Genomic DNA, 115,343 nt, shown 5'->3' with positions numbered 1-115,343 from the left:
TCAGTGCGACACGAATTTTTCTGTACGCGGGGCGAACGGGCGCACACGGGGAACGACAGCCGGCGGTACAGCGGCCGATCTAGCGAACACCGAGCGCGATGCGCGTCGCGGGCGCGAACAGCAGCACGGCGCCGGTCAGCCCGAGGACGAAGAGGGGGCCTCCGATGTACGGCTGCCCGGTCTGCAGCATCGTCAGCCCGATCGGCATCTGCAGCATCGAGACCACGATCCCGGGTCCGCGGGCCCAGCGCCGCCGGCGGTGCAGCGCGAAGCCGACGCCCAGGAAGCACACGGTCATGAGGGCCAGGTAGACGGTCACCGAGACGGCACCCGGCACCGAGGCGGCTTCGGACGTCAGGTCGAGGTACACGAACCAGAGCGTCACCGCGGCGAGCCCGGCGCCCTCCACGAGGAGCAGGCGGACGGCCCACCGCAGGGTCGGCGGCGTCCGATCGGGAACTGTCTGCGCCCCGCTCACCGGCACGTCCCTCCTGCTCACGACATCCTCACAGGCCCAACCTTATCGTGCTGGGGACGGGGTACAGTGCGCCCCATGCGCGCGCTTCTGGTGGTCAACCCCAACGCGACGACCACCACCGAACGCGGGCGGGACATCCTCGTGCGGGCCCTGCGCAGCCAGGTCGACCTCGACGTCGCCTACACGCGCCGCCGGGGCCACGCCGCCGACCTGGCCCGCGACGCGGCCCGCGACGGACTGGATCTCGTCGTGACATTGGGCGGCGACGGTACCGTCAACGAGGCCGTCAACGGCCTGATGACCTTCGACGCCGGGCCCGCCGCGCACCGCGCGCAGGAGCGGCCGGCGCTCGCGGTCGTCCCCGGCGGCTCGACGAACGTGTTCGCCCGGGCGCTCGGGCTGCCCAGCGACTGGGCCGAGGGCACGGGCGCGATCCTCGAGGCGCTGCGGGACCGGCGCGAGCGGCTGATCGGCCTCGGCCGGGCCGACGACCGCTACTTCACCTTCTGCGCCGGGCTGGGCATCGACGCCGAGGTCGTCCGCCGCGTCGACCAGGCCCGGCACAAGGGCTCGACCTCCACGCCGCTGCTGTACTTCCGTGCCTTCATGGCCCAGTACGCCGCCACCAATCGGCGCGTGCCGCTGCTCACCATGCAGTTACCGGGCGAACCGGCCACGAGCGGGCTAACGTGGATGTTGGTACAGAACACGGCACCGTGGACGTACATCGGCGAACGGATCGTCAACCCGAATCCGCGCGCCTCGTTCGACACGGGCCTGGATGTGCTCGGCCTTCGGGAGCTCCAGATCGCCGGCACCGCGCGCACCTTGACACAACTGCTGTCCAGCCGCCGGGTGCCGAAGGGAAAGCAGGTCCTGCGACTGCATGATCTGCCGGGGTTCACGCTGACGTCCGCCAAACCCATCGCCTATCAGGTCGACGGGGAGTACCTCGGCGAGGTCGACAAGTTGGATTTCGCGTCCGTGCCCGGGGCGTTACGCGTAGTGTGTTGAGTCACCCCGGCGGTCGACCACCGAAGGGGGAGAAAGTTGCAGAGAGTCGCGAGAGAGACACCGCGGCCGCATCTCCAAAAGCCCTCCAGTCGTTGACCGAACCGTACTACATTGGTCACTGACTGTTGCGATGCAGGGTCACCAGTCGCCACAAAATCGGACAAACAGTGCGTGAGCTTGCTCACCGACTTGGATTTTTTTGGTTTGGACCCCTTGACATCGCGGTAGTTCGTGAAAGCATTCACAAGCGAAACGACCACTGAGCGTTGCCCGCAAACATGTAACGGATCTTCAGGCTCCGCCTAGCCGAGACGTCGCATGAGATGCATAACGGGAATCACCAACAACGATCCGCGAAAAAACAAGGAGTGTTGCCGCCATGTCGGACTGGCGCCACCATGCCCTCTGCCGCGACGAGGACCCGGAGCTGTTCTTCCCGATTGGGACTTCCGGCCCCGCCGTGCTGCAGGTTGAGCAGGCGAAGGCGGTCTGCCAGCGCTGCTCCGTGACCTCCGAGTGCCTCCAGTGGGCCCTCGACTCGGGTCAGGACGCCGGTGTCTGGGGCGGAATGAGCGAAGACGAGCGTCGCCTGATGAAGCGTCGCGGCGGCCTCCGGGTCCGCGCTCACTCTGCCTGAGCCTTTCATACACACGAACCTAGACGACAATCGCCCCGGCCGTTTTCGGCCGGGGCGTTGTTGCATCTAGTCGAAAAGCTCCCCGAAGAAGCTTTCACGGTGATGGCGCCGGTGCTTCTTGTGATGGCCGTAATGCCCGTAGCCGCCATGGGCCTGAGGGTACGGTTGCTGATATCCGTATGCCGGCTGCTGGTGCGGAGGTTGCTGCTGGCGGCCCTGCCAGGCCTGCTCGGCGTCGACCAGCCGCTCGAGCTCACCGCGGTCCAGGAAGATCCCGCGGCACTCCAGGCACTGGTCGACGGTCACGCCGCTGCGTTCGAACTGGCGCATCTCGCCGCGGCACTTGGGACATGTCATCATCCGTCAACGGTAACCGTCACGCGCCACGTGCCGGTGGATCAGGCCGCCCGGGTGAGTCCGAACGCCCCGATCCGGGCCACGACCAGGCGGGCGACGTCGAGATTCGCGCACAGCGGCGCCGCGACCGGCGCCAGCGCGCCGGCCGCCAGCGCCGAGCCGGCCACGAGGTCGTGCAGCTTGCCGGGGGCCAGGAAGTACGACGACACCGCGATCCGCTCGCACCCGCGGGCCCGCAGGGCGGCCACGGCCGCGGCGCCGGTGACCGGGGAGGCCGAGGCGTAGGCGGCGGTGCACGGCACGCCCAGCGACGCCCCCAGGGCCGCCGCCGCCACGTCGACGGTGTGGCGGGCCAGGTCGTCGCGGGTGCCGGCGGCGGCGAGCACCACCCCGTCGTACGCGACCGGGGGCAGCAGCCGGCGTAGCGCCGAGAGCAGCAGCGGGGGCGCGCCCGCGCCGAGCACCTCGGTCGTGCTCACGTCGAGGTCCAGCCCCTCGGCCCGGGCCCGCCGCAGTACCGCGGGCAGGTCGAAACGGCCGTGGAAGGCGTTGGTCAGCAGCAGCGGCACGACGGTGGCGGCCCGGTGCCCCAGCGCCGCGAACGCCGCCAGCTGCTCGCCCGGGCGCGGGCCGGCATGGTCGAGGAACGCGCAGCGCACGTCCAGGCCGGGCCGCTGCGCCGCGACCGCCCGCGTCAGGGCGCGGGTGGCCGCGGCCGCCCGCGGGTCCGAGGACCCGTGGGCCACGAGGAGTACGGCCGTCATCCCGAGGTGTGCAGCCCGCACTCGGTCTTGTCGAAGGCCGCCCAGCGGCCGCTGCGCGGGTCGCCGCCGGGAGGCGTGCGCCGCGTGCACGGCCAGCAGCCCACCGAGGCGTACCCCTGCCGCATGAGCGCGTTCACCGGCACGTTGTGGCGGGAGATGTACGCGTCCACGTCCGCCTGCGTCCACAGCGCCAGCGGGGAGACCTTGAACTTGCCGCGGGCCCGCTCGAAGCTCACGATCGGCGTGTTGGCGCGGCTCGGCGACTCATCGCGGCGCAGGCCGGCGGCCCACGCGTCGTAGTCCTCCAGGGCCCGCTCCAGCGGCTCGACCTTGCGCAGGAAGCAGCACTCGTCGGGGTCGCGGGCGTAGAGCCGCGGCCCGAACTCGGCGTCCTGCTCGGCGACGGTCTGGCGGGGACGGATCGAGCGGACGGTCACCGGCAGGGTGCGCTGGACGATCTCGCGCACCCGCAGCGTCTCGGCGAAGTGCAGGCCGGTGTCGAGGAAGATGACCGGCACGCCGGGCACCACCCGCGACACCACGTGGGCGAGCACCGCGTCGGCGAACGAGCTGGTCACACAGAAGCGCTCGCCGAACTGGCCGGCGGCCCACTCGACGATCTTCTCGGCCGTCTGGCCCTCCAGCCGCGCCGATGCGGCGCCGGCCAGCTCGATGGACTCTTGCGCAGTTCGGGCAACGGTCGTGCTGCTCATCGCTTCGCCTCCAAAGCGTTCGCCGCCAGTCCCAGGAATTTCAGCGAGAAGACGCGGGCGCAGCTGCGGCATTCCCATGCGCCGTGCGTGTCCTCGTGTGGTCGGAGGTCCTCCTCGCCGCAGTACGGGCAGTGCAGCGGCGCCATTCGCTCGCTCATCGCAGCTCCTCCTCGGGAGCACGCATCACCCAGCGCGCGAAGGACTCGCCGGACTCGCGCCCGGCCAGGTAGTGGTTGGCGACCCGCTCGACGTACGCGGGCAGGTCGGCGGCGGTGGTCTTCAGGCCGCGCAGCTTCCGGCCGAAGCCGGCGGTCTGCCCCGCGGCCATGCCCAGCCCGCCGCCCAGGTGGACCTGGAAGCCCTCGACCATGTCGCCGTGCTCGTCGCGCACGAGCATGCCCTTCAGGCCGATGTCGGCGACCTGGGTGCGGGCGCAGGCGTTCGGGCAGCCGTTGAGGTGGATCGAGATGTCGGCGTCGAGGTCGGCGACCCGCTTCTCGAGGTACTCGATGAGCTCCGCCGCGCGCGCCTTGGTCTCCACGATCGCGAGCTTGCAGAACTCGATGCCGGTGCACGCCATCGTGCTGCGCCGCCAGCTGGACGGGCGGGCCTCGAGCCCGGCCGCGGCCAGGCCCCGCACGAGCGGCTCGGTGTGGTCCTGCTCGACGTCGAGGATCAGGATCTTCTGGTACGGCGTGAGACGCACCCGCCCCGAGCCGTGCCGCTCGGCCAGGTCGGCCACCGCGGCGAGCTGGGTGCCGGAGCTGCGCCCGGCGATCGGGGCGGCGCCGACGTAGTACTTGCCGTCCCACTGCTTGTGCACGCCGACGTGGTCGACCGGCTTCTCCGGCAGCTCGGGCGCCGGGCCGTCGACGAGGCGGCGGCCGAGGTACTCGTTCTCCAGGATCTGCCGGAACTGGTCCACGCCCCAGTCCGCGACCAGGAACTTCAGCCGGGCGCGGCTGCGCAGCCGGCGGTACCCGTAGTCGCGGAAGACCTTCACGATGCCGAGCCACACGTCGGGCACCTCGTGCAGCGGCACCCAGACGCCCAGGCGCTGGGCCAGCATCGGGTTGGTCGACAGCCCGCCGCCGACCCACAGGTCGAAGCCGGGGCCGTGCTCGGGGTGGATGACGCCGACGAACGAGACGTCGTTGGCCTCGTACGGCGTGTCGGCCAGCCACGAGATGGAGGTCTTGAACTTGCGGGGCAGGTTCGACAGCTCCGGGTCGCCGACGTAGCGCTGGTTGATCTCGGTGATCGCCTCGGTCGGGTCGAGCACCTCGGTCTCGGCCACCCCGGCGATGGGGCTGCCGAGGATCACGCGGGGCGTGTCGCCGCAGGCCTCGGTGGTCGACAGGCCGACCGCCTCGAGCTCGCGCCAGATCGTCGGGACGTTCTCGATCTCGATCCAGTGCAGCTGGATGTTCTGCCGGTCGGTGACGTCGGCGGTGTCGCGGCCGAAGCGCTGGGCGATCGAGGCGATGACCCGCAGCTGCTCGAGCGAGAGCTGCCCGCCGTCGCTGCGGATGCGCAGCATGAAGTAGCGGTCGTCGAGCTCCTCCGGCTCCAGCACGGCGGTGCGCCCGCCGTCGATGCCGGGGCGGCGCTGGGTGTAGAGCCCGTACCACCGGAACCGTCCGCGCAGGTCCGCGGGGTCGATCGAGTCGAAGCCCCGGTGCGCGTAGACGTTCTCGATGCGGGCCCGTACGTTGAGCGGGTTGTCGTCCTTCTTGCTGCGCTCGTTCGGGTTGAGCGGCTCGCGGTGCCCCAGGGCCCACTGCCCCTCACCGCGGGGACGACCACCGGCCGCACCACGTCCGCGGACAGTGTTCACCGACATGTCGGCGTCCTCTCAGGGTTGAGAGCACGCGACCACTCGCCGGTCGTTCCCGGATCACCAGGGAACGAATGACGTCAATGTCATAAGAGTTCCGGCGCGAGTCGCGCACCCGGGAAGAATCTCGGCGGGCGGCGTTCAGCAAGCCGGACAGATGGCGCTGCGCACGCGACCGTAGTCAACGTGTCGGCGGCTGACGAGCCGCAGAGAAGCAGCGTGCATAGGCAGCAGTCTTCCACGGAGAGCGGTCCTTACGCCACGTCCACGTGAGGGTTCTCTCAACCCGATTTGACGAGCATGTAACCGGAATAACACTCAGCCGATAGGAATTGAGGGGCAGGATCACGCCTGGACCTGCCCCGACTCCCCCGGCGTCCCACAGTTCGGTTGGTTCAGCGCTTGGCCAGCGGTACCACCATCACGGCCTCGGTGCCGCCCTCCGCCCGCCCGCGCAGCTCGATCGTGCCGCGCAGCTCCCCGGTGGCGAGGGTGCGCACGATCTGCAGGCCCAGCCGCTCGCTGGCGTCGAGGTCGAAGCCCTCGGGCAGCCCGCACCCGTTGTCGGCGACGGTCACGTGCAGCTGCTTGCGGAAGCGGTGCACCGACACGACCACCTCGGGCGCCTCCGGCGCGACGGGCTCGAAGGCGTGCTCGACGGCGTTCTGCAGCAGCTCGTTGAGGACCATCACCAGCGGCGTGGCGATCTCGGCCGGCAGCACCCCGAAGTCGCCCTGGCGGCGCACGGCGACGCTGAACCCGGTCGAGCCGACCTCGACCGCGGCCGCGGCGACCCGGTCGACGATGCCGTCGAACTCCACCGCCTCGTCGGAGACCTCCGAGGACATCGAGAGCGTCTCGTGCACCAGGGCGATGGAGGCCACCCGGCGTACCGACTCCTCCAGCGCGTGCCGGGCCGCCGGCACGCCCACCCGCCGGGCCTGCAGCCGCAGCAGCGCGGCGACGGTCTGCAGGTTGTTCTTGACCCGGTGGTGGATCTCGCGGATGGTCGCGTCCTTGGTCATCAGCTGCCGGTCGCGCCGCCGTACCTCGGTGATGTCGCGCACCAGCACGAGCGCCCCGATCGGCACGCCGGCCGGCATCAGCGGCAGCGCCCGCATCAGCACGGTCGCGCCCCGGGCCTCGAGCTCCTTGCGCGCCGGGGCCTCCCCCTGCAGGGCCTGCTGGATGCGGTCGGTCGCGTCGGCCCCCTCCAGGGGGTCGTCGACGAGCCGGCCGGTCGTCTCGGCGAGGCTCTCGCCGACCAGGTGGGCGGCGAGCCCCAGCCGCCGGTACGCCGACTGCGCGTTCGGGCTGGCGTAGGTCACCTTCCCGGTCGCGTCGAGGCGGACCAGCCCGTCGCCGATGCGCGGCGCGCTCGTCGTCTCGCCCGGGTGCCGCGGCGGCGGCCAGCTGCCGTCGGCGATCATCTGGGCCAGGTCGTCGGCGGTGGTCAGGTAGTTGAGCTCGAGCTGCGCCGGGGTGCGCGCGGTGCTCAGGTTCGTGTCGCGGCCGAGCACGGCGATGACCTTGTCGTGGCCGCGGCGCCGGACCGGGATCGCCTCGTGCCGGGCGGGCATGTCGCCGTACCAGACCGGGTCGCCCTCCCGCCAGATGCGCCCCTGCTGGCGCACGATCGCCAGGTGCGCGACCTCGGGGCCGCCGGCGATCCGGCCCACCTGGTCGTCCTGGTAGGCCGTGCCGGCCGTCGTCGGGCGCACCTGGGCCACGCAGATGTACTCGCCGCGGACCTCGATCGGCACCCACATCAGCAGGTCGGCGAAGCTGAGGTCGGAGACGATCTGCCAGTCGCCGGCCAGGCGGTGCAGATGCTCGATGTCGTCGGGTTCGAGGTTGGTGTGCTCTTCGACCAGGTCGCGCAGGGTGGACACGCTGACCAGACTAAGGTTGCCGCGTGCGGCGTTCGGTACTTCCCCTGCTGTTGGTGCTCTCGACCGGCTTCTCCCTGGGCGGATGCGGCTGGCTCGGCCGCCACGGCGAGACGTCCAAGCCCGACGGGTTCCTGCTGCACGGGTACGTCAGCGTGGCCGGCGCCGCCGCGGGCGTGACCGGCAGCGCATGCCTCGCGCCCTCGTCGGTGCCGGACGTATACCAGGGCGCAACGGTGCGGATCGCCGACGCCGAGGGGCACCCGATCGCCGCGGCCGAGCTGTCGGCCGGGGTGCTGGCGCCCGACGGGAGCGGCTTCGACTGCAACTTCGCGTTCGAGGTGCGCAACGTGTCGGGGAGCCGGGCGACGTACCAGATCTCGGTGGGCGGCCGCCCGGCCACCTCGTTCCCGACCAAGGAACTCGCGGAGGGTCGCCCCGCGATCATCCCGGTCACCGCCGTGTCGGCATCGGCCGCTACAGCGTCGTCGTCACCTTCTTGAGGCCGCGCGGGGCGTCGGGGTTCTCGCCGCGCAGCAGCGCGAGGGAGAGCGCGAGGCGCTGCAGCGGCAGGATGTCCAGCAGCGGGGCGTAGCGCTCGTCCACGTCCGGGGTGCGCACCCAGCCCGAGGCGCCCTCGACCGCGGCCGGCCCGAAGACGACCGTGTCGGCGCGGCGCTCGCCGAGGCGGGCGACCACGTCGCGCATCGACTGCCCCGCGGGGCCGTTGCCGACGACCGCGAGCACCGGCACGTCCGGGTCGGCCATGGCGAGGGGGCCGTGCAGCAGGTCGGCCCCGGAGAACGCGAGGCCGGCCAGGTAGCAGGTCTCCATGAGCTTGAGCGCGGTCTCCCGGGCGGTCGGGTAGGCGTACCCGCGGCCCGTCGTGACCAGGCGGCCGGCGAAGCGGTACCGCGCGGCGAGGTCGACGACGCTGTCGTCGGCGAGCACGTCCCGGGCGTACCCCGGAATCCGGGCGAGCTCGGCACGCTCCTCGGCGGGCAGGGCGCCGCCGCCGCGCACGCTCTCCACGAGCATGAGCAGGGCGAGGAGCTCCGCGGTGTACGTCTTCGTGGCCGCCACCGCCACCTCGTGCCCGGCGGCGACGTCGATGTGCAGCTCGGCCGCGTTCGCCAGCGGCGACTCGGCGTTGTTGGTCACGGCCAGGGTGTGTGCGCCCTGCTCGCGCGCGACGCGCAGCACCTCGTGCAGGTCGGGCGAGCCGCCGCTCTGGCTGACCCCGACGACGAGCGTGTCGCGCAGGTCCGGGCGGGCGCCGTACACGGTCACGGCCGACGGGCTGGCCAGCCCGGCCGGGATGCCGAGGCGGATCTCGGTCAGGTAGGCGGCGTAGAGGGCCGCGTGGTCGGAGGTGCCGCGCGCGGTGAACACGACGCTGCGCGGCTTCCACTCCGCGATCTTCGTGGCGACCTCGGCGATCTGGCCGGCGCGCTCGTCGAGCAGGCGAGCGAACACCTCCGGCTGTTCGGCGATGTCGGCCTTCATCCCGGCGCCGGTCATGATCGGTTCCTCCAAATGAGCGATCGATGCGCGTTCCTGCTCATAGTCTGGCAGTTTCGCGCACCGATCGCTAGTTTACGCCGCTATTTTGCGCACCTCCTGCGCGAAACTACCCTTCCTGCGCAATCAGCGTGCGCTCGGCCTCCTCGGCGGGCCCGCCGCGCAGGGCGACCTCACGGATGAAGAACGCGATCACCGGCACGAGTACCGCGGCCACGGTCGCCCACAGGAACACGCCCGAGGTCGCGCCGGCGATCGAGTCGATGACCGCCGTCCGCACGGCCGCCGGCAGCTGGGCCAGGGTGTCGGGGTCGATCCGCGCGCCCCCGCCGCCGCTGGACAGCCGGCTCGCCTCCGCGGTGCCGAGCCGCTCGCCGAGCATCGAGTGCAGCCGGTGGTTGAAGATCGCCCCGAAGACGGCCACGCCGAACGCGCCGCCGATGGACCGGGCGAACGTGGCGGTACTGCTGGCCACGCCCAGGTCCTTGATCTCGACGCTGTTCTGCGCGATGAGCATCGTGGTCTGCATCAGGCAGCCCAGGGCCAGGCCCAGCACCGCCATGAACAGGCCCGACGTGAGCTTCGACGTGTGCGCGTCGAGCTGGGACAGCAGCAGCATGGCCGCGATCATCAGGACCCCGCCGATGATCGGGAAGATGCGGTACCGCCCCGTCTTCGTGATCGCCCGCCCAACCGCCAGCGAGGTCACCAGCAGGCCGCCCATCATCGGCAGCAGGAGCAGCCCCGAGTTCGTGGCCGAGGCGCCCTGCACGATCTGCTGGTACAGCGGCAGGAACGTGATCGCCCCGAACATCGCGAACCCGACGAGGAACCCGAGCACCGCGACGAGCGTGAAGTTGCGGTTGGCGAACACCGCCAGCGGCACGATCGGCTCCGGATGCCGCCGCTCGACGAGCACGAAGGCGGCGAGCCCGAGCACGGCGACCACGCCGAGTCCGCGGATCTCGGCCGAGCCCCACGCGTACTGCGAGCCGCCCCACGTCGTGATGAGCACGAGCGCGGTCACGCCGATCGACAGCAGCAGCGCCCCGAGCCAGTCGATGCGGTGCTCGGTGCGCCGCTTCGGCAGGTGCAGCGTCAGCGCGAGCAGGATCAGCGCGGCCCCGCCCAGCGGCAGGTTGACGAAGAACGCCCAGCGCCAGTTCGCGTGGTCGGTGATGAAGCCGCCGACGAGCGGCCCGGCGACCATCGCGACCGCCATGACGGCTGCGAACTGCCCCTGGTACTTGCCGCGGTCGCGGGGCGGCACCAGGTCGCCCAGCACCGACATCGCCCCGACCATCAGGCCGCCGGCGCCGAGGCCCTGGAACGCGCGGAAGCCGATGAGCTCGGGCATGCTCTGCGCGAAGCCGCACAGCGCCGAGCCGAGCAGGAACAGCACGATCGAGGTCATGAAGACGTTCTTGCGGCCGTAGAGGTCGCCGAGCTTGCCCCAGAGCGGGGTCGAGACCGTCGTGCCGAGCACGTACGCCGTGACCACCCAGGACAGGTGGTCGACCCCGCCGAGGTCGCCGACGATGCGCGGCATCGCGGTGCCCACGATCACGTTGTCGAGCATGGCCAGCAACATGGCCATGAGCAGGCCGGGCAGGACGACCTTCACCGTTTTGTCCGCCATCTTCATCGCCTCTACTTACTTGTCGACCGGCTAGTGGACTTACTAGCCGTACGGTAAGCTTGGTACTAGCCGGGCGTCAAGTAGGATGGGTTCCACGATGGAGACGCAGTCAGAGGCCACGCAGCCGGAGGCCGCCACCGCCCGGGTCGTGCGCGGGCGCAACCGCATCCGGACGGGCGAGTCGGGCGGGCCGGACGCGCGCGCCGAGATTCAGCGGGTCGCCCTGGACCTGTTCATCGAGGAGGGGTACGACAAGACATCGCTGCGCGAGATCGCCGAGAAGCTGGGCGTGACCAAGGCGGCGCTGTACTACCACTTCCCGACGAAGGACGACATCGTGTCGAGCCTGATCGAGCAGCGGATCGCGGCGGTGGACGCCCTGCTGGACTGGGCCGAGTCGGAGCCGCGCGACACGGCGCTGCGGCTGCGGTTCATCGAGCGCTACTCGGTCCTGCACGACGAGTTCGCGCACGAGAACGTGATCCGCTTCTTCGAGCGCAACCAGACGCTGGTCAACACCCTGCCGGCGGGCAAGCGCATGCGTGAGCAGATGCTGCGCGTGTTCGCCCTGCTGTGCGACCCGGAGGAGTCCCTGGCGCAGCAGCTGCGCCGGGCGATGGCCCTGTTCTCGATCCACGCGAGCTGGTTCCTGCTGCGCGAGCGACCGGGCACCCCGGAGGAACGCCGAGCGGCAGCGTTGGAGGTGGCGTCGGAGCTGATGTCGTCAGCGGACGAACACGGCATTTCGCCCAAACCCGACGAGTTGCCAGCGGATCACTCAGGCGACTAATTTCCGCGCAATTACGGCTTTTCACCGCCGGTCTGCCAGCGCTCCACGTGATCCTTTGCCAGCGCTCCGCGCGATCCGCGGTGATCCACGACGAGATCCGGGTTGCGGGCGCCTCCGGGGCGGGGCCGGTGGGGGTTTTGTCGCAGGTGGTGGGGCCAGGCGCGTCATTTCCTCGCAGCCATGCCGGAAGCTCAGCCACCATCTTGGGCCCAAGCGATCGCCCTGCTCCATGATCGCGTTGCCGTCGAGGCCGGGCCGGACGCGGGCCAGGTCGGCGCCCGACATATCCCCCGTCGGCCGATAAAGGCAAAAATACCCTATTTGTCGGTATTCGCCAGCTCCCGCCGCAGGCCAAGCAGGTTGACCTTGGGCACCGGCGACCAGTCCAACGAGGGCTCCCGCACAAACCCGAACCGCTCGTACAGCGCAAACGCCCCCGGATTGTCATCCCGCACGCAAATCACAACGGCGCGACACCCAAACCCGGCGGCCCGCTCGAGGCAGGCCTGCACCAGCGCCCGGGCAACCCCACGCCGCTGAGCGGCGGGATCGACGGCGAGCGTACGGAACTCAGCCTCCCCGGCCCGCGAAACCTCCGCGTACTTCCCGCCGGCGAGCGTGAACGTCACCGCCCCGAGCAGCGCTCCGTCAACCTCGGCGACGAGCGTGTCGGCCGCCTCGGCCCGGCTGGCAACGTCGGCGAGCACCGCCGCGTACTCGGGTGCCGCCTCCAACTGCCCGTCCGCCCGATAGGCCTCGACCGTCAGCCGCGACACGTCCGCGTAGTCGCCCACCGCGATCATGCGGACCCGCACACCATCCACCGGGGCGCCACCCGCCCGGACACCATCCAGCCGGGTATCAACGCCGCCCGCACCGGCCCCGCCGGCATGATCCAGCCGGACAGCATCCACCCGGGCAGGAGCCGCCCGGGCATCACCCGTAGCCGACGCTACGGTCCGGCCTTGCACCGGCACGCGGCCGGCCGTGCGGTCCGAACCCGGCGAAGTCACCACCGTCGCGGCAGACCCCAAAGACGGCACCCCCAAAGACGGCACCCCCGAAGACGACAAAGCCCCCGAAGACAAGGCGCCCGGAGACGCGACCCCCGGCGACGGGAAGCCCGAAGACGGGCACTCCGGAGACGGGATCGCCGCGGAATCGGCCGGCGGCGGGAGCGAACTCACCCGATCACGGCGATCAGGTCGCCCTCCTGCACCACGTCGCCCTCGTGTACGGCGATCTGGCTCACCGTGCCGTCCGACTCGGCCATCACCGGGATCTCCATCTTCATGGACTCCAGGATCACCAGGGTGTCGCCCTCGGCCACCTCGGCGCCCACCTCCGTCGTGATCTTCCAGACGTTGGCGACCATCTCGGCACGGATCTCGTCGGACATCCCGGTCTCCCTCGAGGGCACGGCTGCATCGTGTGCGCTCGCAGCATATCGGGGCCACCACCCGCCGCGGAGCCCTACCGCGACGGGGGCACGCAACCCAAGACCAAGACACGCAACCCGAAGACCAGATACGCAACCCGAAGACCAAGAGGACACGCAACCCCGAAGACCAAGAGAGGACCAGCGCGCGCCCCCGCGGGAAATAGAGACTCGGGCGGTGCGGGCCGATCAAACCTAAGGCTACACAAGCCATCCAAATCTGACGATCAAGGTTCTACGCGGCGGCAACAACAAGGCACACAGCGTGAACTAGTCCGTCCGCAGTTCTCTCGAGTCGGCGTTCACCACGAACTCCGAGAGTTTCGCGCGCAGCCGGGCCTTCAGCTCGGCCGGCGCCAGCTCCGAGCCGCAGCAGCGCGCGACCAGGGCCTTGACCTCCTGCTCGATGCCGAACTCGCGCAGGCACGGCGAGCACTCGTCCAAGTGCTCGCGAATCATGCCGCGGCGGTCGTCGGTGCACTCCAGGTCGAGGTACAGGTACACCTCGGCGAGCACGTCACTGCAGTCGGTCTCGTGCGGGTCTCCACAGCTCATCGGATCTCAGACCTCGCTCGGCTCAGCGGACGGGGTGCGGGTGAACCCACGGTCGGCAGCATAAGTCTCGAGTTGCTTGCGCAGGTTGCGCCGGCCGCGGTGGAGGCGGGACATCACGGTGCCGATCGGCGTGTTCATGATGTCGGCGATCTCCTTGTAGGAGAAGCCCTCGACGTCGGCGAGGTAGACCGCGAGGCGGAACTCCTCGGGCAGCGACTGCAGGGCCTCCTTCACGTCGGAGTCGGGCAGCCGGTCCAGGGCCTCGGTCTCGGCCGAGCGCAGGCCGCTGGACGTGTGCGACTCCGCCTCGGCGAGCTGCCAGTCGGTGATCTCCTCCGTGGGCGCCTGGACGGGCTGGCGCTGCCGGCGACGGTAGGAGTTGATGTACGTGTTGGTGAGGATGCGGTACAGCCACGCCTTGAGGTTCGTGCCCGACTCGAACTGGTGGAATGCCGCGTAGGCCTTCAGGAAGGTCTCCTGCACCAGGTCCTCGGCGTCGGACGGGTTGCGCGTCATCCGCAGCGCGGCGGCGTACAGCTGGTCGATGAAGGGCAGCGCGTCGTGCTCGAACCGGACCCGCTGCTGCTCCGCGCTCTCGCTGCTGACCACTCGTGCGACCCCCACCCTCGACCGTCCGGTCGAGGATACGCCGAGTTGCTGGACGAGTTCTGTGTTTGTGGCGCCCGTCAACCGCTCCCGGGTGATCGGCTGCCACGCCGGATCCGGCTCGGCATCGGATGCCGCCGGCCACGCCGGGCTGAACAGCAGCTCGCGGATCCGCAGGTCATCACGCTCAAGTGTTGCCACGCTCTGGTTCCCTCCGCTGGCGGCGCCGTCGGCAGCGTCGCACGGGTGGTGTAACACCGGAGCCGGCGTGGTCATTCCACGCGAAGGGGACCTGCCTCACCTGCCCCAGCGGCCGGTCGCACTTGGGACCGGACCGGCCGCCGGGAGCAGGAAGGGCCTGGGAGATGTGGCACTGTGACCGGCGCAACCGGCCACGTTGCCTACAACGAGGCGGCCCCGTCGCCGGTGACGAAGCCGGCGGCGGCCGCCGCGAGGGCCGCGGGATTCTTGGACAGCGCGTGCGTCTCCCCGGGCAGAACCTGCACCTGTACCCCGGGGGAAGCCGCCGGCACCCCGAAGGCGTCCCGGTCGCCGTTGAGCACCAGCGTGGGCACCCCGGTCAGGAGCTCGTCCGCCCGCGACCTGTCGGGCTTGCCCGGCGGGTGCAGCGGGAACGCCAGCGCCAGGATGCGGGCGGCCCCGGCCTCGCGCGCGGTGCGGCAGGCGACCCGCGCGCCGCTGGAGCGGCCGCCGACGACGAGCGCCGAGAACTCGAGGTTCTTGCGCAGCCGGGCGACGACGGCGAGCCAGGCGGCGTCGAGCTGGGCGGCGGGTGCGGGCGCACGGCGACCGGCGACGCGGTAGGGCTGCGTCACCAGTGCCACGGCCACCCCGCGGGCGAGGGCCTCGGCGCGCACGGCCACCAGGTCGGGCGCGTCGACGTCGCCGCCCGCCCCGTGGCCGAGCACGAGCAGCGTCCCGCCGTAGTTCTCGGGCACGTCGAGGCGGTACCGCGCCGGCCCGTGCGGTGTGGCCACCGACCGTCCGCCGCCCGGACGTGACCGGGCGGCGGACGGGGACGGCTTTATTGCGGAGCGCCCACCCCGACCGGGTCCGGCTTCTCCTGACTCCGAGCCGATCGCTGCAGGGGCAGGATCGGCAGGTACGCCACTGCGCCGAGTCTTGGGTCGCTCTGGCCGGGAACCCCCGGCCCCTGCCCCTCGTTGCGCCATGCGACGAGCATCGCACGCCGTTCGCGGGGTGTTGTGGCTCCCCAGACGCCGTGGCAGTCGCCGACGTCGAGCGCCCACGCTAGGCAGGCCCCCTGGACGTCGCACGTGCGGCACAGGGCCACCGCGGCATCGGCCGGCTCGGTCGGAGCCGGGAAGAACGTTTCTGGATCGACGGCCTGACAGGCGCCGCGGATCCGCCAGGCCCCGTCGCCTTGCTGCTCCTTGACGGCTCTGAGCAGTCGCGGGTCTCGCCGCGCGGCTGCAACTTCATGAGGGCGTGGCATCCTCGCCCGGGTCATACACCCACCTCCCCCGTGGGTCAAACGAATGCAAGGTGGATGAACGTCGGGATGCCCCCATCCGACATAGACCCACCGGCGCTGTGTTGTATCGCACTAACGATGGCAAATTCAAGAGTTAGTTGGCCGATCCGCAAAAACGGTCGGAATTTTATCTGGACTTACAGCCTAAAAAAGGGTCAGATCGATCGGATCGACATCCCCGGAACGCAGCGGAGGGGCCGGAACTTTCGCCACCAAGTCGGGTCCGTCGTTGCGTACGTCACCCACGCGAGCCCCTACAGGGCGTAGTTCCAGGCGTGCGACGTGCGACGACGGCGTCGGCAACAGGAGGCTCGCATCCGCTTCCGCGGAAAGCCAGTCGCCCCATCGCTCGGCCGGCAGCAGCAACGGCATGCGGTCGTGGATGAGCGTCAGGTCATCGACGGCCGGCGTGGTGATGATGCTGCACGTGAGGAGCCGATCGTCGCCTTTGCCCCACACGGTCCACAGCCCCGCGAATACGCACGGCTCGGCGTCGCCGAGCGTCATGAAGTACGGCTGCTTGGATTTTCCGTCGTCACTGCGGACCCACTCGTACCAGCCGTCGGCGGGCACCAGGCACCGGCGGCGCGTGAACGACTGCGCGAAGGCGCTGGAGGACTCGACGGTCTCGGCGCGCGCGTTGATCATCCGCGCGCCGACCTTCGGGTCCTTGGCCCACGACGGCACGAGCCCCCAGCGGGCCGTGGACAGGACCTTTCCGCCCGCGGACTGCGAGACCCGCACGACCGGCACCGGGTCGGTGGGGGCCACGTTGTAGTCGGGCTCCAGGCCGTCGGTGTCGTCGGCCGCCTCGAAGAGCGTGCTGAGGTCGACGTTGCTGCGCGAGGTCGCATACCTGCCACACATGCCGTCACCGTATCCGCGGGGTATGACAAAAACCCCCGCCGCTTCCGCGAACGGTCGCTACATATCGAAACTGATTGCACACTGAGCGCGTGGAAACGCACTTACCGTGGCCGGCTCCGACCGCCTCGGGCCCGCTGAACGCGGCGCTGCGGCTGCCGGGTTCGAAGTCCATGACCGCGCGGGCGCTCGTCCTCGGGGCCGTCTCGCACGGCGCGAGCACGCTGCGGGCCCCGCTGCGGGCCCGCGACACCGAGCTGATGGCCGCCGGCCTGCGCGCGATGGGCTGCCACGTGTCGACCGCCGACGACAACCTGTGGCTGCTGCGCTCGCGGCCGCTGGAGGGCCCGGCCCGGGTCGACGTCGGGCTGGCCGGCACCGTGCTGCGCTTCCTGCCGCCGGTCGCGGGCCTGGCCACCGGCGCGGTGTCGTTCGACGGCCAGCCCGCGGCCCGGCGCCGCCCGATGGCCCCGCTGATCGGCGCGCTGCGGACGCTCGGCGCGCGCATCGACACCGCCAACGGGCTGCCGTTCACCGTGCACGGCCACGGGCGGATCGCGGGCGGCCCGGTGACCATGGACGCCTCGGCGTCCAGCCAGCTCGTCTCCGGGCTGCTGCTGTCGGCGGCCGGCTACGACCGCGGGATGGTGCTGCGCCACGTCGGCGCCCCGGTCCCCCGCCCGCACGTGGCCCTGACGGTGCACATGCTGCGCTCGGCCGGCGCCGGCGTCGACGACACCCGCCCGGACGTGTGGGCGGTCGAGCCCGGCCGGCTGAAGGGACGGGCCTGGGACATCGAGCCCGACCTCGCCAGCGCCGCCCCGTTCCTGGCCGCGGCGCTGGTCGCCGGCGGGACGGTCACCGTGCAGGGCTGGCCGGCCGCGACCAACCAGCCGACCCGGCGCCTGCTCGACGTGCTGCGGCAGATGGGCGGCGAGGCGGCCGTGACCGCGCGGGGGCTGGTGGTGCGGGGCTCCGGGGCGGTACACGGGGTCAGCGCCGACCTCTCCGGCCTGGCCGACGTGTCGGCGGTACTGGCGGCGGTGGCCGCGCTCGCCGACTCGCCGTCGCACCTGCGCGGCCAGGAGCCCCCGGACCGCCTCGCCCAGGTGGCCTCGGCGCTGTCCGGCCTGGGCACCGACGTCACCCAGGAGGCCGACGGCCTGCGCATCCGCCCGCGGCCCCTGCGGGGCGGCACGCTGCGCACGCACGGCGACCGGCGCCTCGCCCACGCCGGCGCGGTGCTCGGGCTCGCCGTCGCCGGACTGCGCCTCGACGACGTGGCATGCACCGCGAAGACGCTGCCGGAGTTTCCCCGGCTATGGTCGAGCATGGTGTCGAGCTACGAGGGAGGCCCGGCTGACGCGGAAGCGCGAGTACGACGAGGATGACGTGCGGGTGCGCCCCAGCCGGTCCTCGCGACCGCGCACGCGCACACGCCCCAAGCACGACGACGCCGTCGAGGGCTTCGTGGTCGCCGTCGACCGCGGGCGGTACACCTGCGACATCGCCGGCACCGGCGCGACCGTGACCGCCATGCGCGCCCGGGAGCTCGGGCGGCGCGGCGTGGTCGTCGGCGACCACGTGCAGATCGTCGGCGACGTGACCGGGCGCCCGGACACGCTGGCCCGCATCGTGCGCATCGACGAGCGCAGCTCGATGCTCATGCGCACGGCCGACGACGAGGAGGGCGGCACCGAGGGCCGCTTCGAGCGCGTGGTGGTGGCCAACGCGGAGCAGCTGGTCATCGTCAACTCGCTGCACGACCCGCCGCCGCGGACCGGGTTCATCGACCGGTGCCTGGTCGCGGCCTACGACGCCGAGATCGACCCGCTGCTGTGCCTGACCAAGGGCGACCTCGCCGGGCCGGAGGCCGTGCTGGACTACTACGCCGAGCTCGACCTGCCCTATGTGCTGTGCTTCCCCGACCGTCCGCTGGACGATCTCATCGCCGAGCTCACCGGGCGGGTGTCGGTGATGATCGGGCACTCCGGCGTCGGCAAGTCCACGCTCGTCAACCGGCTGGTGCCCGGCACCGACCGGGCGGTGGGCGTGGTCAGCGCGGTCGGCAAGGGCCGGCACACGTCGACCAGCGCGCTGGCCCTGCGCATGCCGGGCGACCCCGCCGGCAACCCCGGCTGGATCATCGACACGCCGGGCATCCGCTCGTTCGGCCTGGCCCACGTCTCCGCCGACAGCCTCCTGCACGGCTTCCCCGACCTGGTGGAGGCCTCGACGCGGTGCGCGCCCAACTGCGACCACACCGGCGCCGGGGGCGACTGCGGCCTGGACAAGATCGTGGCCGAGGGCACGGCCGACGCCCGCCGCCTGGCCTCGTTCCGCCGGCTGCTGGCCTCCAAGGAGGGCACGCCCTCAGACGACGACGGGGCCGCCTGAGCGCCAGTACACGTTGCTGTCCCGGGACAGCAGCCCGCCGTCCACGAGGTACCGGCGCAGGGCGGCGTGGTCGTCGTGCCAGGCGCGCAGGATCGCGTCGACCTCGCGCTCGGGGTAGCGCACCCCGGGCTCGAAGGACGAGACGATGTGCTCGAGCACGACCATGCGCTTGCCCTGCGCGGCGGGCAACCGGGTCAGCCGGCCGTCGTTGATGAACGTGCGCAGCACGAGGTCGCGCTGCCGGTCGGGGTCGAGCTGCGGCTGGGGACCGGCGGGCACCGCGGCGGTACGAACGGCGTCCTTGAACGTCTCCGCCGACGCGGCGAGCTCGCCGCCGGCGACGTCGAGCAGCCCGCCCTGCTGGAGACGGCGGATCGCGGGCTCGACGACGCGGGCGGGCAGCCCGGTGGCCGACTCGACGGCGCTGGGCGTGCGCGCGCCGAGCACGACGGCCGCGAACACCCGCAGGCGGTCGGACTCGGCGAGCAGGCCGCACAGGGCAGTGGGAGTCACAAACGGCGACAGTACTGCCAGAAGGTGGCGATCGTCGGCTAAGTTTCCGCCCATGGCTCGCTACGCGGACGATCTGGCCCTCGCTCATATGCTCGCCGACACCGCGGACGCGATCGCCGTGCCCCGCTTCCGCGCCCAGGATCTGCACGTGACCGAGAAGCCGGACCTGACACCGGTGACGGACGCGGACACCGCGGTGGAAAGGGCGCTGCGGGCCACCCTCGGCCGGGCGCGCCCGCGCGACGGGGTGCTCGGCGAGGAGTTCGGCGCGACCGAGGCCGCCGCGGGCCCCGGCAGCCGCCAGTGGGTCATCGACCCGATCGACGGCACCAAGAACTTCGTGCGCGGGGTACCGATCTGGGCCACGCTGATCGCGCTCATGGAGGGCGACCATCCGGTCGTCGGCCTCGTGTCGGCGCCGGCGCTCGGGCGGCGCTGGTGGGGTGCGCTCGGCCACGGGGCGTACGCCGGGCGCCACACCGCCGCCGCCACGCCGATCCGGGTGTCGGGGGTGTCGCGGCTGGCCGATGCGTCGTTCTGCTACTCGTCGCTCGGCGGCTGGGAGGAGGCCGGGCGGCTGGGCGCCATCCTCGACATCAGCCGCCGCACGTGGCGGCAGCGGGCGTACGGGGACTTCTACGGGTACATGCTGCTGGCCGAGGGCGCCGTGGACATCATGGTGGAGCCGGAGCTCTCGCTGTGGGACCTGGCCGCCCTCATGCCGATCGTGACCGAGGCCGGCGGCACCTTCACCGACCTGCAGGGCAACCCGAGCCCGGGCGGCGGGAGCGCGGTGGCGACGAACGGCCCGCTGCACGAGGACGTGCTCACCCGTTTGGGCACGACCCGGCTGTCCGGTTTGTCAGGCTGACACCAAAGGTCCGTATGCTCAGCACCCGCGCGGGGTCTATCCTGCCCGGGTGGCATCTTGGAGTTGGCTGTTCCTCGGCGCGATGATCGCCGCCTATGGCGTCGCCAACCTGCTGCAGTCCGTCGCCGCCGCGCGCACCGACCTGCACCAGGGCTTCCAGCCGATGCTCCTGCTGCGCCTGGGCCGCCACAAGTCCTACCTGGTCGGCGTCGCCTGCCAGTGCGCCGGCTTCGCGCTGGCCTTCTTCGCCCGCCGCGACCTGCCGCTGTTCCTGGTGCAGTCGGCCATGGCCGCCGGCCTCGGCGTCACCACCATCCTCGGCGTGCTCATCCTCAAGTGGAAGCTGCCGCGCACCGAGATCGCGCTGTTACTGGCCCTGACGGTGGGCATCGCGGCGCTCGTGCTCGCGGCCAAGCCGTCCCCGTCCCGCCAGCTCGGCACCGGCGGCGTGATCGGCCTGATCGTGGTGCTCGTCGTGCTGGCGGTGCTGGGCTTCTTCGCGGGCCGCCTGCACGGCGCGCCCGGCTCGGTGGTGCTCGGCTCCCTGTCGGGCGTGGCGTTCGGCGCCGCCGCGGTGGCCTCCCGCCCCCTGGCCTCGGCCGACTCGTTCGCCCAGTTCGTGACCGACCCCCTGTCGTACCTGCTGATCGCCCACTCGCTCGTCGGCCAGCTGCTGCTGGGCCTGGCCATGCAGCGCGGCTCGACGACGGCCGCGGTGGCCGCCATGGACGCCGCGGGCGCCGTGCCGGCCGCGCTGGTCGGCCTGTTCTTCCTCGGCGACGGCGTGTGGCCGCACCGCGAGTGGCTGGTGGCCGTGGGCATCATCGTGACCCTGGCCGGCGTGATCTGCCTGAGCTTCTACGCCGAGCCGCAGCACCACCACGAGACGGCCGAGGAGTCGGAGCCGTCCCCGCCGGGCCTGGCCTTCAGCGCCTCCCGCCGCCCCGCCCGCTGACAAACGCCCCACGAAATGTCGGGCGCTGCGCGCCGCGACATTTCGGATTTATACCCCGCCGGGGTAAAAGTCGGAAAAGCGGGATTGCTCGGGCCCGCGTCACCTGCGGGCCGCCGCTCCCGCCAGACACCGGTCAGGCCTGGCGGCCTTCCCTTCGGCGTCCGTAGCGCCAAGGGCGAATACCGCACGTAGTTGATTGAGCACGGCACGTCATCCGAACGGCCGGTACCGTCCGGCAACTCGGAGGACCCAGCCCGCACCCGGGTTCTCGTTCAGACGCCCTCCACGTGACCGATCTGGGATTTCGCAAGAGCCCGATCGTGAGCAGGAAGGAGGCGGACCCAGTGGTGAAGAGCAAGATCAGCGCCTGGTTCGCGATCTGGATGGCGCTGCTCACCGTGGCGTTCTACCTCTGGCCCGAGGAGCACATGGTCTGGTGGGGCGCCATCGGCCTGTCCAGCGTGGCCGGGGTCGTCGTGGGCGTCGCGGTGCACAAGCCCAGCCGCCGCTGGCCGTGGCTCCTGCTCGCCGCCGCGCTGGCCTGCTTCGGCGCCGGCGACTTCCTGTACAACCTGCTCACCGACGTCTTCGGCCTCGAGAACCCGTTCCCCTCGGTCAACGACGTGCTGTACCTGGCGATGTACCCCCTGCTCGCCGGCGGCCTGACGGTCCTCGCCGCGCTCAGCCTCACCGGCCAGGTGCAGGTGTGGCAGATCGTGGCGCTGGTGGCGGTCTACGGGGCGGCGTCGGGCTTCTTCGGCCCGGCGTTCGACGGGCTGGTGCCGACCCTGGTGGACGAGGACGAGCTGGTCCAGGCCAACGCGCTGGACCAGTTCGTCCGCCCCGCGGCCCTGCAGATGGCCGGCCGTCGCTGGGCGGCGTCCTCATCGCCGTGGGCGGCAGCGGGCTGGCCTTCGCGGTGGACGCCGCGACGTTCGCGGTCTCGGCGACGTGCCTGCTGCTGATGCGCTCCCGGGCCACGGCAACCTCGCGGGTCACGGCAACCTCGCGGGTCACGGCAACCTCGCGGGTCACGGCAACCTCGCCGGCCACGGCAACCTCGCGGGCCACGGCAACGGAGCCGTCGGACGCGCCGGAGAGCTCGGTGTGGGAGGAGTTCAAGGCCGGCCTGAACTACGTGCGCGGCAACGTCTGGCTGTGGGGCACGTTCGTCGCCGCCACCTTCGCGTACCTGCTCTTCATCGGCCCCACCGAGGTACTGCTGCCGTTCGTGGTCAAGCACGAGCTGCACGGCACCGCGGGCGACCTCGGCCTGGTCCTGGCCAGCGGCGGTCTCGGCGCCGTCGCGGCGGCCCTGATCGTCGGCCAGCGCGGGGTACCGCGGGAGTACATGCGCTTCATCTACATCACCTGGACGCTCGCGACCCTCGCGGTCGCGGGCTACGGCCTGGCCACGGCGTCGTGGCAGCTCGCCATCTCGTGCGCGCTGGTCAACGGCCTGGAGGCGGCCCGGCACGATCGCCTGGGCGACCGCCAAGCAGCGGCTGGTCCCGGAGGAGCTCATGGGCCGCGTCTCGTCGGTCGACTGGCTCATCTCGATCGCGCTGGTACCGCTGAGCTACGCCATGGCCGCGCCCGTCGCGACCGCGATCGGCGTGCAGACCACCCTCATCGGCGCGGGTGTGCTCGGGGCCGCGGTGACGCTGGCATTCTTGTACCTGCCGGGCATGCGCTCGCCGAAACAGTTGGTGGTCCCGACATGAGCGACGTGGTCGAATTGGTCGACCGCCTGGGCCGGGCGTTCCTGACCCGCGACCTGGACGGCTCGATGGCCTGCTTCGTTCCCGACGACGACATCACGTACGTCGGCTCCGAGGCCGGCGAGTGCGCAACGGGCCGCGACGCCGTGCGGGACCTCCTGACCGGTCTCTTCGCACGGCCCGCGGCGTACACCTGGCAGGCAACCTCGGCCACGGTGCACACCCTGCCGGGCGGCGCTTTCGTCATCGCCGAGGCGGACGGCGCGGAGCACGGCCCGGACGGGGCGGTGGAGCAGTTCGCGTACCGCATCACGGGCCTGCTCTCGCGCCGCAACTCGGACGCCTGGCTGTGGCGGGCCGTGCAGGGCTCAGAACCGACGTAACCTCTCGTACCCTGCGGGGTGGTGCGGCGCACCTCCAGGTTCGGCACGGCCGGGCCCGGGTAGCGGTGGGACGCGGCGCCCGAGGTGATGACGCGGCCGTCGCCGTACACGCTGATCTCCGGCACGCCGGTCACCAGCGTCTCGACCGGGACCAGGCCGGCGGACGTGCGCATCCTGCAGCACCAGCTCGTCCGGCGCGTACGACGCGGGCGGCTCGCCGGCCACCTCCGCGCCGCAGCCGGCCAGGAGCACGACGATCGCGAGAACGAGACGCTTCATGGGGTCCCGGGGCGACTAACAGTGTTAGTTTTAGGGGCATGCGAACCGTGTACTTTGCCGCCGCCCGGCGTACGCCGATCGGGAGGCTGCGTGGGGCGCTGTCCCACGTGCGGCCCGACGACCTCGCCGCGGCCGTGGTCAGGGAGCTGGTGTCGGACATCGACCCGGCGCGCGTCGACGAGGTCTACTGGGGCGCGGCCAACCAGGCCGGCGAGGACAACCGGAACGTGGCGCGGATGGCGGTACTGCTGGCGGGTCTGCCGGACAGCGTGCCGGGCGCGACCGTCAACCGGCTCTGCGCCTCCGGGATGGAGGCGGTCACGATCGCGGCCCGCACCATCGCCGCGGGCGAGGCCGACGTCGTCGTGGCCGGCGGGTCGGAGTCGATGAGCCGGGCGCCGTTCGTGCTGCCGCGGCCCGAGGACGCCCTGCCGCACACGATGTCCATCGCCGACACGCGGCTCGGCTGGCGGCTGGTCAACCCGCGCATGCAGGAGCTGCACGGGCTGCTGAGCATGGGCGAGACGGCCGAGGAGGTCGCCGCGCGGTACGGCATCGGCCGCGAGCGCCAGGACGCGTTCGCGCTGCGCAGCCACCAGCGGGCCGCGGAGGCGACGAAGAACGGCCACTTCGCGGCCGAGCTGCTGCCGGTCGAGGGGGTCGGGGCCGACGAGGGCATCCGCGCCGACACCAGCCTGGAGAAGCTGGCCAAGCTCAAGCCGGTGTTCCGCGCCGGCGGCACCGTGACCGCGGGCAACTCCTCGCCGCTCAACGACGGCGCGGCCGGGCTGCTGCTGGTCAGCGAGGACTTCCTGGAGGAGTCCGGCCTCGAACCGCTGGGCCGGTACGTGGCCGGCGCCTCCGCCGGCGTGCACCCGGACGTGATGGGCGTCGGGCCGGTGCCGGCGACCCGCAAGGCGCTCGCCCGGGCCGGCTGGAGCATCGGCGACGTGGCCCAGGCCGAGCTCAACGAGGCCTTCGCGGCCCAGGTGCTCGCGTGCGCCGGCGAGCTCGGGCTCGACCCGGAGATGATCAATCCGGACGGCGGGGCGATCGCGATCGGGCACCCGCTGGGCTGTTCGGGCGCGCGGATTCTCACGACGCTGCTGCACCGGCTGCGGCGCACGGGCGAATCCCGCGGGCTGGCGACGATGTGCGTTGGGGTGGGGCAGGGTTCCGCGGTCCTTGTAGAAAGATGATCTTGGGGAAAGGGTCTGAGATGCGATTCGAGGGCAGGACGGCCGTCGTCACCGGCGGCGCGCAGGGCATCGGGGCGGCCACCGCGGCGCTGCTGCGCGAGCAGGGCGCCGAGGTGGTGGTGCTCGACCTCAAGGGCGGCGACGGCGTCGTGGCGTGCGACGTCACCGACCGGGCGCAGGTCGACGAGGTGTTCGCCGGCATCGGCCGCATCGACATCCTGGTCAACAACGCCGGGATCACGCGGGACAACCTGCTGTTCAAGATGCCGTTCGACGAGTGGCAGGCGGTGCTCAACACCAACCTGACCAGCATGTTCCTGTGCTGCCAGGCGGCCCAGAAGGTGATGGTGCCGGCGCGGTACGGCCGGATCGTCAACCTCAGCAGCCGCTCGGCGCTGGGCAACCGCGGCCAGGTCAACTACGCCGCGGCGAAGGCGGGCGTGCAGGGGCTCACCGCGACGCTGGCGATCGAGCTGGGGCCGTACGACATCACCGTGAACGCGGTCGCGCCCGGCTACATCGCCACCCCGATGACCGCGGCCACCGCCGAGCGGGTCGGCAGCACCGCCGAGGAGCACCAGGCGATGGTGGCCGAGCGCACGCCGCTGCGCCGGGTCGGGCAGCCGGAGGAGGTCGCCGCCGTCATCGCGTTCCTGGCCAGCGACGAGGCCTCCTACGTCTCCGGCCAGACCCTCTACGTCAACGGCGGCGCCCGCTAGCTACTTCAGTACGAGGTCGACCTCGGCGACGTCGCCGGCCTGGCGGTCCTTGTGGTCGCCGAGGTCGACCAGGCGCAGCTTGTACGTGCCCGACAGATCCTTCTTGACCTGGAACGCGAGGTCCGTGCCGACCGCCTTCTGCCCGCCCGACAGCGCCTCGTTCGGCGCCGTGTCCGGGCCGACTTCGGTGTTGTCCGGCGCGCCGAGGCGGAAGTGCTCCTGGCCGACGTACTCGCTGGACTTGCCGGTGTACTGGATGTCGACCTTGCACATCACCACGCGGTAGCCCTTCTTCGCCTGCCCGTTGTAGTCGTAGAAGCCGCCGCGCAGGTCGCACGAGGTGAACGTGGCGGTCACATCGTGCACCGTCACGGTCTTGTCCTTGACCAGGTTGACCGGCTCGTACGCGTTGACGTCCCCGGTAGCCAGCGAGATCTTCGGCTGCTCGCGGTCGGCCTCGCCGAAGATGAGCTCGCCGGTGGCGATGCTGACCTTCAGCGGGTCGTAGATGGCGAAGTCGAGGTTGTAGTTGCTCTTCTGCCCGCCGGCGACGGTGGTGTTCTCGCGGAAGCTGCTGGTGTACTGCTGCCCGCCGACGTTGAACACCGTCGGCAGGTACGGCCGGTCGTTGTCCGAGCCCAGGTTCTCGACCACGACCTCGGCCGACAGCTTCGGCTGGTTCTCGTCCTTGGCGTCGTAGACGACCTTGTTCACGGTCACCTTGAACTGGCTGTACCAGATCGTCTTGTTCACGGCGACGGTCTGCTGGGCCGCGCCGGGCTTGGCGTTGCCGGTCGGGGCCGCCCCGCCGTCGGCCCCGTTGCCGCCGTTGCCCGCGTTGGCGCCGTTGCCGCGGCTCCCGGCGCCGGCGGTGCCGGTCCGGTCGGTGTCGGGCTTGTTGTTGCCGACGGCGTTCCAGGCGACCGCGCCGCCGACGCCGAGCAGCAGCACGGCGCCCACGACGATGAGCACGAGCAGCCCGGTCTTGCTCCCCCCGCCCGGGCGCGGCGGCGCGACGGGCCGGAACGGCGGCGCGACCGGGGGCGGCGCCCCGAACACCGCGGTCCGGTTCGGCGGCCCACCCATCGGCGGGCCGCTCATCGGGGGCCCGCTCATCGGCGGTCCACCCATCGGCGGGCCGCTCGTCGGCGGCGACTGCGGGGTGGCCGCCGACTGGAAGGCGGCGGGCGAGACCGGCCCCGGCACCGGGGCCGAGGTCGGCACGGTGGACATTCCGGGGCCCGAGACGGGAATCGGCGCCGGGCCGGAGACCGGGGCGTTCGGCGGCTGCATCGGCATCGGCGGCATCGGGGCGCCCATCATCGGCGGGCGCGGGCCGGGCGGCGGCGCGCCCTGCGGGAACGCGGCCGGGCGCGCGGGCATCGCGGCGAGCACGCTGCCGAGGGCCACCACGAGCTCGGGCTGCTCGATCAGCGTCGGGGCCACGCCGAGCCGCTGGTGCAGCAGCGTGCTGACCATCGGGATGCGGCTGGAGCCGCCGACGAGGAACAGGCCGCCGATCTGGTCGGTGCGCACGCCGGCCCGCTGCAGGGTGCTCGCGGTGAGGTCGACGGTGCGCTGCAGGTACGAGCGGGACAGCTGCTCGAACTCCGAGCGCGTGATGTGGATATCGGTCTCGAACACCGGCAGGTGCACGCTCGCCGTCGAGGAGCGCGAGAGCTGCTCCTTGGCCGAGCGCACGTCCTCGCGCAGCAGGTGGTGGCGGCGCCGGCCGGCGTCGTCGGCGGGCTCCACCAGCTGCCGCCAGCGCTCCGGGTCGCTCGCGGTGAGCGACTGGCCCAGGTGGCCGATGATCGCGGCGTCGAGGTCGACCCCGCCGACGTCGGGCAGGCCGTCGCTGGCCAGCACGTCCCAGCCGCCGTCGGGGCGGCGCCGCAGGATCGTCGTGTCGAAGGTGCCGCCGCCGAAGTCGTACACCACCAGCACCCCGCCGGGCACGATGTTGCGCCCGAGGATGCTGGTGAAGTACGCGGCGGCCGCGATCGGCTCCGGCACCAGGATCGGCGACGGCATGCCGGCCCGGGCCGCCGCGTCGGCCAGCACCGAGCGGCGGTGGGTCGCCCAGTTCGCCGGATAGGTCAGCACGGTGCGCACCGGCATGATCCCCAGCACCCGCGACGCCTCGTCGGCGGTGCGCCGCAGCAGCGCGGCGAGCAGGTCGGAGACGGCGTACTCGCGCTGGCCCAGCAGCACCGTGCCGTCGTCGACGCGCCGCTTGGGGTTGGGCTCGAAGCGGGACGGGTCGAGCCGGGCACTGCGCTCGGCGTCCCTGCCGACGAGCAGGTGCCCGTCGACCTCGGCGTACACCGACGACGGCAGCAGGAAGCTGGCGTCGAACAGCAGCGGCTGGCTTCGACCGTCGGCGGCGGTCAGCGCGGCGACCGTGTGGGTGGTGCCCAGGTCGACGCCCAGCTGCGACTCGATATGCCTCGTCACGCCGACACGGTAACGCCTCCCATCAACGCCGCCCGTTGGCGGCTGCCCTCGCCTCCTCCTCGGTCCGCACGAGGGGGGTGTCGACCAGGTGCTCGGCCAGGAACCAGGCCTGCAGCTCGTTGGTGCGGATGATGTCGGAGACGAGCAGGTCGTTGGTGCCGTCGTCGCCCTGCTCCATGACCCGGGCCGCGGCGTCGTGGGTTTCCTGCAGGATCATCTCGTGCGCCTCCAGGAGCCGGGAGAGCATCGCCGGGACCTCCTCGGCACCGTCCGGCGGCCGCGGTACCCGGGTCAGCTCGGCCACGTGCCGCGGGTCCCCGACCGCGATGCCGCCCAGCGTCTGCACCCGCTCGGCCAGGGTGTCGACGAGCTCGATCTGCTCGTCGGCGTGCTTGTCCAGCAGCAGGTGGAGCTGGTAGAACGTCGGGCCGCGCATGAGCCAGTGGTGCTTCTTGTAGAGCGCGTAGAGGATCTGGGTGTCGGCGAGCACCTGGTTGAGCCGTTCGCACGAGTACATCCGGGATTCGTAGGACAGCGCGACCGGGAACTGGCGCAGCTGGCCGAAGCGCTGGATCTCGTGGCCCTGCTGGTGCAGCCAGGGCTGGCTGGCGGCCTGGCTGCTTTTCTTCTTGGTGGCTGGCATGACGCGCCTGTGCCCGTTCGCCGCCGCTCAACCCTCACCCGGAGCGGTGACTCCGTCGCGGATGAGCCCGACGAGCCGCCGGGCGTGGGCGGCATCGGCCGCGGTGACGGCCGCGCCCGCGGCGACGGTGAGCAGGTCGAGCGCGGTGACGCTGGGGCGCAGCCGGGGCGCGGCGAGCTCGAACAGGCCGGCCGCGGCCGCGTTCACCGACGCGTGCCACTCGTCGAACAACGTGGTCCGGCGCCCGGTCGGCCCCTCGGTCGCGGCCAGGGCGAGCGGGCGCTTGGTCGCGACGTGCTCGACGAAGTCGTCGAGCCAGGCGAACAGGGCGGCGAGCGGGTCCCCGGCCCCGCGCAGCTGCTCGCCCCGCCGGCACAGGGCCGCGACCTCGTCGGCGTAGACGGCCACGAGCAGGTCGCCGCGGGTCGGGAAGTGGCGGTACAGCGTCGCATTGCCGACACCGGCCCGCCGGGCGACCTCGTCCAGCGCCACCTCGTTGCCGGCCTCGGCGACGAGCGCGCGGGCGGCGGCGAGGAGGCGGGCCGCATTGCGGGACGCGTCGGCGCGCTGGCTAATCGGGGACATCCCCGCTTATGCTACGCGAGCGTGTAAACGGGGAGATCCCCACTTAGCCGAGGAGCGCTCATGGCCCTGACCGCCGAGGACCGCATCGCCATCACCGACCTCATCAACCGGCACGGGCACCTGGTCGACGCCGGCGACCACGAGGGGCTGACCGCCGTGTTCACCGAGGACGTGCCCTACGACGTGAGCGACCTCGGCGGCGGGGTGCTGCACGGGCTGGCCGCGGCCCGGGCCGCGGCCGAGGCGCTGGGCGACGCGAACCCGGTCGCCCACCACGTGACAAACATCGTGCTCACCGAGGCCGCCGACGGATCGGTGCGGGCGCTGTCCAAGGGCCTCGGCGTCCGGCGGGACGGCACCGTGGGCAGCGTGACGTACGAGGACACCGTGGCGCGGGTGGACGCCGGCTGGCGGATTACGCACAGAGTGGTCCGCCGGTGATCGCGATCGGCCCGCGTGGGGGGATGATGAAAGGGTGACGCGGTAGGCTGTCCAGCCTGCCGCCATAGGGTGAGCGGGATAGGTAAGCTGCGATCCCGAACGGCTAGTTGAACGGCTCGAGCTACGGGGGTGCCGGCCTGATGACACAAGCGCCCGTGTCCGCGCGGGGCGGCGCCCGCCCCGCCGTGCGGTCCGACGGACGCGGCCCGAGCCGACCGGCCGGGGCGCCCGAGGCCGCGGCCGACCGGCCGCAGCTGCGGCGCCGGGCCGGATACGTCGGCGGCGTCCACATCGGGCGCCTGGTGCTGGTCGAGGCCGTCCTGTTCGCGATCGCGGCCGTGCTGCCGCGGGGCCCCGTGGTCACCGGGATCGCCGGCGCGCTCGGGCTCGCCGTCCTCCTCGTGGCCCTGCTGCGCAGCCGCGGCCGCTGGTGGCTGGAGCGGCGCGCGATGTCGCGCGAGCACGACCGCCGGCGCCGGGCCGCGCCCGACCCGAGCCCCGAGCCCGACCGCCGCCTGGTGATGCTGCGCACCCTCGCGCCCGGGATGCTGGTCCGGGAGGTGACCGGCGCGACCGCCGAGGCCCCCAAGATCGGCATCGGGTGCGACGCCGCCGGTTGGTACGCCGCGGCCGTCGTCGGCGCCGAGACGTCCATGCGCGGAGATGCCGAGCCGGGGGTACCGCTGGATCTCCTCGCCCGCGTGCTGGACGAGGCCGAGCACCCTGGCGCGGTCGTCCAGGTCAGCACCGTCAGCGTCCCCGCGCCGTGGCAGCGGGTCGACAACAACCAGTTCGCCGCGCGCTCCTACCGCGACCTGCAGCACCTGCAGCCCGGCCCCGCGCTGCCGGCCGAGCGCACCACGTGGGTCGCGGTCCGGCTCGAGGCCCGCTCCCGCGCCGAGGTCGGCATGGCCGGCAGCTACGACGCCGAACACGCGCCCGCGCTCGTCGGCTCGCTGATACGCAAGGTCGGCCGGCTGCTGCGCGACGCCGGCCTCGAGCACCGCATCCTCACCGGCGACGAGCTCACCGACGCCCTGACCCGGGCCTGCGAGCTCGACCCGGACGCGCCCGGCGAGGCCTGGCGGCCGCAGGAGGAGTGGACCGCCTGGCGCTCGGGTGAGCTCTCCCACAACGTCTTCTGGCTGCGGACCTGGCCCCGGCTCGAGAACACCTCGGCGCTGCTGGAGCACCTGATCTCGCTGCCGTCGGCCTCGTCGGCGACCTCGCTGGTGCTGACCCGCGACGGCGAGGGGCTGGCGCTGCGCGGCCTGGTGCGCGTCTCGGCGCCGGCCGCCGCCCTGGAGCCCTCGGCCCGCGCGGTGACGGAGGCCGCGACGGCCGCCCACGCCGAGCTCGTGCGCCTCGACGGCGAGCACGGGCCGGGCATCTACGCGTGCGCCCCGACCGGTGGCGGTGCCAAGTGAGCCACCCGCAGCAGCCGCCGGCCGACCGCGAGCCGCCCGAGGAGCAGCGCGGGCGGCACAGCGCCGAGCCGCCCCCGGAGCAGCTCGGCTTCTACCGCGGCGCCGCCGGCCGGGCCCAGGTCCCGGCCCAGCCGCAGATCCCCGCGCAGCCGGCCCAGTACGCGGCCGACCCGGCGCAGGCCCAGGCGGCCGCGGCGTACGCGGCGCAGCTCCAGGCCGCGCAGGCCGCCCAGGCCCAGGCCCAGGCGTACGCGCAGGCCCAGGCGGAGGCCGCGGCCCACGCGCAGGCCCAGGCCGCCTACGCCGCCCAGGCGCAAGCTCTGGCGCAAGCTCAAGCTCAAGCTCAGGCGCAGGCTCAAGCTCAGGCGCAGGCCCAACAGGCGCAGGCCCACCAGGCGCAGCAGGCGCAGGCCGCCCAGGCGCGGGCCGCCGTCGTACCGCAGCAGGCCAGGCCGACCGGCCGCGAGCACGTGACGACCGAGGTGCGCCCGGCCGCCGCACCGCCGCAGTTCGACCTCGAGACCTCGCTGTCGCGCTCCGCCGCGCCCAGCCTGCCCTGGCAGCAGGCCCAGGCGGCGGCCGCGGCGCCCGGCACCGCCCAGCGCCAGGCGGCCGGCCCGGTGCAGGCCCGCCCCGAGGACCTCGCGATCCGGCAGGAGGGCCCGACCGGCCCGCCGCCGCGCGCCCAGGCCGCCCCCCGCCGGCTCGGCAAGCCCCTCGCCCCGAGCCTGCCGCGGCTGCACGTGGGCTGGCACGACGTGAACGCGGCGGCGCTGAAGCAGATGCGCGGCGGCACGGGCGCGACCGGCCTGATGCTCGGCGTGGACTACCAGCGCCAGCCGGTGCCGATCCGGCTGTTCCGCGCCGAGTCGACCCGGGTGACCCTGGTCGGCGGGCTGTGGGCGCAGCGGCTCCTGGTGTTCCGGACCCTTGCCCTGGGCGCCCGCGTGATCGTGATGACCGGCGACCCGCGCCCGTGGCAGGGGCTCGGCGAGTGGGCGACCGGCCTCAACGACCGGCTGGTGCTGTGGAACGACCCGCGCCCGCCCGCGGCCCCCGCCAGCGCCCGCCAGCCGCTGCTGATCGTGACCGACGTCAGCCAGGTCGGCTTCGGCGCCCGCCCCGAGCTGGGCCCGTGGCAGACGCAGGTGACGGTGGTGCGCAAGCTCGGCGCCGAGCACGCGCACACGCTGCAGGGCTGCAACCTGGTGATGCTGCAGAAGCTCAACCGGCAGGAGGCCGCGGTGGCGGGCTCGGCGCTCAACCTCACGGAGAGCGGCGCCGGCCTGCTGCAGGAGATGACGCCGGAGATGCTCGCGCTCATGGGCAGCGGCGCCAACCGGTACGTCTGGCTCTCCCCCACCAGCGTCGAGCAGCAGTACCACGGACCGCCGCAGCGGTGAGCCTCAGCCGTCGTCGCGCGGCCGGTTCCGCTCCTGCATGGCCACGAGGAACAGCCGGTACATCTCGGCCAGCGCGTCGTGCGGGAGCTCCATGCCGTTCGTGCCGCCCGGGTTGAGCCGCAGCGCCGCGCCGCCCTCCCCCGAGCTCTCCGGCCAGGCGACCACGATGTCGATGAACGGCACCGCGACCCACTCGCGGTCGCCGAGCTCGGCCTGCAGGTGCGCCACCGACGTGAAGGCGAAGACGACCTCCCGGCCGTCGACCAGCTCGGTGCGCCACCAGGGGAACTCGGGGTCGGTGACGTCGCGGGAGATGCTGGGCACGATCCGGTCGGTGCGGACCACGGTCCAGTAGGCCGCCTCCGGGTCGTCCGGGTCCGGCTGCGGGTTGGCCTCGGCGAGCTCCTGCTCGGTCGGCAGCGGCAGGAGCAGATGGGCCTCGAGGAGGGCGGCCATGTACGCCTCCCGGTCCTCGGCCAGCACGGCCCGGCGCAGCGCGTCGTCCAGCGGCCACCACTGCGGCTCCCACGGCGGCAGGGTCCGCACCGCCTCCGGCGACAGGAACGCCTGCAGCGGCAGCCCCGGGTCGACGGCGATGCCCCAGCCGCGCTCCTGGATGGCGTGCACGACCTCGAACAGCGGGGTGCGGCGCACGTACGGGATCTCGGGCGGCAGGGCGGCGCCGGAGGTCCACGCCAGCACGTAGGTCACGCCGCCGGCCGGGGACGTCGCCAGGGTCACCGGCTCGCGCCCGGCGGCCGCGGCCGGGCTGATCGGCACGTACAGCGCCTCGTCGGACAGGGCCTTGCAGTACGCGATCTCGTCCCCCGCCGCGACGGCCGCGGCCATCGCCTCCTCGGCCTCGGTGCTCGGCCGCCACTGCTCGTAGCCCGGCAGCGTCATGACCAGGTGCCGTCGTCGGCGATGCGGGCCGGGAGGCGGCCGCCCAGCAGCGTGGCGATCGCCTCGTCGAGGGAGGCGCCGGCGTACCAGTCGGCGGTGTGGTCGAGCACGAACACGCGGCCCCGCTCGTCGACGGCGAGCAGCCCGGCGCCGTCGTCCTGCTCGCCGATCGGGGTCAGCCGCGACCGGACCAGCTCGCCGAGCTCGGCCAGGGTCGAGGCGGCGTGCAGGCCGCGCAGCGGGTCGAAGACGATGCCGGTGCGGGCGACCTCGGCGCCGTCGCCCTCGGCGCGGACCGTGAGCCCGCCGAACTCCGCGAGCGCGGCCAGGGCGGCGGGGACCACGGTGTGCTGGTGCCCGGAGGGCGAGGCGTGGGAGGCGAGCGCGAGGCCCCACATGCGGGCGCGGGGCAGCACGTCGCGGCCGGGCTCCCACCCGGCCTCCCGCAGCGCCGTCTCGACGTCGGGAGGGAAACGGCCCGGCGCGCTCATGCCGTCACCTCCGCAAGCTCCGGTGCCGACATGACGAAACTGCGCCCATGATGACCGGCCCCTCCGCTCCGCTCCGGACCGCTCATGCCGCCACCTCCGCAAGCTCCGGTGCCGACATGACGAAACTGCGCCCATGATGACCGGCCCCTCCGCTCCGCTCCGGACCGCTCATGAGTCCCCCACCTCGATCCCCAGCCAGTCGAGCAGCGCGGCGCAGGCGCGGCACGGCCGGGCCGGTTGCCCGTGCACGGGGTCGCCCTTTTCGCGGATGTGGACGAGCGACAGGCGCGCGCCCCACAGCTCGGCCCGCGCGGCCGCGGGGGTCAGCGGCGCGCCGCCGAAGAGGCGCTCGGCCTCGTGCAGGCGGTCGGAGATGAGGACGATCTCCGCGCAGTAGCCGGCGTAGCGCTCCCGCGACTCGACCGGCAGCTCGTGCAGGAACCGGCGGATCAGCGAGTGCAGCTCGGGCGGGGTGTCGCCGCGGACGGAGGTGTGCTGGAACACCGTGTCGCCCACCAGCAGCGCGCCCGCGGTCAGCGGCAGTCTGCGGCCGGTCGTCGCCCTGGTCGCCATGCCGGACAGCCTAGCCGCCACCGCGTTCGCCGGTCGCCCATAGGCGGGCGTCGTCCTGAGCGCGGCTGACTGCGATAATGCGAGTGCACCTAAAAACCTCATTACCGGGGGCTACGATTCGCACACTTCTCGTCTCACCGCAGCAGCGGGGTGCGTACGCCACCATCGGCGACGCGCTCGCCGCGGCCACCGACGACTCGGTGATCGCGGTGGCCCCGGGCACCTACGCGGAAGCCATCTTCGTCACCGGCAAGCGCCTGAAGCTGGTGAGCTCCGACCCGTCGGGCGGCCCCGTCACGCTCGACGCGTCCGCGATCCCCTATCCGGCCGTGAGCGTGCGCAACGGCGCGCTGACCATCGAGGGCTTCACCCTGCGGGCGGCCGACGCCCCGGTGGTGACGGCGCGCGGCACCCAGCTCGCGCTGCACGGCTGCGACATCAGCGCCCGCTTCGGGCCGGGCGTCGACCTGGCCGGCGGCTCGATCGACATGCGCAAGTGCACGGTGACCGGCGCGCAGTACGGCGTGGTCGTCGAGGACGCCCCGGGCACCATCGACGACTGTCAGATCAGCGAGGTCGCCGAGGACGGCATCATCGTGCGCATCGGGGCCGACCCGGTGATCACCGCGACCGTCGTGCGGGGCTGCGGGCGGCGGGGCGTCTACGTGTACCAATTCGGAAAACCGACGCTCGAGGGCTGCGAGGTGACCCAGACCGGCGACGCCGGGGTGGTCGTGGCCCACCAGAGCTCACCGACGATCCGCCGCTGCAAGATCCATGACACCCAGGGCGTCGGCATCTCCGTCGCACGCGGCTGCGGCGGCGCGATCGAGGAGTGCCAGATCGAGAACACCGGCGTGCCGGCCGTCGACATCGCCGAGGGCGCGACCACGACGCTGGTCACCGCCCGGCCCGACGCGCCGCCGCTGTCGATCGGCGACGGCAGCCCGGCCGCCGGCGGGGACGCGGCCGCGGTCGAGGCGCTGCTGGGCGACCTCGACACGATGGTCGGCCTGGCCAGCGTCAAGGACGAGGTCCGGGGGCTCATCGACGAGATCCAGGTCAACGAGTGGCGGCGCAGCGCCGGGCTCTCGGTCGGCGCGATGAGCCACCACCTGGTCTTCGCGGGCGCGCCGGGCACGGGCAAGACCACCGTGGCCCGCATCTACGGCAAGCTCCTCGCCGCGCTGGGTGTGCTGCCGAAGGGCGCGTTCAAGGAGGTCTCGCGGCGCGACCTGGTCGGGCAGTACCTCGGCCACACCGCCGAGAAGACCTCGGCCGCGTTCGAGGAGGCGCGCGGCGGCGTGCTGTTCATCGACGAGGCCTACACGCTGTCGCGGACCATGGGCTCGGGCGGCGACTTCGGCCAGGAGTCGATCGACACGCTGGTGAAGCTGATGGAGGACCACCGGCACGAGATCGCGGTGATCGCGGCCGGCTACACCGCCGAGATGGACGACTTCATCTCGGCCAACCCGGGCCTCGCGTCGCGGTTCACCAAGACGATCGTCTTCGAGAACTACAGCCCGGAGGAGCTCGTGCGGATCGTGCGCCGGATGTGCGCCGCCGACGACTACGTCCTGGGCGACAACGTGGAGCCGGCGCTGCTGCGCCACTTCGCGGCCGTCGAGCGCGACGCCAACTTCGGCAACGCCCGCGACGCCCGCAAGCTCTTCGAGTTCATTCGCAAGGCCCAGGCGCAGCGCCTGCGGGTGCTGGGGCGCCGCCCCAGCCTCGACGAGCTGCGCATCCTCGAACTGGCCGACCTGGAAGCGGTGGTGGCATGAGCGGTACGGAGCGCAGCGGAGTGGCCGCTCGCAGAAAGCACAGCCTCAACTGCCGGCACCGGAGCGAAGCGGAGGTGTCGGCATGACCGAGCCCGTGTCCGAGGCGCAGGCCGAGGAGTTCCGCGCGACCTGGACGCAGACCTGGCACAACTACGCGAAGCCGTTCCTGGTCACCAACATCGTGGTGGCCCTGCTGTGCTTCATGATCGGCTACGTGATCGCCGGCTACCCGGGCATGATCCTGCTGCCGGTCGCCGTCGTGGGCGGCGTGACGCTGCTGCAGCGGGCGGCCAGCCGGGGCCACGGCCTGCGCCTGTCCCCGACCGGCGTGGAGTTCCTGCGCCGCGACGGCAAGGTCGTGCGCATGCGCTGGGCCGACATCCAGGGCGTGGTGGTCATCAACCGCCGCTCCGGCACGGTGATCGCGCCCTACGGCGTGGGCCGGGCCGCGGCGCAGGCCGGCGTCGACATGTTCGCCGACGCCAACACCGGCCCGGGCATCACCGGCGTCGGCGAGATCCTCGACCACACGCAGGCCGAGCGGCAGCGCCAGCAGGGCCCCGTCTGGGTGCCGTTCGGCGACCCGCTGACGGTGAACATGAGCCTGGCCATGATCGACCGCGGCTGGCCGGCGGGACGCATCGGCGAGTGGTTCCGCCGCTACCGCCCCGACCTGCTGCCGTAGCCGGCTACGCCTGCGGCTGGACGCCGGGGATCTCGACCTTCCAGGGCTTGTTCTCGTCCTTGCTGTCCCAGGCGCGGTACGTCAGGTGGTCCGGCCCCGGCACGCCGTTGACGTCGCGCAGCGCGACCACCACGGCCTCGACGAGCTCCCGGTACTCGGCGCTCGTCGGCGGGTACTCGACGAACCGGTGCCAGCGGTACCCGTCCTCGTACACCGGCGGCCGCCAGCCGTGCGCCTCGAGGAGCCGCTGCCCCTGCGGGGTCGGCACCTCCACGACCGACTGGTCCTGCACGGTCTCGCCGCTCACCTCGGCGAACAGCTCGTCGGGATACTGCGCGAACTGCGCGTTCTGCCAGGGCTGGCCCCGGCGGTTGAGGACGAGCAGGATGCCGCCGCCCATGCGGCCCAGCGTCTTGCGCAGGCCGGCGGCGAACTCGTCCCACGTCGGCGGCGTCGGCGCGGTCATTCGGCGTCCTCCAGGTCCTCGGCGCGCCACAGGTACACCCGGACCCCGAGCTTCTCGCGCGCCGCGGTGAGCACCGACTCCCCGACGCGCCACTTGAGCCGCGGGGAGTTCCCGCCCTGCAGCGCGTAGGGCCGGCCGAACGCGGCGGTGAGGGCGCGGCCCGTCACCGAGAACGCGTCCTGCCGGAAGTCGTCCAGCTCCGGGGTCGACGGCCGCGGCAGCACCGAGTGGACCGGCACGACGACGGTCTTGGCCGCGCCGTCGGGCAGCAGGCCGATGGCGGCCTCGCCGAACCCGAGACCCGGGTCGCAGAACTTCGCGAACGCGCTGCCGCCCGGCAGCTCCGGCCAGCCCAGCTCCGCCATGATCTGCTCCGGCGCCGCCCGGCCCAGCAGCGGCCGCACGGCGAGGATCCGGCGGGCCAGCGCTACGACCTCGTCGCCGCTGAGCATCCGCATGTCGGTCGACATGCGAACTACCTTAGCCAACCGGTGTCCGCCCGGTGCACCGCATCCGGAGCCGCGCCGCGAACGAGCGCGGTGAGGGCCTCGTCGATGTCGCGGCCGAGGAACCGCTCGACCTCGCCGGCGGTGCCGATGCCGAAGCGCGGGTGCAGCACGATCTCGCAGTTCCAGTCGGGCACGGAGCCGATCGGCAGCAGCGGGCCGCCGAGCCGCCCCTCCGCGTCCGCGAGCCGCGCGGGGTCGCTCGGCGGCCCGTCGGGCCGCAGGTGGAAGGCGGTCACGCGCCAGTCGCGGCCGTAGCCGTACACGGGGAAGGTGAGCCCGCCGAACTCGGCGAGGATCGCCGCGCGCGGCGGGTCCAGGCCCGGCTCGACCGGGACCTGGCGGCCGGGGGTCCAGCCGATGGTCAGCAGCACGTCGTACACGTCGGGCGGCAGCCGGAACTGCATAGGCGTGGGCGGCTCGAACGGGCCGGGCATGCGCGGCAGCAGCGCCTGGTGGGCCTGGCCGCACCGGTCGGCGTGGACCCGCGGCGGGAAGTGGGCGCGCTCGGTCATCACGTCGAGCAGCGCCTCGGGCGGGGCGACGCCGTGGCGCTCCAGGTAGTACTCCAGCGCCAGCGGCCAGACCCACTCGCCGTCGGTGCGGTAGCCGCGCGGCACCGCGGGCTCGGCCTGCGGGTCGAGCGCGTCGCGGCCCCGGGTGAGCGGGTCGCGGAGGATCCAGGAGCCCCGGCGCAGGTAGCGCAGGACCCGGTGGAACCGGCGGTTCTCCGCGGTCATCTCGCCGGGCACGAGCTGCCCGCCGGTGTGCTCGCCCAGCACGGCGAAGCGGAACGGCTCGTCGGACTCCCCGATGCTCATCGTTGACCCTCGTCGAGATCGGCGTGCTCGGCCTGCCAGTCGCGGTACCAGTCCTCGAACCAGGGCCGCCCGGCGGCCAGCGGCACGATGGTGGCGACCGTCTCGCGGTAGTACGAGGCCCGCTTGGCCGGGCGCGGGTGCGTGCGCAGCCGCTGGACGTTGCTGAGCCGGTCGGCGAGCTTCACGGCGAGCGCGGCGTCGGGCGCGCCGCGCAGGGCGGCGAGGTACGCGCCCCGGTCCCCCTCCTTCGTGACCCACCCGACGAGCTCGGCGACCCGCGGGCCGAAGCGCTCCCGCACCTCGTCGAGCGTCGTCGGGGTGTCCTCGACGACGTCGTGCAGCACCGCGGCGCGCAGGGTGTCGGGGTCGCGCTCGCCGACCCCGTCGACGAGGACCTCCAGGGCCTCCAGCAGGTGCTCGACGTACGGCTCCCCGGCCGGGCGGCGCTGGTCGCCGTGGCGCTCGGCGGCGAAGGCCAGGGCCTCGTCCAGCGCGGCCAGGGTGTCCGGGCCGAGCGCGCCGGCGAACCGGGCGCGCAGCGCGGGCCAGCCCACGGAGCCGTCAAACGTGCGCGGCACCGGCGGCACCTCCCGGGGCCTCGAAGGTGGTGGCGTGCACGGCCGGGGACGTGCCGGTCAGCCGCACGGAGTTGTTGCGCTTGCTCCAGACGGCGACGATGGTGTACCCGGACTGCTCCGACGGCAGCGTGACGTACCCGGGCGACTCGGCCGGGGCCGCGACCGTCCAGCCGCCGGCGTGCAGCGCGCCGGCGATCTGCCGCAGCACCGCCTCGGGCCCGGCGCCGGCGGGCGGCACGGCGAGATACTCGCCCTCCGTCCGGTACTGCTCCTCGGCGAGCACGACCGAGCCCGGTCCGATCCGGTGGGCCTCGGGCTCGCGGGTGCGCCGCACCCGGGCCCCGCTCACCGCCCCGGCCGCCGCCGCGAGCTGGGCGTCGAGCCACGTGCGGGCGTACTCCAGCCAGCGCCCCATGTCGTCCCAGCCCGCCGGGGTCGGCTGGGTGTCGGGGCGGGGGCGCACGCCGATCGGCTCGCCGGCCTCGAGGTGCCGGGCGCGCCACTCGCGCCAGGAGGGCAGCGGGATTCGGGGGGCTTCCGGGTGTACCGCCGACGTCTCGAAATCCGCGATGAGCCTCCGCTCGCGCAGGGCCGCCCGCGCCGCCCCGACGTCGGCGCGCACGGCCTCGTCGTCGGGGTAGTCGCGGCCGTCGACGACGAAGGCGGGGGTGAGGTCGTCGTCGGCCTCACCCAGCCGGAACACGTACAGCGTCTCGCGCTCGATCACGTCGTCACCTCCGCTTCGCTCCGGACCGCTCACGAGCTGTCCTCCAGCTGGTCCAGCGCGGCCGCCTCCTCGAACGCCTCGCGGACCGCCTGGGCGTCGGCCGCCGAGAGGGCGACGTAGGGCTTGTAGAGCGAGTTGTGCTCGATGTCCGCGGCGATCGACGAGCGCAGCGTGGTGAGCTGCAGCTCGATCGCGTACTTGTGCCCGTTGACCTCGATGCCGATGCAGAGCGGGATCACCCGGTACTCCGGGCTCTTCGACTTCGGGGAGGCGTACATGTTGTCCACCTCCACGATCCGGCCGCCGTCGCCGACGCCGAACTCCTGGACGACCGCCTGCAGCGTGCGCCACAGGCTCTTGGTGTCGGGCACGGTGATGCGCGCACCGACGGCGTCGATGATATCGCCGACGCGGTACCAGGGGCGGCCGGGCGCGTTCTCCCGGCCCCGGCTCATCCGGCCGACCTTGTCGATCAGGCCGTCGGCGTCCTTGGCCCGGCTGTTGTAGTCCACCGGCCCGTCCGTCGTCTCACGGATCCGCTGGGCGATCTCCCCCAGCACCCGGTCGACCTCGGGCTTGAGCTCGTCCTTGAGCCGGTCCGCGTACTCGCGCACCAGCCCCATCTCGGCCTCGCTCGGGTGCGCGCCGACGTTGAGAGCCGGGTCGGAGTCCTTGAGCTCGGCGACGTACCGGTTCATGCGAGTCTGCTCGACCCCGTCGACCACGACCTTGTTGACCCAGTCCGGCACCTTCTCGTAGAGCGGCCCGCGCCCCGGGTTGTCCTCCAGGAACAGGTGCAGGTCACCGCCGTAGCGGGCCAGGGCGTCGCCGCGGGCCAGCTCCTCGATGTGGCGCAGGACGGTGTCGCGCAGCTCGGGGTTGCGCAGCGAGTTGGTGACGTTGAGCGCGTGCGGGTCGTCCAGCAGCTTCTCGACCACGCCCGCCAGCTCCGGCGAGTGCGGCGCGATGCGCTCCTGGACGAGCTGGTGCGCCTCTAGGTTCGCCCGGGCGTGAGCATGATCCGCCGCAGCTCCGGCTCCGACGGGATGATCGTGCGCGCCGCCCGCAGGGTCTGCTCCGCCTGCTCCCGGGTGATCTCCTGGGAAGCCGGCGGCGGGCTCGCCGCGAAGAATCGCTCCAATGTCGACAGCCGGATGGTCACCGCCCGGCTCGTCCCCGGGGTGGCCTCCGAGATCGTCACCAGGTCCGCCGTCGCGAGGTCCGGGGTCGCGTGGAACCGGTACGCCACCGTCGGGCTCTCCTCCACCTTCAGCATCACCCCCACGGCCGCCGGGCTCGGCGTCGTGGACTCCAGGAGCAGGGTGACCCACCCCTCCTGCCGGTCCCGCGGGCTCTCCGGCTCGATCCGCAGCACCGTCGCGCGGGTCCCCGTGCCGTTGCCCAGCCTCATCCCCGGCTCGATGATGCCCCCCATCTGAAAGCCCGAGAGCATCAGACCCTTGCCCGTCCAGTCGAACAGCTTCTCCACCATGAAGCGGATCACCGGCACCCCCTCCGTGTTCGCGCAGTGTCGCGGCCAGCGTGTCGCGGTCGGCGAACGCGGCCGGGCCGAGCTCCACCACGCGGCCATCCGGCCAGGCGACCGCGGCGATGCCCTGTTCCTCCATGTGCCGCACCAGCGACGGGTCCTCGGCCACCCGGACCTCGACGCCGCGCAGGTCGACGCCGGCCTCGTGCGCGACGGCGTACGCGTGGGCGGCGGTCATCGGCTCACCCACCGGCGGCGGCACGTGGTCCGCCGGCGGCACGTGGTCGGACGGCCCGCCGTCGTGCGGGGGCGGTCCTCCGTCGTGCGGCGGCGGCCCTCCGTCGTGCGGCGGCGGCCCTCCGTCGTGCGGCGGCGGTCCACCGTCGTGCGGCGGGGGCGGTCCACCGTCGCTGTGCATCCGTCCCTCGATCGCGGGCGGGTCCTCGAAGCCGATGTACCGCAGCCGCAGCTCGTACCGCTCGAACCCGACCTGCCGCAGCTCCGTCACGTGCAGGCGCGACCCGGCCGGCAGCAGCGCGTGGCCCGCGGCGTGCTCGTTCGCGCCGCCGATCCAGGCGATGGGCGTTCCCGCCGGCGCGTCGACGACGACCCGCACGTTGCCGAGATCCGCGCGTTCGCCGCCGTCCAGCCGCAGGAACGAGTTCACCGTGACGTCGCCCTCGACCAGGCGCGGCAGCTCGGTCAGGTTGTGCAGGCCGAGGCTCCGCAGGTCCATCTGGCCGTCGATGCGCAGATCGGTGGGCGACTCGCGCATCAGGTCCTGGATACGGTACGCGTCGGCGCGCAACGACCGGTCGCTGGTCTCGCCGGTGCGCATGAACTGGTCGAAGCTCGAGTCGCCGCCGCCGCGCGCGTACCGCTCGATCGCGCCGCGCTGCGGCTCCGACCAGTCGGCCGCCTGCCGGGCGCTCTCCCGCTCGACGAACTCCGGCGACGCCGCACGGAACGGCGAGCCCTCCGGGTCGAAGTGCGGCGCGTGGTTCGTGGCGAGGTCGAGCTCCGTGGCCGCCTGGTGGTGCGCGCGGCCCTCCGGGCTGTCGAGGTACCTGTCGATCTGCCCCTCGAAGTCCGTGTGCTTGCCCTGGGCCGCGTTCAGCTCGTCGACGGCGCGGGCGGCCTCACGGACCGTCATGCCGTGCGCGAACTCGCCGGTCTCCTTGTACGCCAGCTCGCGCAGGGTGTCGTAGATCAGGTGACCGGGGTTCTCGGGGCGCAGGTACTGGCTGCCCAGGCGGGCCATCTGCCGGACCGTGGCCGGGTCCGGCGGCCGGTTGTGGCCCTCGATCGTCGCGTCGCGCCGGGCGGCGAGCTCGGAGGCCATCCGCGCGGCCGGCTCCCCGGTCAGCCCGGCCGTGGCGACAAGCGCCGCGATGTGCTCGTCGGACAGGTTGCGCAGGGACGCGGCCGCCCGGTTGGTGTCGTGCGGGGGCAGCGTCGGCTCGCCGTCGCGGCTCGGGCCGTGCAGCGGCTCCTGGCCCGTCCGCTCGGCGAGCAGGCGGTCGACCTCGGTCAGCACGTGGTCGGGACGGGCCGGCGGGCGCGGCTCGCCGGTCGGCTCGTGTACGGGCGGCGCCTGCCGGTCCACCTCGCCCCGGATGTGGTCGCGCAGCTGGTCCGCGCCCTGGAAGGCCAGGTCGGCGTCGGTACCGGTGCCGTTGCGCTCCGCCGGGAACGGGAAGCCGTCGGCGTCCGGCCCGTCGTGGCGCGGGGACTGCAGGAAGTCGCGCACCCCGGCGCCGTCGACCTCGATCACGCGGCCGTCGGTGAGCTCGACGCGCAGGACCGCCGAGTCGCCGAGACGGCCCATCTCGACACCGTGGGAGACGCGGCTGATGCCGGCCACGCCCTCGATCTCGCCGGGCCGGTTCAGCTCGGCGACCGCCCGGTCGAAGGCCTGCTCGCCGCGCGCCCGCGAGTGCTCGGTCGGGCCGTCGCCGACGTCGGCCCGGAACTCGGTCCGGGTGAGGTCGGCGCCGTTGTGCACGAGCGCGTCCCGGGTCCGGGCCACGTGGTCGGCGACCGGCCGGTAGTGGCCGCTGGCGTTGTCGACCTCGACGAGCCGGCCGTGGTCGATCCGCATAGTGCCGGCCCCGTCGACCGCGCCGCCCGCGAACAGGCTCGAGTGGCGGGTGTTCTCGGCCTGGAACCGGTACGCGTGGATCTCCTGCGTGTGCGGGTCGACCGCGTAGATGAACTCCCCGTGCAGGGGCAGGCCCTCGTGGTCGTACAGCCGGCCCTCGGAGAAGCGGACCGTGGCCCGTTCCTGCTGGGCCTCGTTGAAGTAGGGCACGTTGTTGGCGCGGTCGGCGTCGATCGTGTGCTGCGGCAGCTCGATCGGCTCACCGTGCAGCCGCGGCCCCTCGACGGTGATCCGCGGCGGCGGGACCGGGTGCTCGGGATCGGGCTGCGTGAACTCGATGCGGGTGTGCTCGATCTGCCGCGCGGTGGCCGCGTCGATGCCGTGCTCGGCGTGCACCACGATGTGCGGCGGCGCGCCGTCGACCCACGTGCTCGGGTCCGCGGCGCCCTCCAGCAGGTGCCGTACGTGCGCCTCGACCTCGTGCGGCGCCGCGCCGTGCCAGGCCATCGCGGGCGGTACCTCGGCGTGCCAGACCCGGCCGGCGTTGCTCACGTGCACGCCGTGGACGCTCTCGGGGTCGTGCTGCCCGAGGCTGTCCGGCAGGTGCGTGCCGTTGGCCCGCGCCTCGGCCTCGGCGGCCAGCCGCGCCGCCCGCGCCTCGAACTGGTCGAGCCGCTTCATGTCGGGGTTGAGCTTCGAGTGGTCGAAGGGGTGGTCCGTGTCCCTGATGTCGAACGTCCGGACCGTGGTCCGGCTGCTGTCATCGACCAGCACCGGCCGGCCGGTCTCCGGGTCCCGCACGACGCGGGTCCGGCCCGGACGGGCGGGGTCGGGCTCGGTGACCGCGTCCATCCGGGTGGTGCTGACCTTGTGGTACTCGACGTGGACCCGGCCCTCGCGGATGTCGGTCAGCAGGGTCGGGTGCTCGCGGTACAGCCGCAGCATCTGCGGGTCGTTCTCGAGCATCCACTTGAGGTAGGGCCCGCTGCCCTGCTCCGCCTTGCCGTTGATCTCGGGTACGAAGTGCCCGTTCGTGCCGCCGGCGCCGCCCTTGGCCTCCCAGAGGTCGAGCCGGTTGTACCCGTCCGGCGCGCTGCCGGACTCGTCGTAGCGCAGCGCGATGATGTCCAGCTCGTGCTGGCGGGCCGAGCCGGGGTCGCCGCTGAGGTGCACGTGTTCGGGGTTGACCTCGGTGTGCGGCGGCAGGTTGCCGTGCATCGCCTCGTGGAACGCCACGCCGAGGCCGGCGTGCATGCCCACCGTGCTGCTGGACATGCGCACGACGTGCATGTCGCGGTTGTACTGGTCGTGCAGCTCCTTGAACTTCGCCGCGTACTCGGTGCTGCCGGGGCGGGTCGCGAGCTCCTCGAGGGACTCTTTGAAGCCCTTGCCGGGCTCGAAGTCCGAGGGCTCCAGCTCGAGCCCGAGCTCCTCGTTGATCTCCTCGATCAACGCGGCCCGCTCGTCGTGGAACTTCTGGTTGGCGGCCTCGTGGGCGTCGTGGTACGCCTGCGAAACGTCGTGGACGGCCTCGACCGGGAGGTCCGCGCGCTCCGGGTGGTTGGCGAGCTCGTGCGGCTCCGGGGGGCCCGCGTGCGCAGGGACGTCGATGCCCTGCCGCCCGGGGGTGTCCCAGTCGGTGACGTAGCCGTTCTCGTCACGCAGCTGCCCGTCGGGGAGCCGCCACGTGCCCTTGGGGTCGTTGGCCATGTGCAGCCGTTGGTCGTCGCCCCGGTACAGCTCCCGCGGCACGTGGGTGCCGCGCGCCACCGGCTCCTCGGACAGCTCGAAGGGCTGGTAGCGGTCGACCGGCTCGTCGGCGCCGCCCGCGTTGCGCGGGTGTTCGCCGGCGTGCTCGCCGCCGGCCGGGTGCAACGGCTCACCGTGCTCGTTGACCGTGATGGACCAGACGCCGGCGACGTTGTCGTGGTACATCGGCCCGTGGTCGGAGATGATGCCGCGCTGCAGGTCGACCCAGACGATGTCGCCGTGGATGTTGAGCGCGTTGAACGCGTGGCCCTCGCCGGTGTCGCCCCACTTGATGACGACGATCGCCCCGGAGCCGTCGCCCGCCCGCTCCAGGTCCCGCACGACGCCCTCGAAGCCGCCGGGGTTGTCGCCGTGCATCTGCCACTCGCCGCCGGTCCACTCGGCGATGCGGTCGGCCCCGCGGTGCTCGCCGCCGGCCTGGGGGTCGCGCATGGAGCCGGCGACGGTGGGCTCGCCCAGGTGGTTGGCGAGCCCGGCCATGGAGACGTCGGCGCAGTTGTTGTTGCGGCCCGGCTCCGTGTGGCCGCCGTCGTTGGCGCGCAGCGCCCAGTCGCCCTCGCGGACGTCGGGCGACTTGAGCGGGTTGCCGTCCGCGTCGCGCGGGAAGCGGGACTCGAGCTCGTGTACGTCGCGCGCGGTCGGATGGTCCATCTCGTGGCCGGGCCGCGTCTCGCCGACGGACTGCCCGTCGCCGAGGCGCCCGAGCGACTCGGGCGGTCGCTCGCTCTCGGTCCGCGTCGTGTGCTCGCCCGGCTGGTGCTCGCCCGTGCCGGTTTCGTGCTCGCCCGGCTGGTGCTCGCCCGTGCCGGTTTCGTGCTCGCCCGGCTGGTGCTCGCCCGTGCCGGTCTCGTGCTCGCCCGGCTGGTGCTCGCCCGTGCCGGTCTCGTGCTCGCCCGGCTGGTGCTCACCCGCGCCCGGCTCGTGCCCGGACGGCTCGTGGGGGCCGGTTGTGGGTTCGTGCGCCCCCGCGGTCTCGTGCGGGTCGATCGGGTTGATCCCGAAGTCGCGCACGAACGGCTCGCACGACGAGCACGGCGGCGCGAACTCCCCGTGCTCCTGCCGCGACCCGTCCCCGATCCAGTGCGTGGAGACGACACCGTCGCGGAGGTGGTCGCGGGCGTAGGACGGGAAGTCCCCCGGCTCGCCGGCCTCGTGCCACTGCCGCTCGAGGTCGTACAGCTTGTCGGAGACCAGCACCACCTCGGCGCACTTGCCGTGGTTCTGCCCGATGCGCTTGTCGGGATCGTTCTCGGCCGCCGCGCGTATCTCATCCAGGACGCGTTGGGCTTCCGGGTGTACCTGCACGTCGGTGGGCGTACCATCCCCGTGCTTCATCGGCCGCGTGCTCGTGTGACTCTGGATCGTCGGGTCCTCGGGCGTCAGCAGCGCCCCGGCAACGCGAACCCGGTTCTTCTTCCCGAGCCCCTCGTCGTCCATCTGATCGCGAACGGCATCGGCGAGATCCCGCGCCGACCGGTCGACGGCCGCCCGCCCCTCGGGGCTGTTGGGCTCCCCTTCGAAGTGCTGCGGCGGCCCTTCGTAGCTACGCGTACCGTCGGCGGTCTCGGTCGTGGAAAGCTTGGACGGCGGCGGCTCTTCCCCGCCCCCACCTCCGGGCCGGTCCCCGGGCGGCGGCGGATTGTCGTCGCCCCCGCCGGGCCCTTCGCCCCGCTCACCGGGCGGCCGCTCCCCGGGCCCGTGCTCGCCCCCGGGCACCGTGTCGGTCCCCCGCCCGCCCGCGGCCCCTTCGTGCACCGAAACGGGCCGGGTCGGCACGGTCCCGGTGTCGGTACCGCCGATCCGAACCGGCATATCATCAAGCCGGGGAATGGGCACGAACACAGCGGCCGGCTCATCGGCCCGATGCCGCCCGCTAGCGTCGCCGCGCTCGGTCCCGTCATGCACCGGCGCGTGCTCGGCCCCGCGGACAGGCTCCCCCGCGTGAACGGGCTGCGCACCCGGGTCATGCTCCCCGGGCCGAGCCCCGTTCTCACCGGGCCGCGCGCCACTGTCACCAGGCCGCGCACCGTCTTCACCGGGCCGCGCACCGTTCTCGCCAGGCCGCGCACCGTTCTCACCAGGCCGCGCACCGTCTTCACCGGGCCGCGCACCGTTCTCGCCAGGCCGCGCACCGTTCTCACCAGGCCGCGCACCGTCTTCACCAGGCCTGCCCGAATGCTCACCGGGCCGAGCCGAGCCATCCCCGACCTGCGTGTGCTCGCCAGGCCGCGCCCCGTTGTCCCCAACCTGCACGTGATCGCCCGGCCGAGCTCCGGCCTCGCCCACCTGCACGTGATCGCCCGGTCGGCCCCCGGTCTCCCCGGCCCGCACATGCTCGCCCGGCTGCGCCCCGTGATCCCCGACCGGCGCATGTTCCCCGGGCCGGGCCTCGGTCGACTCCGGCGCCCGGAAAGACCCATTGGTGCGGTTCTCCTCGGCCGTACGCCCACCCTCGGTCGTACGCGCCCCGTCCCCGCTCCGATCCCCGGCCCGCCCGGACTCCCCGGTCCTGCCCTGATCCCCGCGCCCGGTCCCGTCGCCGCTACGTCCGGTCTCCCCGGTCCGGGCCTGCTCACCAGTCCGCGTCTGCTCACCGGTCCGAGCCTGCTCACCGCCGCGCCCGGTCCCGTCAGCACCCCGGCCGGTCCCGTCGGCGCCTCGACCGGTGGCGTCCGTCGTTCGCCCGGTCGCATCCGTGGTACGCGCCCCGGCATCGGTGGTCCGCGCCCCCGTGTCGGTGGTACGCGCTCCGTCCGCAACCCCCGCCGGCCGGTCCGCGCCCATGACGGCCGCGGGATGCTCGGCCACCGTCGACCCACCGGAACCCGCCGCCGCCCGATCCCCGGCCGGCCCGCCATCGGTTCCGGCATGCGCACCGGTGTCGGTCGCCGCGTGAGTCCCCGTCTGGGTATCTGTCACGCGCGGCCCGGTGTCGGCCCGCTGCGTGACCGGGTCTCCGGCCGTCTGCGTGACCGGCTCGCCGCCGCGCTGTGTAACCGGATCCCCGCCGCGCTGGGTGACCGGGTCGCCGCCGCCCTGTGTGCCGGAATCTCCGCCACCGTGAGAGCCCGTGTCCCCGCCACCGTGGGAGCCCGCGCCGGCGTTGGAGTCCACGGGGGCAGCGATCGAGCCGCCGGCCGGATTGTCCGAGGCCGGTGCGATCGATTGCCCGTCCCCCGGAGTGTAATCCGCCCCTGTGACACCCGTCCCGGACCGATCACCGCCCGTAGTGCCGCCGTCACCGGTAGCCCCGCGATCGCCGGTCGCGCCGGAATCCCCTGTCGCGCCACGGTCGCCCGTCGCACCCGTGTCGCCCGTAGCACCACGATCGCCAGTCGCGCCCGAGTCGCCGGTAGCGCCTCGATCACCCGTCGCGCCCGAGTCGCCCGTCGCGCCCGAGTCGCCCGTCGCACCACGGTCACCCGTTGCGCCAGAATCGCCCGTCGCGCCGGAGTCGCCCACGTTGCCCATGTCGCCGAGGTTCGGGTCGCCCACGTTGGTGTCGCCGAGGCCGTGGGTGCCGTTCTCCCCGGTGGCGCCCGTCTCCCCCGTGCCCCCCGTCTCGCCCGGCCGGCCGGTCTCCCCCGGGCGGCCGGTCTCCCCCTCGACGTGCGGAGCGGCGGCCCCGTGCGGGTTGCGCAGCGCGCCGATCCCGCCCATGGTGCCGCCCATCCCGGCCCCGGCCAGGAACGTCTCGAGGGAGATGCCCTGCGTGATGTTCTTCCAGCTCCAGTCGCCGGTCATGAAGCCGGTGGTGAGCATCATCGACGCGGGCATGATCGCGGCGTTGGCCAGGCCGTGCACGCCCATGTTGGCGGCGACCCGGGGCCAGCGGCTCTTGATCGGCAGGTGGACGAAGTTGAGCGGGAAGGTCAGCGCGCCGGTGATGGCGCCCGAGACGAGGCTGTTGAGCAGGGAGTGGGTGTCGAGCTCCTTGCGGGTGCCCTCCTGGATCTGGATCTCCTGCGCCAGCCAGTCGGTGCCGACGGAAAGCGCGATCTGCTGTACCTCGTGAATCACGAACTTCACGAAGAGCTTGCGGATGATGCCCTTGCCCACCCACTGGATCAGGCGCTGCAGGACGCGCCCGGCGATCGTGCGGGCCGTGGCGACCGCGGCGCCGGCGGCCGCCTCGGAGCCGCCGAAGGTGAACGCGGCGAGGATCTGGCAGATGACGATCGTGATGACCGTGATCACCAGCGTGATCATGAGCACGAGCTTCGCGTACTCGATCTCCATGGCGGCGTTCTCGGCCCCCGCGGAGTAGTTGAGCGCCATGTCGGCGACCTGCGGCAGGCCGTGCTGGGGGCCGACGGCGAGCCCCGACCAGTACGTGTTGAAGGCCTCGCCCGCGTCGCCGCCCCACGACTGGGCGATCTGCATGGCGAGGGTGTCGGCGTTGTTGAGCGCCCCGTTCAGCTCGGTCGCGAGGTCCTGCCAGGCGTGCGCGAGATCGCGCAGCTCGTCCTCGTTGCCCTCCGGCCACGCGGAACCGCCGCCGATGATGCAGACGGCGTCCCACAGCCAATCGACGGGATGAAGGTCGGGCTTCTCAATGGCCAACTTGGACGGCTCCCCGTGTCAACCCGCGAGGGGCCGCGTCACTTCTTCTTGAACCATTCGGCGGTCAGGTCGTCGATGTCAACGACGCCCTGGACGCCCTCCCGGACCTGCTCGCCGAGCTTGGACAGGGCGACCACCATGCTCTCGCCGCCGTCGAGCACGCTGGTGCAGGGCGGCGGGTTGCCCTCCAGGTAGTACTTGTTGAAGTTCTTCCCCGGCTCGTCGTTGCCCCACGGCTGGCCGCCGTTGAGCGCGTCGATGCGGGCGCGCAGGCCCCGCCACTTCTTGAGCATGGCGTCGCCGGCGGTCGTCAGCTGCGACGCGGCGCCCAGCGCCTGCTTGGGGTTGACCGCGGTGCTGTCCGTCATCGCTGCTCCTTCTCCTGCTCCGCGTCGACCGCGAGCAGGCCCAGCTCGGAGTCGAGCTTGTGGGTCATGCCCTGCAGGTCGAACGCAAGATGCGCCTGGACGTCCGACTCGGCCATGAAGGGCTTGCACGCGTCGGTGACCTGCTTCATCGCGTCGGCCGACGCCGCCTGGATCGTCTTGGTGATCGACTGCGCCAGCTGCCGGGAGTCCGGGCGGCGGTAGATGCGCGCGTCGATGTCGAGCCGGATGAGCTGGCCGCGCGGCCCGACGACGGCGGTGATGAAGCCGTCGTCCGACTTCGCCGTCGCGGTGATCGCCTGCAGCTTCTGCTGCAGGGTGCCCATACCGCCACGCACCCGCTCGAGCTCGCCCATCAGCTCGTCTGCGCGCGCTCGGAGCGCACGGTTGTCCAAGGTGCCCTCCCCGTCGCAAGCCGTCCAACCGTACGATACTCAACAACGGCAATACGCCACCAGTGCGAATCGATGTCACAGAAGGGCTCCGACGTGCAGCGCAAGCGTTGGTTCGCCGCCTTCGCAGCGCTCGGTGCCGCGGCGGCACTGCTCACCGTGCCGCAAACGACACTCGCGGGGCCGCCTCCGGCCGGAACGTGCAACAACCCGGCCAAATCGGGTGACGTGGTCAAGGAGGCGCCCTGGCCGCAGCAGGCCTTCGGGACGTCGCGGATCTGGCCGACCACGACCGGCGCCGGCATCACGGTCGCGGTCGTCGACTCCGGTGTCGACGGCGCCCACCCGCAGCTCGCGGGCCAGGTGCTGCCCGGGTTCGACTTCCTGCGCAACGCCGCCGGGGCCGACTTCGACTGCACCTCGCACGGCACGGCGGTGGCGAGCATCATCGCGGCCAAGCACGCCAACGGCGTGGGCTTCGAGGGCCTGGCCCCGGGCGTGAAGATCCTGCCGATCCGCGTGTCCGACCACGAGGAGGGCACGAACGGCGAGGCGGCCCCCCCGGACGTCTTCGCCAAGGCGATCAGGTACGCCGCGGACCAGGGCGCCCGCATCATCAACATCTCGCTGAGCCTCGACGCCGACTACCCGGCCGTCGCCCAGGCCGTCGACTACGCGATAAACACCAAGGGCGCGCTCGTCGTCGCCGCGGTGGGCAACCACCACTCGACCGCGGACGCGACCCCGCCGCCGATCGGCTCGCCGAAGAACCCGATCCCGAGCGACCCGCCGTCCTACCCGGCGAGCTACCCCGGCGTCCTCGGCGTCGCCGGGATCAACCAGGACGGCACCCGCGTCGCCGAGTCGCAGGTCGGCCCGTACGTCGACATCGCCGCCCCGGGCAACCTCGTGCTCGGCGCCACGCGCGAGCGCGGCCACCAGTACTGGAAGGGCACCAGCTTCGCCGCGCCCATCGTGAGCGCCGCCGCGGCCCTGGTGTGGTCGGCCCAGCCGGGCCTGAAGAACTCCGACGTGTCGTGGCGGCTGCAGGTGACCGCGGACCGGATGGCGGGCGCGCAGCGCAGCAACGAGTTCGGGTACGGCATGGTCGACCCCTTCCGCGCCGTCTACGAGACCGTGGCGAAAGAGGGCGCGGCCACCCCGCCGCCGATCCCGCCCGCCGTGAAGGACGCGGCCGCCGCCGCCCGCCTGAGCCGCTGGCGGACGACAGGCCGCATCGCCGCCTTCACCGGCCTCGCGATCCTGGTCGCCGCCTTTGTGATATTCGCCATGCGGATGGCGGTGCGCCGCGGCCGGGCCCGCAACTGGCGCCCCGGCGAGGTCCGCCCGGTCCCGCGCCGGGAGCTCGACCCGGACATCGAGCCGGAGGACGTGTTCTTCGCCCTGCCGAGCCGCTCGTCACGCCCCGACTGAGGCCCCGAAACGGCGGCCGCGAAACCGCAGCCGCCGCAGCAGCGGCAGCCACAGCCACAGCCGCGAAACGGCGCCGGCGTCTGTAAGAAACGACTGAACCGACAAATCCGAAACGTCCGAAAAATCGGGGCGGAAACCACCGTGCCCCCGCCGAACGAACGGCGAGGGCACGGCGCACAAGCAGCGGTCAGGAACGGCCGATGGCCGGCCCCGCCTCCGGCGACGACGGAAGGTCGGGCGTGTCGATGACGGCGCCGCCCTGGTTGGGCCGCTCCACCGTCCACAGCTCGTCCTCCGTGGCCTCCCCGTGGTAGTCGTGGTCGGCCCGCTGGTCGCGGCGCACCGGCCGGTAGCCCTGCTCCCCGGAGCCGGGACCACCGCGCCCGCGCAGGGCGGGGTTGCGCCCCGCCCCCTCCGGCATCGAGGTGCCGGCCGGGCGCGACGCCCCACCGCGGCCCTCGATCGCCGGGCGCGACGCCTGGCGGTTGAAGGCCTCCTGCTCCTCGATCGGCAGGCCCGGGGCGCGGCGGCCGCTGAGCCGCTCGCCCGGCGCGCCGGCGCGGCCTGCGCCGCGCTGGCCCGGCGGCATGCCGTTGCCGCGGCCGCCGAGGCGCTCGTTCTCCGGGCCCACGTGGCCGGACTGGCCGCCGGGGCCGCGACGGCCGCCCAGGCGGGGCGGCATCGGGCTGCGCGGCGTGCCGGTGCGTGGCATCTCCTCGCTCAGGTCGGGGCCATGGACGCCGCCGGGGAGGCGGCCCTTCGACCCGCGCAGGTTCGGGTTGCCGCGGCCGGGCGGCATCGGCGGGCGGGCGCCGCCGCCGGGCGGCGGGCGCATGCCCGAGAGGTTCGGGCGGCCGGGCAGCTGCGGGCGCATGCCACCCTGGCCCTGGCCCAGGCGCTGGGCCGCCTCGGCCGGGTCGAGGCCGGACAGGCCCCCGCCGGCGCGGAAGTTCGGGCCGCCCGGGAACGCCGGCAGGCCGGGCATGCCCATCGAGGGCACCACGCCCGGGCCCGGGGCCGGGGGCAGGTGCATCTCGGGCAGCGGCGGCAGCGGAGGCGCGACCGCGCCGCCGGCCAGGGTCAGGGCGTGGTCCGGGTCGTACCCGGGCACGCCGAGGCCGGCCAGCTGCGACTGGAGCTGGTTCGGGTCCGGCGGCGTGATCTTCGGGATCGACGGCGGGTTGAGGATCGGCGGCGGCGGGATCCTGCCGCCGGGGCCGCCTGGGTGGTTGGTCGGCGGGACCGGCACCGCCGCGTTCGTCGGGCCCTTGTACCGCGACCCGTGCGTCAGGTGGTTGAAGTACACGCTGAGGTACGTGTCCGCGAGGTCCTTGACGAACGGCTTGATCTTCGCCGTGTACTCCTTGATCAGCCGCTTCTTGCGGTCGTCCTCGGGCTCGACCTCCCTCGACGTGGCGCTGTAGCCGTGACCGCCGCCGACGGTGCGCGTAGTGACCGCCGGCGCCGAGCCGGCCACGCTGCCCGGGTTCTTGATCGCCGCGACGAACTCGTTCCAGATCCCGAGTGCCTTGCCCTGGTTGTACTTGATGGTGCTGGCGAGCACGTCGAGGCCCTCCGCGTTGGTGTTCGCGGCGTCCTTCCACTCGTCGATCGAGGACAGCGAGGCGCCGATCTCGCGCAGGAACACCTTTGACGCGTCCGAGGTCCAGTTGGCCGCGAGCTCGTCGGTGTACCGCCGCAGATTGCGCCCGGTGTTGTCCAGCAGCGTGTGCACCCGGCGCCACATGTCGGCCAACGCGGTCGCGCGCGCGTCGGAGTCGATCTGGATCCAGGGCCACATCATCTCGATCGTCGTCGACTCCGCATCCCAGTCGGTGGGGTTGTAGTCGACGATGTCGTTCGAGGAGGAGTAGTTGTCGTACTGCGAAACGCTCGGGGGGAGTGTGTACTTCACATACCCGTAGTACTGGTCCGTCATCGGTGTCCCCGTCTCACTTCTTCAACGGGTCTTCGGGCGCGCCCATCATGTTGTTCCCGTTGTCGTTCACGTGGTAAGCGTTGTTGCCCTCGCCCACCGTGAAGCCCTGGTCCCAGGTGTTGAAGTACGTCGAACCGGGGGTGGGCGGGATGACCCCCTCGGTCTCCGGGCGGTACTCCGACGCCTCGAACGACGTGTTTTCGGTCGAGGCGGGCGGCTGCTGCTCCTTGAGCTTGTCCTGCAGCGTGGGGCGCCCGTCGGACGGCCAGAACACGTCGTACACGTCGTCGACCTTGGCCTTGCCGAGGTCGTCGCCGCCGAGGTACTCGTAGTAGATCCCGACCGCGGCCGAGGCGATCGCCTGCAGGCTGAACGCGACGTCCTTGAGCATCTCGCCGGTGGCCGCCAGCGCGTTCGCGTGCACCCCGCGGTAGAGCTTGGCCTCCCCGAAGCCGGCGAAGGTCGACTGGACCTTCGTCATCGGCAGGACGCCGTCCTTCAGGTTGGTGTTGTAGTCCTCGATCTCCTTGTTGACGTACTTCACGTAGTCACCAAGGCTCGAGACGTTGACCTTGATGTCGGTATGTTCGACCGGCGTCCAGGAGTCATGCCCCGGCTTGTAGTCATAACCGTCTCTGGTCATTCGCCCTCCCCGTCGGCCGAAGTCGTCCCCGATAGATTTAACTCAATCATATAGTTCACGCACCACAAGAAATCGAGGTTCATCAGCTCGGCGGCGGGCGCCAGGCCAGCTGGACGAGCCGGCCGCCCTCCTTGCGCGTCACGTAGTACCCGCGGCCGGGCGGCTGGTGCGAAGAGCGGACGTTGCCCAGCAGCGCGCCCTCGTCCCGTTCGCCGGACAGCAGCATGCCGGGCGAGCCGAGCTCCCGCAGCCGCATGAGCACCGGCTCGTACAGCGCCCGGCTGGCGCCGCCGGTGCGCCGGGTCAGGATCAGGTGCAGGCCCACGTCGCGGGCCTGGCTGAGGAAGTCCAGCAGCGGCGTGACCGGGTTGGTGCTGCCCCCGGCGACCAGGTCGTAGTCGTCGACGAGGACGTACAGCTCCGGGCCCTTCCACCAGCTGCGGTTGCGCAGCTGGTCGATCGTGACGTCGGGCCCGGGGAGCCGGCTCTTGAGCACCGCGACGACCTCGCTCATGATCGTCTGGGCCGTCTGCGCGGAGGTGCCGGTGCCGATGAGGTGCTTGCTCTCGAACGCGCCGAGCAGGCTCCGCCGGTAGTCGACCACGATCATCCGGGCCTCGTTGAGCTCGTACCGGTCGATGAGCGCCTGCCCGAAGGCCCGCAGGAACGCGCTCTTGCCCGACGCGGAGTCGCCGAAGAGCAGGAAGTGCGGGTCCTGGTCGAAGTTCACCCAGACCGGGCTCAGGTCGGCCTCCGCGATGCCGATCGGGATGCCGGCGCGCTCGCGGTCGGTGATCGGCAGGCTCTCGTACGGCAGCATCGCCGGCAGCAGCCGCACCGGCGGGGCCCCGGCCGCGGGCCAGCTCTGGCGGATCTCGGCGACCAGCTTCTCGACGCCGTCGGAGAGGTCCTCGACCGTCTGCTGCCCGTCGACGCGCGGCAGGGCGCCGAGGAACTGCAGGCCGCCGGGGACGATGCCGCGGCCCGGCGTGCGGTCGGGCACGTTCATCGCCGCGCGCCGGTCGATCTGGGAGTCGCTCGGGTCGCCCAGGCGCAGCTCGAGCCGGCTGCCGAAGAGGTCGCGGATGGCGGGCCGGACGTCGTTCCAGCGGGTCGCGGAGGCGATCACGTGGACGCCGTAGGTGAGCCCGCGGTTCGTCAGGTCGTTGATCGTCCCCTCGAGGTCCTCGAAGTCGGAGCGGATCGTCGACCAGCCGTCGATGATCAGGAACACGTCGCCGAACGGGTCGTCGGCGTGCTGCCCGGCCCGGCGCGCCCGGCGGTAGGTCGCCATCGAGTCCACGGCCGCCGCAGCGAAGCGCCGCTCGCGCTCGGCCAGCAGCACGTAGAGCTCGGCGACCGTGCGGCGCACCGCGCCCGGGTCGAGCCGCGTGGCGACCCCGCCGACGTGCGGCACCTCGCGCAGCGTGCCCAGGGCGCCGCCGCCGAAGTCGAGGCAGTAGAACTGGGCCTCGCGCGGGGTGTGCGACAGGGCCAGGCTCAGCACCAGGCTGCGCAGGATCGTGCTCTTGCCGCTGCCGGGGCCACCGACGACGACCGCGTGCCCGGCCGAGCCGGACAGCTCCCACCAGACCGGGTCGCGGCGCTGGTCCAGCGGCCGGTCGACGATGCCGAGCACCGCGTGCAGGCTGCCCTGCAGCTCCGCCACCTGCACGGTCAGGCCGCGCTCGGGGTCAACGATCCGCGAGGGCAGCAGCGTGTCGAGCGACGGCGGGTCGGACAGCGGCGGCAGCCACACCTGGTGGGCCGGCATGCCCTTGCCCCGCATGCGGTCGACCAGGAGGTCGAGCATGCTCTCGCCGACGAGGTTCTCGTCCTCCTTGACGACCACCGGCTCCTCCGTCACCGGCGGCGCGACGTAGCCGCTGACGTAGTCGCGCACGACCGGCCCGCCCCCGGCCGCGGCCAGGGCGACGGCGGTGTCGCGGCGGTACACGCCCGAGACGTACGCGGCCCGGAAGCGCTTGAGCGGCTCGGTGCCGAAGCGCAGGTAGCCGTGGCCGGGCGAGCGGGGCAGCTCGAAGGCGGCGACGTCGCCGAGCACGATGCGGCTCTCCACCGCCGAGAACGTCCGCAGGCCGACGCGGTACGACAGGTGCGTGTCCAGGCCTCTGAGCCGGCCCTCCTCCAGCCGCTGCGAGGCGAGCAGCAGGTGCACGCCCAGCGACCGGCCGACCCGTCCGATCTGCACGAACATGTCGATGAAGTCCGGTTTGGCGGTGAGCAGCTCGCTGAACTCGTCGCAGATGATGAGCAGGCTCGGCAGCGGCTGCAGCGGGGCGCCGGCCGTGCGGGCCTTCTCGTAGTCGCGCTGGGACGCGTACATGCCGGCCTTGCGCAGCAGTTCCTGGCGCCGCAGCAGCTCGCCGTTGATGGCGTCGGTCATGCGGTCGACCAGGGGCAGCTCGTCCTCGAGGTTGGTGATCACCGCGCTGGTGTGCGGCAGCACGTCGAGCTTGGTGAAGGTCGCGCCGCCCTTGAAGTCGATGAGCACGAAGTTGAGCACCTCGGAGCTGTGCGTGACCGCGAGCGCGAGCACCAGCGTGCGCAGCAGCTCCGACTTGCCGGAGCCGGTGGCCCCGATGAGCAGGCCGTGCGGGCCCATGCCGTCCTGCGCCGACTCCTTCAGGTCCAGCTCGACCATCGTGCCGTCCGGCGACCAGCCGATCGGCACCCGCAGCCGGTCGCGCTGCGGGCGCGGCACCCAGTAGCGGGTCGGGTCGTAGTCCTCGGGCGAGCCGATCTCGAGCAGGTCGGTGAGGTCGATGGTGCCGGTGGCCCGCTGCTCGGTGCGCGAGGCCGCGGAGAGCCGCAGCGGCGAAAGTTGCAGCGCCAGCGCCTCCGTCTCGGCCAGGCTGAGCCCGTCGGCCCGGCCGACCTCGGCCTTGCCCTCGAAGGTGCTGCTGGACAGGGCGCCGTCGGGGTCGATGCTCAGCACGAGCGCGGTCTGGTCGAGCAGGCGCGGCGGCGGGGTGGACAGGTCGAGCACCGTGACGCCCTCGACGCCGCCCTCCGTCATGAGGTGGTCGGAGCCGAGCACGTCGCCGCCGTCGAGCACGACGATGAGGTGCGGGCCGCCGACCCGCTCCGAGCTGCCGGACGGGTTGAACCGCGGCCGGGAGCCCAGCACGTCGTCGAGCATCGCCTCGAGGCCCGGCACGTTTGTCGAGACCAGGCGCAGCTGCCCGAGGGCGTCGTTGCGCCCCGGGTGCAGCGCGTGCGGCAGCCACTTGGCCCACTCCCACAGCCCGGCGCTGCCCGGCCCGGCGCACACCGCGACGAGCAGGTCGTCCGGGGAGTGGAAGGTGGCCGCCTGGGCCACGATCGCGCGGGCCAGTCCGCGGGTCTGCTCGATCCCGCCCTGCATGTACACGCGGGCGAAGCCGTCGAGCGCCATCACGATCGGCAGGTCGTCGACGGTGGCGTAGGTCGTCACGAACCGCCGCAGCGCGACCGCGCACATCGGGTCGAGGTCCTCCAGCGGCTTGCTCGCCGGGGGCACCAGGGGCGTCGCGAGGTCCTGCGGGCCGAGCGCGAGGCGGACCATGCCGAAGTCGGCGTCGCCGGAGCGGCGCTCCCAGAGCCGCTGGCTGGCCGGGATCGACCACAGCGCATCGGGGTCGGGGTAGCGGTACAGCTGCGCCGCTCTCTGCTTCTGCCCGGCGCGGCGCACCTGACGGCGGCGCTGGGAGAGGTGGCGCATGTAGTTGCGCCGGGCGAGCAGCATCTCCTGCCGCCCCGGGCCCGCGTTCTGGCCGAACTGGGAGGCGAGCATGCCGATCGCGGACAGGCCGAACATCGCGCCCGTCATGTAGGCGAGGGGGCCGCCCCGCTGGCCGGCGAACATCAGGGCCATCGATCCCGACCCCGCCAGCATCGGGATCATCATGAGCATCTGGGTCCAGCCCTTGCCGGTCGGGGCTGGAACCTCCGGTGGCGCCTCCAGCAGGACCTCGCCCGAGGGGTACTCGGGCTCGGCCCGCCGCGAAGGCCTGCGGCGCACGACAGTGCTCACGTCGAGCTCATCCCTCCCCGTAGAACCCGTTCGATCACACATGCTATCCGCAGGGCTGCTAGGTTGGGCACTCTCGTTCGGGCGCTGGAACTGGCAGGGAGCACGGGGCGATGGCCGAGAACGTTGGTGCCGGGCTGGCCCGGGTGGTGCTGGCCGCACCCAAGCGGCGGCTCGACCTGGCGCTGCCGGAGCAGATTCCGCTGGCCATGCTGCTGCCGGGGGTACTGCCCCGGGCCGGCGAGGCCCTGGCCGACGACGGCCTCGACCACGGCGGCTGGGTACTGCGCCGCACCGACGGCAGCACGCTCGACATGAGCCGCACCCTCGCCGCCCAGGACGTCCACGACGGCGACATCCTGCACCTCGCGCCGCGCTACGAGGAGTGGCCCGAGCTCGAGTACGACGACGTGGTCGACGCGATCGCGGCCGGTGCCCGCCGCTACGGCGCCGCCTGGACCCCGGCCGCGACCCGCGTCACCGGCCTCGCGACAGGTGTGCTGCTGCTCTTCGGCACCCTGGCGCTGCTGTTCTTCGCCGGCCCGTCCTGGACGCTGCCCGGCATCGTCGCGCTGGTGATCGCCGCGGGCCTGCTGACCGGCGGTTTCGTGCTGTCCCGGGCGATGTCCGACGCCACCGCGGGCTCGACCCTGGGGGCGGCGAGCCTGCTGTACGCGTTCGCCGGCGGCCTGCTCCTGCTCGGCGGCGACGAGAAGCTCTCCCGCCTCGGCGCACCGCACCTGCTCACGGGCGCGGGCGCGCTGCTGGTCTTCGGCGTGATCGGGTACCTCGCGGTCGGCGCGAACATCCGCCTCTTCGTGGCCGGCATCTTCGCCGGTGCCATGGGCGTGCTCGCCGGCCTGCTCGGCCTGACCTCGCTCGGCGCCCCGGAGTGCGCCGCGGCCCTGGTCGGCCTGCTGGTGCTGCTGGCCCCCGTCCTGCCGCTGGCGTCGGTGCGGCTGGGCAAGGTACCGGTGCCGCAGCTGCCCCGCACGACGGACGACCTGCTGCAGCAGGACCCGGTGCCGCCGGCCGTGACCACGTACGCGACCGTCGCCCGGGCCGACGAGATCTTCACCGGCCTGCTGTTCGCCTTCGCGGTGCTCAACGTCGCCTCGTTCTGGCTCATCAGCCGCGAGCACGGGATCATGGCCGGCGTCCTGGTCGGCGTGGTGGCCGCGGCCAACATGCTGCGCGCCCGGCTCTTCGCGACCGTCCGGCACCGCCTCCCGCTGCTGCTGACCGGCCTGGCCGGCATCGCGCTGCTCATGGCCCGCCTGACCGCGGCCTCGTTCGCCGTGCAGGTCGGCGTCGGGGTCGCGCTGCTGGTGGTGGCGGTGCTCGCGGTGACGGCGGGGATGCGGTACAGCGTGCGGCCGCCCTCGGTCTACCTGGGCCGGCTCGCGGACATCTTCGACGTGCTGCTGGTCCTGGCCACGATCCCGATCGTCTGCCAGGTGCTGGGCGTGTACTCGTGGATTCGCGGCCTCGCGGGATGAACCGGAGAAGTCGGGCGCCCCGCGCCCGACTTCCGGCCCCGCCGGTCAGGGCGCGATGACCTCGCCCGAGTCGTCGACCTCGGCGAACGGCTCGCCGCGCACCAGGCGCGTCAGGGCCTCGTCCGGCGTCGCCCCGACCAGGAACTCGCCCGCCTCGTGGAGCAGGAAGACCCGCCCGTCGGCCGCGGCCACGATGTCGCTCGGGCCGTCCTCGAACCAGGCCAGCGGGAACACCGGCATCCCGAGGTCGGCGGCGAACTCCACGAAGAGGTCGGCCAGCAGCCGGCCCTGCGTGGGCCAGAACTGCACGTCGAAGCCGCCCGTGGCCACGCCCGGCTGCTTGAGCTGACGAAACGCCAGGCCGCCGAACTCCTCCAGGATGCGCCGGGCGACCGGGAACAGGGGCAGCCGCGCCTCCAGGCCCGGCGTGGCCGCGTAGACGTCCCGCAGCCAGCTCGAGACCCAGGTGCCGACGTTGCGGTCCGAGCGCCAGCCCGCCTTGGCGAGCACCTGCCGCACGTCGTCGGGGAACCGCCGGCGGGCCGCCACCTCGAGCTCGTAGAGCTCGGCGACGCCCTGCGGCGACAGGGACGGCCACGTGGTCAGCTCGCCCGACTCCTTGTCGATCACGGCCAGCGGCGCGCCCAGCACCTCCGGCGGGCGGTCGGGGTCGGACGGCGGCACCTTCGCCCACGCCACGAACCCGTGCTCGAACTCGAACAGCCCGACGTCGCCCCCGCTGACGGGAAGGCTGGCCAGGGCCCAGGGCCGGGCGATCTGCGTGGCCTCATCAGACGTCACCAATGCCGCACCTCCGTGGTCGCTGGCCTATCGTATGCAGCCGAGCGCCGAGCAAGCGCGAGGGCCACGGGGAGGGGACCAACCGGACATGCCGTCCCGACGGGAACAGATCCAGTCCTATCAGTACCTGATGCAGCGCGTGGTCAACGCGTTCGTCGCGGGTGAGGCCGACCCGGCGATGTCGCCGACGCGCCGGCTGGCCGGGGCCGGGTACGCCAGCGTCATGGTCGCCGTGCTGGTGCTCGCCGTCTTCGGGGTGATCGGGCTCGTCAAGCACGGCGGCAACACGAGCTGGCAGGCCAGCAACGCGGTCGTCATCGAGAAGGAGACCGGGACGCGGTACGTGTACCGCGACGGCGTGCTCTACCCGGTGGCCAACTACTCCTCCGCGGTGCTCGTGATCGGCCAGCCGGCCACGACCGTCTCGGTCTCCCGGGAGTCGCTGACCGGCGCCACCCGCGGCCCGCTGATCGGCATCGCGGGCGCGCCCGACGCGCTGCCCCCCACGAGCCGGATGAGCCGCTCCGCGTGGGCCGTGTGCGCCGTGGCCGGCCACGACTCCAGCGGCGGCGCCACCGTGTCGAGCCAGATCATGGTCGGCGCCACCCCGCCCGGCGGCCTGGACCTCGGCGACTCGGCCCTGATCGTGCGCGAGAACAACAGTCAGAAGGCCTACCTGGTCTGGAACGGTCACCGGTACCGCGTCGACTCCCGCCAGACCTTCGCCGCCATGGGCATCGACGGGCAGCCGCGGGTGCTCGTCGACGAGGCGTTCCTCGACACCGTGCCGCTGGGCCTGCCGATCGTCCAGCCGCAGGTCGACAACAAGGGCAAAGCGTCCACCGCGCTGAAGAACTACCTCATCGGGCAGCTGCTCACGGTCACCGTCGGCGGCTCCACCACCGGCTACCTCGTGCGCGCCAACGACATCATGCCGGTCACCGGGGTCGAACAGGCGCTGATCCTGGCGGATCCGGGCACCGCGGCGGCGTACCCGAACGCGACCCCGCAGGCCAAGGCGGTGCAGGCGGCCGAGGTCGCCAACGTGGCCAAGGCCAACCGGCCGCAGACCGACCTCGACCCGCCGGCCCAGGTGCCCTCGATGGCCGCCGTCGACCCGGACAAGACGCTGTGCACCACCTGGGCCGACGGGCAGGGCGCGGCGAAGCTGCTCGTCAACGCCGGCCCGCAGCCGGAGGGGGCCGGCATCGCCACCAACGGCAACGCGACCGACCAGGTCGCGACCCGGGTCGTCGTGCCGTCGGGCGGCGGGGCGATCGTGCGCTCGGCCCAGTCGGCCGACACCGACTCCGGCCAGGTGTTCTTCGTCACCGACCAGGGCCGCCGCTACGCCCTGGTGAGCCCCGCGCAGCTGGCGTGGTTCGGCTACGGTTCCGTCAAGCCGATCGAGCTGCCGTCGTTCGTCGTGGCCCGGATTCCCGCGGGACCCGGCCTCGACCCGAGGGCGGCGCAGCGTCCGCTGGCGGGCTAGCGCGCCAATCCGGGGCACCGCCCACTACGGGAAGTGGGAGAACTTCGATACGGTGATATATACAAGCGCCGCCCCACGGGGGCGTCGGCATCCGAATGGAGGTGGGTCTGACGATGGCTGGCAAGGGAGTAACCACTGACGCCGCGGTCATGGCGAAGACCGCTCAGGAGATCGACGGGGCCGCGGACCGGCTCACCGGCATGTTCAACAAGCTGATGAACGAGCTCACCCCGCTGCAGTCGTCCTGGGTGGGCGCCGGCGGCTCGTCGTTCCAGGGGATCAAGGACCGTTTCGACGGCGACGTCGCGAACCTCAACGTCGCGCTGCGCAGCATCGCGCAGGCCGTGTCGACGGCGGGCCGTGACTACACCCTGAGCGACGACGAGATGCGCCAGGAGATGCAGCAGGCCGGGGCGAGCGCCGGCGAGATCACGCGCGCACTGATGATCAACTGAGCCGAAACGGGGAGGAACACCATGGCCGGTGACGAGATCGTCGTCCAGTTCGCGGCACTGAACCAGGCGGCGTCCGACATCAGCACCGCGCTGTCGTCGATGCAGTCGGAGCTCGACGGCGTCAACCAGCAGGTGCAACCGCTGCTCTCCAGCTGGCAGAGCGACGCCCAGGAGGCGTTCGCCCAGCGCAAGGCCGAGTGGGAGAGCGCGGCGAACGACCTGCACCAGCTGCTCAACGGCATCAAGGGGGCCGTGCTCAAGGCCGCCGAGATCATGCAGGCCCGCGAGCAGGCCAACGTCGCCAAGTTCTCCCGCTGAACGCGGCGACAGCGAACATCTGGGAAATGGCCCGGCCCGGCAGCGGCCGATGCGCCAAGCCTCACACTCACGTCTGTGTGGGTGCGCAGGGCTGGGCCATGCCTGTTAACGTGCTCCCCTGACTCGGAGGCAAACCGCAGGGAACCGCGGAACCGCAGAGACTGGTTGGGGGGACCGTTCCGCGATGGCTGACCACACCGATTGGCCATTGATCAGCGTGGTCGTGCCCGCGCTGAACGAGGAACGCAACCTGCCCTACGTGTTCGAGCGCCTGCCCGGGCCGCTGCACGAGGTCGTCCTCGTCGACGGCGGCTCGCGGGACCGGACCGTCGAGGTGGCCCGCCGGCTGCGGCCCGACATCCTGGTCGTACAGCAGACCCGCAAGGGCAAGGGCAACGCCCTGGCCTGCGGCTTCGCCCACTGCACGGGCGACATCGTGGTGATGATCGACGCGGACGGCTCGACCGACCCGGCCGAGATCCCGCGCTTCATCGCCGCCCTGGTCGACGGGGCCGACCTGGCCAAGGGCACCCGCTTCCGCGACGGCGGCGGCAGCCACGACATCACGCGGCTGCGGCGGCTCGGCAACGCGGGGCTCAACCTGTTCGTCAACGTGCTGTTCCGGACGCGGTACTCCGACCTCTGCTACGGCTACAACGCCTTCTGGGCGCGGGCCCTGCCCGGCTTCGACCTGCCCGACCCGCGGCTGCCGGCGCCGGCCGACGGCAGCAAGCTCTGGGGCGACGGCTTCGAGATCGAGACCATGCTCAACGTCCGCGCCGCCGTGGCCGGCCTGAACGTCGCCGAGGTCGGCAGCGTCGAGGGCGCCCGGCTGCACGGCGTGAGCAACCTCAACGCGCCGCGCGACGGCCTGCGCGTGCTGCGCACGATCCTGGTCGAGTTCCGCCGCAAGCGCCGCGCCCGCACCACGGACCGCCGCGCCGTGCTCGCGAACACCCAGGAGCTGCCGACGGTGCCCCGGCCGCGACCGGCGCCCACGGGCGTCGTCGCGCGCCACTCGGTGCCGGGAGCGGCCGTCCCCGGCCAGCGCCGTCCCCGGCCCGCGCACGACGACGAGGCGCTCGTCGGATGAGCGCACCGGACGTCAGCGTGGTCATCCCCTGCTACTCCGAGCGGCGCTGGGAGCAGCTGCGAGCCGCCGTCGCCTCCGCGTGGGCGCAGGAGCCGCGTCCGGAGCGGGTCGTCGTGGTCGTCGACCACAACCCGGCCCTGCTCGCCCGGGCCGGGCGCGAGCTGCCCGGCACCACGGTCGTGGCCAACGAGTCGGAGCGGGGCGCCTCGGGCGCGCGCAACACCGGCGTTCGCCACACCACCAGCCGGTACATCGCGCTGCTCGACGACGACGCCACCGCCCGCCCGGGCTGGCTGGCCGGCCTGCTCGCGCCGTTCGCCGACCCGGGCGTGGTCGGCACCGGCGGCGCGATCGCCCCGGCGTGGGAGCGGGGCCGGCCGGGCTGGTTCCCGGACGAGTTCCTGTGGGTCGTCGGCGCCTCGTACCGCGGGATGCCCACCGAGCAGGCCCCGGTGCGCAACGTGTGGTCGGAGAGCATGGCGGTGCGCCGCGACGCGTTCCTGGCCGTCGGCGGCTTCCGGGTCGGCTTCGGCAAGGTCGGCGAGCGGGCCCGCCCCGAGGACACCGACCTCTGCCTGCGCATGGGCGAGGACGGCGGCCGCTGGGTCTACAACCCCGCCTCCGTCATCGACCACTCGGTGCCCGCGGCCCGCTCGACGCTGCGCTTCTTCGTGGCCCGCTCGGCCAACGAGGGCCGCGGCAAGGTCGAGCTGGCCCGGCTCAACCTGGGCCGCGAGAGCCTCGGCTCCGAGCAGGACTACGCGCGCGAGCTGCCCCGCGCGGCGGCCCGGGCGCTGCTCGACGGCCTGCGCGGCCGCGGCGCCCACCGGTTCGGCCAGGCGTTCGCGCTCGTCGCCGGGGCGGGCGCGGCCGGCGTCGGGGCCGGCTACGAGTGGGCGTTCGGCGCGCGCCGGCGCAAGGTGCTGGAGCCGGCGGTCGGAACGGCATGAGCGTCGGGATGGCGGTCGCGGACTACAACCTTCCGTCCGCCGCGACAACCGACATGTCCGGAAAATCAGAGAAATCACAACAAACGTGGCTCCTCGTCCGCGTCCACACCGAGCCGATCGGCGCCCTGGTCGTCGCGGCCGGCGAGGACCCGCACGCGGCCGTGGACCGGAAGTTCGGCGCCGCGATCGCCGAGCGCCGGGACGGCGACTTCCTGGCGCGGCGCGCGGCGGTCCTGCGCGACGCGCCCCCGATCACGGTCGTCGTGTGCACCCGCGACCAGCCCGAGGCCCTCGCCACATGCCTCGACAGCGTCGCGCGGCAGCGGTACCCCGACTTCCAGGTCCTGGTCGTGGACAACGCCCCCACCAGTGACGCAACGGAGCAGATCGCGCGCGCCCGCGGGGTGCGTTACGTGCGGGAGCCGCGGCCGGGCCTGTCCAACGCCCGCAACCGCGCCCTCGCCGAGACCGGCGACGAGATCCTCGCCTGGCTCGACGACGACGAGATGGCCGACGAGCACTGGCTCGCCGAGCTCGCCCGCGGCTTCGCCGAGCACCCCGAGGCCGGGGTCGTCACCGGCGCGGTCGTCCCGGCCGAGCTGGCCACCGCGGCGCAGGTCTGGTTCGAGGAGTTCGGCGGGCACAGCAAGGGCCGCGGGTTCACCGCCGCCGTCTTCTCCCCCGCCACGGCGAAGGTGCAGAGCCCGCTGTACCCCCTCCCGCCCTTCGGCGCCGGCGCGAACATGGCCTGGCGCGCCGCCGCGGCCCGGGCGATCGGCGGCTTCGACCCCGCGCTCGGCGCCGGCACCCCGGCCATGGGCGGCGAGGACACCGTCGCGTTCGCGAAGGTGCTGCTCGCCGGGGGCACCATCGCCTACCGCCCGGCCGCGCTGACCCGCCACACCCACCGCCGCGACCTGGCCGGCCTCGAGCGGCAGCTGTTCGGCTACGGCGTCGGGCTCACCGCGGGGTACACGAGCCTCGTGCTCGGGCGGCCCGCGCTCGTACCGCGGCTGCTGCGGCTGGCCCCGGCCGCCCTGCGCGACCTGCGCAACCCCGACGGGGCCCGGCTGGCGACGGTCGGCCCGGACTTCCCGGCCCACATCCTGGCCAACAACCGCCGCGGCATGCTGCAGGGCCCGGCCGCCTACCTGCGCGGCCGCCGCGAGCAGCGCCGCCGCCCGCGCACGCCCGAGCCGGCGGAGGTGGCCGCGTGAGCGCCCCCGCCCGCCGGACGACCGTGCGCAAGACCCCGCCGCCCGAGCCGCGGACACCCGCCGGCGAGACCGTCTCCGACGACGAGACCGTCGAGGTGAGCCGCGAGGAACTGATGCGGGTGCACACGACCCGCCGCACCGTGCGCCGCACCCCGATCCCCGCGCCACGCCTGCCCGCGGACGACGACGCGACCGTGGAGGTCAGCGCCGAGCAACTCGTAAAAGCCGAGGCGCCTTCCAGCGGTACCGTCAAAATGTCCGATCCCACCGGCTGGCTCGCCGCGCACGTCCCGATGCTGGGCCAGGCCCCCTGGATCATCGCGCTCTCCTCGGCCGGGGTCGCCCTGGTCGCCCTCGCCTACTCGGGCGGGCGCGACGGCGCCGGCTGGGCGGTCGCGGCCTACTGGCTCGGCCAGGTGCTCGTCTTCGCGCCCGTCGCGGTGCGGATGCTGGCGCGGCTCGCGGGCACCGCGGAGGCCTACGCGCTCGTGCTCGGCCTGGCCGTGAACCAGTACCTGCAGAAGTGGATGTACAGCCCGGACCAGTTCCGCTTCCCGGACGAGCTGCAGCACTGGGCCGCGACCTCGACCCTGGTCCGCACCGCGCACCTCTACGAGCCCGACCACGGCCTGCCGGTCGTCGAGCACTTCCCCGGCCTGGAGGAGATGGGCGGCTCGGTCGCGCTGCTCACCGGGCTGCCGGTGACCGTCGCCGGGCTGGTCGTGGCCGGGCTCGCGCACCTGGCCTTCGTGAGCCTGCTCTTCGCGGTGGTGCGCCGGGTCGGCGGTTCGCCGCGCCTGGCCGGGCTGACCTGCGTGATCTACGCGACCTCGCTGCACTACCTGTTCTTCGACTCGATGTACGTGTACCAGACCGGCGCGCTGCCGTTCCTGATGCTCGCGGTGTGGGCCGCGATCTGCTGGCAGTACGAGCGGCGGGTGCTCGCCCACCTCGCGATCGGCGGGTTCGCGATCGCCGGGGTCGTGGTCACGCACCACGTCACCGCGATGATGACGGTCGGCACGCTGCTGCTCATCGGCGCCTGCGAGTTCCTGTTCGGCCGGCCGCGCCGCTACGGGGCGCTGATCCTCGGCGGGCTGGCCGCGGCGGCGACGGGGACCTGGTTCGTCTTCGTGGCCACGGACGTCACGACGTACCTCACCCCGGCCGCCCGGGGCCTCTGGAGCGCGGGCGTCCGGCTGCTGCTGCACGGCGAGTTCGGCGGCGCGGCGAACGGGTCGGCGACGCCCCCGCGCTGGGAGACGGCGGTGTCCGTGGTGGCCGTGCTCGCGCTGTTCGCGCTGTTCGTGCAGCAGCTGCGCACGGCGGTCGCCGGCCGGTCCCGCGACGTCTGGCACTGGTCGCTGCTGGCCGGCACGTTCGTCTTCTTCGCCACCGCCGGCCTGCGCTTCATCGGCACCCAGGGCCCGGAGCTGGCCGGGCGGGCCGCGACCTTCACCTACGTGCCGGTGTCGCTGCTGGTGGCGAGCACCGTGCTGGCCTGGCGGCGCAACGGCGGCCTGCGGATGCGCCGGCACCTGTCCATGACCCGCACCCGCACCGCGGTCACCTGGTCGCTGGCGGCCGGGCTGACCCTGCTGCTGCTCGTCAACTCCCGGGTCGGCGGCTGGCCCGCCTTCTACGGCCGGCTGCCGGGCGGGTTCCTGGCCTCGGGCTTCGAGCGGGCGGTCGACCCGATGGGCGTGACCGCGGCCAACTGGAGCCGGGCCTACCTGGGCACCGGGCACCGCTTCGCCGCCGACACCACCGGGTTCGGCCTCGTGTCGACGTACGGCGGCCAGCGCATCGTCCGCGAGACCGCGCCGCTGTTCTACTCCACCGCGTGGGGCCTGAAGGACCAGGAGCTGGTCCGGGCCCGCTCGGTCGAGTTCGTCTACGTCGACATCCGCCTCGCCGACCACGAGCCCGTCACCGGCTCGTACTTCCCGCAGGACCCGATGGTGGGCAAGCGCACGGGCCCGCTGGACCGGGCCGGGCTGACCAAGTTCGACGCGATCGTCGGGGCCGACCGGGTCTACGACAACGGCACCATCCGCATCTACGACCTCAGGGACAGCTGAGCATGGCCCCCAACCGCGCCGGGACGCCGGCGGTCCTGCTCGCGATCACCTCGGTGGCCGCGCTCGCGGTCGTGCTGCAGTTCGACGGGCCCCCGGCGGTCGTCGCCGGCCTGCTGCTGACACTGGTCCTGCCCGGCTACGCGATGACCCGCGGGCTGTTCCCGGGCCGCTCGCTGAGCCCGATCGAGCGCGGCACGCTCGCCGTCACGCTGAGCCTCGCCGCGCTCGCGCTCGGCGGCATCGGCATGTTCGCCGGCGGCGCGCGGCTGAGCCGGCTGTCCTGGGCCGAGCTCGGCGTCGGGGTCACGGTGGTGTCGGCGCTGGTCTGGTACCTGCGCCAGCGCACCCGGCCGGACTCGAACTGGTCGACGGCGGACACCGTCGAGCAGGGCGCGGTGCCGCTGCGCGCGACGACGCTGAGCACCCGCAAGGCCGCCCTGCGCCTGGCCCCGCTGGCCCTGGCCGTGCTCTTCGTGACGGTCGCCGGGGTCGTGAGCTGGCACAGCGCGAGCCGGGCCGACGCGGTCGCGTTCACCGAGCTCTCGATCGTGCCCGCCGGGCCGGTCGAGGAGGGCGCGGCCCAGCGTGACGTCGTGATCGGCGTGATCTGTCACGAGCAGCACACCACGCAGTACACCGTCAAGATCCACGACAACGGCAGCTTCCGGGCCTCGTTCACGCCGCGGGTCCGCAACGAAGCGACCTGGGCGGTCACCACGGCGGTCCCCGCGACCGGCACGATCACCGCGGAGCTCTACCGCGAGGGCGACACCACGCCCTACCGCTCGGTCCATCTGAGCTAGACCATGACCGTCTACGAGGGCACCAGCGCCACCCGCCCCGACCGGCGGTTCGGCCGGGCCGCCCGCCGCCACGTCGACCTGCTGACCAACTCGGGCTCGCTGATGGGCACGACGGTGGTCACGTCGGTGCTCGGCTTCGCCTACTGGTGGGTCGCGGCCCGCGCGTTCCCGGCCGACGTGGTGGGCAGCGCGTCGGCCGCGGTCTCCGCGCTCACCCTGGTCGGCACCCTGAGCATGTTCGGCATGGGCACCCTGCTCATCTCCGAGCTGCCGCGGCTGCCCGACCCGGCCCGGCGCTGGAACTTCATCGTCACCTGCCTGCTCGTGGCCACGACCGCGGCCGCGGCCGGCGGGCTGATCTACGTCGGGCTGGCCCGCTTCGCGATCCCGGGCCTGCGCCACTCGATCGGCTCCTGGCCGATGACGCTCATGCTGCTGCTCGGCGTGGTGGTCACGGCGACCACGCTGGTGCTCGACGACGGGCTGCTCGGGCTCATGTCGGGCCCGCTGCAGCTGCTGCGCAACACGTACTTCGCGCTGATCAAGCTGGCGCTGCTGGGCGCGCTCGCGTTCGTGCCGCTGGCCGTGGGCCCGGGGCACCTGCTGGCCACCTGGGTCGCGGGCGCGCTGCTGTCGGTGCTGCTGCTGACGCTCTCGCTGCGCCGGCGGGGGCTCTCGGCCGCGGTCCGGCCCGACCGCTCGATGCTGCGCGGCCGGCTGGTGCAGGCGCTGGAGCACAACGCGCTCAACCTGGCGCTGTTCGTGCCGCGGACCGTGCAGCCGCTGGTGGTGGCCGCGGTCATCTCGCCCGCCGCGACCGCCGCGTTCTACACGATGTACATGATCTTCTCGTTCGTCACGATGCTGCCCAACAACCTGGCCACGACGCTGTTCGCGGCCGCGGCCGGCAACATGACGGCGCTGCGCGCGAAGGTCCGCATGGCGCTGCTGCTCTCCGTCGGGCTGGGCGTGCCCGCCAGCGTGGTGCTGGCGCTGGTGGCCCGGCCGGTGATGGGCCTGTTCGGCCCCGACTACGCGAACCTGGCCGGGACGGCCCTGTCGATCCTCGCGCTGACCTACTCGGCGCTGCTGTTCCGGCCGTTGTACTTCGCGATCGCCCGCGTCCGCGGCCGGGTGCCCCGGGCCAGCGTCTTCGCCGTGATCGCCGGCCTCGCCGAGCTGGGCGCGGCCTGGTACGGCGGCTCCCACGACGGGCTGACCGGGCTCGCGCTCTGGCTCGCCGGCGTCTGGGTGCTCCAGGGCCTGTACACGGCCCCGGCCGTCCTGGGGGTGGCCCTGCGCCGCCCCGACGCCTGGAAGCACGCGGCGGGAAGGCACCGCGCATGACGACCCCCTCCATCTCGGTGGTCATCCCGACGTACAACCGGGGCCGGCACCTGACCGAGATCGTCGCCGCGGTCGCCGCCGACCCCTGCCCGCGCGAGATCCTCGTCGTGGTCGACGGCTCCACGGACGGCTCGCTGGAGCTGCTGCGGCGGCTCGCCGTGGACGAGCCGCGCATCGTCCCGGTCTGGCAGGAGAACCGCGGGCAGGGCGCGGCCCGGCAGGCGGGGGTCGAGCGGGCCACCGGCGAGGTGGTGCTGCTGCTCGACGACGACGTGCTCGCCGGGCCGGGGCTGGCCGCCGGGCACGCGGCGGCGCATGCGCACCTGCGGGGGGCGGTCGTGCTCGGATACATGCCGACCCGGCGGCCCGAGCCGCGCCGGCCCGGCGACTACCCGGCCTGGCTCTACGCCGAGGACTACGAGCGGGCGTGCGGGGCGTACGAGCAGGACCCCGGCTCCGTCATCACCCACCTGTGGGCCGGCAACGTCTCGCTGCGCCGGGCCGATGCCCTCGCGGTGGGCCTGGACGGCGGGCCCGGGCTGGTGCGCCACGAGGACCGGGCGTTCGGGCTGCGCTGCGCCCGGGCCGGGCTGACCGGCGTCTTCGACCGCTCGCTGGCCGCGACGCACCTGCACGCGCAGTCGCCGGCCGGCTTCGCCCGGCAGTTCTACGAGCAGGGCCGGTCCCGGGCCGCCCTGGCCCGGCTGTTCCCGGAGTACGTGACCGCGGTCGACCCGCTGACCCAGGTGCCCGGCTTCGTGCGGCCGTTCGTGCCGGTCCCCGGGCTGCTGCGCGGCGCCGTCCGGATCGCCGGCGCGGTGCACGCCTGGGGGGCGGAGACGGCGGGGGCCCGCGTGCTGCGCCAGGTCGAGCTGGCCCGCGGGTTCCGCGCTCAGCCGGCGAAGTAGGGGTCGCTCGCCAGCTTGGTCTTGAACGCCTCGAGCGAGCCCGGGGTGCTGTCCAGCCGGAAGTTCTCCTCGGTGCCCGGGCTGTGGTCGGTGTCGTACCAGACCACGGCCGCGATCGCCGGGTGCTTCTTGGTCCAGTCCGACAGCGCGCCGATCCAGTCCGGCTTGGTGGTGCCGCCGCGGTCGAGCACGCCGGTCTCGGCGATCATCAGCGGCTTGCGGGCGCCGAACTCGTCGTAGAAGGCGTCGTAGATCGCGTTCGGGTTGAGGCTGCTGTCGCCGTACCCGGAGATGGCCACCCAGTCCACGTACTCGTCGCCCGGGTAGTAGTTGCCCATCGCGTTCCACGGCAGGTCGGGCTTGGAGTACCAGTTCGGCCCCCACACCCAGCCGACGTTCTTGGCGTTGTGGGCCTGGAAGATGTCGTGGATGTGCCGCCAGGCCGCGATGAAGTCCTGCGGGCGGCTGTCGTTCTTGGCGCCGCCCCACTCGTACCAGCTGCCGTTCATCTCCCACGCCCAGCGCAGGAAGACCGGCTTGCCGTACTGCGCCAGGCGGTCGGCCTCCTTGGCGATCCAGGCGTCCTGCGAGCCGCTGAGGATCTGCTTGTACGCCGGCCCGCGCCACGACAGCAGCGCGTACTGCCCGGCGCCGATAGTCGGCATCGAGGTCGGCAGCGGATCGTTCCACTCGTAGTAGTAGTGCAGGATCCGGAAGTCGCGGCCGAGCTGGTCGCGGCGCAGCTGCAGGGCCGGCCCCTGGGCGGTGCCCTGAATGCTCACGAACGCGCCGAGCATCACCTTGCCCGGCACCACGGCCGGGCCCTGGCGGGCGGCGACGGCCGCGGCCACCGACGCGTGCGGCGCCGGGGCCGACTTCGAGGCGGCCGCGCGGGGCGTCCTCGCGGCGCCGGACGTGCCGGGCTGCACCTCGTCGGAGAGCCGGTCGCACCCGGTCACCAGGAGCGACACGGCCAACACGCAGGCCTGCAGGCGCAACCGTTTCCGCAACGCTCTTCCCTCCCCCCGACGCAGGCCAGCATACGGGTGACGGGGCTCGGTGCTAACCTCGGCCGCATGTCGACCGCCGTCGTTGATGCGCCGCCGCCGGCGACGACCGATGAGCCGGCGCGCCCCGCGCCGGACTGGTGGCGCGTCGCCTGGGCCCCCGCCGCGGCCGCGCTCGCGGCCGGCGCGGTGCTGCCGTCGGGGCGCAATCTGTGGCAGGACGAGTACGTCACCGCCTACACGTCCCGGCTGACGTGGCCGCAGCTGTTCCACCTGCTGCAGCACATCGACATCGTGCACGGGCTGTACTACCTGTTCGTGCACCTCTGGGCGCAGGTCTTCGGCAGCTCGACGCTCGCGCTGCGGGCGCCCTCGATCATCGCGATGGGCGTCGCGGCCGGGGCGCTGGCGGTGCTCGGGCGCCGGCTGGTGGACACCACCACCGGCGTGCTGGCCGGGCTGCTGTTCGCGGTCGTGCCGTCGGTGTCGCGCTACGCCCAGGAGGCCCGCTCGTACGCCTGGGTCAGCGCGCTGGTGATGCTCACCACGCTCGGCCTGATCTCCGCGCTGCGCGACCCGCGCCGCCGGCGCTGGCTGCTCTACGGCGCGGGCCTGGTCGCGCTGACCTACCTGCACTTCGTGGCGCTGCTCGTGGTGCCGGCGCACGCCCTGCTGGCCTGGCGGCTCACCGGCGGCGACCGGCGCAGGCTGCGCCCGTGGCTCATCGCCGTGCTGGTCCCGGCCGCGCTCGCGGCGCCGATGGCGTTCGTCGCGAAGGGCCAGGAGCAGCAGGTCGCCTGGATCGGCCGGGGCGAGAAGGACATCGCCGTCTTCCCCACCACGCTCTTCGGCGATCACGCGGTCGCCTGGGTGATGATGATCGCCGCGGCCTACGGCGCCGTCGCGCTCTGGGCGGCGTACCGCGACGTGGTGCCCGCGCTGCTGGCCTGGGCGTTCGTGCCGCCGCTGGGCGCCTGGGCGATCTACCCCGTCGTGCACGTGTTCCTGCCCAAGTACGTGTTGTTCACCCTGCCCGCGTGGGCGCTGCTCGCCGCGGCCGCGGTGGTCGTACCGCTGCGCCGGCCCGATCCGCGGCTCGTGCGGTACCGCTGGTTCGCCATGCCCGCCGCCCTGCTGGCCGTCCTCGTGCTGGGCTGGCCCGTCCAGGAGCGCATCCGCGCCGCCGACTCGCTCGGCGAGCCCGACTTCCGCGGCGCCGCCGCGTACATGCGCACCCAGGTCGAGCCGGCCGACGCCATCGCCTACACGGCCCCGGCCGGGCTCGGCGACGGCCGCGTCCCGATCATGGTCGAGATGGGCAGCGCCATCCCGCGCGAGGCGTTCCAGCGGGTCTCGGGCCCGGAGTCGGGCACCTACACGGGCGTGGCCTGCACCGACCTGGCCGCCTGCCTGGGCGACACGGAGCGGGTCTGGATCGTCGCCCTCGACGCGCCCTCCGGCGACCCGCTGCACGATCTCTCCGAGAGCCGCCAGCACGTGATCAAGGACGAGTACAGCGTCGCCCGCACCGACAAGTTCCGGCGCCTGCAGGTCGTGCTCCTGCTCCGGCACCCGGTCGAGGGCGGCTGAGGCGGCCCATGAGCGTGCAGCCGCCCGAGGTCTTCATCCCCGGCCGGCCGGGCCGGACGCCACCGCTGTGGCTGATCGCGGCCGTCGTCGTGCTGACCCTGCTGTGCACGAGCGCGGCCGCGGCCTGGGGCAGCCTCGGCGGCCCGGAGGCGGCGGCGCTGCCGGCCCGGCGCCTCACCCACTCCGCGCCGGCGTCGGCCTCGCCCTCCCCGTCGCGCACGCCGCCGGCCACCCCCGGCGGGGCGGACGCCGCCGTGGTCGCCGTGGACCGCAACGCCCCCGGCAACCCGCTGCCGGCCAACGCCCTCGGCCTCTCCTACGAGGCCGACCAGCTGGCCGTCGCCCCCGGCTTCGACCCGGTCCAGGGCAACCTGAAGAACCTGCTGCACACGCTCGGCACCGGCAACCTCAAGGTCGGGGCGAACGCGGTCGACTCGTACGTGCTGTGGAACCCGAACAACGACCCGGTCCCGTCCTGGGCCAAGACCCCGATCGGCCCGGCCGAGATCGACCGCCTGGCCGCGCTCTCGGCCGCCACCGGCTGGCCGGTCGAGCTCGCGGTGAACCTGGCCCACCTGGACGAGGCGCGCATCGCCGACGAGGCCCGCTACGCCGCGACCCGGCTCGGCCCGCACCTGCTGGCCATGGAGTGCGGCAACGAGCCCAACGGCTACCCGGGCCGCGTCCGCGACGGGGGCTGGGGCTACCAGCAGTACCTCTCGGACTTCGACACCTGCGCCCGCGCGATCTCGGGCGCCGGCGTCCGCGTCGCCGGCCCGAACACGTACAACAACACGTGGATCGACGAGTTCGCCCGGGACCGGCACGCCAAGGTGGCGTACCTCACCGACCAGCCGTACTCGCTGTCGCAGCACAACAGCCCCGGCCACACCGTCGAGGAGCTGCTCTCCCCGAACAACGCCCGCGACGACCTGCAGAACCTGGGCCAGCCCCTGGCCGCGGCCCGCAAGTACGGCCTCGCCCTGCGCCACGACGAGACGAACTCGGTGAACCTGGGCGGCCTGCCCGGCGTGAGCAACGTCTACGGCGCCGCCCTGTGGGGCGTCGACTACTCGCTCATGCTGCTGCAGGCGGGCCTGTCGGGCCTGAACTTCCACGGCACCCTCGGCGTGTGCGACCAGCCCGAGCAGGACATGAACGTGCGCGTGTACACGCCGCTGTGCGCCGCCACCGACGAGGACCGCCGGGCGGGCCGCCTGACCCCGCGGCCGCTGTACTACGGGATGCTGATGGTCGCCCTGATGGGCACCGGCACGTTCCTGCGCACGACGGTGAACACCGGCCACAACCTGACGACGTACGCCGTGCGCGGCAGCGACGGCCGGACGCGCGTGATGCTTGTCAACAAGGAGGCCACCACGGCGGCGCCGGTGACGGTCACGCTGTCCACGGGCGCGGCCCCGGGCGGGAAGGCCTCGGTGATCCGCCTGGCGGGCGCGGCCCTCGACTCGCCTTCGAACATCACGCTCGCCGGGGCGACGGTCCGGCCGGACGGCACCTTCGTGCAGGGCCCGGCCGAGTCCGTGACCAGCACGACCGCGGGCCTGACCCTGACCGTCCCGGGCGGCAGCGCGGCGCTCGTCACCCTGGCGTGACTAGTCTCCGACGAATCGGAGGAATCGATGCGGCCTGGCGAGGACCTCTCGGCACACGGCGAGAAACTCGGGCAGGAACACCTCCCACTCCCCGCGGTTCGTATCGTAGGAATCGATCTCCAGGAGCAGGCGCTTCACCTGCAGGGAGTTGAAGAACGTGTCGTCGTAGGGATCGATTCCGGCAAGCAGCGGAAACCTGACGGGATCGACCTCGAAGAGCACCGGGTTGAACGACGGGTGCGCCACCACCCGCAACAGGACCTCGCCTCGCGACGTCCTACCCTCGACCGTCAGCATGAGCTCTCCTTGCGCGCCGTCCGCTGAGGCTACCCCGGGCCGGGAGGCTCGCTCCATGCGATTGGTGCGAGCCTCCCGGCCTCGAGGAGTCCGGTTCGCGAACGTCAATGGGCGAACGGCCTTATGAGGTCACGCGGCAGACCGGGATGCATCGTCACGAGATCGCCGAAGTCCCACTCGTTCGTCGCCTGCCGCACGATGGTCAGCACGGTCGTCGGCGACCCGTCCGCGTTCTTGCCGATCTCGATGCCCGTGTCGATGACCCAGCGCGCCCGTCCGGTCGCGGCCTGCGTCCGGCCGATGTACCTTTTCGACATCGAGGCGAGGTTCAGCAGCGCTTCCTTGCTGCTGAACTGCGGCCCGAAGGTCGCCTTGCCGGCGTTCTCCGCCCCACCGGCAACGTGCCGGGGCATCACGTGATCCTCGATCTGCCACTCGTCGGCGTCGCCGCAGTTGTGCACCAGGACCGGCGTCTCGCCGGCGCCGACGTAGTAGGTGTGGACGTCGTCCACGGTGAGGTCGTACATGTCACGCGCACCGACGTAGCTGCTGACCCGGACGACCGTCGGGGCCACGGCACTTCCGTCGTTCAGCGTTGCGCCCGGCCGGAGATCGCCGGCGCCGACCCAGGCCTGGCGCTCGCTGTCCCAGAACGGATGGTTCTGGGACGTCCGCACCGTGGCGATCGAGCCGTCCACCGACCTGACCGTCAGATCGGTCAGGGCGTTGTCGCGGTTGACGTACACCGCGACGACCTTGCGCGGCACGGTGTTCCCGGTCCTGGGATCGGTCGCCGACACGGTGTCGCCGGGCCTGACGTCCTGGATGGGCCTACGGCTGCCGTCCGCCATCAGGACCCTGGTGCCGGCGGTGAAGCTGCAACCACGCCTCGGAGCGGCCGCCTTGGGTGCCGCGCCCCCCTTGACCATGTTCTTCGCGCCCTGGGCCATGGCGCGCGACTCGGCCGCGGCTGCCTTGCCGCCCGCCGATACGGCGGCCTTGAGCCCGCCGCCGCCCATGAGGGCGGCCTTGCCGGCCTTGAGCGCGGGGCCGGCGACCGCTCCGAGACCGCCCATCACGCCGCCGATGATGGCGCCCTCCGCGCCGGTCTTGAGCATGCCGCCCCAGGAGAAGTTGCCCTTGTGCTCGACCTTCGTCTGGATGGCGTAGGTGACCATGTTCGTCACCGCGCCGGCCAGGGCCCCGCAGGCGACGGCCCCGACGCCGGTGACCCCGATCAGGGCGCCGCAGCCGAGGCCGACGGCGAAGCCGGCGATGTTGCCGATGATCTCGGCCTTGTGCTCGTCGACCCAGTTGACCGTGGCGGTCTTGGCCTTCTGCCAGCCGCACTTGATCGGGTGGGCCTTGCAGTAGGCCTTCTGCTGGGCCTCCTTGGCCCGTTTCTGCCGGTCCAGCTCGGCCTGCGCGTCCCGGTCCCATTGAGCCTGGTCGAACGGACGGTCCATGTTGGCGGCGCCGGATTTGCCGTAGTACTGCTCGTCGGTGCGCTCACCGGTCGGGTCGCTGTGGGTGACCGGGCTGTTCTCGGAGTACGCGTAGCCCTGCAACTGCTGCGGGTCCGTGTTGTCGAGCACCGGGTCCGTGGAGATGAAGCGGCCGATCGCGGCGTCGTAGTACCGGGCGCCGATCTGTACCAGGCCGGTCGGGTCGTTGGTGCCGCCGACGAAGCCCTTCTCGTTCGGCCAGGTCACCGAGGCGCCGCGCTGTTCGCCGAAGGGCTGCTGGCGGCGCACCGTGACCGCCTGCGTCGTGGCGAGGATCGACACGTCGGCGGTGCCCTGCCCGTCGCTGGCTAGCCAGGTGATGCCGCCCGCGGTGCGTTGACCGACGATGGTGCCGCCGAAGGAGTAGTACCGCGTGCAGGTCTTGGCCGCCGTCTGGGTGTTGTACTTCACCTCCATGTCCGGCAGGTACAGGGTCTTGCCGGTGACGTCCTTGCGGATGAGGCGGTTGCCGTCCGCGCCGTACAGGAACGTCGTGCTGCCCGCGGTGTCGGTGACGCTGGTCAGGTTGCCCTCGGCGTCCCACTGCAGCGTCTGGTTGCCGTTCGTACCGGGGCGGCCGATGGTGTTGCCGGCGTTGTCGTACGAGTAGGACGCCGTGTGGATGCCGGTGTCGTCCGTCGTGCTGGTGCCGGTCATCGTGTGCGGGCGGGTCGTCGTGGCCGGCGTCGCGCCGACCGGGTAGCCGTACGTCGTGCTTCTGGTGCCGGCCGCGGTGCCGTACTGGGTCTGGCCCGTGCGGCGCCCGACGGTGTCGTAGTCGTAGTGCACCCGGTACGGCGCCGGGCCGCCCGTCGTGGCCGTCGGGCCGGTCGCGCAGTCGCCCGAGGCCGGGGTCCACGCGTCGGTGAGGCGCTCGTAGCGGTCGTGGGTGAAGCACTGCGTGTCCGCGGTGCCGCCGGCCGGCGTGTCGGCGATCTTCCCGATGGTGCCGAAGTCGTTGTAGCTGTAGTGCAGGTCCGCAACCGTGTTCGGCGACACCTGGTCGCGGTCGGTCTTCAGGCCCGTCAGCCGGCCGGTCTCGAGCTCGTAACTGCGCGACAGATAGGTGCGTGGACCGCCGCTGTCGTTGTCGTCGGTGGTGACCGTGCCGTTGAAGAGCGAGTACTGCGTCGGCTGGGCCAGGGCGTTGAACGACGTCCGCTCGACCAGCCAGCGGCGCTGGTCGGCGCCGTAGAAACTGCTGAGATTGTCGGTCATCCCGAGCGCGTTGTAGCCGACCGCCATGGTCTCGGGCTGCAGGTCGCCGACGCCGGGCGAGCTGGTGCTGGTGACGGTGCCGTCGGCGTTGTACCCGGTGTAGTAGGTGTAGTCGCCGGCGAGACCGGTCTCGGACGCGGGGATGGTGACGGTGGAGACGGTGGCCTGGTACCGGTCGTTGTACTGCACGACGGTCGACTTGTACTGCTGCCCGCTGACGTAGCGGATCGACGCCGTCGGGTTGCCCTTGGCGTTGGTGACCCCGTCCTCGAACTTGGTCGTGTCGTAGGTCCAGCCCGCGAGCTGGTTCGCCGCCGTGACCGAGTTCTGGTACAGACCGGTCTGGCGGTTGAGGTTGTCGTAGGTGGTGACGAGGACGTTGCCGCGGCTGTCGGTCGTCTTCGTCATCCGGCCGGCGTTGTCGTACTCCTTGGTCGTGGTCCCGCTGTCCGGGTCCTTCGAGGAGGTGTTGCGCCCGCGCAGGTCGTAGTCGTACGTCCACTCGTACCCGGCCGGGTCGACCACCTTGGCCAGCAGGCCGCGCCGGTTGTAGGAGTAGGTGGTCTTGTCGTACGTGCTCGGGTCCGAGTTGAGATTGCCCGGGATCCGCGAGGCGAACTGCCACAGCTCGGTGGTGCGGCCGTTCTCGTCGGTGCGCGTGAGGCTGCCCGTCCCGCCCAGCGGCGGGGTGACCGCGGTGTAGTCACCGCCGTAGTAGGTCTCGGTCCGCCAGCGTTCGGAGTTGTACGGCTGGAAGATCTGCGCGACCTCGCGCCCCGCACCGTCGTAGAGCAGCCGCGTCTGCGACGGGATCGTGAGGCCCTCGTCGACCGGCGCCACGATCGAGGTGCCCGGCGCCCCGGACGCGTCGTGGTAGGCGGCGAAGCTGCGCGACCTGCGACCGGCCGTGTCGTAGAAGACGTCGGTCAGCAGACGGCCGCCCGACGGGGAGTCCGTCTGCGTCTGCCGCTCCCGGACCAGGCCGTCGTACAGCGCGTACGAGGTGGTGTAGCCACCCGACGGGTTGAGCCTCCTGCTGGTGACCGCGTTGGCCCCGTCCTTGCGGATCAGGTACTCATAGGTCATGTTGGCGGTCGCGCCGGCCGCCTTGGAGCGATCCGGCAACCACACCCCGGTCAGGCGGCCCAGCCCGTCGTACGTCGTCTCGGTGCGGCGTCCGTTCTGATCCACGGTGGATGTGGTCAGGCCCCACGCCGGCTCGAGGTTCGTCGTGGTCTGCCAGCTGCGCGGGTTGGTGTCGACGGTCTGGGTGACGGGGCCGGTGGTGGCCGGGGTGTAGTCGGTCTGCGAGTGATAGTCCATCGCGTCCCAGGACTCCGTGACGCGGCCCAGCACGTCGTACGTGGAGCGGCTCAACTGGTAGTACGTCGGGTTGGTCGCGCTCCAGACGCTCAACGCCTCGCTCTTCGTCACATCACCCTTCGTCGGGGCGGTGCCGAACGTGGTCGCGTTGTCGTAGTACAGGCGGCTGTCACCGATCACATCAGCCTCGGTGATCGGACCCGCCGCCACCTTGTCACAGTCGACCGAGAACGTCTGCGTCCGCTGCTGCGCCGTCATCAGCCACACCGACGTGTTCCGCGGTTCGAACGACGTCGTCGTGCACTGCTCATCGCCCGTCACCGCGTCATCGCCGTAATCCGTCGCGGTCACGACCATGCCCAGCGAGTCGAACGTGTTCTTCGTCGACGAGCGGCGCACCCCACGGCCCGCATCCAGCGTCGTGCGGCTGTGCACCGCCGACGTGTTGATGAACTTCGCCGTCGTCGTAACGCCGTTGATCGTCCGCGTCGCCGTGGCCGCGGACTGCCACGGGTCGTTGATCGCGCCGCTGACCTCCGGGCCGCCGACACCGTTGAACGTCCGCGACTCCCGGATCATCCCCGAGTAGGCGTCGTCGTCCGGGACGCTGCCACCCTCGGAGTCGACCACGTTCACCGAACGCGTCCCCGACGGCAGGTGATCGCCGTTCATCCCCCGGAAGTACAGCGTCTCCGAGTACGTCCGCTCATCCGGATTCCCCGGCGCGGTCGGCGCCTCACCCGCCGACGTGCCGACCTTCGCGTAGCCCCGCCACACGTTCCACGTCTTCTGATCCGACGAGATCAGCCCGTCGTCGTCGGCGTAATGCCACGCCGGGTCACCGAGGTACGTGTACTGGTGCAGGACCCGCTTCGACCCGCCCGTCAGATCGTTCTCGATGACCTTGTCCACCACATACTTGTGGAAATAGTCCGTGACCTCACCCGTGATCGGGTCCGGCGTCCACCGCACCGGATAACACCGCAACGTGTTGTTCTCCGGCGACGCCGGCATCCGCGAACCGACCACACAGTCCTTCCCCAGATACACAATCTGGATCTGACCACCGGTCTCCGTGTTGATCGCCGTCAACCGCGACCAGTTCATCGACGGCGACGCATCCACCCCATCCACCCGGTTCGGCATCTGCGTCGGCACGAAACTCACATCAGGCAGATCCGTCTGCCCACCCACCAGGCCGCTGTGCCCGACCTTGTCCAGCCACAACCCCGCCCGGGTCCCGTCCTCCGGATCCGGGAACGTGTGCATCAGCGTCCACCGCTCGGTGTCGCGCATCGCCGACGTCGACACCTCCCACACCTGCGTCGTGATCGAGGCGAGGCGGCGGGTCGTCCAGAACGACGGCGACGTCTGCGGACACGTCGCCCCACTGTCACAGTTCAAATCCCACGGCGTATCCGGCCAGTGCGCCTTGTCCTTCGTCCCACACGACGACAGGCACCGATCGGCGTAGCCGTAGTTGATCCGCGCCGCCGGATGCCCCGAGAACACCGTGTCCGTGCCGGTGGTCCAGTCCCCGGCCGTGGCCAGGTTCTCATCCCGCGTCCCGTACACGACGTGGTCGAGGTAGCCACCCCGGTCGTACTGCGTCGCCGTACCGTTGTTCTTGCTGTAGAAGTTCCTGTCGACGCCGTACCAGTACGACATCGTGTTGCCGTGCGGATCGACAACAAAGTCGAGATTCCACCGGTACGCCTGCGTACACGACGACGCCGCGAACGTCGCACCATGACACGGCTCGCCGGCGTCGTTGCCGAACACCGGCTCCGTCCACGTCGACTGCGTCGCCGTCCCCGCCGGCGCACCCGGCAACTGATTCCGCCCGAACCAGTACTGCGTCCCATTCACCGTGGTGACAACCCACCACTCACCATCATTGTCACCATTGGCCGCACCCAGCTTGTGCTCCACCCGCGACCCGTCATCATTACGCGGATGCCACTTGTTCGGGTCCGTACCATCCTTGATCAGCTCCGAACCCGAACCGTTCAAACTCATCGTCGCGTTGTCCGTCGCCCAGCACATGTCACCGGTCTTCGCCGCCGCGTTCCCGCCGGTCTTCGGATCCTCCGCACACGTCTTGTACCGACGCTCGATATAACCCGACGTCGACAGCTCGAAACCCTCACCCACAATCGACGGCTGATTGTTCGACGTCACCATCCGCCCATCAACCGACTGCGCCGAATACGTAATCTGCAACGTCGGCGACGGACCACCCAACGACGGCGGCGTCCGCATCGGGAACGACCACGAAAAATCACCAGCCGACCCACCAGCCGACCACGTACTCGACGACGACAGACTCGTCGCACCGTAACTACCCGACGCCCCCGAGCTCCCGGCCGTCAGGGCGAGCGTCTTCGCCGTCGCGCCGAGGACGACGTCCGCGGAGACCGTCTTCGTCTTGGAGTCGTTGTGGCTGGGCACGTCGGTGCCCCGGCACTCGGCCCGCTCCGGCGTCGACTGCGCGCACGCGGGCAGTTCCACCAGCTTCAGCCGGGTCGACCAGTCCGCGCCGTACGCCGTCGCGAACTTGCTGTAGTCGACCTTCACCCCGACGCCGGCCGCGTCGCTGCCGCCGTCGCCCCGCCCGACCTTGAACAGCAGGCCCTGGACGTTGGCCTTCTTCGCCGCCTGCTGGTCCAGAACCTCGACGTGCGCCCGGGCCGGAATCGGCACGCTCGCCGCCCCGATCGTCCGCGCCCTGGCCGTCGTCGTCGGCGCCGTAACCGACACCGGGCCACCGGAAGCCGCCGCCACATCGACATCCGCCGCCGACGCGCCCGGCCACACCGGCGCCGGGCTGTCCTGCGCCTTCTTCGTGGTGTCCTTGACCGGCTTCCCGGCCGGGACCGCCTTCGTCCTGACGCTCGGCACCTTGGCCGCGGCGGCCGGGCTGAACGGTTTCGCGGGGGCCGCGAACGCCGGCGCCTGGCCGCCCAGCGACACGACGAGGAGGACCGGAAGGGCCAGCGTCAGCACGCGGCCGGTCGTCCGCTTCAAGGAACGTCTCCGCAGATCAGGCATGGCGGTCACGCGGCTGGCGGGGTGTAGATGATGGCCTGGTTGTCGGCGAGCGCCTCCCGGAAGGCGGAGTAGGTCTGCCCGACGGTGCCGTCGGCGTTCTCGATGCCGACCACGGCCCCGGTCCCCCGCTCCGGCGGGTTGTCGAGCCCGGTGTAGTTGAACGTGATGGTGCCGTTCTCGGCGATGACCACCTCGAAGCTCAAGCGCTGCGAGCTGTTGCCGAACATGCCCACGTTGCGCCACTCGATCACGAACTTGCGGTTGGGGGCCGAGCCCACGACCGCGGTGCGGACGCTGGAGTCGCTCTCGACGACCAGGTCGTTCCAGAACGGGTACAGGGCCGCGTTGGGTCCGGTCGCATCAGGCACGGCCGCACGCCCGTCCGGTACGTCGGAGGTCAGGTCGGCGAAGCTCACGAGGCCGTTGGTGGACACCCAGGCGGTGCTGTACGTCTGCCCGTAGAACGTCACCGGGAACGGCAGCGTGAGCGAGGTGTGCGCGTCGTCGCCGGTCAGCGGCAGCACCGTGGTGTCGGCCGGGACGAACGCCTGCGTCACCAGGCCGCACGAGTAGCCGAACTCGTCGGGCACCGGTGCCAGGGCCAGATTCGCGACGGTCGGGCCGGACACGTGCCCGCTGACGACGGCCGTGGCGCAACCGTCCACTGCGGACACGCTGAACCCGCCCTCCTCCACGGCGGCGAACGCGTAGGTGCCGTCGGAGGCGGTCATCGTGGTGAGGTTCTGCGGCTGCAGCGACACGGTCAGCCCGCCGGCCGGAGCCCCGTTGCGGGTCACGGTGCCGCTGACGGTGCCGGTGCCGATCGGCTGCGCGTCGAGCGGGTAGTCGATGAGCACGGCCTTGTCGTTGTCGAGGATGGGCTGGTTGTAGAGGTACTGCAGCCCGTACTCGCCGCCGGTGCTCTCGATGCCGACCGTCGCGTCCAGGCCCTTCTCGACGTCGTCGGCGTCCAGGTCGGCGTAGTTGAAGGCGATGTCGCCGTTCTCGGACAGGATCGCCTCGAACGTGACGTGCTTCGAGGTCCCCCACATCTGGACGTCGCGCCACTCCACGATGAGGCGGCGGTTCGGGAACACCCCGGCGACCTCGGTCCGGACGCTGGCGCCGGCGCCGACCTCGAGGTCACGCCAGAACGGCGCGACGATCGCGTTCGGGGCCGCCGCCTGCGGGATGGCCGCCGCGGCCGCGCCGGCGTCGGCGAAGGCGGCGGCACTGGGGTCGAGGAAGGTGATAAAGCCGTTCGTCGACACCCACGCGGTGGACTGGTTGTGCCCGTAGAACGGCATCACGAACGGCAGCGCCATCTGCGTCATCGCGTCGTCGCCGTTCAGGTTCAGCACGGCCCCGTCGGCCGGCTCGAACGCCTGGCTCTGCGCCATGCAGGTGTACCCGAAGAGGTCCGACTGCGGGTACAGGTCCAGCTGGACGTTCGTCTGCCCGGTGACCTCGACCTGGGTGCTCGCGTACAGGCCGCACGCGTCGCCGACCGCGGTCGACACCGAGTAGGTCCCGGCGGTCAGACCGGTGAACGAGAAGGTCCCGAAGGCGTCCGTCACCCGGGTCGCACCGCCCGGATGCAGCATCACCGTCGCGCCGGCGACCGCGGTGCCGGCGACCGGGTCGTTGACGACGCCGGAGATCGCCGGCGGCGTGCCGACGTTGATCAGCGCGCTGGTCGTCAGGCTGTTCTGGGCGCCCGCCACGGACTCGGCGAACAGCTGCACCTGGCCCTGGGCGACCGGAGTGACGGTCACGGTGACCGATCCGCCCGGCGTCGGCAGCGTCGCGGTCGAGTTGAGCGGGAAGGTGCCGAGGCTGTACTTGATCGCCGTCACGGTCGTGTCGCCGCCCGCGCTCAACGTCACCTGCAGCGGCTGATTCACCGTGGCGTTATTGCCGTTGGGGAAGGTGACGATCGGCTGCTCGGGCTTGAGCGGCGCGGCGAACTGCGGATCGGTGGACGCAACCAGGCGCCCGTAGAGCCGGACGTCGTCGATGCTGCCCTTGAAGAAGTTGTTCGGCCCGATGTCCCACAGGTGCCGGCCGATCACGAACGGGCCGGTCGCGTTGAAGCCGCCGACGACCGTGGCGGTGGCCGCCTGGGCGACGCCGTCGACGTAAAGGCGCATCTGGTGCGTGGAAGCGTCGTACGTGGCCACCAGGTACGTCCACCGCCCTGCGGTGATCGGATTGTCGGACACCACCGCGTAGATGGCCGGCGATCGCACGTCGGAGCCGGCCATGGTGAACCGCCACCGGGCCGTCGGTCCGTGGTAGGTGAGGGCCCACGCCGCCGTCTGCGTCCCGTCCTGGCTGGCCGCGACGTACGCGGTCGTCGGATCGAGGGTGTCCACCTTCACCCAGGCGGTGACCGTGAAGTTGGCGTCGGTACGCACCGTCGTCTGCGCGCCCGTCGTCGGCGACTTCGTCTTGATCGGCCCCGCGGCCACGGCCTGCGCCGAGCCGTTGAACGCCAGCGCGTGGCGGGTGCCGCCCCGGCTCGCCGTCCAGGTGGTGTTCGACAGGGCGAGGGTGTTCCCGTGGTTCGAGCTGTCGGCCGTGGTCGCGCCGGTGCCCTCCTCGAAGTCCCAACGCCCGTCGGGGCCCAGGCCGGCCTGGACGCTGAACGCGTACGACTTCGGGGTCGCCGAGTAGCTGCCGCCGGTGTCCTTGGTCCACACCCGCAGGGTGAACGCGTCGTCGGTCGGCGGGGTGATGGTCACCGTCGCCGTGTTGTCCGCGGCCGGAGCCACCTGCGTGGCGTTCGGCGGGGTCGTGCCCGTGTCGAGGGTGTACGCGTAGCCGGCGAAGTCCGACGGCACCGTGGCCGGCGGGAAGAACTTGAACGTCCCCGCCACCCCCGCCCCGCCGTGCCGCTGCCCGTCACTGGGATAGTCCGTCGACGTCACCTGCGACGGCGCCCCCGGCGGCGCGGTGTCCACCTTGAACTCGCACACCTGCGAGAACTGCCCGTCGTCGGTACCGTCGTAGGAACGGGCCTGGAACTGGTACACCCCGTCGTTGACCAGCCGGCCCGGCGGCACACTCACGATCGCCGTCGTCCCCGGCGTGACCGAGTTCTGCATCACCCGGTCGTTGTCGTTGCGGGCACCGCCCACCGGCCACCACCAGAACGACACATTGTGCACCTGCGCCGTACCGTCACCATCACTCGTCCGCGCCCGCAACTCCGGCGTCACCGTCTTCACCACCGGCCGCCCCGCACCCGTCACACACGCACTGCCCGACACCGTCAGCTGATCCGGGGCGTTCGGGTACGAGTTGTACGTCACCGTCAGCAACGCCGTCCCGGCGTCGAACTTCTTCCACGCGTTATGGTTCGCCTCATCACCCGCCCGCAGGCCGATCGTCACACCGTTCCAGTACTGCCCGGCCGCGGACTGGATCAGCCCGGTGATCCCCCACTCACTGCGCACCCGGGTCTTGTTGCAGGTGTGGTTGTCCACAAACGTCTGCAACGAGCTCCAGCTACCCGCATGGTTGCTCCAGTTCGTGTTCGCGTCGATCCCCCCGACCCACCACAGGCTCGTACGCGTGTCGCTGCACGTCCACGAATGCAGCAGATCCATCGAAAACTTCGCGTCCAGCACATGCTTGCCCACATACGACGACGTCGGCAGCAGGAAGATCGACCGGTAGATCATCGTCTGACCCTCATCGGTGTACCCGACCTTCGCACACGGCACCGCCGTATACGGCGACGGACACCCGTTGCGGTCATAGCTCCAATACGACTGCGACGTGAACCGGCTATTGATCATCGTCCAGGCCGACGCGTTGAACGCCGGATCGATGAACACCGGAAACTTCGTCGCACCCCCGCGCAGCACCTGCAGATCCGGCCGGATCACGACATCGCCACCCTCGACCGCCACCGGCATCCGCGCGGTACGGCTCTGCACCCCGACCGCCTTCGCGTCGGCCGGCACACCGCCGGAGGAGTCCCACATCGCCGGCGTACCCGAGGAGAACATCGGCGCGCCGCTACCGTCGACATAACTCACCGACCCCGCATCACCGGTCTTCACCCGCAGACCCTTGACCGCCGTACGGAACCGCACATTCTCCAGCGCCCGCTGCTTCGCCGCCTCCGGCGTCTTCACCACCAGAACCTCGGAGTAGCCCTCAACCTCCGCGGTCAGCTGCAGATCCACGCCGGGAAGCACCTCCGGATACGTGGCGGTGCGGCCCTCCACCTTCGGCGCGGGCAACGCCGTGGGCCACGACAGCGCCAGCTCACCGGACCCCCGCCGCAGCGACACCAGCGGACCGCTGCCACCACCCGAAAACGTCGTACCCAGCCAACTCGCCACCGGCGCATACCCGGACGCCGTCTTACGCAGCGTCGGATCCGGCGCGGTCCAGCCGCCGCTCGCGGTCCGCACCCGCTGCACCACCATCGCCTCGGACGACGTGAAGGTCCCATTCGGGTTCGCGAAAACCTGCGCCCGCTCGGTACGCCCCGACAGGACCTCGACCCGGCCCTTACACACGGCCGCCTGCTGCTTCGCACTCGCCGCGTCGTTCGCCGTTCCGGGACAGGCGACGGGCTTGGGCGCGGCTTGAACAGGGCCCGCGAAGGGCGGTGCCACCAGGAGTGCGACGACGAGACCGAGCAGCGCGGCCAATACGCCGGGCCTAAAACGCGTACGCAAAACAGGCAGCACGAGACTCACGTCGGCCACTCCCCCATGATCAAGTCGACTGGTGCGACGGAAGGCTAGGAGTTCCCTGTGAGCCAAGTCAACGAAAGAGAAGATTGACAGCGAGCGACAACATTGGCACGCACAGCACACCCCGTGACGCTCCGCGGGCCGAATCCGCTCAACCCCGCCCGTTGTCGCCTACAGTCCGTCGCATGGCCGTTTGTCAATGCCGAAAACATCACACGCATACACGTGGCCGAATGCCTTGATCAGGCTCCGTCGATGGTGGGGAAGGCGTCGGCGAAGGCCTGGTACACCGGGGTGCGCGGCAGGCGGTCGTAGATGGCGAACACGACCCGCTCGAAGCACGGCACCCTCTCCAGGGCCACCGCGAAGGCCCGCGCCACCTCGGCCGGCATGTTGCGGAACACGCCGCAGCCCCAGGCGCCCAGGACCAGGGTCCGGTGCCCGTGCCCCGCGGCGATCTCCAGCACCCGCGTCGCCCGCCGGCGCAGGACCTCGGGCACGTCGGCGGCGTCGCCGGGCTGGTTGCGCAGCAGCGCGCCGAGGTTCGGGGCGGCGGCGGTCAGGAATGCCGTCCGGAACGGGGCGTCCAGCAGGCGCCCGTTGTCGTCGCGGAAGCACGGTACGGCCGGCGAGTAGATGACCCGGTCGCTGTAGCGCAGGTCGTGCTGGTGGCGGTGGAAGTCGTAGAACTCCGGCGCGGTGCGCTGGCAGGTGTAGAGCGCCGACGCACGGGCCAGGCTCTCCTCCTGGGCCTCCGCGCCGCCCAGGAAGCCGCCGCCCGGGTTCTTGGCCGAGGCGAAGACCAGCGTCGCGGCGCCGGGGCCGGCCCGGCGCGCGGCCGCGAGCGTCGACTCGTGCGTCACCTCGATCGCGACGGACCCGGCGGCGACCCCGGTCGGCACGGCGTCGTCCGGCAGGAACAGGCGCGAGGGCGCGACGGGAACCGGGACCGTCGAACCGGCGGCGTTGACGTAGGAGCCGCGCTCGGCGATCGCCACGGTCTGGCGGGCGATCTCCCGCAGGCGGCCACTCACGGGCCACACCGTAGCAACGCTTACCTCCGGCCTTCGACCGGTTTAAGGTCCGAAGACATGAACGAACCCGTCTCCCAGCAACCCCAGCAGCTCCCCGAGAGCGCCCGCGCCCGGCTCGCCCGCACCCAGCAGGGCAAGCCCTTCTTCACGTCCGACTTATCGGTGAACGAGTTCGTGCTGACCACGCAGACCGGGTTCGAGCCACTCGGGCTCGTGATGGGCACCTGCATCTATCACGTCGGTCTCCAGCAGTCCAAGTGGAGCGTGAGCCAGGAGCTGCAGGTGCTCAGCCAGGCCATGTACCAGTGCCGCGAGCTGGCGATGGCCCGCATGGAGAGCGAGGCCGAGACGCTCGGCGCCGACGGCGTCATCGGGGTGCGCATCCGTTCGCTGAACTACCAGTTCGCCTCGGACGTGCTCGAGTTCGTCGCGGTCGGTACCGCGGTCAAGTCCACCAGCGGGCAGAACTACCGCACGCCACAAGGCCGGCCGTTCACCTCGCACCTCAGCGGCCAGGACTTCTGGACCCTGCACCGGCACGGCTGGCTGCCGCGCGGGCTGGTGCTCGGCACGTGCGTCTACCACATCGCGCACCTCACGTTCCGCCAGATGCTGGCCAACGCCGGGCAGAACGTGGAGCTCACGAACTTCTCCCAGGCCGCGTACGACGCACGCGAGATCGCCATGGACCGCATGCAGTACGAGGGTCAGCTCCTGCAGGCCGACGGCATCGTGGGCGTCACGGTCGAGGAGTCCGCGTGGGAGTGGGGGCAGCACGCGATCGAGTTCTTCGCCATGGGCACCGCGGTGGCGCGCCTGCACCCGGACGCGCAGCCGGAGCACCCGACAATGGTCATGCCGTTGACGTGAGCCGCTGCAACGCCTGTACCGCGGCCGAATCGGCCCCCGCGACCCGCACGAGCTCGGCGGTGAGCGCCCGGCACCACTCGTCGGCGCTCACCGTCTCCGAGGAGAGCACCACGCCCCGGGACTCGTGCCGGATCACGGTCACCGGGCGCGCGCCGACGCCGGTGCGGTCGAGCTCGAACCGGCGCCCGTCGAGGCGCACGGTCACCCCGAGCACCGCCGGCTCCCGCCCGCCGACGCGCGCCTTGAGCCGGCCCTCCCGCCGCACCTCGACGAGGTCGGCGGGCAGCGCGGCGGAGAGCACCGTGAGGAGCATGCCGCCGTAGAGCGAGAGGTCGTCGGTGCACCGTCGCAGCCGCTCGGCGACGAGCTCCAGGTCCAGATGGGACTCGGGATTCACGCGCCCATCGTACGGCTGCCGGAGCGCCGCCTCGCCGCGACGAGGACGGCCGCGCCGAGGGCGACCAGGCCGACGCCGACGCCCGCGATGAGCACGATGTCGAGGCCGGTCCGGGCGAGCCCGCCGCCGTTCCCGCCCCCGCCGTTCCCGCCGCCGGGTGCCGGGGTCGCCGGCTCCGGGCTGCCGCTCACCACGACCACGATGGGCATCCCGTCGTCGGCGCGCGCCGGTGCGCCCATCAGCAGCAGGGCAATGACGCTCACCAATACGAGGGCAAATCTCATGAATGTTCCGATCCGAATGGAGGACGACTTGTTCACGCGGTCGAGATCATTCGCCAGGGCGTCTCGCTGCGGGTCAGCCGCTCGACCGTCCGGGGGGCCTCGCGCAGCAGCCGCCGGCCCTCGGTCAGCAGCCCGGCGGGCAGGGCGGCCAGGAATCGCCCGACGTTGTACTGGCATTCCCGGGCCCGCAGATATGCGCGGTGCGATACCGCGAGCGGCACGCCGTCGAGCTCGACCCGCCACACCCAGTGCCCGCTGGAGCCCAGCGCGGTCGAGACGGGATTGAGCCGGTCGGCCGCTTGTACCAGCCCGCGGACGGCCTCGCGACACTCCGCCTCGGTGTCGAAGGTCTGTTTTCCACGGCCGAGGATCCGGTTGTTGGGCGAGCACAGCATCCACGCGGTCCGTTGTTTCCGGTCCACGATGGACTCTTCGTCGTCGGATGTGACGATTGCCAGGAAAATGAACCGCGGCGGCAGCATTTGGACATTCCTCCCCGAATGTTCGTCACCGGCGCGCCGGCAGGCTCGTAGCCCGTCCGGCGCGCAGGCCACCGTGCTGACCCTCGATTCCGGCGATGACACCTCGCGCGTCCCTGACCGCACACCGGACATGCACGAGATGAACATCAGAAAACGACGAGCGATCCATTCAGCAGCAACCATTGCCCGAACGGTCAATAGCCAGCCGAGCGCGTTCGTGCGTCACGCCGAGGACTCCGAATCGCGGCGGCGCGCGGCGTACCGAAGACCGACCCCGACCCCGATGAGTGCGACCGCGACGCCGGCGATGGTGGCGATGGCGCCCCCGGTGACCGGCAGGTTCCCGGAGCTGGAGGCGGGGGTCGGCGAGATGGGGTCCGACGGCCCCGGCGTCGCGGTCTGCGTGGTGCTCGCCTCGGGCGAGGCGCCGTTCGACGGGGGCGCCGAGGCGGTCGGGGTCGCGGACGAGGTCGGCGGCACCGGCGTGGTCCCGTGCACCACCCAGCTGCCGTCCGCGCCGAAGTCCACCTGCACGGCGTCGGTGTACGTGCCGTGGTCGGCCCCGGTCCGGCAGTCGACCATGAACAGGAACGACTCCTGGCCCCCGTTGCCGGCCAGGGACTGGACCGTGGCCATGGTGGTGTTGAACGTGGTACCGAAGCCGGGCTTCACCGCGAGGACACCGGTGACGTTGTTGGAGATCGTCTGCTCGACACCGGCCAGGTCGATCGTGTTGACGTTGGCCAGGTTGGTGCCCGCCGGGCACGCGGTGTCCGCCTTGAAGCTCGGCGTCTCGCCGCCGTTGCCGGACGTCGGGGTCAGGTGCAGACCGCCGAGGTTGATGCCGGCCGGGGCCGGGTTGGGCACCGCGGTCCGGGCGACCGCGGGGATGAGCAGGCTCACCCCGATCGCGCCGAGCAGCGCGGCGAACGCGAGGCCCATCCGTTTCGAGAGCGTGGTCTTCATGAGGGGTCCGCTGACCTTTCTGGTGTCGAGGCCGTGGCCGTCATCAGCCGAAGCGGCCGTTCACGTAGTCGGAGGTGCGCGGGTCCTGCGGCGTGGAGAACATCGCGTCGGTCGGGCCGTGCTCGACGATGTAGCCGGGCGTGCCCTGCTCGGCGAGGAAGAACGCGCAGTGGTCGCTGATCCGCTGGGCCTGCTGCATGTTGTGCGTGACGATCACGATGGTCACCTCGGCGACGAGCTCCTGGATCGTCTCCTCGATGACCCGCGTCGACGTCGGGTCCAGGGCCGAGCACGGTTCGTCCATCAGCAGGACCCGCGGGCGTACCGCGAGCGACCGGGCGATGCACAGCCGCTGCTGCTGGCCGCCGGAGAGCGCCCCGCCCGGCTGGCGCAGCCGGTCGGCGACCTCGCGCCACAGCCCGGCCTTGGTCAGGCACTCCTCGACGAGGGCGTCCCGCGCCGACCGGGCCAGCCGCCGGCCGGTGAGCTTCAGCCCCGCGCAGACGTTGTCGTAGATGGACATCGCCGGGAACGGGTTGGGCTTCTGGAACACCATGCCGATCTGGCGGCGGGCGTCGGTGAGGCGCCGGGCCGGGTCGTAGACGTCCACGCCGTCCAGCAGCACCTCGCCGGCCAGGGACGCGCCCGGCACCAGCTCGTGCATCCGGTTGAGGATGCGCAGGAAGGTCGACTTGCCGCAGCCCGACGGGCCGATCAGCGCCGTCACCCGGCCCGCCTTCATGGACAGCGTCACCCGGTCCAGCACCTGGTGGTCCCCGAACCACGCGCTGATGTCGCGCGCGTCGAGCCCGGCGAGCGAGGGCAGCTCGCGGTGGATGCCGAGGTAGTCGTCGTATGCGGCGAGCGCCTCTTGCGAGCTCGCCCACGCGGTGTCGTCGATTGGAAGGGTCACCATGCCGTCCTCGGCCGTCGGGTCACATCAGGTTCGGTAGGAGCCGGGAGACCTGGTCGGCGGTCGCGAGGCCGAGGAACCCGACCACCGGCACCGCCACGATCCAGGTCTGCCAGAGGCCCCAGAACGCGCGGGCGGCGGAGAGCAGGGCGACCGCGAGCAGCAGCGCCTCGCCGATGAAGACCAGCGGGAACCACACCCGGGTGTCGACCGCCATGACCTGCTCGGCCGGGGCGAGCTGCGAGTTCTTCACCACCTGCTGCGGCTTCGGCAGCACCTCGGAGACCAGGTCGGCGTCGACCCGCAGCGCGTCGGAGGGCACGAGGAGCCCGCCGTACGCCGTGGTCAGCACGACCCGCCCGGCGCCCGTCGCCGGCGGGGGCGGCTGGGGCATGCCGCCGTGCCGGACGTCGAGCACCTTGAAGCGGCTCACGCCCTGGCCGGTGGTGACGGTGAACTCGTCGCCGGGCACCAGCGTCGCGAGGGCGCCGAACGGCCCGCCGTACATGGTGGCCCGCCCCATGATCACGCTGACCCCGGACTGCCCCGGCAGCGGCGTGTCCCGCCGGTGGCCCGGCCCGTCCTGCAGTACCGCGCCGGTCGTGCCCTCGAAGACGACCTCCTTGCGGTGCAGCTTGGGGATGTCGAGCACCGCGACAGGCGTGCCGAAGTCCAGCAGCCGCTTCGGGTCCGTGGGCTTCGTCGGCCCGGTCGGCGCGGTGCCGAGGGCGAGGTCCTTGCGGAAGTCGGCGTAGGCGGTCAGCTGGGCACGGTCGTGGTGCAGCCGGGACACCCAGCCGGCGTACACGCCGAAGCCCAGCAGGGTCAGCGACAGGATCGTGATCGCGGTCGAGACCACCTGGACCGCCGGCGGCGCCTGACGCCGGGGGCGCGGCGGCGGCGCGGCCGGCAGGACGGGCGGCGGCAGCAGGTCGGTCGCGGTCATGAGGAGGTCACTCCCCATCGCCACCGGCGGACGACCGGGCCGCCAGCGCCTTGGTCCGAAGCTCCTCGACCGTCTCCTGGCGCGCCTTCGCGACCGCGTCGGCCACCACGCGCTGCTGACGGCCGGTGCGCCGGCGCCGCAGCCAGCGGACCGCGAAGAACCCGCCGACGAGCAGCAGGATGACGAGCAGCAGCGTCCACGGCGTGGCCCACAGGAACGCCTCGGCCTCGACCGTCTGCGGCTCCGAGGGCGCCTTGGGCAGCCCGAGCGCGGTGATCTGGCTGGGCACGGCGCGGACCTTCACCGTCATCGGGCCGAGCGGGAAGACGCCGGCGACGTGCACGGTGAACTGCACCGTCGAGCCGGGCAGAAGGTTGGGCAGCGTCGACTGGCTCGCGCTCGCGACCTTCAGCCAGTACAGGCCGTTCACCGCGATCTCGGGGTTCACGTTGAGCCGGACGTTGCCGGTGTTGTGCACGGTCACGGTCACATCGGTGCTGCCGCCGCCGACGGGGTTGGCGGTCCCGTGGTAGCTGGCGCTCACCGAGTCGACGGCGATGCCCGGGTTCAGCGGGCCCGCGACGCGCAGGTACATCGGCACGCCGAGCCGGCGGTCGACCTTGACGGGCCCGTTGGCGCTGTTCTCCTCGACACCGATCGAGCCGAGGACGCCGCCGGTGTGGTCGCCGGGGGTCGCGGTGGCCGGGACGGTCAGGGTGAACGGCTCGATGGCCCGCTCGTTCGGCTTGAGGGTGACGCTGGTCTTCTGCATCGTGACCCAGGAGCCGATGTCGCGCGGCTTCTCGGCGGCCGGCTGCAGCTGGAGCACGCCGTTGTTGCCGTTGAGCGCGTCGGTCGCGTAGATCTGGAACGTCACCGGCATCGCGCTGAAGTTGGTCACGGCGACGTAGTCGTGCACGACGGTTCCGGGCTTGATGTCGAGGTACGAGAACTCCTTGCGGCTGTCCGGCCCGTTCGCGCCCGACGGCTGCACCGCCCACGTGATCGAACCCGGCGTGGGCTCCGCGCCGGCCGGGTGGCCCGGCAGCAGGATCGCGGCGGCGGCGAACAGCAGGCCGAGCACGGCACTGATCGCGCGCGAGGGGCGCGGAGTGGTCATCGCAGCACGTCCATTCAGGTCGACGGAGGTTCCGGGAGGAGCGCGCGGACGGCGCCGCGCGCTCCCCCCGTGTTGCGAGAGGCCTTAGGCGAGCGGGGTGCCGCCGAGGCCGGTGATCGTGATCGTCGCGGCGTACGTACCCGGCGTGGTGCCCTTCGGGAAGTCGAGGGACAGGGCCGCACCGAGCTTGCTGTCGCCGAGACCCTTGCCGGCCTGGGCGCCGCCCAGGGTGGTGGCGCTGGTCAGGCCCGGGGTCGAGCCGGTGTTCACGGCCGGGCCCGCGGAGACGTTCGCGGCCGCGTTGTTCGCCACCACGGCCGGCTGCCAGCCGAGGCTGGAGCCGGAGAACTTCTTGGTGGCGTCGGCCGTGTTGGTGAAGTCGCCGACCTGGCCGGTGACCGACCAGCCGGGAACCGTCTGGTCACGGCCGTCGGAGATGTTCACGTTCTTGAGGTTGCCCTCGGCGTGGAAGTGGCGGGTGTCGCCCGTGCCCGTGAGGTGGGCGGTGCCCATGTCCACGAGGCCCGGGTCCACCGTCAGGGTGAACACGCCCTGCTCCTGCGGAACGCCGACCTGGATGTTCTCCGTGGCCGTCTGCGTGTCGCTGGCGATCACGACGGTGGCCGCGGACGAGGTCGAGTTCGAGTACGCCGCCGCGTCAGCCGCGTGGAACGTCGCGGTGATGCTGTGCGAACCCAGCGCCAGACCGGTCGTCGAGTACGTGAAGGTGCCGCTGCCCGACGGGGTCGTGAACAGCGTGGTCGCACCCTCCTTGAACTCGACCGTGCCCGTCGCGGCGGCCGGGGAGACCGACGCCGTCACGGTCACGTTCGTGCCCGGCGCCACGGTCTGCGTGGCCGGCGACACCGTCGTGGTGGTCTGCTGCAGCACCGGGCCGGACCCGTGGATCTGCCAGCTGCCATCAGCGGCGTAGTCCACCTGCACGGCGTCGGTGTAGGTGCCGTGACCGGCACCCGTGCGGCAGTCGACCAGGAACAGGAACGACTCCTGGCCACCGTTGCCGGCCAGCGCCTGAACCGTGCCCATGTCGGTGTTGAACGCGGCGCCGAAGCCCGGCGTCACCGCGACGACACCGGCGACGTTGCTGGAGATCGTCTGCTCCACGCCGCCGAGGTCGATCGTGTTGACGTTCGCCAGGTTGGTCCCCGCCGGGCAGGCGGAGTCGGCCGTGAAGCTCGGGGTGACACCGGCGTCGCCGGAGCTCGGCGTGAGGTGGAGGCCACCGAGGTTGATGCCCGCGGGAAGCGGGTTCGGGACCTCGGCCTGGGCGATGGAGGGCGCGAGCAGGGTCGCACCCATCGCCCCGAGCACCACACCGGCCGTGAGGGCCCGGCGCTTCAGGGAAGTGGTCTTCATCAGGGGCTACACTGACCTTTCTGATAGAGGGCAATGCCCGCTGCACAGCCCTGGACGACCCTGGGGATGGCCCCCCAGGGAGTCTGCGAAGGTGGATCAGTCCAGGACGCCGTGCGAGGTCCGGTGCCCGGCCGTTCATCGATCGGCCAGGCACCGGCCCGTTCGTGAAATCAGTCGGTGCCGAACGCGCGCAGGCCGTCGACGATCGCGCCGCAGGTGTGACCCAGCGGAGCGGAGTTGAGCAGCGCGAAGCCGTAGCTCAGGATCACCGCGGACTTGCCGCAGAGGCCCTGGCCCGGGCCGAAGACCGAGTAGAGCTTCGCGTCGAAGGCCGCGTTGCCGACGTTTACCTTCTTCCACTCGACGACGTTGTAGACCTCGCGACGGATGATGAAGGAGGCGTTCAGGTTGCCCGTCTCCGCCGTCGGGAAGGCGCCGCTGAGCGGGTTGACCGTGACGTTCGGCGTGACGCCGACGTTCACGAGGCTGTGCAGGTGGGCGCCGTGACGACGGTCGCCGTGACCGTTGCGCTGCGAGACCCACTGCGCGATCGAGAACGGCGCGATGCCGTTCGCGTCGCCCTGCAGGACCGTGCCGTCGTGCTCCTCGACCAGGGCGCCGTTGTAGTCGGTGCCGGTCCAGGCGTGGTCGTGCAGCCACGCCGGCACCGTGCCGATGCCCATCTTGCTCAGCCAGAAGGAGCGCGTGCCGGAGCCGTTCTGCGGGATGTACAGGTGGATCGGCGTGGCGCCACCGGTGCACGGGGCCGCGTTGCACTGCGGGTCGTACGTGACCCCGCCGAGCACCACCGGCTGGCCGTCGCGGTACAGCTTCTGCAGCGTGCCCGTGCCCGTCGCGGCGTTGCTGGGGTCGTAGCCGAGCTGGTTGTAGTTGGTGGCGGTGGCGTCGCCGAAGTGCTGGCTCGCCACGCCGACCGCGTCCAGCGCGAACGGGACGTAGGCCCACCGGCCCGTGTTGGACTGCGAGGTGCCCGGGTCGCCCGAGGACCGCGCGAAGTCGACGCAGCCGGCCTCCGGCAGGTCGGTCTCGTCGGCGAACGGGGCGGCGATCGCGGCCGCCACGTTGCCCGACTGGCGCAGCGCGGTGACGCCCTGGCCGGAACCGTTCGGCCGGTTGAGGCTGCAGCCACGCTTCGGCGAGATGGCCAGGTGCTGGGCCTTGCTGTTCGGGTCGATGGCGTCCCAGGAGCCGATGAGGCCGAGGCCGATGCTGTCCGCGACGCCGTTCATGACGTCCTGGGTTGTGTCAGAGCCGACGCCCACCAGGTCGCCCACCGGGTCGGCGGAGGCGGGACCGGCCACGCCGACGATGAGACCCGTGGCGACGGTGGCGGCGGCGATACCGCCGACCAGCAACCGCTGCACGAGGCGCTTCGTGTTGTTCATGTGCTTCCTTTCCTGCGATGAGGGGAGCGACAACATCTTGTGGATCTGAGCGCCGAGGCCGATACCGGATCTGCATAGAAGGTCGGGATATGTGCGGGTACGCCAGCATTAAGGGAGGGTTACGGGAATGTGTGGACTCATCCCCCGGCTCCCGGCGGTCGGCGACTGAGCGCGAGGCGCAGCAACGGCCCGCCGATCGCCCCGCCGAGGCCGGCGATGATGACGATGACCAGCGCCCACCGGATCGCGCCGATGCTCAGCGGCGAGGTCGACAGGGCGGCCGGGACCGGGCTCGCCGAGGTGGTGACGAAGGCCGGGCCGGACGAGCTCGACGCCACCGGGCGCGCACCCGTGGCGGGCACGCCGCCGGTGCCGGAGTTGCCGCCGCCGGTGCCGCTGCCGCCGCCCGATCCGGTGTTCGCCGCCTCCGACGTGCTGGCGGGAACGGTCAGCGCCGTGGCGACGCTCATGGCGGTGGTGCGCAGGCTCTCCGGCAGCGGCAGGAACCCGTGCGGCAGCTGGCCGGGTTCGACGCCGGGCGTCTGGCCCTCGTTGACCGCGAACTTGATCAGCGCCGCGTAGTCGGCGAGCGCCTCCGCGTCCTGGGTCTTGCGTACCGCCGCGTAGGTGACCGCGACCAGCGGGTACCCGCCGTTGCCGGCCGCCGCCGGGTCGACCTGCAGCAGCCCGCTGCCGTCGGCCTTGGCCGCGCCGACGGCGGTGGAGATCGACGTCGTCGTGGGTGACACGCAGCCGGTGCCGTCCGACTTGCACAGCTGGGCCGGCACGACCCCGTAGTTGGCCAGGCTCGCGGAGTCCATGACGCCCCACATGAAGATCTGGCCCGGGAACTCGATCGGCTGGCCGACCTCCCACCAGCCCGCGGTGTTCTGCGGCGAGGAGATGTTCGGGTTCCAGTCGGCGCCCTGCGGGTTGTTGGCCGCCCGCACCCGGCTCGCGCTCTCGTCGTAGTTCTCCATGTACGGCAAGAGGTTCAGGGTGCAGCGATCCGGGATCTTCTCGCCCGGCGCGCCGGTGTTGAAGCAGGTGTTGACGCGCGGGAACAGGTCGGTCGGGCTCGCCGCCAGGTTCAGCTTCCGGTAGTCGTCGTTGACGATCATGCCGTACTCGTCGCGCTCCCCGCCGAGCCAGGCGCGCGCCGACGCGTCGGACAGGACCCAGGCCCAGACCTGCCGGATGACGCCGGAGTGCTCGGCCGTCAGCAGGGGCGACATGAGCGAGCTGCCCGGCCGGAAGGGCAGGCCGGGGTTGAGCTTCTTGAACTCGGGGTCCGACGTCATGAAGGCGGGGTTCTGCTTGGCCCAGTCCGGGCCCTGGCCGCCGTTGGCCCGGCTGTCGGTCAGGTCGCTCTTGTACGACTGGGTCAGCCCCTTGGCGACCAGCCGCGGGGTCAGCTTGATCGGCGTGCTGACGTAGCCGTCCGTGAGGTTGACGTGGAAGCCGAACGTGATCGCCGATACGGCGACCGGGGCGTAGGCCAGCGGCGGCAGCGGCGGCGGGGTGTCGCCCGCGCGCCCGGCCTCGCTGCCGATCGGCACGGTGGTGAAGGCAAGGCCCTTGCCCGTTTCGCTGCCCAGCTGGGAGGTGTTCGACGCCTCCGGGGCGCGGGTGAAGCCGTAGACCTTCTGGCAGTTCGCCCCGGTGTTCAGCGCCAGCTGCCACGAGTAGAACGCGTGCGAGATCAGCTCGGTGCCCTGGGTCTGCCGCTGCTTGACGCCGCCGATGCCGCAGGCGCGCGCGATCGGGCTGTAGCCGAGGCGGATCTGGATGCGCTGGGCCCAGGAGGCCGCGCCGAGCGGCGACTCCTGCATGATCGAGGCGGCGTCGATGTCCTGCAGCTTCCAGCCGTTGGGCTCGTACTCCCCGCGCGGCACGATGACCAGCCAGCAGTCCCGCGCCTTGCCGTCGGTCAGCGCCTCGCCGCAGCCGAGCCCGGGCGCCTCGGTCTGGGTGAGGGCGTTGAAGTAGAGGTCGCCGGTGCCGTCGGCCCGGGTGCCGGCCTCCTGGATCTCGTTGCTGTTGGCCTTGCTGAACGGCCACTTGATCGGCTGGTAGAGCTTGTTGGTGGTGCCGACGGGCACGAAGGGCACCGTGTAGGTGTCGGCGCTGCCGGCCGGGTCGTGGTGGCTGTAGCCGGGCGCCGCCGGGTCCTCGGCCGGGTCGCAGCCCAGGAAGGGCGCGAGCCCCACGCCGGCCGGCGGCTCGGTGGTGCTGGGCCGATGGGTGTCGCAAACGTTGCCCTTGCGGGTGCCGATGTTGGCGCCGCCGGTCTTGTCCTGCTTGAGGCCCTCGGTGCCGAACTGGCACTGCTCCGGCTGCGGCCCCTCGGCCGCGTCGCCGTAGCACTCCATGAGCTGCAGGTAGTTGGCGTTGAACAGGCCCTTCATCGGCTTGCCCTTCCAGGTCACCTTGATGGCCTGGTGCACGAGGTTGCGGGTCTGGCCGACCGTGACCTCGAGGTCCTTGAAGTCGTCGTGCATGAAGGCGTACGGGTCGGCGGAGTCGCGCGCCTTGACGACCGTCTTGTTGTCCGCGCCGAGGAGGCCGTCCTTCCAGCGGACGGTCACCGCGGAGTCGGTGATCCCGTTGCCGGTGATCTGGTCGGACGGGTCCGCCGCGCGCGCCGGGTCCACCGGGCCGAGCGCGAACAGCCCGAGCGCGGCGACGGCGGCGGCGAGCCCGCTCGCCAGGCGCCGGCGTGCGGCCTGGGTCAGCATCAGAAACCTCTCGATCCGTCGCGCCGCGCCCGCCGGTTCGTGGCCAGCTGCACGGCGAGGGGCGGGACGAGGCACAGCCCGAGCAGCAGCACCGCGGCCACCACCATGAGGGCGGTCTCGAACCCGTCGAACAGTGCGGGCGAGGTCTCCACGGCCGCCGCGTCGACCTGCCCCGGCGCGCCCTCGCCGCCGGTACCGCCGCCGCTGCCGCCCGAGCAGATGCCGGTGTCCGCGTCGCAGGTCGGGGCGGCCCCGGCGTTGTCCGTCGCGGCCCCCGAGGCGCCGGTGCTCGCGCCGGCCGTGGCGCCGTTGCCGGTGCCGTTGTTGCTCCCGTTGTTGTTCCCGCCGCCGTTGCCGTTGCCGGCGGTGCTGGTCCCGGCGGTGCCGGTGGTGCACTGCTGGGGGCCCTGCTTGTCGCAGTCCGGCGGGTTCGCGTCCCGCTTGGCCAGGGTGTTGGTGCCGTCGGTGGAGAACGTCGGGTTGTTGCAGCTGCGCATGTCCGTCGGCGGCGGCACCTTGGCCCCGGGTACGAGGGCGAGCTGGCCGAACCCCGCCTGCACCAGGTTGAGCGGCAGGGGCGAGTAGCCCAGCGTGTCGACCTGGGACTGGCCCTCGCACAGCAGGTACTTGCCGAAGTCGCCGAGGGTCTGGCCCTTGTCCGCGTTGAAGGGATCGGCGGTCGTGGTCGGCAGGATCATGTACGAGTACGAGGACAGCACGTAGGTGCGCGGGTCCCGGTTGGTGTACACCGCCGAGAGGTCCTGCGTCAGGTACAGGGCCTTGTTGTTCTTGTCGTTGTTGATCTTCGCCGCCATCAGCGACACGGCCACGTGCCCGGCCGTCGGCTCCGTGTAGTACCCGGCCGGGTTGAGCACCTTCGCCACCGGGAAGCCGGCCTGGATCGCGTAGGAGTACTCGACGTAGCCGATCGAGCCGGCCGCGCCGGGCTGGGAGACGTAGCCGGAGACGCCGAGGTCGCCCGGTTGCCCGATCATCGAGGAGCCCCCGAGCACCGGGTAGGCCGAGGTCTGGGTGCACGGGTTCTTGCCGACCTTGGCGCAGTACGCCGTCCAGTAGCCGCCCTGGGTGGCGACCATCCACTGGGTGAACTGGGCGCTGGAGCCCGACCCGTCCGAGCGGACCACCGGGATGACGGAGATGCCCGGCAGGTTCAGCCCGGGGTTGTCGGCCTTGATCGCCGGGTCGTTCCACTTCGTGATGACGCCCGTGAAGATCTTCGCGATGTTCTCGCCGGACAGCCGCAGGTTGTTGACCCGCTTGGTGCCGATCTTCAGGTTGTACATGAAGGTCGTGCCGCCGGCGGTGTCCGGCATGTAGACGTACCCGCGCTCCGGCGGCAGGTCGTTGTTGTTGCCGTCCTTGACGCCGTAGGGGATGTCGGACGCGGCCCAGTCGAGGGTGCCGTCGCGGAACCGCTGCCGGCCGACGGTCGAGCCGCTGCGGTCGTAGTCCACGTGCATGCGGTTCTGTTCCACGTTGCCGATCCACGCCTGGAAGGCGTTGTAGGACCAGGTGGACCCGCCGCCCGTGATCGGCACGTAGGCGGCCGCGGGGCGGGCGGGGGCGAGGACGCTCACCATCGCGGCGATGAGCGCGACGAGGATGGTGGCCGACCGGCGACGCCATCGGGGGTTCATGGTGAGGCCTCTTCCTGCCTGGGTTCGGTTCCCTGCTGAAATGCGATTCCCTGCTGAATTGCGGTTTCCTGCGGAAGCCCGGTGGGCGGGTACGGCCGGGACATGCGCTGCACGTCGCGCCGGGATGCGGCCGCGCGGCGTCGCCGGCCGCGCGCGGTGAGCTCGCCGGGGCCGCGGCCGCCGATGATCCGGGCGACCATGAACAGCAGCAGCACGAGGACCAGCAGGACCGTCGCCGTGCCGAAGCCGCGGGCGATCTCGTTCTTCTCCGGCGACTGCACCTCGGTGAACGCCAGCAGCGGCAGCGACATCATCGGGCCGTGCATCGGGTCGAGGTTGAGGTAGTTGGTCGCCCCGGCGGTCAGCAGCACCGGCGCGGTCTCGCCGATCGCCCGGGCGGCGCCGAGGATCACGGCGGTGGCCAGGCCCGAGCGGGCCGTCGGCAGCAGCACGTGCCAGGTGGTACGCCACCGGCTGGCCCCGAGCGCCAGCGACGCCTCCTTGAGCGAGCCGGGCACCAGGCGCAGCACCACGTCGGCCGCGCGGATGATGATCGGCAGGATCGTGACGGCGAGCGCGGTCGCGGCCGCGAACCCGGACGGCCCGAGGTGGAAGATCAGGATCAGGGTCGCGTAGATGAACAGGCCCGCGATGATGTCCGGCAGGGCGGTCATCGCCTCGACCACGGTCCGGACGAACCGCGAGAACCGGCCCGGCACCTCGTGCAGGTACACGGCCGCGATCAGGCCCAGCGGCACCGCGACGCCCAGCGCGATCCCGAGCTCCCAGAGCGTGCCGACGATGGCGTGCAGGATGCCGCCCTCGGTGAGCGGGTCCGAGGCCTTGGTCGAGCGCATGTCCTGGGTGTAGAAGTTCAGGTGGATCACGGCCCGCCAGCCGCGCGAGAACGTGTAGAAGATGACGAACACGAGCGCGGCGAGCAGCACCGAGGCCAGCGAGTGCACGACGAACGCGCTGATCCGGTCGCGTACCGCCGCGCGGTTCTCGTCGAAGGAGACCAGCGCCGCGTAGCAGACGACCGTCACCAGCCACGTCACCACGACGTAGCCGAGCAGCCCGGTGAACGGCCCGAGCTGCGTCCACAGCACGCCGGTCGTGGCGCTGCCGGCGGCGAACGCGCCGATGATGGCGAACCAGTCCGTGCGCCGCAGCCCGCTGGTGCGGCGCCGGGTCTGCGCGCCCGGCGCCGCCGGGCGCGCCGGCACGACGGTGGCGCGGGTGTCGGGCTCGACCTGGTGCAGCACCGTCACACCTCGCTCATCGCGCCGGACCGGGACCGGGAGACCACCCAGGCCGCGGCGAAGTTGACGAGCAGGGTCAGCACGAACAGCGCCACGCCGGCCGCCATGAGCGCCGAGATGCCGAACGGGCTGGCCTCGCCGTACCGCAGCGCGATCAGCGAGGAGACCGAGCTGGTGCCGTGCTCGAGCACGCGCGGCTGGATCTCGAAGCGCGGCGAGATGATCATGACGACGGCGATCGTCTCGCCCAGCGCCCGGCCCAGGCCGAGCATGGTGCCGCCGACGACGGCGCCGCGGCCGAACGGCAGCACGACGCTGCGGATCATGCCCCACCGGGTGGCGCCGAGCGCGAACGCGCCCTCCCGCTCGCCCATCGGGGCCAGGCCGAACGCCTCGCGCATCACCGAGCAGGCGATCGGCGCCACCATCAGCGCCACGACCACGCCCGCGATGAAGGTCGACGAGGTGTACGCCGTCGCCGTCGCCAGCGGGTCGTGCCGCTCGACCCCGCCGACCTTGAAGATCGGGATCCAGCCGAACCAGTCGGAGATCCACCGGGACAGGTCGACGATCTTCCACTGCAGGAAGAACGCGCCCCACAGGCCGAACACCACGCTCGGCACGGCCGCCATCAGGTCGACCATGGCGACCATCGTGCGCTTGAGCCAGCGCGGCGCGTACTCGGAGATGTAGAGCGCGGCGCCCATGGCCAGCGGCACCGCGACCGCGACCGCGACGAGCGCGATGAGGACGGTGCCGACGATCACCGCGGCGATGCCGAAGCCGCCGCCGTCCGGGTTCCACTGCTCGGTGGTGATGAAGGCGGGCCCGGCCTCGCTCAGCGCCTCCCAGGCCCGGTAGGCCAGGAAGGTGCCGACGAGCACCATGAGCACGAGCACGAGGCTGCCGCCGCCGCGGGCCACGCCGCGGTAGATCTTGTCGGCCGGGCCGGCGTTGTCGACCAGCTTCCGCCGCGCCTGGCGGGCCGTCAGGTCGCCGCTCATCGCGGCCCCCGGTCGGGCCGGGCCACGACGCCCCCGGCCGGCTCCGCCTCGGCGCACAGGGCGACGAACTTGGCCGCCCCGAGCAGGCTCAGCTTGTTGCGCTGGTACCACCGGCCGCTGACCGCGACGGCCGCGCCGTCCAGCTCCAGCCGCCAGCCCCAGCGGCCGGTGGGCCGCTCGGGGACCAGTTGCTGGACGAGCCGGTCGAGGCCGCCGCGCAGCTCGGCGAAGGCGGCGAGGGCGGACTGGTAGCTGCGGAAGCTCAGCGCGCTGCGCCCGAGCTCATGGTTGTTCGTGCCGATGAGCCGCCAGGCGTACCACTCGCCGTGCCAGGTCGCCCCCGCCGGCCAGGCCATCCGGTGCGGGTGCACCGAGGCCGGTCCGCACAGGACCTGGATACGCACCTGGGGCATCAACCTCTCCAGTCCGCTCTGCGAATCCCGTTACGCCGGGACGCAGTGCTGAACCTCGCAAGGCTTGACCAAGTGCGAAGGGTCAAATAGTGAACGCCGAACGAAGCGTGGATCGCCGGAAGTGGATCGTGACCGTTTCGAGCGTTTCCCACGAAAAGGTCCACGACTCGGCAAATGACGGTTCGTGCACGCCTCTGACCTGGCTATCTAATGTTCAGAAAATACCGCCGAAAATCGCTGTCCGAAAGGTCGATGGCCGGGTCCTGCTAATTGCTGGTAGCGACGCGAATGAGGACCTTGCCGACGACCCCGCTTTCCACCGCGGCGTGCGCGGCCGCCGTCTCGGACAGCGGATATTCGTGCAGCGGCACGCCCGTCTCCGCCCCGAAGCGCAGGGCGCCGTCGGCGAGCGCGGCGTTCACCGCGGCGGCGCCGTCGGCCAGGGCCGCGGACGGGACGGTGTAGAGCAGCACGAACTGGTACCGCACATTGAGCACCATGAGCCGGCGCACCTCGACGCTCAGCGGCCCGCCGGAGCTGTCGTTGGCGTAGACGGCGATCGTCCCGCCGGAGCGCAGCACGGCCAGATCGAGCTCAAGGTTGTGCGCCGCGGCGACCTCCACGACCACGTCCACGCCGTCCGGGAAGACGGTCCGGAGGCGCTCGGCCGCGTCGGCGGCGCGGTAGTTGACCACGTGGTGCGCGCCGGCGAGCCGGGCCAGCTCGGCCTTCTCCGGCCCGCTGACGGTGGCCGCGACGGTCGCGCCGGCCCAGGCCGCGAGCTGGATCGCCGCGTTGCCCACGGCCCCGGCCCCGCCCGCGACGAGCACGTTGCGGCCGGCCAGCGCGCCGGGGGCCAGCCGCGCCGGGGCGCCCTCGTGCACGGTGAGCGCCCGGTGCGCGGTCATCGCGGGCACCCCGAGGCTCGCCCCGGCCTCGAAGGACGCCTCGTCCGGCAGCGGTACCGCACGATCCGCCGGCACCACCGTGTACTCCTGGGCGGTCCCGCTCCCAGGCCGCTGGTAGGCCGCCATGACCAGCCACACCCTGTCCCCCACGGCCAGCCCGGTCACCCCGTCCCCGACGGCGTCGACGACCCCGGAGCCGTCCTGGTTGGGCACCTGGCCCTCGGGCGCGACCGGCGCCATGGCGGTGGCGCCGCTGCGCGTCTTCCAGTCGGTGGGGTTCACCCCGGACATCACCACGCGGACGCGGACCTCACCCGGCCCCGGCTCGGCGAGCTCCCGCTCGGCCGGTTCGAGTACCGAGGCCGCGCCGAACTCGGTGTACATGATCGCGCTGTAGTTCTTGGTCATACGGCCAACGTAGCCGCCACCGCCTTGAGGAACGAGGTCGCGCCGCGGCCGTTGAGGACCCGGTGGTCGTAGGCCAGCCCGAGCTGCACGTGCCCGTCCACCTGCGCGGTGAGCGAGACCGCGCACGTGGTGCCGGGCAGCACCAGCGGCACGGCGGCGGTCACGTCCGGGTCGGTGTGCAGGGCCAGCAGGATCGCCGGGCCGGCGAGGTCGGCCGGGCGGAAGGCGCCGCGCAGGGCGGTGGTGCGCAGCTGCATCAGGCGGCCCGCGATGTCGGCGAGCGACAGCGCCGGCACGTCGCGGATGACCGGCACGTGCAGGCCCTGGCCGACGTCGACGGTCACCCCGACGTCGACGCTCGCGGCCCGGCGCACCCGGTCCGGCGGCGCGAACGCGGCGAAGCAGTCCGGGTGCTCGCCCGCGGCCGCGCCGATCGCGGCGACGGTCAGCTCGGGCAGGCCGATCATCCGGCGGTACCGCCGCGTGAGGTCGCGCCCGCGCGCCACGGCGGCCCCGACCGGCACGCGCACGGCCACGAACGCCTGCGGGATGCCGCGCGCCGACTCGCTCACCACGGCGGCCACGGCCCGCTGGACCGGCGAGAGCCGCTCCTCCCGGAAGGCGGCGGGGGCCGGGGCCAGCTCGTCGAGGTCGGCGACCCGGACCACCTTGCGCCCGAGCGCCTCCACGGCGGCGCGCGAGATTCCCCGCTCGGCCATGGCCCGCAGCGCCGGCTCGGTGATCACGATGTGCGAGATCTCCGCCGGGACCGCCGCCGGAGCCGGGCCGGGGGCGGCCTCCAGCCGGCCGATCACGGCCCCGGCCGGAAAGACCGCGCCGACCGGCAGCAGCGGCCGCAGGTAGCCGGAGTCGGTGGCGGGCAGCTCCTCGGCCGCTTTCGAGGTCTCCACGGTCGCGACCGGATCGCCCGCGCGCACCAGGGAACCGGCGGGCGCGATCCACTCCACCAGCGTGTACTCGGCGTCGTTGGTGTTGAGCTTGGGTACCCGGATCTCGGTCACGTGAGCGCCGAAACGATCGTCGAAGCCTGCACGAGCACCTCCCGCTCCAGGTGGGCCGCGGTCGGCACCACCGTGTCCGCCGCGTGCAGCACCCGCACGGGCCGCCCGCAGTCCCGCAGCCGGTACGCGACCTCGGTGCCCCAGGAGGCGCCCGGCGGCCCGTCCTCGACCACCAGGACCTGCCGGGCCGGGTGGCCCAGCACCGGCTCCGGGTCCCACGGGTAGAGCCGCGTGGGCACGTGCAGGGCGCCGCACAGCTCGTACCGCACCAGCAGCGCCTCCATCGCCTCCAGCGCGCGGTGGGCGAGCCCGCCGGGCGCCACGATCAGGTAGTCGTCGCTCGGCGCGCCGTCCACGACGACCACGTCCCCGTCGGCCGTGAACGGGCCGGGGACGCCCATCGGCCGGCCGTACAGCACCTTGTCCTCGAACAGCACCGCGGGCCGGCCGCTCGCCAGCATCGCGCGCAACAGCGGCAGCGGCTCGTGGAACGGGCTCAGCTCGAAGACGTCGAGGCCGGGCACGCCGAGGAAGTGCTTCTGCGGGCTCTGGCTGTGCGTCGGGCCGTAGCCGCGGTTGCCCCCGGTGGGGCAGCGCACCACCAGCGGCATCGGCACCGGGCGGCCGAACATCGCCGTCGACTTGGCCGCCACGTTGACGATCTGGTCGAAGGCGAGCAGCGCGAAGTCGGCGAACATGATCTCGACGATCGCCTTGTCGCCGGCCAGGGCCAGCCCGTTGGCGATGCCGACGACCGCCGACTCACTGATCGGGGTGGCGAGGACCCGGCCCGGGTGGCGCGTGGACAGGCCCCGGGTCACCTTGAAGGCGCCGCCGTACGGGTCGGTGATGTCCTCGCCCAGCAGGTACAGCGCCGGGTCCTCGTCCAGGAGCGCGGCCAGGGCGGCGTTGAGGCGCTCGGCGACGCGGGTCACCGCGGGTCCCAGGTCGAGGGCGGGCGGGCGGTGACGTCCGCGACGACGGCCGCGACCCGCTCGCGCTGCTGCGTGTCGAGGGGGGTGCCGGCGTGGCGGGGGTACCAGTCCGGCAGCGCGGCCACGGCGGCGGCGGGACGGGTGTCGTCGCCCTTGCTGTGCGGGCCCAGGCGGTGCACGGCGAACTCGACGACCAGCGGCCCGGCCCCGTCGCGCACGTGCTTGAGCGGCTCCTCCAGCATCGCCCGCACGGCCGCCACGTCGTCGTCGAGCTCGGCCACGGGCACGTGCACGTGGGCGACGCCGAACGCGGCCGCCCGCGCGGCGATCGTGCCGGCCATGGCCGCCGCCGACGGGGTGCTCTGCGCGATGCCGTTGTGCTCGACCGCGACCAGCAGCGGCAGGCGCCACAGCGCGGCGAGGTTCAGCGTCTCGTACACCGCGCCCTCGCCCCAGGTACCGTCGCCGATGAATGCACACGCGAGCCGTCCGGGCTCACTGCGGGCCTGGTGCAGGGCGGCCCCCGCGGCCAGCGGCAGGCTCTCGCCCTGCACGCCGGTGGACAGGTAGCGGTCGCGCCGCAGGTGCTGGCTGCCGCCGACGCCGTGGCACACGGCCCCGTCCCGCCCCATGATCTCGGCGAGCAGGCCGGCCGGGTCGTCGAAGCGGGCGAGGTAGTGGCCGTGGCCGCGGTGGTTGGAGAACACGAAGTCGCCGGGGTCCAGCAGCGGCATCAGGGCGACCGGCACCGCCTCCTGGCCGAGGCAGGTGTGGGTGGTGCCGTGCAGCAGCCCCTGCGCGAACAGCTCCAGCAGCGCGGTCTCGAAGTGGCGGATGAGCAGCAGCGTCCGCAGGTCGTCGCACGCCGTCACCTCCGCAAGCTCCGGCGCCGACGCGACAACCCTGAGCCCATGGTGAGCGGCCCCTCCGCTCCGCTCCGGACCACTCACAGGTTCACCAGGTGCTTCTCGAGCGCCCCCGGGTCCAGGGCGGCGACGAACGCGGCGGCCGCCTGCCGTCCCTGCGCGGCGACGGCGGCCGCGTCGTCCAGGGCGGCCAGCCAGGGCGCGATGTCCTGCGGCGGCACGATCGGCCGGGGGTACGGCTCCCCGCCCCGCTGCGGCCGGTACCCGGTGATCGGGGTGACCGGCAGCAGGTACGGCACCCCGAGCTTGGCCTCCCGCAGCCCGCCGACGTCGGCCGCCAGCACCGGTACCCCGTGCAGCATCGCCTCGACCGCGGTATACCCGAACGTCTCGTCCCACAGCGACGGCATCAGCAGCGCGCGGCTACCCCGCAGCACGTCGGCGATGTCCGGGACGGCCGCGACGACCTCGATGTTGGGGCGCGCGGCGAGCTCGGCCAGCTCGTCATCGGTGCTGCCCCAGGTCCGCACGGCCCGGAACCGGGTCGCCGGGCGGGCGTCGGCCAGGCCCAGCAGGACGGGCAGCCCCTTGAAGCCGCACGGGTTCACCATCGTCACCACGCCGCCGGCGTCGGACAGGTCCGGGTGCGGCCCGGGGCCGTAGACGTGGGGGTAGAGCACGGTGGACTCGAGCCCGCCGTGCTCCCGCACGTAGTCGTGCGCGGCCCGGCTCACCGCGACGATCGAGCGCGCCCGGGCCACCATCCGGTGCCCGGACTCGCTGGGGTAGAACGCGCGCGGCCCGAACGGCAGCTGCTGGAGGGTGTGCACGAGGTACACCACCCGCCCGGGCGCGGCCCGCAGCGCCGAGCCGAGCACCATGAGCCCGGGATCGTCGGACGGCACCAGCACCGCGTCCGGCTCCTCGGCCGCGGCGACCTCGCGCACGAGCCGGGGCAGCCGCGGGCCGCCGGCCGCGAACACCTCCACGCCCGCGATGGTGCGCACCCCCGGCTCGCCGCGGGTGACGGCGACGCAGCGGTGCCCGCGGGCCGCCAGCTCCTGCAGCAGCAGCCGGTTCGACTTCGTGGCGCCGCCGTGGCCGGGCAGGTACGGCATGTTCTGCGCCAGCAGCACCCGCATCGCTAGTCGGCCCGGCTCAGCAGCTGGGCCACCTCGGCGTCGGACATGCCGTCGAGCTCGGCCAGCGCCGCGGCCATCCGGGCCCTGTCGATCACCCGGGCCGCGAAGGCGACGGTCAGGTCCTCCTCGAACAGCTCGTCGACGGGCAGCTCGAGGCCCATCTCGTGCTGCACCCGGGCCAGGAAACCGACCAGGGTCAGCGACTCGCCGCCGAGGTCGAAGAAGTCGTCCCCGGCCGACGCCGGCTTGAGCCCCAGCTCGGTCCAGATCCGCGCGACCGCGGCCTCCTCCGGCGTCATCTCCGCTCCCCCCGCAGGCTCGCCGGCCGCATGTCGGTCCAGACGAGGTCGATGTGGTCGAGGCACTCCTGGCGCGCTCCGCGGAAGCCGGAGGCGTGCCAGCCGGGCGGCGTCGGGTCGCCGGCGGGCCAGATCGAGTACTGCTCCTCGTCGTTGCGCACGACGACGTAGTCATCCATGGGTGTGCTCCTTGCGGCGTTGGCGGACTTGGGCCCCGATGAGGTCGTCCGGGGCCGCGTCGGGCACCCGCTCGTCGAAGCGGGCCAGGCTCGGCAGCCGCAGCGACACCAGCACCTGCACCACCATCACGGTGGCCAGCAGCAGGAACAGCAGCGCGGTGCCGCGGCCCGGTCCGGTGCCGATCAGCCCGCCGACGCTCCCGGCCAGCGCGCCGCCGGGCGCCATGAGCGGGTCGAGCAGGCGGCTGCCGAGCGGCGCCACGACCGCGTAGCCGATCGGGATGGTGGAGAACGCGATGACGGTGTTGACGGCGAAGACCCGGCCGTGGAAGCGCTGCGGCACCTTCACCTGGACGATCGTGGTGTACACGCCGTTGGCCAGGGTCAGCCCGAGCGACATGCCGAGCGCGCCGGCGGCCACGAGCAGCTCGTTCGGCCGGAGCCCCGGCAGCGCGCTGCACAGCGCGAGCCCGAGCACGACCAGCAGCATGCCGCGCACCCGCTGCCGCCGCGGGCCGCCCCAGAAGCTCATGAGCAGGCCGCCGGCGACCGCGCCGAGGCCGCCGGCCGTGCTCACCCGGGCCACCGCGCCCAGGTCGGCGAACGACAGCACGAGCGGCGAGAGCAGCAGGAACAGCGGGGTCATGAACAGGTTGAGCACGGCGAAGAACACGAGGACGGGGCGGAGGCCGCCGGGGCCCAGCGCGTACCGCCACCCGCCGGCGACCTCCTGCCAGAACGTCTCCCGGCGCACCCAGGCCAGGGTCTTCGGGAACCGCACGGCGAGCGTCACGCCGACCGCGACGACGTAGCTGACCACGTCGAGCAGCAGCACCCCGCGCAGGCCGACGGTGGCCAGGAGCCCCGCGGCGACGAGCGGGACGAGGAACTGCCCGGCGCCGAAGGAGAGCTGGACCATGCCGTTGGCGTGGCCGAGGTACCGCTTGGGCACCAGCTGCGGCACCGCCGAGGAGAACGCCAGCCGCTGGAACGTCAGCGCGACCGACAGCACGACGAGCAGCCCGTACACGTGCCCCACCCGCAGCGTGCCGGTGAGGGCCAGCGCGAGCAGCACGGCCTGGCTGGCCCCGGCGGCGAGGTCGCCGCCGAGCATCACGCGGCGGCGGTCGAAGCGGTCGACGACGGCCCCGGCGACCGGGGCGACGAGCATGCCGGGCACCAGGCCCAGCACCGCGAAGACCGCGAAGCGCACCAGCGAGCCGGTCTGCAGGTAGATCCAGAGCGGGATGGCGAACTCGGTCAGCGCCGAGCCGACGATCGACACGAGCTGCCCGGCCGCGACCGCCATGAATCGGCCGAGGCTGGGCTCCGGCCCCTCGGTCCGCTCCACGGTGGACGAACGACCGGCCACCTCCCAGCCGCCCTGCGGGTCCCGCAGCCGCTCGTCGGTGCGGTGCACCTCGGTGACGACGTGCGCGAGCTCCTCGGCGCGGTACTTCAGGAAGAAGTGCCCGCCCTCGTCCAGCACCACCAGCGCGGTCGCCCCGGTCAGGAAGTGCCACTCCCGGTAGCGCTCGCGGTAGAACTCGGTCTGCGAGTCCTGGCTGCCGACCACTGACACGATCGGGGCCCGCAGCGGGGTGACGTGCCCGGCGAACAGGCCGGTGAAGTACTCCTCGGCCAGCCGCGTGTGCTCGCGCATGTTGGCGATGATGAGGTCGGCCTCGTCCTTGTCGAACTCGGCCATCTCGACGCCCATCGAGCGCAGCCAGTTCTCGTACACCCGGTTGGACAGCAGCGCCTCGCGCCCGGCCAGCCGCGCCAGCAGCCCGCTGAACCGGCCGGTGGGGCGCGCGAACGGGAACACCGCGCCGATGTAGACGGCCTCGACGGTCCGCCCGGCGGCCTCCAGCCGGCGGGCCAGCTCGACCGCGACGGAGGAGCCCACGCCGCAGTGGCCGTAGACGACGAGCGGGCCCTCGACGCGCTCCAGCACCTCGGCGGTGAGCCGCGCGGCGAGCTCCTCGAAGGGCAGCGCCGCCTCGCGCACGCCGATGTCCTGGCCCGGGATGGCGACCGCGTGCAGCGACCACCCGGCCGGGAGCGCGTCGGCCAGGGGCTGGTAGACGACCGCGCTGCCGCCGCCGTACGGCACCGCCACGATCGAGGCCACCCGCCGCTCGGGCGGGACTGGCCGCGTCAGCTCGTGCAGCAGCCGCCGGGGCCCGCGGTCCGGCTCCGCCAGCCGCCGCGCCAGCTCGCGGAGCGTCTTGTGCTGGAACACGTCGAGCACGGAGACCTGCCCGCCGGCCTTGCGCAGCCGGGCCACGACCTGGGTGGCGACGAGGGAGTGCCCGCCGAGGTCGAAGAAGTCGTCGCCGGCCCCGACGCGCTCCACCCCGAGCAGCTCCTGCCAGACGCCGGCGACGAGCCGCTCGGCGTCGGTGGCGGGCTCGACGAACGCGACCTCGGCGCTGCGCGTGACGGTCGGGGCGGGCAGGGCGCCGCGGTCGAGCTTGCCGTTCGGGGTCAGCGGCAGCGCGTCGAGCCGCACGAACGCGGCCGGCACCATGTAGTCGGGCAGGCGCTGCTTCAGCGCCGGGCGCAGGTCGGCGTCGGGGCCGACCACGTAGGCGACCAGGCGGTCCTCGCGCACGACCACGGCGGCGTCGTCGACGCCGGGCTGGGCCCGGATCGCGGTCTCGATCTCGCCCAGCTCGATGCGCAGGCCGCGCAGCTTGACCTGGGTGTCGAGGCGGCCGAGGAAGTCCACGGTGCCGTCGGGGCGCATCCGGGCCCGGTCGCCGGTGGCGTACATCCGGCGGCCGGGCGGGCCGTAGGGGTCCGGGAGGAACTTCTCGGCGGTGAGGGCCGGTCGGTCGAGGTACCCGGTGGCCAGCGCGATGCCGGCGATGAACAGCTGGCCGGGGACGCCGACCGGGGCGGGCCGCAGCCGGGCGTCGAGCACGTAGAGGGCGACGTTCTGGATGGGCGCGCCGATCGGCACCCGGGCCAGGCCGGCGAGCGCGTCGCCGTCGCAGTGCCAGGCGGAGACGTCGATCGCGGCCTCGGTCGGCCCGTAGAGGTTGTGCAGGCCGGCCGGGAGGGTGGCCACGCAGCGGCGGGCCAGGTCGGCCGGGAGCGCCTCGCCGCTGCACACGATCGTGCGCAGCGAGGTGCACGCGGCCACGTCCTCGGTCGCGAGGAACACGGCGAGCATCGACGGGACGAAGTGCACGGTGGTGATCTGCTCGGCCCGGATGAGGTCGCGCAGGTACTCGGCGTCGCGGTGGCCGCCCGGCTGGGCCAGGACCAGGCGGGCGCCGGTCATGAGCGGCCAGAAGAACTCCCAGACCGAGACGTCGAAGCCGGCCGGGGTCTTCTGCAGCACCGCGTCGCCGGGGCCGATCCGGAACCGGCGCTGCATCCAGTCGAGCCGGTTGAGCAGGCCGCGATGGGTGTTCGGCACGCCCTTGGGCCGGCCGGTCGAGCCGGACGTGTAGATGACGTAGGCGATGTCGTCGAGCCCCGGCCCCGCGAAGCCGTCCGGGTCGGCGAGGGCGTCGTCCAGCGGCCGCGCGCCGGAGTCCGCGCGCATGAAGGCCAGGCGGTCGGCGGGGTACTCGGGGTCGAGCGGCACGTAGGCGGCCCCGGCCCGCAGCACCGCGAGCAGCGCGATGACCAGCTCGAACGACCGGTCCGTGGAGACCGCGACGAGACTGCCGCGCGGGATGCGGGCCGCGAGCCGGGCCGAGCGCTCGTCGAGCTCCCCGTAGGTCAGGTGCCGACCGGCGAAGGTGAGCGCCACGGCGTCCGGCCGCTCGGCCATCCGGGCCTCGATCAGCGCCGGCACGGTGGCGGCGGGCAGCTCGACCGGCTCCGGCGCCCGCAGCACCGCGGCGCGCTCGTCCGGCTCCAGCAGGTCCACATCGGACAGCCGCCGGGACGGGTCGGCGGCGACCTCGGCGAGGAAGCGGCGGAAGTGCCCGGCGAAGCGGACCGCGGTGTCGTGGGAGAACAGGTCCGTGTTGTAGACGACCGTCGCCCACAGCTCGCCGGGGTGCTCCCTGACGTACAGCTCCAGCTCGAAGCGGGTCGCGGACACCGGGGCCGGCCAGTGCCCGGGGGTGAGCCCGCCCCAGTCCGTTCCGGTGTACTCGTCGTAGTTCTGCAGCGCGAAGAGCGCCTGGAAGATCGGCGAGCGGCGGACGTCCCGGGGCAGGTTGAGCTCCTGCACCAGCTGCTCGAAGGGCAGGTCCTGGTGGGCGTACGCGTCCAGGCACGCCTCCTTCACCCGCCCGAGCAGCTCGGCGAAGGTCGGGTCGCCGGCCAGCGGCGCGCGGACCGTCACCGTGTTGACGAACATGCCGATGAGTCGCTCCAGCTCCGGCGGCTGCCGCCCGGCCACCGGCGAGCCGACGGCGAACTCCGACTGCCCGGTGAGCCGCCCGAGCACCGCCAGGAACGCGGCCAGCAGCGTCATGTGCAGCGTGACGCCGTGGTCGCGGGACAGTGCCGACAGCTCGTCGCGCAGGCCCAGGGCGAGGCTGTGCTCGGCCCCGGTGAACG

The 115,343-nt window shown here is 72.5% G+C and carries 94 protein-coding genes (1 of these 94 cut by a window edge); 32 read left to right on the top strand and 62 right to left on the bottom strand.

Features of this window, described 5'->3' with window-relative positions:
- Window positions 1-79: 79 nt before the first annotated feature.
- Window positions 80-499 (bottom strand): hypothetical protein, encoded by a 420-nt coding sequence (locus ACPPVO_RS06075; RefSeq protein WP_426510275.1) that lies wholly within the window; start codon window positions 497-499, stop codon window positions 80-82.
- Window positions 500-553: 54 nt separating this feature from the next.
- On the opposite strand from ACPPVO_RS06075, the gene ACPPVO_RS06070 reads away from it, so the two are divergent.
- Together ACPPVO_RS06070 and ACPPVO_RS06065 are read left to right on the top strand one after the other, a co-directional pair.
- Window positions 554-1,492 carry a diacylglycerol/lipid kinase family protein gene (locus ACPPVO_RS06070; protein WP_426510274.1) on the top strand — a complete coding sequence of 313 codons (939 nt, stop codon included), beginning with the start codon at window positions 554-556 and terminating at the stop codon, window positions 1,490-1,492.
- A gap of 379 nt (window positions 1,493-1,871) precedes the next feature.
- Window positions 1,872-2,129 carry a WhiB family transcriptional regulator gene (locus ACPPVO_RS06065; protein WP_360381238.1) on the top strand — a complete coding sequence of 86 codons (258 nt, stop codon included), beginning with the start codon at window positions 1,872-1,874 and terminating at the stop codon, window positions 2,127-2,129.
- A 66-nt stretch (window positions 2,130-2,195) separates the two neighbouring features.
- On the opposite strand, the gene ACPPVO_RS06060 is transcribed toward ACPPVO_RS06065, so the two are convergent.
- From ACPPVO_RS06060 to ACPPVO_RS06035, 6 genes are all read right to left on the bottom strand, one after another.
- On the bottom strand, window positions 2,196-2,459 hold the full coding sequence (locus ACPPVO_RS06060) for a zf-TFIIB domain-containing protein (RefSeq protein ID WP_426510273.1): 264 nt from the start codon (window positions 2,457-2,459) through the stop codon (window positions 2,196-2,198).
- A 68-nt stretch (window positions 2,460-2,527) separates the two neighbouring features.
- On the bottom strand, window positions 2,528-3,250 hold the full coding sequence (locus ACPPVO_RS06055; RefSeq protein WP_426510272.1) for a sirohydrochlorin chelatase: 723 nt from the start codon (window positions 3,248-3,250) through the stop codon (window positions 2,528-2,530).
- Window positions 3,247-3,963, bottom strand: a complete 717-nt coding sequence (locus ACPPVO_RS06050; RefSeq protein ID WP_426510271.1) for a phosphoadenylyl-sulfate reductase — start codon at window positions 3,961-3,963, stop codon at window positions 3,247-3,249. The genes ACPPVO_RS06055 and ACPPVO_RS06050 overlap by 4 nt, the downstream gene beginning before the upstream one ends.
- Window positions 3,960-4,121 carry a hypothetical protein gene (locus tag ACPPVO_RS06045; RefSeq protein ID WP_426510270.1) on the bottom strand — a complete coding sequence of 54 codons (162 nt, stop codon included), beginning with the start codon at window positions 4,119-4,121 and terminating at the stop codon, window positions 3,960-3,962. Before ACPPVO_RS06045 ends, ACPPVO_RS06050 begins: the two co-directional genes overlap by 4 nt.
- Window positions 4,118-5,806, bottom strand: a complete 1,689-nt coding sequence (locus tag ACPPVO_RS06040; protein ID WP_426510269.1) for a nitrite/sulfite reductase — start codon at window positions 5,804-5,806, stop codon at window positions 4,118-4,120. The genes ACPPVO_RS06045 and ACPPVO_RS06040 overlap by 4 nt, the downstream gene beginning before the upstream one ends.
- 389 nt (window positions 5,807-6,195) lie before the next feature.
- On the bottom strand, window positions 6,196-7,692 hold the full coding sequence (locus ACPPVO_RS06035) for a sensor histidine kinase (RefSeq protein ID WP_426510268.1): 1,497 nt from the start codon (window positions 7,690-7,692) through the stop codon (window positions 6,196-6,198).
- A gap of 23 nt (window positions 7,693-7,715) precedes the next feature.
- Between ACPPVO_RS06035 and ACPPVO_RS06030 the strand changes: the two genes are divergently transcribed.
- Window positions 7,716-8,192 carry a hypothetical protein gene (locus ACPPVO_RS06030; protein WP_426510267.1) on the top strand — a complete coding sequence of 159 codons (477 nt, stop codon included), beginning with the start codon at window positions 7,716-7,718 and terminating at the stop codon, window positions 8,190-8,192.
- On the opposite strand, the gene ACPPVO_RS06025 is transcribed toward ACPPVO_RS06030, so the two are convergent.
- Entirely contained in the window at window positions 8,167-9,195 is a 1,029-nt protein-coding gene (locus ACPPVO_RS06025) for an SIS domain-containing protein (RefSeq protein WP_426514550.1), read from the bottom strand. The two genes, ACPPVO_RS06030 and ACPPVO_RS06025, sit on opposite strands and share 26 nt — an antisense overlap.
- A gap of 124 nt (window positions 9,196-9,319) precedes the next feature.
- Window positions 9,320-10,855 (bottom strand): MDR family MFS transporter, encoded by a 1,536-nt coding sequence (locus ACPPVO_RS06020; RefSeq protein ID WP_426510266.1) that lies wholly within the window; start codon window positions 10,853-10,855, stop codon window positions 9,320-9,322.
- 91 nt (window positions 10,856-10,946) lie between these two features.
- On the opposite strand from ACPPVO_RS06020, the gene ACPPVO_RS06015 reads away from it, so the two are divergent.
- The gene (locus ACPPVO_RS06015; protein ID WP_426510265.1) at window positions 10,947-11,639 is read left to right on the top strand and encodes a TetR/AcrR family transcriptional regulator; all 693 of its coding nucleotides are present in this window, start codon (window positions 10,947-10,949) and stop codon (window positions 11,637-11,639) included.
- A gap of 317 nt (window positions 11,640-11,956) precedes the next feature.
- Here ACPPVO_RS06015 and ACPPVO_RS06010 read toward each other — a convergent pair whose 3' ends face one another.
- The 7 genes from ACPPVO_RS06010 to ACPPVO_RS05980 all read right to left on the bottom strand — a co-directional run bounded on the left by ACPPVO_RS06010 (window position 11,957) and on the right by ACPPVO_RS05980 (window position 16,621).
- The gene (locus tag ACPPVO_RS06010; protein ID WP_426514549.1) at window positions 11,957-12,442 is read right to left on the bottom strand and encodes a GNAT family N-acetyltransferase; all 486 of its coding nucleotides are present in this window, start codon (window positions 12,440-12,442) and stop codon (window positions 11,957-11,959) included.
- Window positions 12,443-12,822: 380 nt separating this feature from the next.
- The gene (locus ACPPVO_RS06005; RefSeq protein ID WP_426514548.1) at window positions 12,823-13,038 is read right to left on the bottom strand and encodes a biotin/lipoyl-binding carrier protein; all 216 of its coding nucleotides are present in this window, start codon (window positions 13,036-13,038) and stop codon (window positions 12,823-12,825) included.
- Between the two features lie 309 nt (window positions 13,039-13,347).
- Window positions 13,348-13,632, bottom strand: a complete 285-nt coding sequence (gene rsrA, locus ACPPVO_RS06000; protein WP_360381255.1) for a mycothiol system anti-sigma-R factor — start codon at window positions 13,630-13,632, stop codon at window positions 13,348-13,350.
- Window positions 13,633-13,638: 6 nt separating this feature from the next.
- The gene (locus ACPPVO_RS05995; RefSeq protein WP_426510264.1) at window positions 13,639-14,439 is read right to left on the bottom strand and encodes a sigma-70 family RNA polymerase sigma factor; all 801 of its coding nucleotides are present in this window, start codon (window positions 14,437-14,439) and stop codon (window positions 13,639-13,641) included.
- Between the two features lie 200 nt (window positions 14,440-14,639).
- Complete coding sequence (locus ACPPVO_RS05990) at window positions 14,640-15,236, bottom strand: alpha/beta family hydrolase (RefSeq protein ID WP_426510263.1); 597 nt, start codon at window positions 15,234-15,236, stop codon at window positions 14,640-14,642.
- A 47-nt stretch (window positions 15,237-15,283) separates the two neighbouring features.
- Window positions 15,284-15,730: a WhiB family transcriptional regulator gene (locus tag ACPPVO_RS05985; protein ID WP_360381263.1), complete on the bottom strand. Its 447-nt coding sequence runs from the start codon at window positions 15,728-15,730 to the stop codon at window positions 15,284-15,286.
- Window positions 15,731-15,898: 168 nt separating this feature from the next.
- On the bottom strand, window positions 15,899-16,621 hold the full coding sequence (locus ACPPVO_RS05980) for an SOS response-associated peptidase (RefSeq protein WP_426510262.1): 723 nt from the start codon (window positions 16,619-16,621) through the stop codon (window positions 15,899-15,901).
- An 89-nt stretch (window positions 16,622-16,710) separates the two neighbouring features.
- Here ACPPVO_RS05980 and aroA point away from each other — a divergent pair, with 89 nt between their 5' ends.
- Window positions 16,711-18,009: a 3-phosphoshikimate 1-carboxyvinyltransferase gene (gene aroA, locus ACPPVO_RS05975; RefSeq protein WP_426510261.1), complete on the top strand. Its 1,299-nt coding sequence runs from the start codon at window positions 16,711-16,713 to the stop codon at window positions 18,007-18,009.
- Window positions 18,010-18,016: 7 nt separating this feature from the next.
- Window positions 18,017-19,015: a ribosome small subunit-dependent GTPase A gene (gene rsgA, locus ACPPVO_RS05970; RefSeq protein WP_426514547.1), complete on the top strand. Its 999-nt coding sequence runs from the start codon at window positions 18,017-18,019 to the stop codon at window positions 19,013-19,015.
- On the opposite strand, the gene ACPPVO_RS05965 is transcribed toward rsgA, so the two are convergent.
- Entirely contained in the window at window positions 18,992-19,528 is a 537-nt protein-coding gene (locus ACPPVO_RS05965) for a DUF2087 domain-containing protein (RefSeq protein WP_426510260.1), read from the bottom strand. The two genes, rsgA and ACPPVO_RS05965, sit on opposite strands and share 24 nt — an antisense overlap.
- 52 nt (window positions 19,529-19,580) lie before the next feature.
- Here ACPPVO_RS05965 and hisN point away from each other — a divergent pair, with 52 nt between their 5' ends.
- The 6 genes from hisN (at window position 19,581) to fabG (ending at window position 25,655) form a co-directional block, all read left to right on the top strand.
- Entirely contained in the window at window positions 19,581-20,399 is an 819-nt protein-coding gene (hisN, locus tag ACPPVO_RS05960; protein ID WP_360381274.1) for a histidinol-phosphatase, read from the top strand.
- A gap of 82 nt (window positions 20,400-20,481) precedes the next feature.
- Window positions 20,482-21,354 carry a hypothetical protein gene (locus ACPPVO_RS05955; RefSeq protein WP_426514546.1) on the top strand — a complete coding sequence of 291 codons (873 nt, stop codon included), beginning with the start codon at window positions 20,482-20,484 and terminating at the stop codon, window positions 21,352-21,354.
- 320 nt (window positions 21,355-21,674) lie between these two features.
- A complete protein-coding gene (locus tag ACPPVO_RS05950) occupies window positions 21,675-22,319 on the top strand; it encodes a hypothetical protein (RefSeq protein ID WP_426510259.1) in 645 nt (214 codons plus the stop codon).
- Window positions 22,247-23,458, top strand: coding sequence for a nuclear transport factor 2 family protein (locus tag ACPPVO_RS05945; RefSeq protein ID WP_426510258.1), 1,212 nt, complete (start codon window positions 22,247-22,249; stop codon window positions 23,456-23,458). Before ACPPVO_RS05950 ends, ACPPVO_RS05945 begins: the two co-directional genes overlap by 73 nt.
- 317 nt (window positions 23,459-23,775) lie before the next feature.
- Entirely contained in the window at window positions 23,776-24,936 is a 1,161-nt protein-coding gene (locus ACPPVO_RS05940; RefSeq protein WP_426510257.1) for a thiolase family protein, read from the top strand.
- Window positions 24,937-24,956: 20 nt separating this feature from the next.
- Window positions 24,957-25,655: a 3-oxoacyl-ACP reductase FabG gene (gene fabG, locus ACPPVO_RS05935; protein ID WP_426510256.1), complete on the top strand. Its 699-nt coding sequence runs from the start codon at window positions 24,957-24,959 to the stop codon at window positions 25,653-25,655.
- On the opposite strand, the gene ACPPVO_RS05930 is transcribed toward fabG, so the two are convergent.
- The 3 genes from ACPPVO_RS05930 to ACPPVO_RS05920 are packed head-to-tail and all read right to left on the bottom strand — an operon-like array spanning window position 25,656 to window position 29,340.
- Window positions 25,656-28,112 (bottom strand): Hsp70 family protein, encoded by a 2,457-nt coding sequence (locus ACPPVO_RS05930; RefSeq protein WP_426510255.1) that lies wholly within the window; start codon window positions 28,110-28,112, stop codon window positions 25,656-25,658.
- A 22-nt stretch (window positions 28,113-28,134) separates the two neighbouring features.
- On the bottom strand, window positions 28,135-28,755 hold the full coding sequence (locus tag ACPPVO_RS05925) for a Dps family protein (RefSeq protein ID WP_426510254.1): 621 nt from the start codon (window positions 28,753-28,755) through the stop codon (window positions 28,135-28,137).
- Between the two features lie 27 nt (window positions 28,756-28,782).
- Entirely contained in the window at window positions 28,783-29,340 is a 558-nt protein-coding gene (locus ACPPVO_RS05920; protein ID WP_426510253.1) for a TetR/AcrR family transcriptional regulator, read from the bottom strand.
- A 60-nt stretch (window positions 29,341-29,400) separates the two neighbouring features.
- Here ACPPVO_RS05920 and ACPPVO_RS05915 point away from each other — a divergent pair, with 60 nt between their 5' ends.
- From ACPPVO_RS05915 to ACPPVO_RS05905, 3 genes are all read left to right on the top strand, one after another.
- Complete coding sequence (locus ACPPVO_RS05915; RefSeq protein ID WP_426510252.1) at window positions 29,401-29,781, top strand: nuclear transport factor 2 family protein; 381 nt, start codon at window positions 29,401-29,403, stop codon at window positions 29,779-29,781.
- 140 nt (window positions 29,782-29,921) lie between these two features.
- Window positions 29,922-31,208, top strand: coding sequence for a type VII secretion protein EccE (locus ACPPVO_RS05910; protein ID WP_426510251.1), 1,287 nt, complete (start codon window positions 29,922-29,924; stop codon window positions 31,206-31,208).
- Complete coding sequence (locus tag ACPPVO_RS05905; RefSeq protein WP_426510250.1) at window positions 31,205-32,611, top strand: hypothetical protein; 1,407 nt, start codon at window positions 31,205-31,207, stop codon at window positions 32,609-32,611. The genes ACPPVO_RS05910 and ACPPVO_RS05905 overlap by 4 nt, the downstream gene beginning before the upstream one ends.
- Before the next feature lie 3 nt (window positions 32,612-32,614).
- Here the strand turns inward: ACPPVO_RS05905 and ACPPVO_RS05900 are convergent, their stop codons facing one another.
- The 3 genes from ACPPVO_RS05900 to ACPPVO_RS05890 form a co-directional block, all read right to left on the bottom strand.
- Entirely contained in the window at window positions 32,615-33,514 is a 900-nt protein-coding gene (locus ACPPVO_RS05900; RefSeq protein WP_426510249.1) for an SseB family protein, read from the bottom strand.
- Window positions 33,511-34,005, bottom strand: coding sequence for an SUKH-3 domain-containing protein (locus ACPPVO_RS05895; RefSeq protein ID WP_426510248.1), 495 nt, complete (start codon window positions 34,003-34,005; stop codon window positions 33,511-33,513). Before ACPPVO_RS05895 ends, ACPPVO_RS05900 begins: the two co-directional genes overlap by 4 nt.
- A gap of 168 nt (window positions 34,006-34,173) precedes the next feature.
- Window positions 34,174-34,578 carry a YwqJ-related putative deaminase gene (locus ACPPVO_RS05890; RefSeq protein ID WP_426510247.1) on the bottom strand — a complete coding sequence of 135 codons (405 nt, stop codon included), beginning with the start codon at window positions 34,576-34,578 and terminating at the stop codon, window positions 34,174-34,176.
- 77 nt (window positions 34,579-34,655) lie between these two features.
- Here ACPPVO_RS05890 and ACPPVO_RS05885 point away from each other — a divergent pair, with 77 nt between their 5' ends.
- On the top strand, window positions 34,656-36,365 hold the full coding sequence (locus ACPPVO_RS05885; RefSeq protein ID WP_426510246.1) for a right-handed parallel beta-helix repeat-containing protein: 1,710 nt from the start codon (window positions 34,656-34,658) through the stop codon (window positions 36,363-36,365).
- Between the two features lie 82 nt (window positions 36,366-36,447).
- A complete protein-coding gene (locus tag ACPPVO_RS05880; protein WP_360381315.1) occupies window positions 36,448-37,050 on the top strand; it encodes a hypothetical protein in 603 nt (200 codons plus the stop codon).
- A gap of 4 nt (window positions 37,051-37,054) precedes the next feature.
- On the opposite strand, the gene ACPPVO_RS05875 is transcribed toward ACPPVO_RS05880, so the two are convergent.
- Genes ACPPVO_RS05875 through ACPPVO_RS05840 form a run of 8 tightly spaced genes read right to left on the bottom strand, consistent with a single transcriptional unit; the run spans window position 37,055 to window position 50,813 of the window.
- Complete coding sequence (locus ACPPVO_RS05875) at window positions 37,055-37,516, bottom strand: TY-Chap domain-containing protein (protein WP_426510245.1); 462 nt, start codon at window positions 37,514-37,516, stop codon at window positions 37,055-37,057.
- Window positions 37,513-37,986 (bottom strand): DUF6301 family protein, encoded by a 474-nt coding sequence (locus ACPPVO_RS05870; RefSeq protein ID WP_426510244.1) that lies wholly within the window; start codon window positions 37,984-37,986, stop codon window positions 37,513-37,515. The genes ACPPVO_RS05875 and ACPPVO_RS05870 overlap by 4 nt, the downstream gene beginning before the upstream one ends.
- A 5-nt stretch (window positions 37,987-37,991) precedes the next feature.
- Window positions 37,992-38,843: an SUKH-3 domain-containing protein gene (locus tag ACPPVO_RS05865; protein WP_426510243.1), complete on the bottom strand. Its 852-nt coding sequence runs from the start codon at window positions 38,841-38,843 to the stop codon at window positions 37,992-37,994.
- Window positions 38,840-39,421 (bottom strand): HD domain-containing protein, encoded by a 582-nt coding sequence (locus ACPPVO_RS05860; RefSeq protein ID WP_426510242.1) that lies wholly within the window; start codon window positions 39,419-39,421, stop codon window positions 38,840-38,842. The genes ACPPVO_RS05865 and ACPPVO_RS05860 overlap by 4 nt, the downstream gene beginning before the upstream one ends.
- Complete coding sequence (locus tag ACPPVO_RS05855; protein WP_426510241.1) at window positions 39,405-40,148, bottom strand: hypothetical protein; 744 nt, start codon at window positions 40,146-40,148, stop codon at window positions 39,405-39,407. Before ACPPVO_RS05855 ends, ACPPVO_RS05860 begins: the two co-directional genes overlap by 17 nt.
- 29 nt (window positions 40,149-40,177) lie before the next feature.
- The gene (locus ACPPVO_RS05850; RefSeq protein ID WP_426510240.1) at window positions 40,178-50,071 is read right to left on the bottom strand and encodes a toxin glutamine deamidase domain-containing protein; all 9,894 of its coding nucleotides are present in this window, start codon (window positions 50,069-50,071) and stop codon (window positions 40,178-40,180) included.
- 38 nt (window positions 50,072-50,109) lie between these two features.
- Window positions 50,110-50,439, bottom strand: coding sequence for a hypothetical protein (locus tag ACPPVO_RS05845; protein WP_426510239.1), 330 nt, complete (start codon window positions 50,437-50,439; stop codon window positions 50,110-50,112).
- The gene (locus ACPPVO_RS05840; RefSeq protein ID WP_426510238.1) at window positions 50,436-50,813 is read right to left on the bottom strand and encodes a YbaB/EbfC family nucleoid-associated protein; all 378 of its coding nucleotides are present in this window, start codon (window positions 50,811-50,813) and stop codon (window positions 50,436-50,438) included. The genes ACPPVO_RS05845 and ACPPVO_RS05840 overlap by 4 nt, the downstream gene beginning before the upstream one ends.
- Window positions 50,814-50,945: 132 nt before the next feature.
- On the opposite strand from ACPPVO_RS05840, the gene mycP reads away from it, so the two are divergent.
- Window positions 50,946-52,283, top strand: coding sequence for a type VII secretion-associated serine protease mycosin (mycP, locus tag ACPPVO_RS05835; RefSeq protein ID WP_426510237.1), 1,338 nt, complete (start codon window positions 50,946-50,948; stop codon window positions 52,281-52,283).
- Between the two features lie 187 nt (window positions 52,284-52,470).
- On the opposite strand, the gene ACPPVO_RS05830 is transcribed toward mycP, so the two are convergent.
- From ACPPVO_RS05830 to eccCa, 3 genes are all read right to left on the bottom strand, one after another.
- Window positions 52,471-54,198 carry a WXG100 family type VII secretion target gene (locus ACPPVO_RS05830; RefSeq protein WP_426510236.1) on the bottom strand — a complete coding sequence of 576 codons (1,728 nt, stop codon included), beginning with the start codon at window positions 54,196-54,198 and terminating at the stop codon, window positions 52,471-52,473.
- A gap of 37 nt (window positions 54,199-54,235) precedes the next feature.
- Entirely contained in the window at window positions 54,236-54,865 is a 630-nt protein-coding gene (locus tag ACPPVO_RS05825) for a hypothetical protein (protein WP_426510235.1), read from the bottom strand.
- An 82-nt stretch (window positions 54,866-54,947) separates the two neighbouring features.
- Window positions 54,948-58,901: a type VII secretion protein EccCa gene (gene eccCa, locus ACPPVO_RS05820; protein ID WP_426510234.1), complete on the bottom strand. Its 3,954-nt coding sequence runs from the start codon at window positions 58,899-58,901 to the stop codon at window positions 54,948-54,950.
- Between the two features lie 110 nt (window positions 58,902-59,011).
- On the opposite strand from eccCa, the gene eccD reads away from it, so the two are divergent.
- Window positions 59,012-60,397: a type VII secretion integral membrane protein EccD gene (eccD, locus tag ACPPVO_RS05815; RefSeq protein ID WP_426510233.1), complete on the top strand. Its 1,386-nt coding sequence runs from the start codon at window positions 59,012-59,014 to the stop codon at window positions 60,395-60,397.
- Between the two features lie 45 nt (window positions 60,398-60,442).
- Here eccD and ACPPVO_RS05810 read toward each other — a convergent pair whose 3' ends face one another.
- A complete protein-coding gene (locus ACPPVO_RS05810) occupies window positions 60,443-61,198 on the bottom strand; it encodes an SUKH-3 domain-containing protein (RefSeq protein WP_426510232.1) in 756 nt (251 codons plus the stop codon).
- Between the two features lie 88 nt (window positions 61,199-61,286).
- On the opposite strand from ACPPVO_RS05810, the gene eccB reads away from it, so the two are divergent.
- The 10 genes from eccB to ACPPVO_RS05760 all read left to right on the top strand — a co-directional run bounded on the left by eccB (window position 61,287) and on the right by ACPPVO_RS05760 (window position 71,862).
- Window positions 61,287-62,690 (top strand): type VII secretion protein EccB, encoded by a 1,404-nt coding sequence (gene eccB / locus ACPPVO_RS05805; protein WP_426510231.1) that lies wholly within the window; start codon window positions 61,287-61,289, stop codon window positions 62,688-62,690.
- Between the two features lie 149 nt (window positions 62,691-62,839).
- On the top strand, window positions 62,840-63,145 hold the full coding sequence (locus ACPPVO_RS05800; RefSeq protein ID WP_426510230.1) for a WXG100 family type VII secretion target: 306 nt from the start codon (window positions 62,840-62,842) through the stop codon (window positions 63,143-63,145).
- 21 nt (window positions 63,146-63,166) lie between these two features.
- Window positions 63,167-63,463 carry a WXG100 family type VII secretion target gene (locus tag ACPPVO_RS05795; protein ID WP_360381360.1) on the top strand — a complete coding sequence of 99 codons (297 nt, stop codon included), beginning with the start codon at window positions 63,167-63,169 and terminating at the stop codon, window positions 63,461-63,463.
- Between the two features lie 184 nt (window positions 63,464-63,647).
- On the top strand, window positions 63,648-64,556 hold the full coding sequence (locus ACPPVO_RS05790) for a glycosyltransferase family 2 protein (protein ID WP_426510229.1): 909 nt from the start codon (window positions 63,648-63,650) through the stop codon (window positions 64,554-64,556).
- The gene (locus ACPPVO_RS05785; protein ID WP_426510228.1) at window positions 64,553-65,506 is read left to right on the top strand and encodes a glycosyltransferase family 2 protein; all 954 of its coding nucleotides are present in this window, start codon (window positions 64,553-64,555) and stop codon (window positions 65,504-65,506) included. Before ACPPVO_RS05790 ends, ACPPVO_RS05785 begins: the two co-directional genes overlap by 4 nt.
- A complete protein-coding gene (locus ACPPVO_RS05780) occupies window positions 65,503-66,723 on the top strand; it encodes a glycosyltransferase family 2 protein (protein WP_426510227.1) in 1,221 nt (406 codons plus the stop codon). Before ACPPVO_RS05785 ends, ACPPVO_RS05780 begins: the two co-directional genes overlap by 4 nt.
- Complete coding sequence (locus tag ACPPVO_RS05775) at window positions 66,720-68,804, top strand: hypothetical protein (protein ID WP_426510226.1); 2,085 nt, start codon at window positions 66,720-66,722, stop codon at window positions 68,802-68,804. Before ACPPVO_RS05780 ends, ACPPVO_RS05775 begins: the two co-directional genes overlap by 4 nt.
- A gap of 2 nt (window positions 68,805-68,806) precedes the next feature.
- Window positions 68,807-69,607 carry a DUF1616 domain-containing protein gene (locus ACPPVO_RS05770; RefSeq protein ID WP_426510225.1) on the top strand — a complete coding sequence of 267 codons (801 nt, stop codon included), beginning with the start codon at window positions 68,807-68,809 and terminating at the stop codon, window positions 69,605-69,607.
- A gap of 3 nt (window positions 69,608-69,610) precedes the next feature.
- Window positions 69,611-70,954 carry a lipopolysaccharide biosynthesis protein gene (locus tag ACPPVO_RS05765; protein WP_426510224.1) on the top strand — a complete coding sequence of 448 codons (1,344 nt, stop codon included), beginning with the start codon at window positions 69,611-69,613 and terminating at the stop codon, window positions 70,952-70,954.
- Complete coding sequence (locus ACPPVO_RS05760) at window positions 70,951-71,862, top strand: glycosyltransferase family 2 protein (RefSeq protein WP_426510223.1); 912 nt, start codon at window positions 70,951-70,953, stop codon at window positions 71,860-71,862. The genes ACPPVO_RS05765 and ACPPVO_RS05760 overlap by 4 nt, the downstream gene beginning before the upstream one ends.
- Here the strand turns inward: ACPPVO_RS05760 and ACPPVO_RS05755 are convergent.
- Window positions 71,847-72,872 (bottom strand): glycoside hydrolase family 26 protein, encoded by a 1,026-nt coding sequence (locus tag ACPPVO_RS05755; protein ID WP_426510222.1) that lies wholly within the window; start codon window positions 72,870-72,872, stop codon window positions 71,847-71,849. The genes ACPPVO_RS05760 and ACPPVO_RS05755 overlap by 16 nt on opposite strands.
- Before the next feature lie 66 nt (window positions 72,873-72,938).
- Here ACPPVO_RS05755 and ACPPVO_RS05750 point away from each other — a divergent pair, with 66 nt between their 5' ends.
- On the top strand, window positions 72,939-74,459 hold the full coding sequence (locus tag ACPPVO_RS05750; RefSeq protein ID WP_426510221.1) for a glycosyltransferase family 39 protein: 1,521 nt from the start codon (window positions 72,939-72,941) through the stop codon (window positions 74,457-74,459).
- An 8-nt stretch (window positions 74,460-74,467) separates the two neighbouring features.
- Window positions 74,468-76,075 carry a glycosyl hydrolase family 79 C-terminal domain-containing protein gene (locus tag ACPPVO_RS05745; protein ID WP_426510220.1) on the top strand — a complete coding sequence of 536 codons (1,608 nt, stop codon included), beginning with the start codon at window positions 74,468-74,470 and terminating at the stop codon, window positions 76,073-76,075.
- Here ACPPVO_RS05745 and ACPPVO_RS05740 read toward each other — a convergent pair whose 3' ends face one another.
- The 4 genes from ACPPVO_RS05740 to ACPPVO_RS05725 form a co-directional block, all read right to left on the bottom strand.
- Entirely contained in the window at window positions 76,076-76,372 is a 297-nt protein-coding gene (locus ACPPVO_RS05740) for a hypothetical protein (RefSeq protein ID WP_426510219.1), read from the bottom strand. It abuts the gene before it with no gap.
- Window positions 76,373-76,476: 104 nt separating this feature from the next.
- Window positions 76,477-83,445, bottom strand: coding sequence for a polymorphic toxin-type HINT domain-containing protein (locus ACPPVO_RS05735; protein WP_426510218.1), 6,969 nt, complete (start codon window positions 83,443-83,445; stop codon window positions 76,477-76,479).
- Window positions 83,446-83,474: 29 nt separating this feature from the next.
- Entirely contained in the window at window positions 83,475-88,187 is a 4,713-nt protein-coding gene (locus ACPPVO_RS05730; protein WP_426510217.1) for a LamG-like jellyroll fold domain-containing protein, read from the bottom strand.
- Window positions 88,188-88,426: 239 nt separating this feature from the next.
- Entirely contained in the window at window positions 88,427-89,218 is a 792-nt protein-coding gene (locus ACPPVO_RS05725) for a TIGR02452 family protein (protein WP_426510216.1), read from the bottom strand.
- Between the two features lie 57 nt (window positions 89,219-89,275).
- Here ACPPVO_RS05725 and ACPPVO_RS05720 point away from each other — a divergent pair, with 57 nt between their 5' ends.
- Window positions 89,276-90,088 (top strand): heavy metal-binding domain-containing protein, encoded by an 813-nt coding sequence (locus ACPPVO_RS05720; RefSeq protein WP_426510215.1) that lies wholly within the window; start codon window positions 89,276-89,278, stop codon window positions 90,086-90,088.
- Here the strand turns inward: ACPPVO_RS05720 and ACPPVO_RS05715 are convergent.
- From ACPPVO_RS05715 to ACPPVO_RS05610, 22 genes are all read right to left on the bottom strand, one after another.
- Window positions 90,072-90,485 carry a hypothetical protein gene (locus tag ACPPVO_RS05715; protein WP_426510214.1) on the bottom strand — a complete coding sequence of 138 codons (414 nt, stop codon included), beginning with the start codon at window positions 90,483-90,485 and terminating at the stop codon, window positions 90,072-90,074. The genes ACPPVO_RS05720 and ACPPVO_RS05715 overlap by 17 nt on opposite strands.
- Window positions 90,482-90,748 carry a hypothetical protein gene (locus ACPPVO_RS05710; RefSeq protein WP_426510213.1) on the bottom strand — a complete coding sequence of 89 codons (267 nt, stop codon included), beginning with the start codon at window positions 90,746-90,748 and terminating at the stop codon, window positions 90,482-90,484. Before ACPPVO_RS05710 ends, ACPPVO_RS05715 begins: the two co-directional genes overlap by 4 nt.
- Before the next feature lie 53 nt (window positions 90,749-90,801).
- Complete coding sequence (locus ACPPVO_RS05705; RefSeq protein ID WP_426510212.1) at window positions 90,802-91,434, bottom strand: hypothetical protein; 633 nt, start codon at window positions 91,432-91,434, stop codon at window positions 90,802-90,804.
- A gap of 39 nt (window positions 91,435-91,473) precedes the next feature.
- On the bottom strand, window positions 91,474-92,217 hold the full coding sequence (locus ACPPVO_RS05700) for a hypothetical protein (RefSeq protein WP_426510211.1): 744 nt from the start codon (window positions 92,215-92,217) through the stop codon (window positions 91,474-91,476).
- 43 nt (window positions 92,218-92,260) lie between these two features.
- Complete coding sequence (locus ACPPVO_RS05695) at window positions 92,261-93,133, bottom strand: phosphate ABC transporter ATP-binding protein (RefSeq protein ID WP_426510210.1); 873 nt, start codon at window positions 93,131-93,133, stop codon at window positions 92,261-92,263.
- Window positions 93,134-93,152: 19 nt separating this feature from the next.
- Complete coding sequence (locus ACPPVO_RS05690) at window positions 93,153-94,076, bottom strand: sortase (RefSeq protein WP_426510209.1); 924 nt, start codon at window positions 94,074-94,076, stop codon at window positions 93,153-93,155.
- A gap of 7 nt (window positions 94,077-94,083) precedes the next feature.
- Window positions 94,084-95,196, bottom strand: a complete 1,113-nt coding sequence (locus ACPPVO_RS05685; protein ID WP_426510208.1) for a WxL protein peptidoglycan domain-containing protein — start codon at window positions 95,194-95,196, stop codon at window positions 94,084-94,086.
- An 84-nt stretch (window positions 95,197-95,280) separates the two neighbouring features.
- Window positions 95,281-96,573, bottom strand: a complete 1,293-nt coding sequence (locus ACPPVO_RS05680; RefSeq protein ID WP_426510207.1) for an Ig-like domain-containing protein — start codon at window positions 96,571-96,573, stop codon at window positions 95,281-95,283.
- A 170-nt stretch (window positions 96,574-96,743) separates the two neighbouring features.
- Window positions 96,744-97,979 carry a hypothetical protein gene (locus tag ACPPVO_RS05675; RefSeq protein WP_426510206.1) on the bottom strand — a complete coding sequence of 412 codons (1,236 nt, stop codon included), beginning with the start codon at window positions 97,977-97,979 and terminating at the stop codon, window positions 96,744-96,746.
- Window positions 97,980-98,116: 137 nt separating this feature from the next.
- A complete protein-coding gene (locus tag ACPPVO_RS05670) occupies window positions 98,117-100,717 on the bottom strand; it encodes a hypothetical protein (protein WP_426510205.1) in 2,601 nt (866 codons plus the stop codon).
- Entirely contained in the window at window positions 100,717-102,375 is a 1,659-nt protein-coding gene (locus ACPPVO_RS05665; protein WP_426510204.1) for a phosphate ABC transporter substrate-binding protein PstS, read from the bottom strand. Before ACPPVO_RS05665 ends, ACPPVO_RS05670 begins: the two co-directional genes overlap by 1 nt.
- The gene (gene pstA / locus ACPPVO_RS05660) at window positions 102,372-103,646 is read right to left on the bottom strand and encodes a phosphate ABC transporter permease PstA (protein WP_426510203.1); all 1,275 of its coding nucleotides are present in this window, start codon (window positions 103,644-103,646) and stop codon (window positions 102,372-102,374) included. The genes ACPPVO_RS05665 and pstA overlap by 4 nt, the downstream gene beginning before the upstream one ends.
- Window positions 103,643-104,641, bottom strand: a complete 999-nt coding sequence (gene pstC, locus ACPPVO_RS05655; RefSeq protein WP_426510202.1) for a phosphate ABC transporter permease subunit PstC — start codon at window positions 104,639-104,641, stop codon at window positions 103,643-103,645. The genes pstA and pstC overlap by 4 nt, the downstream gene beginning before the upstream one ends.
- Window positions 104,638-105,054 carry a hypothetical protein gene (locus ACPPVO_RS05650; RefSeq protein ID WP_426510201.1) on the bottom strand — a complete coding sequence of 139 codons (417 nt, stop codon included), beginning with the start codon at window positions 105,052-105,054 and terminating at the stop codon, window positions 104,638-104,640. Before ACPPVO_RS05650 ends, pstC begins: the two co-directional genes overlap by 4 nt.
- A 266-nt stretch (window positions 105,055-105,320) precedes the next feature.
- Window positions 105,321-106,370, bottom strand: a complete 1,050-nt coding sequence (locus ACPPVO_RS05645; protein ID WP_426510200.1) for an NADPH:quinone reductase — start codon at window positions 106,368-106,370, stop codon at window positions 105,321-105,323.
- Entirely contained in the window at window positions 106,367-107,392 is a 1,026-nt protein-coding gene (locus ACPPVO_RS05640; protein ID WP_426510199.1) for a 2-oxo acid dehydrogenase subunit E2, read from the bottom strand. Before ACPPVO_RS05640 ends, ACPPVO_RS05645 begins: the two co-directional genes overlap by 4 nt.
- A complete protein-coding gene (locus ACPPVO_RS05635) occupies window positions 107,389-108,327 on the bottom strand; it encodes an alpha-ketoacid dehydrogenase subunit beta (protein WP_426510198.1) in 939 nt (312 codons plus the stop codon). Before ACPPVO_RS05635 ends, ACPPVO_RS05640 begins: the two co-directional genes overlap by 4 nt.
- Window positions 108,324-109,199 (bottom strand): thiamine pyrophosphate-dependent dehydrogenase E1 component subunit alpha, encoded by an 876-nt coding sequence (locus tag ACPPVO_RS05630; protein WP_426510197.1) that lies wholly within the window; start codon window positions 109,197-109,199, stop codon window positions 108,324-108,326. Before ACPPVO_RS05630 ends, ACPPVO_RS05635 begins: the two co-directional genes overlap by 4 nt.
- 74 nt (window positions 109,200-109,273) lie before the next feature.
- Complete coding sequence (locus tag ACPPVO_RS05625; RefSeq protein ID WP_426510196.1) at window positions 109,274-110,335, bottom strand: glycosyltransferase family 4 protein; 1,062 nt, start codon at window positions 110,333-110,335, stop codon at window positions 109,274-109,276.
- Between the two features lie 2 nt (window positions 110,336-110,337).
- The gene (locus ACPPVO_RS05620; RefSeq protein WP_426510195.1) at window positions 110,338-110,634 is read right to left on the bottom strand and encodes a phosphopantetheine-binding protein; all 297 of its coding nucleotides are present in this window, start codon (window positions 110,632-110,634) and stop codon (window positions 110,338-110,340) included.
- Window positions 110,631-110,813 carry an MbtH family protein gene (locus ACPPVO_RS05615; protein ID WP_426510194.1) on the bottom strand — a complete coding sequence of 61 codons (183 nt, stop codon included), beginning with the start codon at window positions 110,811-110,813 and terminating at the stop codon, window positions 110,631-110,633. Before ACPPVO_RS05615 ends, ACPPVO_RS05620 begins: the two co-directional genes overlap by 4 nt.
- Window positions 110,806-115,343 carry the 3' portion of an amino acid adenylation domain-containing protein gene (locus ACPPVO_RS05610; protein WP_426510193.1) on the bottom strand. Its footprint extends 682 nt past the window's final position, so only the last 4,538 of its 5,220 coding nucleotides appear in the window; its start codon lies off the right edge, out of view — the gene reads right to left on this strand; the stop codon is at window positions 110,806-110,808. Before ACPPVO_RS05610 ends, ACPPVO_RS05615 begins: the two co-directional genes overlap by 8 nt.

Source organism: Dactylosporangium sp. McL0621, assembly GCF_049995355.1.
In the GTDB taxonomy this organism is placed as follows: domain Bacteria; phylum Actinomycetota; class Actinomycetes; order Mycobacteriales; family Micromonosporaceae; genus Dactylosporangium.
The sequence above is the reverse complement of the archived record's forward strand: the minus strand, read 5'-3'. Positions and strand labels throughout refer to the sequence as shown.

Excerpts from the sequence above, each read along its gene's own strand:
- ACPPVO_RS06070 (WP_426510274.1), top strand. The coding sequence starts at position 554 with ATGCGCGCGCTTCTGGTGGTCAACCCCAACGCGACGACCACCACCGAA.
- ACPPVO_RS06065 (WP_360381238.1), top strand. The coding sequence starts at position 1,872 with ATGTCGGACTGGCGCCACCATGCCCTCTGCCGCGACGAGGACCCGGAG.
- ACPPVO_RS06060 (WP_426510273.1), bottom strand. The coding sequence starts at position 2,459 with ATGCGCCAGTTCGAACGCAGCGGCGTGACCGTCGACCAGTGCCTGGAG.
- ACPPVO_RS06055 (WP_426510272.1), bottom strand. The coding sequence starts at position 3,250 with ATGACGGCCGTACTCCTCGTGGCCCACGGGTCCTCGGACCCGCGGGCG.
- ACPPVO_RS06050 (WP_426510271.1), bottom strand. The coding sequence starts at position 3,963 with ATGAGCAGCACGACCGTTGCCCGAACTGCGCAAGAGTCCATCGAGCTG.
- ACPPVO_RS06045 (WP_426510270.1), bottom strand. The coding sequence starts at position 4,121 with ATGAGCGAGCGAATGGCGCCGCTGCACTGCCCGTACTGCGGCGAGGAG.
- ACPPVO_RS06040 (WP_426510269.1), bottom strand. The coding sequence starts at position 5,806 with ATGTCGGTGAACACTGTCCGCGGACGTGGTGCGGCCGGTGGTCGTCCC.
- ACPPVO_RS06025 (WP_426514550.1), bottom strand. The coding sequence starts at position 9,195 with ATGAAGGCCGACATCGCCGAACAGCCGGAGGTGTTCGCTCGCCTGCTC.
- ACPPVO_RS06020 (WP_426510266.1), bottom strand. The coding sequence starts at position 10,855 with ATGAAGATGGCGGACAAAACGGTGAAGGTCGTCCTGCCCGGCCTGCTC.
- ACPPVO_RS06015 (WP_426510265.1), top strand. The coding sequence starts at position 10,947 with ATGGAGACGCAGTCAGAGGCCACGCAGCCGGAGGCCGCCACCGCCCGG.
- ACPPVO_RS06010 (WP_426514549.1), bottom strand. The coding sequence starts at position 12,442 with ATGATCGCGGTGGGCGACTACGCGGACGTGTCGCGGCTGACGGTCGAG.
- ACPPVO_RS06005 (WP_426514548.1), bottom strand. The coding sequence starts at position 13,038 with ATGTCCGACGAGATCCGTGCCGAGATGGTCGCCAACGTCTGGAAGATC.
- rsrA (WP_360381255.1), bottom strand. The coding sequence starts at position 13,632 with ATGAGCTGTGGAGACCCGCACGAGACCGACTGCAGTGACGTGCTCGCC.
- ACPPVO_RS05985 (WP_360381263.1), bottom strand. The coding sequence starts at position 15,730 with ATGACCCGGGCGAGGATGCCACGCCCTCATGAAGTTGCAGCCGCGCGG.
- ACPPVO_RS05980 (WP_426510262.1), bottom strand. The coding sequence starts at position 16,621 with ATGTGTGGCAGGTATGCGACCTCGCGCAGCAACGTCGACCTCAGCACG.
- hisN (WP_360381274.1), top strand. The coding sequence starts at position 19,581 with ATGGCTCGCTACGCGGACGATCTGGCCCTCGCTCATATGCTCGCCGAC.
- ACPPVO_RS05955 (WP_426514546.1), top strand. The coding sequence starts at position 20,482 with ATGATCGCCGCCTATGGCGTCGCCAACCTGCTGCAGTCCGTCGCCGCC.
- ACPPVO_RS05940 (WP_426510257.1), top strand. The coding sequence starts at position 23,776 with ATGCGAACCGTGTACTTTGCCGCCGCCCGGCGTACGCCGATCGGGAGG.
- fabG (WP_426510256.1), top strand. The coding sequence starts at position 24,957 with ATGCGATTCGAGGGCAGGACGGCCGTCGTCACCGGCGGCGCGCAGGGC.
- ACPPVO_RS05925 (WP_426510254.1), bottom strand. The coding sequence starts at position 28,755 with ATGCCAGCCACCAAGAAGAAAAGCAGCCAGGCCGCCAGCCAGCCCTGG.
- ACPPVO_RS05920 (WP_426510253.1), bottom strand. The coding sequence starts at position 29,340 with ATGTCCCCGATTAGCCAGCGCGCCGACGCGTCCCGCAATGCGGCCCGC.
- ACPPVO_RS05915 (WP_426510252.1), top strand. The coding sequence starts at position 29,401 with ATGGCCCTGACCGCCGAGGACCGCATCGCCATCACCGACCTCATCAAC.
- ACPPVO_RS05910 (WP_426510251.1), top strand. The coding sequence starts at position 29,922 with ATGACACAAGCGCCCGTGTCCGCGCGGGGCGGCGCCCGCCCCGCCGTG.
- ACPPVO_RS05900 (WP_426510249.1), bottom strand. The coding sequence starts at position 33,514 with ATGACGCTGCCGGGCTACGAGCAGTGGCGGCCGAGCACCGAGGCCGAG.
- ACPPVO_RS05895 (WP_426510248.1), bottom strand. The coding sequence starts at position 34,005 with ATGAGCGCGCCGGGCCGTTTCCCTCCCGACGTCGAGACGGCGCTGCGG.
- ACPPVO_RS05890 (WP_426510247.1), bottom strand. The coding sequence starts at position 34,578 with ATGGCGACCAGGGCGACGACCGGCCGCAGACTGCCGCTGACCGCGGGC.
- ACPPVO_RS05885 (WP_426510246.1), top strand. The coding sequence starts at position 34,656 with ATGCGAGTGCACCTAAAAACCTCATTACCGGGGGCTACGATTCGCACA.
- ACPPVO_RS05880 (WP_360381315.1), top strand. The coding sequence starts at position 36,448 with ATGACCGAGCCCGTGTCCGAGGCGCAGGCCGAGGAGTTCCGCGCGACC.
- ACPPVO_RS05875 (WP_426510245.1), bottom strand. The coding sequence starts at position 37,516 with ATGACCGCGCCGACGCCGCCGACGTGGGACGAGTTCGCCGCCGGCCTG.
- ACPPVO_RS05870 (WP_426510244.1), bottom strand. The coding sequence starts at position 37,986 with ATGTCGACCGACATGCGGATGCTCAGCGGCGACGAGGTCGTAGCGCTG.
- ACPPVO_RS05865 (WP_426510243.1), bottom strand. The coding sequence starts at position 38,843 with ATGAGCATCGGGGAGTCCGACGAGCCGTTCCGCTTCGCCGTGCTGGGC.
- ACPPVO_RS05845 (WP_426510239.1), bottom strand. The coding sequence starts at position 50,439 with ATGACGGACAGCACCGCGGTCAACCCCAAGCAGGCGCTGGGCGCCGCG.
- ACPPVO_RS05840 (WP_426510238.1), bottom strand. The coding sequence starts at position 50,813 with ATGGGCGAGCTCGAGCGGGTGCGTGGCGGTATGGGCACCCTGCAGCAG.
- ACPPVO_RS05825 (WP_426510235.1), bottom strand. The coding sequence starts at position 54,865 with ATGACCAGAGACGGTTATGACTACAAGCCGGGGCATGACTCCTGGACG.
- eccD (WP_426510233.1), top strand. The coding sequence starts at position 59,012 with ATGGCCGAGAACGTTGGTGCCGGGCTGGCCCGGGTGGTGCTGGCCGCA.
- eccB (WP_426510231.1), top strand. The coding sequence starts at position 61,287 with ATGCCGTCCCGACGGGAACAGATCCAGTCCTATCAGTACCTGATGCAG.
- ACPPVO_RS05800 (WP_426510230.1), top strand. The coding sequence starts at position 62,840 with ATGGCGAAGACCGCTCAGGAGATCGACGGGGCCGCGGACCGGCTCACC.
- ACPPVO_RS05795 (WP_360381360.1), top strand. The coding sequence starts at position 63,167 with ATGGCCGGTGACGAGATCGTCGTCCAGTTCGCGGCACTGAACCAGGCG.
- ACPPVO_RS05790 (WP_426510229.1), top strand. The coding sequence starts at position 63,648 with ATGGCTGACCACACCGATTGGCCATTGATCAGCGTGGTCGTGCCCGCG.
- ACPPVO_RS05785 (WP_426510228.1), top strand. The coding sequence starts at position 64,553 with ATGAGCGCACCGGACGTCAGCGTGGTCATCCCCTGCTACTCCGAGCGG.
- ACPPVO_RS05780 (WP_426510227.1), top strand. The coding sequence starts at position 65,503 with ATGAGCGTCGGGATGGCGGTCGCGGACTACAACCTTCCGTCCGCCGCG.
- ACPPVO_RS05770 (WP_426510225.1), top strand. The coding sequence starts at position 68,807 with ATGGCCCCCAACCGCGCCGGGACGCCGGCGGTCCTGCTCGCGATCACC.
- ACPPVO_RS05765 (WP_426510224.1), top strand. The coding sequence starts at position 69,611 with ATGACCGTCTACGAGGGCACCAGCGCCACCCGCCCCGACCGGCGGTTC.
- ACPPVO_RS05760 (WP_426510223.1), top strand. The coding sequence starts at position 70,951 with ATGACGACCCCCTCCATCTCGGTGGTCATCCCGACGTACAACCGGGGC.
- ACPPVO_RS05750 (WP_426510221.1), top strand. The coding sequence starts at position 72,939 with ATGTCGACCGCCGTCGTTGATGCGCCGCCGCCGGCGACGACCGATGAG.
- ACPPVO_RS05745 (WP_426510220.1), top strand. The coding sequence starts at position 74,468 with ATGAGCGTGCAGCCGCCCGAGGTCTTCATCCCCGGCCGGCCGGGCCGG.
- ACPPVO_RS05740 (WP_426510219.1), bottom strand. The coding sequence starts at position 76,372 with ATGCTGACGGTCGAGGGTAGGACGTCGCGAGGCGAGGTCCTGTTGCGG.
- ACPPVO_RS05720 (WP_426510215.1), top strand. The coding sequence starts at position 89,276 with ATGAACGAACCCGTCTCCCAGCAACCCCAGCAGCTCCCCGAGAGCGCC.
- ACPPVO_RS05705 (WP_426510212.1), bottom strand. The coding sequence starts at position 91,434 with ATGGTTGCTGCTGAATGGATCGCTCGTCGTTTTCTGATGTTCATCTCG.
- ACPPVO_RS05700 (WP_426510211.1), bottom strand. The coding sequence starts at position 92,217 with ATGAAGACCACGCTCTCGAAACGGATGGGCCTCGCGTTCGCCGCGCTG.
- ACPPVO_RS05695 (WP_426510210.1), bottom strand. The coding sequence starts at position 93,133 with ATGGTGACCCTTCCAATCGACGACACCGCGTGGGCGAGCTCGCAAGAG.
- ACPPVO_RS05690 (WP_426510209.1), bottom strand. The coding sequence starts at position 94,076 with ATGACCGCGACCGACCTGCTGCCGCCGCCCGTCCTGCCGGCCGCGCCG.
- ACPPVO_RS05685 (WP_426510208.1), bottom strand. The coding sequence starts at position 95,196 with ATGACCACTCCGCGCCCCTCGCGCGCGATCAGTGCCGTGCTCGGCCTG.
- ACPPVO_RS05680 (WP_426510207.1), bottom strand. The coding sequence starts at position 96,573 with ATGAAGACCACTTCCCTGAAGCGCCGGGCCCTCACGGCCGGTGTGGTG.
- ACPPVO_RS05675 (WP_426510206.1), bottom strand. The coding sequence starts at position 97,979 with ATGAACAACACGAAGCGCCTCGTGCAGCGGTTGCTGGTCGGCGGTATC.
- ACPPVO_RS05670 (WP_426510205.1), bottom strand. The coding sequence starts at position 100,717 with ATGCTGACCCAGGCCGCACGCCGGCGCCTGGCGAGCGGGCTCGCCGCC.
- ACPPVO_RS05665 (WP_426510204.1), bottom strand. The coding sequence starts at position 102,375 with ATGAACCCCCGATGGCGTCGCCGGTCGGCCACCATCCTCGTCGCGCTC.
- pstC (WP_426510202.1), bottom strand. The coding sequence starts at position 104,641 with ATGAGCGGCGACCTGACGGCCCGCCAGGCGCGGCGGAAGCTGGTCGAC.
- ACPPVO_RS05650 (WP_426510201.1), bottom strand. The coding sequence starts at position 105,054 with ATGCCCCAGGTGCGTATCCAGGTCCTGTGCGGACCGGCCTCGGTGCAC.
- ACPPVO_RS05645 (WP_426510200.1), bottom strand. The coding sequence starts at position 106,370 with ATGACCAAGAACTACAGCGCGATCATGTACACCGAGTTCGGCGCGGCC.
- ACPPVO_RS05625 (WP_426510196.1), bottom strand. The coding sequence starts at position 110,335 with ATGCGGGTGCTGCTGGCGCAGAACATGCCGTACCTGCCCGGCCACGGC.
- ACPPVO_RS05620 (WP_426510195.1), bottom strand. The coding sequence starts at position 110,634 with ATGACGCCGGAGGAGGCCGCGGTCGCGCGGATCTGGACCGAGCTGGGG.
- ACPPVO_RS05615 (WP_426510194.1), bottom strand. The coding sequence starts at position 110,813 with ATGGATGACTACGTCGTCGTGCGCAACGACGAGGAGCAGTACTCGATC.